This is a genomic window from Pedobacter fastidiosus, from assembly GCF_014306625.1.
GTDB lineage: Bacteria > Bacteroidota > Bacteroidia > Sphingobacteriales > Sphingobacteriaceae > Pedobacter > Pedobacter fastidiosus.
On the sequence record NZ_JACRYL010000002.1, the window covers coordinates 168,922 to 284,264 of the forward strand.

Annotated in this window: 106 protein-coding genes and 1 tRNA gene (1 of these 107 running past the window's edge); 51 read left to right on the forward strand and 56 right to left on the reverse strand. The window is 35.2% G+C overall.

Annotated elements, in window-relative coordinates; translation table 11 throughout:
- Nucleotides 1–77: 77 nt before the first annotated feature.
- The 4 genes from H7U22_RS02845 to H7U22_RS02860 form a co-directional block, all read right to left on the reverse strand.
- The gene (locus H7U22_RS02845) at nucleotides 78–2,309 is read right to left on the reverse strand and encodes an ATP-binding protein (protein WP_187069829.1); all 2,232 of its coding nucleotides are present in this window, start codon (nucleotides 2,307–2,309) and stop codon (nucleotides 78–80) included.
- A 275-nt stretch (nucleotides 2,310–2,584) separates the two neighbouring features.
- The gene (locus H7U22_RS02850; RefSeq protein ID WP_187069830.1) at nucleotides 2,585–3,238 is read right to left on the reverse strand and encodes a sensor histidine kinase; all 654 of its coding nucleotides are present in this window, start codon (nucleotides 3,236–3,238) and stop codon (nucleotides 2,585–2,587) included.
- 230 nt (nucleotides 3,239–3,468) lie between these two features.
- A complete protein-coding gene (locus H7U22_RS02855; RefSeq protein ID WP_187069831.1) occupies nucleotides 3,469–3,861 on the reverse strand; it encodes a response regulator transcription factor in 393 nt (130 codons plus the stop codon).
- A 50-nt stretch (nucleotides 3,862–3,911) separates the two neighbouring features.
- Nucleotides 3,912–4,676: a DeoR/GlpR family DNA-binding transcription regulator gene (locus H7U22_RS02860; RefSeq protein ID WP_187069832.1), complete on the reverse strand. Its 765-nt coding sequence runs from the start codon at nucleotides 4,674–4,676 to the stop codon at nucleotides 3,912–3,914.
- Between the two features lie 156 nt (nucleotides 4,677–4,832).
- On the opposite strand from H7U22_RS02860, the gene H7U22_RS02865 reads away from it, so the two are divergent.
- The 5 genes from H7U22_RS02865 (at nucleotide 4,833) to H7U22_RS02885 (ending at nucleotide 10,936) form a co-directional block, all read left to right on the forward strand.
- A complete protein-coding gene (locus H7U22_RS02865; protein ID WP_187069833.1) occupies nucleotides 4,833–6,410 on the forward strand; it encodes a glycerol-3-phosphate dehydrogenase/oxidase in 1,578 nt (525 codons plus the stop codon).
- Nucleotides 6,411–6,445: 35 nt separating this feature from the next.
- Entirely contained in the window at nucleotides 6,446–7,936 is a 1,491-nt protein-coding gene (glpK, locus tag H7U22_RS02870; RefSeq protein WP_187069834.1) for a glycerol kinase GlpK, read from the forward strand.
- A gap of 23 nt (nucleotides 7,937–7,959) precedes the next feature.
- Nucleotides 7,960–8,691, forward strand: a complete 732-nt coding sequence (locus H7U22_RS02875; RefSeq protein ID WP_187069835.1) for an MIP/aquaporin family protein — start codon at nucleotides 7,960–7,962, stop codon at nucleotides 8,689–8,691.
- A gap of 126 nt (nucleotides 8,692–8,817) precedes the next feature.
- Entirely contained in the window at nucleotides 8,818–9,495 is a 678-nt protein-coding gene (locus tag H7U22_RS02880; RefSeq protein WP_187069836.1) for a 3'-5' exonuclease, read from the forward strand.
- Complete coding sequence (locus H7U22_RS02885; protein WP_187069837.1) at nucleotides 9,485–10,936, forward strand: DUF294 nucleotidyltransferase-like domain-containing protein; 1,452 nt, start codon at nucleotides 9,485–9,487, stop codon at nucleotides 10,934–10,936. The genes H7U22_RS02880 and H7U22_RS02885 overlap by 11 nt, the downstream gene beginning before the upstream one ends.
- 81 nt (nucleotides 10,937–11,017) lie before the next feature.
- Here the strand turns inward: H7U22_RS02885 and rplT are convergent, their stop codons facing one another.
- The 8 genes from rplT to H7U22_RS02925 all read right to left on the reverse strand — a co-directional run bounded on the left by rplT (nucleotide 11,018) and on the right by H7U22_RS02925 (nucleotide 19,529).
- Nucleotides 11,018–11,362 carry a 50S ribosomal protein L20 gene (rplT, locus tag H7U22_RS02890; RefSeq protein ID WP_123206121.1) on the reverse strand — a complete coding sequence of 115 codons (345 nt, stop codon included), beginning with the start codon at nucleotides 11,360–11,362 and terminating at the stop codon, nucleotides 11,018–11,020.
- Between the two features lie 76 nt (nucleotides 11,363–11,438).
- Nucleotides 11,439–11,639: a 50S ribosomal protein L35 gene (gene rpmI / locus H7U22_RS02895; protein ID WP_109924531.1), complete on the reverse strand. Its 201-nt coding sequence runs from the start codon at nucleotides 11,637–11,639 to the stop codon at nucleotides 11,439–11,441.
- Nucleotides 11,640–11,668: 29 nt separating this feature from the next.
- Entirely contained in the window at nucleotides 11,669–12,238 is a 570-nt protein-coding gene (gene infC / locus H7U22_RS02900; RefSeq protein WP_187069838.1) for a translation initiation factor IF-3, read from the reverse strand.
- A gap of 16 nt (nucleotides 12,239–12,254) precedes the next feature.
- A complete protein-coding gene (gene thrS / locus H7U22_RS02905; protein ID WP_187069839.1) occupies nucleotides 12,255–14,180 on the reverse strand; it encodes a threonine--tRNA ligase in 1,926 nt (641 codons plus the stop codon).
- A 276-nt stretch (nucleotides 14,181–14,456) separates the two neighbouring features.
- Nucleotides 14,457–15,362 (reverse strand): hypothetical protein, encoded by a 906-nt coding sequence (locus tag H7U22_RS02910; RefSeq protein ID WP_187069840.1) that lies wholly within the window; start codon nucleotides 15,360–15,362, stop codon nucleotides 14,457–14,459.
- 121 nt (nucleotides 15,363–15,483) lie between these two features.
- Nucleotides 15,484–16,221, reverse strand: coding sequence for a (Fe-S)-binding protein (locus tag H7U22_RS02915; protein WP_187069841.1), 738 nt, complete (start codon nucleotides 16,219–16,221; stop codon nucleotides 15,484–15,486).
- A 21-nt stretch (nucleotides 16,222–16,242) separates the two neighbouring features.
- Nucleotides 16,243–17,550, reverse strand: coding sequence for an MFS transporter (locus tag H7U22_RS02920; RefSeq protein ID WP_187069842.1), 1,308 nt, complete (start codon nucleotides 17,548–17,550; stop codon nucleotides 16,243–16,245).
- 86 nt (nucleotides 17,551–17,636) lie between these two features.
- Nucleotides 17,637–19,529, reverse strand: coding sequence for a RecQ family ATP-dependent DNA helicase (locus H7U22_RS02925; RefSeq protein ID WP_187069843.1), 1,893 nt, complete (start codon nucleotides 19,527–19,529; stop codon nucleotides 17,637–17,639).
- A gap of 191 nt (nucleotides 19,530–19,720) precedes the next feature.
- Here H7U22_RS02925 and H7U22_RS02930 point away from each other — a divergent pair, with 191 nt between their 5' ends.
- The 3 genes from H7U22_RS02930 (at nucleotide 19,721) to H7U22_RS02940 (ending at nucleotide 23,622) form a co-directional block, all read left to right on the forward strand.
- Nucleotides 19,721–20,005, forward strand: a complete 285-nt coding sequence (locus H7U22_RS02930) for a type II toxin-antitoxin system RelE/ParE family toxin (RefSeq protein ID WP_187069844.1) — start codon at nucleotides 19,721–19,723, stop codon at nucleotides 20,003–20,005.
- Nucleotides 20,006–20,016: 11 nt separating this feature from the next.
- Entirely contained in the window at nucleotides 20,017–20,316 is a 300-nt protein-coding gene (locus H7U22_RS02935; RefSeq protein WP_187069845.1) for a HigA family addiction module antitoxin, read from the forward strand.
- A gap of 78 nt (nucleotides 20,317–20,394) precedes the next feature.
- A complete protein-coding gene (locus H7U22_RS02940) occupies nucleotides 20,395–23,622 on the forward strand; it encodes an amidohydrolase family protein (RefSeq protein WP_187069846.1) in 3,228 nt (1,075 codons plus the stop codon).
- 74 nt (nucleotides 23,623–23,696) lie between these two features.
- Here the strand turns inward: H7U22_RS02940 and H7U22_RS02945 are convergent, their stop codons facing one another.
- On the reverse strand, nucleotides 23,697–25,892 hold the full coding sequence (locus H7U22_RS02945) for a B12-binding domain-containing radical SAM protein (RefSeq protein ID WP_187069847.1): 2,196 nt from the start codon (nucleotides 25,890–25,892) through the stop codon (nucleotides 23,697–23,699).
- Between the two features lie 247 nt (nucleotides 25,893–26,139).
- Here H7U22_RS02945 and H7U22_RS02950 point away from each other — a divergent pair, with 247 nt between their 5' ends.
- Nucleotides 26,140–26,856, forward strand: coding sequence for a hypothetical protein (locus H7U22_RS02950; RefSeq protein WP_187069848.1), 717 nt, complete (start codon nucleotides 26,140–26,142; stop codon nucleotides 26,854–26,856).
- Nucleotides 26,857–26,941: 85 nt separating this feature from the next.
- Here H7U22_RS02950 and H7U22_RS02955 read toward each other — a convergent pair whose 3' ends face one another.
- On the reverse strand, nucleotides 26,942–28,132 hold the full coding sequence (locus H7U22_RS02955) for a BaiN/RdsA family NAD(P)/FAD-dependent oxidoreductase (RefSeq protein WP_187069849.1): 1,191 nt from the start codon (nucleotides 28,130–28,132) through the stop codon (nucleotides 26,942–26,944).
- 240 nt (nucleotides 28,133–28,372) lie between these two features.
- Here H7U22_RS02955 and H7U22_RS02960 point away from each other — a divergent pair, with 240 nt between their 5' ends.
- From H7U22_RS02960 to H7U22_RS02975, 4 genes are all read left to right on the forward strand, one after another.
- Entirely contained in the window at nucleotides 28,373–29,512 is a 1,140-nt protein-coding gene (locus tag H7U22_RS02960; protein ID WP_187069850.1) for a 5-(carboxyamino)imidazole ribonucleotide synthase, read from the forward strand.
- An 80-nt stretch (nucleotides 29,513–29,592) separates the two neighbouring features.
- The gene (gene purE, locus H7U22_RS02965) at nucleotides 29,593–30,120 is read left to right on the forward strand and encodes a 5-(carboxyamino)imidazole ribonucleotide mutase (RefSeq protein WP_187069851.1); all 528 of its coding nucleotides are present in this window, start codon (nucleotides 29,593–29,595) and stop codon (nucleotides 30,118–30,120) included.
- Between the two features lie 14 nt (nucleotides 30,121–30,134).
- Nucleotides 30,135–30,449 (forward strand): nucleotidyltransferase family protein, encoded by a 315-nt coding sequence (locus H7U22_RS02970; RefSeq protein WP_187069852.1) that lies wholly within the window; start codon nucleotides 30,135–30,137, stop codon nucleotides 30,447–30,449.
- Nucleotides 30,430–30,771, forward strand: coding sequence for a HepT-like ribonuclease domain-containing protein (locus H7U22_RS02975; RefSeq protein WP_187069853.1), 342 nt, complete (start codon nucleotides 30,430–30,432; stop codon nucleotides 30,769–30,771). Before H7U22_RS02970 ends, H7U22_RS02975 begins: the two co-directional genes overlap by 20 nt.
- Here the strand turns inward: H7U22_RS02975 and H7U22_RS02980 are convergent.
- On the reverse strand, nucleotides 30,768–31,331 hold the full coding sequence (locus H7U22_RS02980) for a YqgE/AlgH family protein (RefSeq protein WP_187069854.1): 564 nt from the start codon (nucleotides 31,329–31,331) through the stop codon (nucleotides 30,768–30,770). The two genes, H7U22_RS02975 and H7U22_RS02980, sit on opposite strands and share 4 nt — an antisense overlap.
- A 46-nt stretch (nucleotides 31,332–31,377) precedes the next feature.
- On the opposite strand from H7U22_RS02980, the gene pdxH reads away from it, so the two are divergent.
- Nucleotides 31,378–32,028 carry a pyridoxamine 5'-phosphate oxidase gene (gene pdxH / locus H7U22_RS02985; protein WP_187069855.1) on the forward strand — a complete coding sequence of 217 codons (651 nt, stop codon included), beginning with the start codon at nucleotides 31,378–31,380 and terminating at the stop codon, nucleotides 32,026–32,028.
- A 457-nt stretch (nucleotides 32,029–32,485) separates the two neighbouring features.
- On the opposite strand, the gene H7U22_RS02990 is transcribed toward pdxH, so the two are convergent.
- Entirely contained in the window at nucleotides 32,486–34,093 is a 1,608-nt protein-coding gene (locus H7U22_RS02990) for a RagB/SusD family nutrient uptake outer membrane protein (protein ID WP_187069856.1), read from the reverse strand.
- A gap of 11 nt (nucleotides 34,094–34,104) precedes the next feature.
- The gene (locus tag H7U22_RS02995) at nucleotides 34,105–37,236 is read right to left on the reverse strand and encodes a SusC/RagA family TonB-linked outer membrane protein (RefSeq protein ID WP_187069857.1); all 3,132 of its coding nucleotides are present in this window, start codon (nucleotides 37,234–37,236) and stop codon (nucleotides 34,105–34,107) included.
- 425 nt (nucleotides 37,237–37,661) lie between these two features.
- Between H7U22_RS02995 and H7U22_RS03000 the strand changes: the two genes are divergently transcribed.
- The 3 genes from H7U22_RS03000 to H7U22_RS03010 all read left to right on the forward strand — a co-directional run bounded on the left by H7U22_RS03000 (nucleotide 37,662) and on the right by H7U22_RS03010 (nucleotide 41,396).
- Complete coding sequence (locus H7U22_RS03000) at nucleotides 37,662–38,567, forward strand: 3-hydroxybutyryl-CoA dehydrogenase (RefSeq protein ID WP_222621785.1); 906 nt, start codon at nucleotides 37,662–37,664, stop codon at nucleotides 38,565–38,567.
- Between the two features lie 118 nt (nucleotides 38,568–38,685).
- The gene (ruvB, locus tag H7U22_RS03005) at nucleotides 38,686–39,708 is read left to right on the forward strand and encodes a Holliday junction branch migration DNA helicase RuvB (protein WP_187069858.1); all 1,023 of its coding nucleotides are present in this window, start codon (nucleotides 38,686–38,688) and stop codon (nucleotides 39,706–39,708) included.
- Between the two features lie 179 nt (nucleotides 39,709–39,887).
- A complete protein-coding gene (locus H7U22_RS03010; RefSeq protein WP_187069859.1) occupies nucleotides 39,888–41,396 on the forward strand; it encodes a carbon-nitrogen hydrolase family protein in 1,509 nt (502 codons plus the stop codon).
- A 63-nt stretch (nucleotides 41,397–41,459) separates the two neighbouring features.
- Here H7U22_RS03010 and H7U22_RS03015 read toward each other — a convergent pair whose 3' ends face one another.
- On the reverse strand, nucleotides 41,460–41,666 hold the full coding sequence (locus tag H7U22_RS03015) for a hypothetical protein (RefSeq protein ID WP_109928515.1): 207 nt from the start codon (nucleotides 41,664–41,666) through the stop codon (nucleotides 41,460–41,462).
- A 126-nt stretch (nucleotides 41,667–41,792) separates the two neighbouring features.
- Here H7U22_RS03015 and queG point away from each other — a divergent pair, with 126 nt between their 5' ends.
- Nucleotides 41,793–42,725 (forward strand): tRNA epoxyqueuosine(34) reductase QueG, encoded by a 933-nt coding sequence (gene queG / locus H7U22_RS03020; protein ID WP_187069987.1) that lies wholly within the window; start codon nucleotides 41,793–41,795, stop codon nucleotides 42,723–42,725.
- A 13-nt stretch (nucleotides 42,726–42,738) separates the two neighbouring features.
- Here the strand turns inward: queG and H7U22_RS03025 are convergent, their stop codons facing one another.
- A complete protein-coding gene (locus tag H7U22_RS03025) occupies nucleotides 42,739–44,598 on the reverse strand; it encodes a M1 family metallopeptidase (RefSeq protein ID WP_187069860.1) in 1,860 nt (619 codons plus the stop codon).
- A gap of 93 nt (nucleotides 44,599–44,691) precedes the next feature.
- Nucleotides 44,692–45,645, reverse strand: coding sequence for a 3'-5' exonuclease (locus H7U22_RS03030; RefSeq protein WP_187069861.1), 954 nt, complete (start codon nucleotides 45,643–45,645; stop codon nucleotides 44,692–44,694).
- Nucleotides 45,646–45,832: 187 nt separating this feature from the next.
- Between H7U22_RS03030 and H7U22_RS03035 the strand changes: the two genes are divergently transcribed.
- The 3 genes from H7U22_RS03035 (at nucleotide 45,833) to H7U22_RS23005 (ending at nucleotide 49,709) form a co-directional block, all read left to right on the forward strand.
- Entirely contained in the window at nucleotides 45,833–47,806 is a 1,974-nt protein-coding gene (locus tag H7U22_RS03035; RefSeq protein WP_187069862.1) for a DUF3857 domain-containing protein, read from the forward strand.
- A complete protein-coding gene (locus H7U22_RS03040) occupies nucleotides 47,803–49,110 on the forward strand; it encodes a DUF3857 domain-containing transglutaminase family protein (RefSeq protein WP_248284665.1) in 1,308 nt (435 codons plus the stop codon). The genes H7U22_RS03035 and H7U22_RS03040 overlap by 4 nt, the downstream gene beginning before the upstream one ends.
- A gap of 248 nt (nucleotides 49,111–49,358) precedes the next feature.
- Nucleotides 49,359–49,709: a hypothetical protein gene (locus tag H7U22_RS23005; protein ID WP_248284666.1), complete on the forward strand. Its 351-nt coding sequence runs from the start codon at nucleotides 49,359–49,361 to the stop codon at nucleotides 49,707–49,709.
- A 143-nt stretch (nucleotides 49,710–49,852) separates the two neighbouring features.
- Here the strand turns inward: H7U22_RS23005 and H7U22_RS03045 are convergent, their stop codons facing one another.
- Nucleotides 49,853–51,301, reverse strand: a complete 1,449-nt coding sequence (locus tag H7U22_RS03045) for an SDR family oxidoreductase (RefSeq protein WP_187069863.1) — start codon at nucleotides 51,299–51,301, stop codon at nucleotides 49,853–49,855.
- A gap of 215 nt (nucleotides 51,302–51,516) precedes the next feature.
- On the opposite strand from H7U22_RS03045, the gene H7U22_RS03050 reads away from it, so the two are divergent.
- Entirely contained in the window at nucleotides 51,517–52,302 is a 786-nt protein-coding gene (locus H7U22_RS03050) for a murein L,D-transpeptidase catalytic domain family protein (protein WP_187069864.1), read from the forward strand.
- Here the strand turns inward: H7U22_RS03050 and H7U22_RS03055 are convergent.
- Nucleotides 52,299–52,742 carry a hypothetical protein gene (locus H7U22_RS03055; RefSeq protein WP_187069865.1) on the reverse strand — a complete coding sequence of 148 codons (444 nt, stop codon included), beginning with the start codon at nucleotides 52,740–52,742 and terminating at the stop codon, nucleotides 52,299–52,301. The two genes, H7U22_RS03050 and H7U22_RS03055, sit on opposite strands and share 4 nt — an antisense overlap.
- A 166-nt stretch (nucleotides 52,743–52,908) precedes the next feature.
- Here H7U22_RS03055 and topB point away from each other — a divergent pair, with 166 nt between their 5' ends.
- A complete protein-coding gene (gene topB / locus H7U22_RS03060) occupies nucleotides 52,909–54,759 on the forward strand; it encodes a DNA topoisomerase III (protein ID WP_187069866.1) in 1,851 nt (616 codons plus the stop codon).
- Here topB and H7U22_RS03065 read toward each other — a convergent pair.
- The 6 genes from H7U22_RS03065 to H7U22_RS03090 all read right to left on the reverse strand — a co-directional run bounded on the left by H7U22_RS03065 (nucleotide 54,756) and on the right by H7U22_RS03090 (nucleotide 59,423).
- Nucleotides 54,756–55,136: a response regulator gene (locus H7U22_RS03065; RefSeq protein ID WP_187069867.1), complete on the reverse strand. Its 381-nt coding sequence runs from the start codon at nucleotides 55,134–55,136 to the stop codon at nucleotides 54,756–54,758. The genes topB and H7U22_RS03065 overlap by 4 nt on opposite strands.
- An 86-nt stretch (nucleotides 55,137–55,222) precedes the next feature.
- A complete protein-coding gene (locus H7U22_RS03070; RefSeq protein ID WP_187069868.1) occupies nucleotides 55,223–57,136 on the reverse strand; it encodes an AAA domain-containing protein in 1,914 nt (637 codons plus the stop codon).
- Nucleotides 57,137–57,187: 51 nt separating this feature from the next.
- A complete protein-coding gene (locus H7U22_RS03075) occupies nucleotides 57,188–57,937 on the reverse strand; it encodes a hypothetical protein (RefSeq protein WP_187069869.1) in 750 nt (249 codons plus the stop codon).
- Between the two features lie 32 nt (nucleotides 57,938–57,969).
- The gene (locus H7U22_RS03080) at nucleotides 57,970–58,353 is read right to left on the reverse strand and encodes a DUF3037 domain-containing protein (RefSeq protein WP_187069870.1); all 384 of its coding nucleotides are present in this window, start codon (nucleotides 58,351–58,353) and stop codon (nucleotides 57,970–57,972) included.
- A complete protein-coding gene (locus tag H7U22_RS03085) occupies nucleotides 58,331–59,128 on the reverse strand; it encodes a HipA family kinase (RefSeq protein ID WP_187069871.1) in 798 nt (265 codons plus the stop codon). The genes H7U22_RS03080 and H7U22_RS03085 overlap by 23 nt, the downstream gene beginning before the upstream one ends.
- A gap of 106 nt (nucleotides 59,129–59,234) precedes the next feature.
- The gene (locus tag H7U22_RS03090) at nucleotides 59,235–59,423 is read right to left on the reverse strand and encodes a hypothetical protein (RefSeq protein WP_187069872.1); all 189 of its coding nucleotides are present in this window, start codon (nucleotides 59,421–59,423) and stop codon (nucleotides 59,235–59,237) included.
- A gap of 123 nt (nucleotides 59,424–59,546) precedes the next feature.
- Between H7U22_RS03090 and H7U22_RS03095 the strand changes: the two genes are divergently transcribed.
- From H7U22_RS03095 to H7U22_RS03105, 3 genes are read left to right on the forward strand one after another with little or no spacing between them, the layout of a single operon-like run.
- On the forward strand, nucleotides 59,547–59,924 hold the full coding sequence (locus tag H7U22_RS03095; RefSeq protein WP_187069873.1) for a hypothetical protein: 378 nt from the start codon (nucleotides 59,547–59,549) through the stop codon (nucleotides 59,922–59,924).
- A gap of 29 nt (nucleotides 59,925–59,953) precedes the next feature.
- Nucleotides 59,954–60,157, forward strand: a complete 204-nt coding sequence (locus H7U22_RS03100) for a KTSC domain-containing protein (RefSeq protein WP_187069874.1) — start codon at nucleotides 59,954–59,956, stop codon at nucleotides 60,155–60,157.
- Nucleotide 60,158: 1 nt separating this feature from the next.
- Nucleotides 60,159–60,896: a DNA-formamidopyrimidine glycosylase family protein gene (locus tag H7U22_RS03105; RefSeq protein WP_187069875.1), complete on the forward strand. Its 738-nt coding sequence runs from the start codon at nucleotides 60,159–60,161 to the stop codon at nucleotides 60,894–60,896.
- 3 nt (nucleotides 60,897–60,899) lie between these two features.
- Here the strand turns inward: H7U22_RS03105 and H7U22_RS03110 are convergent, their stop codons facing one another.
- From H7U22_RS03110 to H7U22_RS03135, 6 genes are all read right to left on the reverse strand, one after another.
- Nucleotides 60,900–62,042: a M20/M25/M40 family metallo-hydrolase gene (locus H7U22_RS03110; protein ID WP_187069876.1), complete on the reverse strand. Its 1,143-nt coding sequence runs from the start codon at nucleotides 62,040–62,042 to the stop codon at nucleotides 60,900–60,902.
- A gap of 42 nt (nucleotides 62,043–62,084) precedes the next feature.
- The gene (locus H7U22_RS03115) at nucleotides 62,085–62,651 is read right to left on the reverse strand and encodes an N-acetyltransferase (protein WP_187069877.1); all 567 of its coding nucleotides are present in this window, start codon (nucleotides 62,649–62,651) and stop codon (nucleotides 62,085–62,087) included.
- A 302-nt stretch (nucleotides 62,652–62,953) separates the two neighbouring features.
- Nucleotides 62,954–63,478, reverse strand: coding sequence for an isopentenyl-diphosphate Delta-isomerase (gene idi / locus H7U22_RS03120; RefSeq protein WP_187069878.1), 525 nt, complete (start codon nucleotides 63,476–63,478; stop codon nucleotides 62,954–62,956).
- 18 nt (nucleotides 63,479–63,496) lie between these two features.
- Nucleotides 63,497–64,333 carry a phytoene/squalene synthase family protein gene (locus H7U22_RS03125; protein ID WP_187069879.1) on the reverse strand — a complete coding sequence of 279 codons (837 nt, stop codon included), beginning with the start codon at nucleotides 64,331–64,333 and terminating at the stop codon, nucleotides 63,497–63,499.
- Nucleotides 64,330–65,223, reverse strand: a complete 894-nt coding sequence (locus H7U22_RS03130) for a MerR family transcriptional regulator (protein WP_187069880.1) — start codon at nucleotides 65,221–65,223, stop codon at nucleotides 64,330–64,332. Before H7U22_RS03130 ends, H7U22_RS03125 begins: the two co-directional genes overlap by 4 nt.
- Before the next feature lie 187 nt (nucleotides 65,224–65,410).
- The gene (locus H7U22_RS03135; protein WP_187069881.1) at nucleotides 65,411–65,689 is read right to left on the reverse strand and encodes a hypothetical protein; all 279 of its coding nucleotides are present in this window, start codon (nucleotides 65,687–65,689) and stop codon (nucleotides 65,411–65,413) included.
- Between the two features lie 328 nt (nucleotides 65,690–66,017).
- Between H7U22_RS03135 and H7U22_RS03140 the strand changes: the two genes are divergently transcribed.
- Nucleotides 66,018–66,758: a LytR/AlgR family response regulator transcription factor gene (locus H7U22_RS03140; protein WP_187069882.1), complete on the forward strand. Its 741-nt coding sequence runs from the start codon at nucleotides 66,018–66,020 to the stop codon at nucleotides 66,756–66,758.
- 19 nt (nucleotides 66,759–66,777) lie between these two features.
- On the opposite strand, the gene H7U22_RS03145 is transcribed toward H7U22_RS03140, so the two are convergent.
- Nucleotides 66,778–66,921, reverse strand: a complete 144-nt coding sequence (locus H7U22_RS03145) for a hypothetical protein (protein ID WP_187069883.1) — start codon at nucleotides 66,919–66,921, stop codon at nucleotides 66,778–66,780.
- A gap of 63 nt (nucleotides 66,922–66,984) precedes the next feature.
- Here H7U22_RS03145 and H7U22_RS03150 point away from each other — a divergent pair, with 63 nt between their 5' ends.
- From H7U22_RS03150 to H7U22_RS03195, 10 genes are all read left to right on the forward strand, one after another.
- A complete protein-coding gene (locus H7U22_RS03150) occupies nucleotides 66,985–68,073 on the forward strand; it encodes a sensor histidine kinase (protein WP_187069884.1) in 1,089 nt (362 codons plus the stop codon).
- A 165-nt stretch (nucleotides 68,074–68,238) separates the two neighbouring features.
- Entirely contained in the window at nucleotides 68,239–69,003 is a 765-nt protein-coding gene (locus tag H7U22_RS03155) for a LytR/AlgR family response regulator transcription factor (RefSeq protein ID WP_187069885.1), read from the forward strand.
- A 129-nt stretch (nucleotides 69,004–69,132) separates the two neighbouring features.
- The gene (locus H7U22_RS03160) at nucleotides 69,133–69,495 is read left to right on the forward strand and encodes a response regulator (RefSeq protein WP_187069886.1); all 363 of its coding nucleotides are present in this window, start codon (nucleotides 69,133–69,135) and stop codon (nucleotides 69,493–69,495) included.
- Nucleotides 69,496–69,501: 6 nt separating this feature from the next.
- A complete protein-coding gene (locus H7U22_RS03165; RefSeq protein WP_187069887.1) occupies nucleotides 69,502–70,131 on the forward strand; it encodes a hypothetical protein in 630 nt (209 codons plus the stop codon).
- Nucleotides 70,132–70,319: 188 nt separating this feature from the next.
- Nucleotides 70,320–71,693, forward strand: coding sequence for an exonuclease domain-containing protein (locus H7U22_RS03170; protein WP_187069888.1), 1,374 nt, complete (start codon nucleotides 70,320–70,322; stop codon nucleotides 71,691–71,693).
- Between the two features lie 19 nt (nucleotides 71,694–71,712).
- Nucleotides 71,713–72,051 carry an MmcQ/YjbR family DNA-binding protein gene (locus tag H7U22_RS03175; protein WP_187069889.1) on the forward strand — a complete coding sequence of 113 codons (339 nt, stop codon included), beginning with the start codon at nucleotides 71,713–71,715 and terminating at the stop codon, nucleotides 72,049–72,051.
- A 55-nt stretch (nucleotides 72,052–72,106) separates the two neighbouring features.
- The gene (locus tag H7U22_RS03180) at nucleotides 72,107–72,790 is read left to right on the forward strand and encodes a type II restriction-modification system restriction endonuclease (RefSeq protein ID WP_187069890.1); all 684 of its coding nucleotides are present in this window, start codon (nucleotides 72,107–72,109) and stop codon (nucleotides 72,788–72,790) included.
- Complete coding sequence (locus H7U22_RS03185; protein ID WP_187069891.1) at nucleotides 72,790–74,604, forward strand: hypothetical protein; 1,815 nt, start codon at nucleotides 72,790–72,792, stop codon at nucleotides 74,602–74,604. Before H7U22_RS03180 ends, H7U22_RS03185 begins: the two co-directional genes overlap by 1 nt.
- Before the next feature lie 284 nt (nucleotides 74,605–74,888).
- Nucleotides 74,889–75,305 carry a VOC family protein gene (locus tag H7U22_RS03190; protein ID WP_187069892.1) on the forward strand — a complete coding sequence of 139 codons (417 nt, stop codon included), beginning with the start codon at nucleotides 74,889–74,891 and terminating at the stop codon, nucleotides 75,303–75,305.
- A gap of 18 nt (nucleotides 75,306–75,323) precedes the next feature.
- On the forward strand, nucleotides 75,324–75,767 hold the full coding sequence (locus H7U22_RS03195) for an SRPBCC family protein (RefSeq protein ID WP_187069893.1): 444 nt from the start codon (nucleotides 75,324–75,326) through the stop codon (nucleotides 75,765–75,767).
- Between the two features lie 146 nt (nucleotides 75,768–75,913).
- Here the strand turns inward: H7U22_RS03195 and bioA are convergent, their stop codons facing one another.
- The 3 genes from bioA to H7U22_RS03210 are packed head-to-tail and all read right to left on the reverse strand — an operon-like array spanning nucleotide 75,914 to nucleotide 78,645.
- Complete coding sequence (bioA, locus tag H7U22_RS03200) at nucleotides 75,914–77,212, reverse strand: adenosylmethionine--8-amino-7-oxononanoate transaminase (RefSeq protein ID WP_187069894.1); 1,299 nt, start codon at nucleotides 77,210–77,212, stop codon at nucleotides 75,914–75,916.
- Between the two features lie 4 nt (nucleotides 77,213–77,216).
- A complete protein-coding gene (locus H7U22_RS03205) occupies nucleotides 77,217–77,672 on the reverse strand; it encodes an NUDIX domain-containing protein (protein WP_187069895.1) in 456 nt (151 codons plus the stop codon).
- Nucleotides 77,659–78,645: a cation diffusion facilitator family transporter gene (locus tag H7U22_RS03210; protein WP_187069896.1), complete on the reverse strand. Its 987-nt coding sequence runs from the start codon at nucleotides 78,643–78,645 to the stop codon at nucleotides 77,659–77,661. Before H7U22_RS03210 ends, H7U22_RS03205 begins: the two co-directional genes overlap by 14 nt.
- Before the next feature lie 113 nt (nucleotides 78,646–78,758).
- Between H7U22_RS03210 and H7U22_RS03215 the strand changes: the two genes are divergently transcribed.
- Complete coding sequence (locus H7U22_RS03215) at nucleotides 78,759–79,955, forward strand: pyridoxal phosphate-dependent aminotransferase (protein WP_187069897.1); 1,197 nt, start codon at nucleotides 78,759–78,761, stop codon at nucleotides 79,953–79,955.
- A gap of 212 nt (nucleotides 79,956–80,167) precedes the next feature.
- Here the strand turns inward: H7U22_RS03215 and H7U22_RS03220 are convergent, their stop codons facing one another.
- On the reverse strand, nucleotides 80,168–81,409 hold the full coding sequence (locus tag H7U22_RS03220) for an ABC transporter permease (RefSeq protein WP_187069898.1): 1,242 nt from the start codon (nucleotides 81,407–81,409) through the stop codon (nucleotides 80,168–80,170).
- A gap of 199 nt (nucleotides 81,410–81,608) precedes the next feature.
- Between H7U22_RS03220 and queA the strand changes: the two genes are divergently transcribed.
- Both queA and H7U22_RS03230 read left to right on the forward strand, forming a co-directional pair.
- Nucleotides 81,609–82,658, forward strand: coding sequence for a tRNA preQ1(34) S-adenosylmethionine ribosyltransferase-isomerase QueA (queA, locus tag H7U22_RS03225; RefSeq protein ID WP_187069899.1), 1,050 nt, complete (start codon nucleotides 81,609–81,611; stop codon nucleotides 82,656–82,658).
- A gap of 76 nt (nucleotides 82,659–82,734) precedes the next feature.
- Nucleotides 82,735–83,400 (forward strand): 2-C-methyl-D-erythritol 4-phosphate cytidylyltransferase, encoded by a 666-nt coding sequence (locus H7U22_RS03230; RefSeq protein WP_187069900.1) that lies wholly within the window; start codon nucleotides 82,735–82,737, stop codon nucleotides 83,398–83,400.
- Between the two features lie 112 nt (nucleotides 83,401–83,512).
- Here the strand turns inward: H7U22_RS03230 and H7U22_RS03235 are convergent, their stop codons facing one another.
- The 6 genes from H7U22_RS03235 to H7U22_RS03260 all read right to left on the reverse strand — a co-directional run bounded on the left by H7U22_RS03235 (nucleotide 83,513) and on the right by H7U22_RS03260 (nucleotide 86,629).
- Entirely contained in the window at nucleotides 83,513–83,671 is a 159-nt protein-coding gene (locus tag H7U22_RS03235) for a lmo0937 family membrane protein (RefSeq protein WP_187069901.1), read from the reverse strand.
- A 214-nt stretch (nucleotides 83,672–83,885) separates the two neighbouring features.
- Nucleotides 83,886–84,107, reverse strand: coding sequence for a DUF2795 domain-containing protein (locus H7U22_RS03240; protein ID WP_010603503.1), 222 nt, complete (start codon nucleotides 84,105–84,107; stop codon nucleotides 83,886–83,888).
- Nucleotides 84,108–84,192: 85 nt separating this feature from the next.
- Nucleotides 84,193–84,741, reverse strand: coding sequence for a cob(I)yrinic acid a,c-diamide adenosyltransferase (locus H7U22_RS03245; RefSeq protein WP_187069902.1), 549 nt, complete (start codon nucleotides 84,739–84,741; stop codon nucleotides 84,193–84,195).
- A gap of 56 nt (nucleotides 84,742–84,797) precedes the next feature.
- Complete coding sequence (locus tag H7U22_RS03250; RefSeq protein ID WP_187069903.1) at nucleotides 84,798–85,556, reverse strand: ABC transporter ATP-binding protein; 759 nt, start codon at nucleotides 85,554–85,556, stop codon at nucleotides 84,798–84,800.
- Between the two features lie 54 nt (nucleotides 85,557–85,610).
- Nucleotides 85,611–85,901, reverse strand: coding sequence for an Asp-tRNA(Asn)/Glu-tRNA(Gln) amidotransferase subunit GatC (gatC, locus tag H7U22_RS03255; RefSeq protein WP_187069904.1), 291 nt, complete (start codon nucleotides 85,899–85,901; stop codon nucleotides 85,611–85,613).
- Nucleotides 85,898–86,629: a lysophospholipid acyltransferase family protein gene (locus H7U22_RS03260; protein WP_187069905.1), complete on the reverse strand. Its 732-nt coding sequence runs from the start codon at nucleotides 86,627–86,629 to the stop codon at nucleotides 85,898–85,900. The genes gatC and H7U22_RS03260 overlap by 4 nt, the downstream gene beginning before the upstream one ends.
- A 252-nt stretch (nucleotides 86,630–86,881) precedes the next feature.
- Between H7U22_RS03260 and trpS the strand changes: the two genes are divergently transcribed.
- The 9 genes from trpS (at nucleotide 86,882) to H7U22_RS03305 (ending at nucleotide 98,750) form a co-directional block, all read left to right on the forward strand.
- Complete coding sequence (gene trpS, locus H7U22_RS03265) at nucleotides 86,882–87,880, forward strand: tryptophan--tRNA ligase (protein WP_187069906.1); 999 nt, start codon at nucleotides 86,882–86,884, stop codon at nucleotides 87,878–87,880.
- 113 nt (nucleotides 87,881–87,993) lie between these two features.
- Nucleotides 87,994–88,608 carry a deoxynucleoside kinase gene (locus H7U22_RS03270; RefSeq protein WP_025144984.1) on the forward strand — a complete coding sequence of 205 codons (615 nt, stop codon included), beginning with the start codon at nucleotides 87,994–87,996 and terminating at the stop codon, nucleotides 88,606–88,608.
- A 104-nt stretch (nucleotides 88,609–88,712) separates the two neighbouring features.
- Nucleotides 88,713–89,501 (forward strand): 3-deoxy-manno-octulosonate cytidylyltransferase, encoded by a 789-nt coding sequence (gene kdsB, locus H7U22_RS03275; RefSeq protein WP_187069907.1) that lies wholly within the window; start codon nucleotides 88,713–88,715, stop codon nucleotides 89,499–89,501.
- A 95-nt stretch (nucleotides 89,502–89,596) separates the two neighbouring features.
- A complete protein-coding gene (locus H7U22_RS03280) occupies nucleotides 89,597–90,169 on the forward strand; it encodes a DUF3575 domain-containing protein (protein WP_187069908.1) in 573 nt (190 codons plus the stop codon).
- Between the two features lie 39 nt (nucleotides 90,170–90,208).
- Nucleotides 90,209–90,751, forward strand: coding sequence for a hypothetical protein (locus H7U22_RS03285; protein ID WP_187069909.1), 543 nt, complete (start codon nucleotides 90,209–90,211; stop codon nucleotides 90,749–90,751).
- Between the two features lie 133 nt (nucleotides 90,752–90,884).
- Nucleotides 90,885–92,501, forward strand: a complete 1,617-nt coding sequence (locus tag H7U22_RS03290) for a CTP synthase (RefSeq protein ID WP_187069910.1) — start codon at nucleotides 90,885–90,887, stop codon at nucleotides 92,499–92,501.
- Nucleotides 92,502–92,521: 20 nt separating this feature from the next.
- The gene (yidC, locus tag H7U22_RS03295) at nucleotides 92,522–94,315 is read left to right on the forward strand and encodes a membrane protein insertase YidC (protein ID WP_187069911.1); all 1,794 of its coding nucleotides are present in this window, start codon (nucleotides 92,522–92,524) and stop codon (nucleotides 94,313–94,315) included.
- Nucleotides 94,316–94,506: 191 nt separating this feature from the next.
- Nucleotides 94,507–97,362: a S9 family peptidase gene (locus H7U22_RS03300; protein WP_187069912.1), complete on the forward strand. Its 2,856-nt coding sequence runs from the start codon at nucleotides 94,507–94,509 to the stop codon at nucleotides 97,360–97,362.
- A gap of 116 nt (nucleotides 97,363–97,478) precedes the next feature.
- Complete coding sequence (locus H7U22_RS03305) at nucleotides 97,479–98,750, forward strand: nucleoside recognition domain-containing protein (protein WP_187069913.1); 1,272 nt, start codon at nucleotides 97,479–97,481, stop codon at nucleotides 98,748–98,750.
- 116 nt (nucleotides 98,751–98,866) lie between these two features.
- Here the strand turns inward: H7U22_RS03305 and H7U22_RS03310 are convergent, their stop codons facing one another.
- From H7U22_RS03310 to H7U22_RS03320, 3 genes are all read right to left on the reverse strand, one after another.
- Nucleotides 98,867–99,109: a hypothetical protein gene (locus H7U22_RS03310; RefSeq protein ID WP_187069914.1), complete on the reverse strand. Its 243-nt coding sequence runs from the start codon at nucleotides 99,107–99,109 to the stop codon at nucleotides 98,867–98,869.
- A 100-nt stretch (nucleotides 99,110–99,209) separates the two neighbouring features.
- Entirely contained in the window at nucleotides 99,210–99,650 is a 441-nt protein-coding gene (locus H7U22_RS03315) for a PaaI family thioesterase (protein WP_187069915.1), read from the reverse strand.
- 261 nt (nucleotides 99,651–99,911) lie between these two features.
- Entirely contained in the window at nucleotides 99,912–102,368 is a 2,457-nt protein-coding gene (locus tag H7U22_RS03320) for a TonB-dependent receptor (RefSeq protein ID WP_187069916.1), read from the reverse strand.
- Nucleotides 102,369–102,541: 173 nt separating this feature from the next.
- Here H7U22_RS03320 and H7U22_RS03325 point away from each other — a divergent pair, with 173 nt between their 5' ends.
- Nucleotides 102,542–102,991, forward strand: a complete 450-nt coding sequence (locus H7U22_RS03325; RefSeq protein WP_187069917.1) for a Fur family transcriptional regulator — start codon at nucleotides 102,542–102,544, stop codon at nucleotides 102,989–102,991.
- A gap of 107 nt (nucleotides 102,992–103,098) precedes the next feature.
- Nucleotides 103,099–103,172, forward strand: a tRNA-Arg gene (locus H7U22_RS03330).
- A 141-nt stretch (nucleotides 103,173–103,313) separates the two neighbouring features.
- On the opposite strand, the gene H7U22_RS03335 is transcribed toward H7U22_RS03330, so the two are convergent.
- From H7U22_RS03335 to H7U22_RS03370, 8 genes are all read right to left on the reverse strand, one after another.
- Entirely contained in the window at nucleotides 103,314–103,571 is a 258-nt protein-coding gene (locus H7U22_RS03335; RefSeq protein WP_187069918.1) for a Txe/YoeB family addiction module toxin, read from the reverse strand.
- Nucleotides 103,562–103,765 (reverse strand): DUF2683 family protein, encoded by a 204-nt coding sequence (locus H7U22_RS03340; protein ID WP_187069919.1) that lies wholly within the window; start codon nucleotides 103,763–103,765, stop codon nucleotides 103,562–103,564. Before H7U22_RS03340 ends, H7U22_RS03335 begins: the two co-directional genes overlap by 10 nt.
- A 137-nt stretch (nucleotides 103,766–103,902) precedes the next feature.
- The gene (locus H7U22_RS03345) at nucleotides 103,903–104,922 is read right to left on the reverse strand and encodes a zinc-binding alcohol dehydrogenase family protein (protein WP_187069920.1); all 1,020 of its coding nucleotides are present in this window, start codon (nucleotides 104,920–104,922) and stop codon (nucleotides 103,903–103,905) included.
- 141 nt (nucleotides 104,923–105,063) lie between these two features.
- Nucleotides 105,064–105,852 (reverse strand): SDR family oxidoreductase, encoded by a 789-nt coding sequence (locus H7U22_RS03350; RefSeq protein WP_187069921.1) that lies wholly within the window; start codon nucleotides 105,850–105,852, stop codon nucleotides 105,064–105,066.
- A 174-nt stretch (nucleotides 105,853–106,026) separates the two neighbouring features.
- Entirely contained in the window at nucleotides 106,027–108,327 is a 2,301-nt protein-coding gene (locus tag H7U22_RS03355) for a DUF5703 domain-containing protein (RefSeq protein WP_248284667.1), read from the reverse strand.
- Between the two features lie 462 nt (nucleotides 108,328–108,789).
- Nucleotides 108,790–110,211, reverse strand: a complete 1,422-nt coding sequence (locus tag H7U22_RS03360; RefSeq protein WP_187069922.1) for a sialate O-acetylesterase — start codon at nucleotides 110,209–110,211, stop codon at nucleotides 108,790–108,792.
- 114 nt (nucleotides 110,212–110,325) lie between these two features.
- Nucleotides 110,326–112,344 carry an aceric acid hydrolase gene (locus H7U22_RS03365; protein ID WP_187069923.1) on the reverse strand — a complete coding sequence of 673 codons (2,019 nt, stop codon included), beginning with the start codon at nucleotides 112,342–112,344 and terminating at the stop codon, nucleotides 110,326–110,328.
- 100 nt (nucleotides 112,345–112,444) lie between these two features.
- Nucleotides 112,445–115,343, reverse strand: the 3' portion of a protein-coding gene (locus tag H7U22_RS03370; RefSeq protein ID WP_187069924.1) for a glycosyl hydrolase. The gene runs 494 nt beyond the window's last position; only the last 2,899 of its 3,393 coding nucleotides appear in the window; the start codon falls outside the window, past its right edge; its stop codon occupies nucleotides 112,445–112,447.

Here is a 115,343-nt window from a genome sequence, read left to right on the forward strand (position 1 = left end):
CACTCTCCGCACTTAAATGCTATCTATTAAGGATAGCATTTTCTGTTTATTCTATTTCATGATTAAAAAATCAGTTCTTATTGCTGATTTATTTTGGAATGTTTAAAGCTGGCATAAAACACACTTCCCTCATTCATTACGCTCTCCGCCCAAACCTTTCCCTCATGTTTATCCATTATACGCTTTACAATCGCTAAGCCTACGCCAGAACCTTCAATTTGGCCAACGTTAGACATTCTCTTAAACAAATCAAATATCCTCGGTAAATCAACAGGTTTTATGCCTATTCCATTATCCGTAATTTGGTAGCAGATACTTTTCCCATCATTAATCGCTTCAATATGAACTTTCGGGCTATGGCTATGCTGACTGTATTTTACTGCATTGCCAATTAAGTTCGCAAATACTCGCATCAGCATCGCACTATCCCCATAAATAGCTGGTAAGTTTCCTACGGTTATATTTAAAAAACGATCATGAAAAACAATTCTCATTTCAGTAATAATCCTTTCAATCATTACCGATACATCAACCATACTGTAAGCGGTTTCGGCACGACCAATTCTGGAGTATTCCAAAACTTCATCAATCATTAAATTCATTTTTTTGGCTCCATCTTCAATGTGCCTTGAAATCTGTTTTCCTCGTTCGGAAAGAGAAGCATCTCTCATTAACAATTGTGAAAATACCTTAATTGCAGATACAGGATTTTTAAGGTCGTGAGAAATTGTATAGCTGAACGTATCCAATTCTTCATAAGCTTCTTTTAACTTTTCGTTCATTAAGCGTATTGCATTCGCCTTTAAATTAATGGAATATACTATTTCTTCCTTTAATTTTGATACAGCCTGTATTTCTTCTAAAGACCAATTAATCGATTTCCCGACAACGGTTTCAGCCCAAGATTCGAAAGATTTTCTAGGCGATATATGAGTTAAACCATTATTACCCACCTCAATTTGCTTTGTTGGATTTCCTGCCCAAGATATTGTTTCGAGCTGTTCTGGTTTAAAAAACAAAATGTATTCGTTAAGTTCCCTAGAAATAACCAAAAGTAGTAAACCACTGGCCGTTTTTCTAAAAGCTTTAGCCGGAGGATAAATTGCTTCCAAATTATTGGTATGAAAAATTGATTTTCTAGATTTGGCTTGAATCCATTTCATCAAAGATTCAATCTGTGCGGAGTTTGGTGTTATACCCAGCTTAACAAAACGTTTCTCATAAACAAAAACTGCCCCACCGCCATGAACTACATTTAAAAGATTGGTTTTATGTTTGGTTAAAGCATCAATCAAGGAGTCGTTTTTTTGAAGTTGCTTAGAAAGTTTTACGAGGTGATTGTTAAAAATTTCGTGAATTTGTTGATCAGATTCTTCCTGCCTAAATTCCAATGCAGAGGAAAGGATTTCACCAATTAATTTGGCTGATTCTCTAGATCTGTAGTCGATAAATTTTGGTGTATAATTATGGCAGGCAATTAATCCCCATAACTCGCCTCTAAAAATTAAAGAGATGCTAAAACTAGATGCAACCCCCATATTTTTAAGGTATTGAATATGAATTGGAGAAACTGATCGAAGCTGAGAATGCGTTAAATCAAGACTTTTTACATCCGGAAAACCCAATATTTTGGATGAAACGGCTTCAACATCTGCAATTAATCGCGTTAAATTAATTTTATAAAGTGATCTTGCCTGTTGTGGAATATCTGAAGCTGGAAAGTGTTGTCCAAGCCATGAATCTTGATTCTCACTTTTTGATTCGCTAACCACTTCTCCATGTCCATCTGGAGCAAATCTATAAATCATTATACGATCAAAACCTATTATCTTTCTAACTTGAATTGAAGTATTGTTCAATAAAACATTTAAATTTTTATCCTTCAGCATGTGAGAAACCGAACGCCCAATCATACTTTGCAATAAACTGGAACCATCTACAACAATCGGCTCAAATTCTAAAAACAACAGTGCTTCCGAAGCTGTAATAATCAAGTTAAATGGTTTATCTTTAATCGTGATTAAACTTGGATTAAGTTGTTCTAAATGATCTACTTGCTTTGTAAGACGAACCATTTCGCTGATTAAGGAATTCCCATCCTGAAGAGACAAACTACGCTCCAAATATTTTAATGATTTGCCAATTAAGTCAACGGCTTGTAGGCCACTTAATTCATATATATTTTCGCTACAACACGAAATAAATTCTTCTTGATTAATAGCTATAAAATAACCGTGAGATTGAATAGATCCTGGAATATGTATAGGTTCAAGGTCACAATTATTTAAATCAAACTTGAGCTCTAACATTATTTTGTATTTAGGGAGGGTTAAGTAAAGGTGGACTATTAAAGTCAGCTTTGCTTATTTTAATTATTTAGCCTAAATACTACCTACTAAGCGTTGATGACCCTTATTTAGCAAATATCTAATCTAGATAAAAAAATATTCCTAAAAGTTTTGAGGCGTATTCTGCTTTTTTTATCAGAGATCAAAGAATTGGAAGAGATCACATTTCAAAGCTATCGATAGATTAAATGTAAAATTACTACAGGTGCGTGTAATCAAAGATAGATGGAAAAAGCTTAAGCACTTATATCTTCATCCAAATAGATAACGACTTCCAATTGATTTTGCTCATATTCTCTGAAGATCATTTTACCCGATAATAGATAAACAACAGATCGAAGTTTCTCTGCAAAATCTGTTCTTGGTATGGAAGGCTTGTCAGGATTGAATGCGAAGCCATAGGTTAAACACAAAATACCATCATCTAAACGGTTTACATTCATGCTCAAACCTCTTAATAAATCAACATCTAGGCAATCCAAAGTTTGTTGCGTTAATCTAAAAATGGCCGATTCCATAGCATCTCCCAAATTATCTGACAGTTTAATAAAATTATTAAACGCCTCATGGCTGATATAGTTAAAACGTTTAGAAAAGAGTTCTTTTAAAGCAGCGAAAAGTCCTAATGTTTCAAAAATTCTTGGTTTCAACTCAAATGAAGCATTGCGAACACGTTCAAGTGCTTGCGAGATTTCTGATTGGAGTTCGGGATTAAAATTATGCTCCGATTGATTTTTTAACTGGAAAAGAAGCTGTGCAACCTCATCGTGTAGAAATTCTGCCAGCTTTGCTTTTTCTTCTTCAAAATCTAAAAAAATAGCTTTACGAAGATCATCCTCCGTTTCAACTATAGGCTCTAAAGCCCTGGGTTTTAAATGTGGAATTTCCATTTACACTCCAAATTGCAAAAAAATATTTACAAATGGAAGTTTATAGTTGTTAAAAAATAAAAAGGAGATTGACTAATTTTAGAAAAATCAAATTTTAATGATGCTAGAATGAAATACAGCTAAATAATTGATTACCAAATAGAAATAAAATTAAATGTGATTTTAAATTTATCCAATAACAAAAAAACTCCAAACAATTAGGTTTGGAGTTCTAAATAATGTTATTAAGTCTATGCCTTAGTAGTTCTATTTTCTTCGCTGCGTTTAAGCTGTGCGTTTATTCGAGCTAAAACATCATAAATATCAAAAGGCTTGCTTATGTAGTCATCAGCAAAAGCATCAATTGCCTTTTGCTCACTATTGTTTTGAGCAGACATCACAATTATCGGAATGTGTTTTGTAAAAATATCAGTTTTTAAATCTTCACAAATTTCAGCACCGTTACCATCTGGCAACATTACATCCAATAAAAAAAGATCGGGCATAGCATCCTGAATATTTTTTTTAAGCTCAGAGAATGATGATGATAATTGTAGTTCAAAGCCTTCTTCCTTTAAAAGAATTTCGATCACGTTTCTAATCTCCTGATCGTCTTCTAAAATGTGTATTCGTTTTTTTTCCATGTTCAAATTATACTTTTTGTTTTTGGTTTAGCTGTACAGAATGGAATTTCCTATACGATAGTTACAGTAACACCTAAACTCTCTAAATGTTTAACAATTTGTTCAGAAATTCCTTTATCTGTAATTATATGATCAATTTCCTCTAACCCGCATATTTTGCCAAAGCCCCTTTTTCCAAATTTTGTAGAGTCGGCCAATACAATGGTCTTTTGTGAAGCACCAATCATTTTTCGGTTTAAATGTGCCTCCATTGCATTTGTAGTGGTTAAGCCAAAATCTAAATCAATCCCATCAACACCTAAAAACAGCTTATTAAAATAAAAATCCTGTAATACCTGTTCGGCGTAACTCCCCATTACGGATGAAGAACTTTTCCTTAACAATCCACCCAATTGTATCACTTCAATGCTTGGTTCACGCATTAACTCTAGGGCAACATTCAAAGCAGAGGTAACAACAGTTAAATTTGCTCCTGCAGGAATATTCTTCGCAAAGTATAATACGGTAGTGCCCGATGCAATTACAATAGAATCGTTTTCGTTAAGTAATGAAGCGGCGGCAATTCCAATTTTATTTTTTTCTGTTGATTGAATTTTTTCCTTTTCATTAACCGGTCGATCAACAGTATATGGGTTATTTACCGTAGCACCGCCGTGGGTTCTAAAAAGTAAACTCTTATCTTCAAGTAGTTTTAAATCCTTTCTTATTGTTACAGATGATACTTTCAGTTCCTTACATAAATCAACAACGTTAATGTATTGATCCTTTTGTAAGCGACTTAATATAAACTGGTGCCTTTCGGCTAAATTCATCATAAACTTGTAATTATATACGCTGCAAATTAGCAAATAAAATAACGACTAAAATATTTTCTTAAAATTTTTAACAAATTATTAATATATAGATAATATTGTTTCGATAATTATTGTTTATACTTGCGTATTGTTTCGTTTTATTATTTTTTATTGTGAATGGAAAGATTACATAACATTACTATACCTGAAAATAATAATTGGGACCTGATTGTAATTGGTGGTGGAGCAACCGGTTTGGGTACTGCATTAGACGCTTCAAGTCGTGGTTTTAAAACATTATTGGTAGAACAATCTGATTTTGCCAAGGGAACATCAAGCAGAAGTACGAAACTGGTTCATGGAGGTGTTCGATATCTTGCGCAAGGCGATATCGGACTGGTTAAGCATGCCCTAAAAGAACGTGGTTTGTTGCAACATAATGCTAACCATTTAGTTGATAAAGAAGCTTTTATCATTCCATGTTATGATTGGTTTTCTGTTGCCAAATATTTAATAGGGTTAACGCTATACGATTGGCTTTCTGGAAAATTCAGTTTTGGAAAATCTAAATTCTTTTCTAAAAAAGAAACCTTGGAAATTATGCCAGGAATAAAATCTAAAGGCTTAAAAGGTTCGATAAGATATTTCGATGGAAAATTTGATGATGCTAGGCTAGCCATAAATATTGCTCAAACTGCTGTAGAGCAAGGCGCTACACTTTTAAATTACACCAAGGTTACCAATCTTGTTAAAGATTCTAACAGCAAAATTATTGGAATAGAAACCGAAGATACACTCACAGGCAAAAAAGCTTCATTTCGTGGCAAGGTAGTAATTAATGCAACAGGTGTTTTTGTGGATGATATTTTGCAGATGAATAACCCACAGTCTAAAAAATTAGTACGCCCAAGTCAAGGTGTACACATTGTTATCGAGAAGAGTTTTTTAAATAGCGATTCTGCATTAATGATTCCAAAAACTTCTGATGGCCGGGTTCTTTTCGCTGTGCCTTGGCATGATCATCTTTTGGTGGGAACAACTGATACTCCGCTAGATGAACACAGTTTGGAACCTAGAGCATTAAAACAGGAAGTAGATTTTATTATGAATACAGCTTCGGCATATTTTGATAGAAAACCACTTGAGCTTGATATATTAAGTGTATTTTCTGGCTTAAGACCACTTGCTGCGCCAACATCTGGAGATGGAAACAGTACAAAAGAAATCAGTAGAGATCATAAGCTTATGGTTTCTGCAAAAGGTTTAATTACAATAACTGGAGGCAAATGGACAACCTACAGAAGAATGGCCGAAGAAACTGTCGACTTAGCAATTAGTCATGCAGGATTAGAAATGAAAGCATGCATCACAGAAAATTTAAAAATACATGGTTGCACAGATAAAAAAGCTGGTGACCATTTGGATATTTATGGATCTGATCGAGTTAAAATTGAAGCATTAATGAACGCTCAACCAGAACTGAAGGCAAAACTTCATCCTAAATATCCTTATACAGAGGCCGAAGTTGTATGGTCTGCAAGGTATGAAATGGCTGAAACTGTAGAAGACATTCTGAGCAGAAGACTCCGGATTTTATTTATTGATGCGCATGTTGCCAAAGAAATGAGTACGAAGGTTGCCTCGCTCCTAGCCGAAGAATTGAAAGCCGATAAAAACTGGGAAAGCAATCAAATTGAAACTTTCAATAAGCTGGCCGATGGATATATTTATAATCTTCAAAACTATGTAAAATAATTAATTCCAAGCAAAACATCTAACCAAATATTATTATGAACAAATATATCCTATCATTTGATCAAGGGACTACAAGTTCGAGAGCAATTGTTTTTAACCATGATGGCGAAATTGTGGCCATCGCACAAAAAGAGTTTACACAAATCTATCCCAAAGCAGGCTGGGTAGAACACGATCCTTTGGAAATTTGGTCAACTCAATTATCTGTAGCCGCAGAAGTTATTGTTAAAGCTGGTTTAACGGCAAAAGACATCAATTCTATCGGCATAACAAACCAAAGAGAAACCACTGTAGTTTGGGATAAAGAAACCGGAAAACCAATATACAATGCTATTGTTTGGCAAGATAGACGCACATCTGCCTATTGTGATGAAATAAAGAAACAGGGATTATCAAAAAAAATTCAGGATAAAACTGGATTAATCATCGATTCCTATTTCTCTGCAACCAAGGCAAAATGGATTTTGGAAAACGTTGAGGGTGCCAGAGAAAAAGCTGAAGCAGGAAAATTAGCCTTTGGAACAATTGATACTTGGTTAATTTGGAAATTGACAAACGGACAAACCCATGTAACAGATGTAACGAATGCATCGAGGACCATGCTTTACAATATCCATACTTTATCTTGGGATGATGAATTACTAGCACTCTTTGGCATCCCTAAACAGATGTTGCCAGAAGTTAAATCTTCTAGTGAGGTTTATGGAGAAACAGCAGGCAATATATTAGCCGCCAAATTACCAATTGCAGGGATAGCGGGCGATCAACAATCGGCATTATTCGGACAAATGTGCACCGAAATCGGAATGGTAAAAAACACTTATGGCACAGGTTGTTTTATGCTGATGAATATTGGTAATAAGCCAAAAACATCAGCAAACAATCTTTTAACAACAATAGCCTGGAAAATAAACAATGAGGTTGTTTATGCATTAGAAGGAAGTATTTTTATTGGCGGGGCTGTTGTACAGTGGTTAAGGGATGAAATGGGCTTAATTTCTAAATCTGCTGATGTAGAAACTTTAGCCAAAAAGGTTAAAGATACTCAAGGCGTTTATGTTGTACCAGCTTTTGCAGGTTTGGGTGCTCCACATTGGGATCAGCATGCTCGTGGCACCATTACCGGACTTACACGAGGTACAAACAAATCGCACATAGCAAGAGCTGCCTTAGAAAGTATCGCTTATCAAACGATGGATGTTTTAAAGGCAATGGAAGCCGACGCTGGCGTTAGTATAGCAGAATTACGCGTTGATGGAGGTGCTACAGCAAATAATTTACTTATGCAATTTCAAGCTGATTTATTAAATTGTAAAGTTATCAGACCTGAGGTTACAGAAGTCACCGCCATTGGTGCTGCCTATTTGGCTGGTTTAGCTACTGGATTTTGGGAGAGCGTAGATCAAATTAGATCTCAGTGGAAGATAAATAAAACCTTCGTGGCCGAAGCAGGTATCGATAATACGGAAAGAATTAAGGGTTGGAATAGGGCAATTAAAGCTGCTCGCGTAAACGCTGAAGATTAAAGTATAACCCAAACGAATTTATTATGACAGAATTTGTAGCAGAATTTATTGGAACAGCATTAATAATCCTATTAGGAAATGGCGTAGTGGCAAACGTAGTTTTAAAGGGCACCAAAGGGCACGATAGCGGTTGGATGGTTATTACAACAGCATGGGCACTTGCTGTTTTTGTTGGTGTAGTAGTTGCAGCGCCTTACAGTGGCGCCCATCTAAATCCAGCAGTAACAATTGCTTTAGCTTTGGCTCAAAAATTTGCGTGGATAAAAGTTCCCTACTACATTTTGGCGCAATTGTGTGGCGCAGTAGTTGGCTCGTTTTTAGTGTGGATTATGTATAAAGATCACTTTGATGCTACCGAAGATCCAGGTTTAAAGGCCGCTCCTTTTGCAACATCTCCAGCAATCAGAAATTTAAAATCTAATCTTTTATCAGAGATTCTTGGAACATTCGTTTTAATATTCGTGATTTTCTATTTTACCAATGCAGAAATGGGCATCGATAAAACTCCCGTTGGTTTGGGCTCATTAGGCGCACTTCCTGTAGCATTTTTAGTATGGGTAATTGGTTTAGGGCTTGGCGGAACTACAGGTTATGCCATTAATCCGGCTAGAGATTTAGGCCCTAGGATTGTTCATGCATTAGTTCCCATGAAAGGTAAAGGAAGTAGCGATTGGGCTTATTCTTGGGTACCTATTGTTGGCCCGGTAATCGGTGCATCTTTAGCCGCATTATTGTACTTGGCTCTAAATATTTAATCGTTCAAATAACTGTTTAAATACTCATCAACACTCAGTTAAAGATTTAAATTAATTATCTTTGAGATAGAATGATTGGCAATCTCTTTATAATTTAAGAGCATTGCACTAACTAAATATTTCAAATTGCAAGAATTTTTCCTAGTTATTGATACTGAAACTTCTGGTTTACCAAAAAACTGGACTGCGCCTTATTTTAAAGAAAAAAATTGGCCTCATATTGTGCAAATTGCTTGGATAATATACGACAGTAGCTATCAAGAAATTAAGAGAGAAAACCATTACATTAAAAATGATGGTTTTAAAATCGATGCGGGTGCAGAAAAGATCCATAAGATTACTAATGAGTATTTACAAATTAATGGAGAACCTCTTAGTGAGGTCATGGATTTGTTCTGCGATGATATAATTAAATTTAAACCTTTGATAATTGGGCATTTCATTGAGCTAGATTATCACATGGTAAACGTTGAACTGAGCAGACTTGAGAAAGAAAATATTTTTCAAAATTCAACATTCTATTGCACGATGAAAACAAGTGCAGACTATGTAACCAATTCAGTTATCAGTCATCTAAAATTAAATAAATTCTATACTATTTTATTTAATGAAGAACCATCTCAAATACACAATGCATTGGCGGATGCCTCAAATACAGCCAAAATTTTTTTCCATCTCATTACAAACAAAAAAATAACCCTAACTTCGGTTTACAAGCAAGAACACAGCTTTAATAAAGCGGAGGGAAACATTAAAAAATCCTTCTTTAAACGAATTATAGAGCGATTATTTAATGGAAAATAAATTAGTTGATAAAATTTATACTTCAAGAATTGGCGATATCGCATTCAAAAAAATTGTGAGCTGTTTGCCTGAAACGCCTATTTTCGAGGTTGCTTTTAAAATGGCTGAAAATAAAACCAGTTGTTTATTTGTGAAGGATGAGCAAGATAACTTTCTTGGATTTGTTACTGATATTACCTTAAGAGATAAAGTAATTGCGACACAGCTAAATCCGCAGTTGGCAATTAGAGAAGTAATGGATCCAAATATCGTTACCATTTCTCCAGATGCCTTTGTTTATGAGGCCATATTAATGATGTTTAGCAGGAAGTCTCGCTATCTTTTGGTTAATGATAACGGTAACTATGTGGGTTTTTTAAGTAGAAATAGACTTTTAAGTGAACAGGCCGAATCTCCCTTAGTCTTTATACAATCTGTTAAATCTGCTGTAAACACCAGCGATTTAAAAAGCAAATGGCAAAAAGTACCTCATATTGTTGCTCAATTATTAGAAAGAGGTGTACATGCTAAAATTGTAAATGAAGTTGTTACAACCATCGCTGATACCATTTCGTTAAAAATTATTGATGAAGTAATTGCGAAATTAGGACCTCCACCAGCAAAATTCGTTTTCATGGTTTTAGGGAGCGAAGGACGAAAAGAACTTAGTTTGAAAACGGATCAGGATAATGCAATTATTTATGAAGATACTTCAGAGGAAGATCGAGCAGGTGTTCGCTCCTATTTCCTGGATTTTGCTGGGCAGGTTTCGGATAAATTAAATTATGTTGGCTTTGTTTATTGCGATGGTGATTATATGGCTTCGAATCCAAACTGGACACATTCTCTGGAGCATTGGAAATACAATTATAAAAACTGGATTGAAGAAGCTTTACCCGAGGCTGCAGTAAAGTTTGCTGCCTTTTTTGATTGCAGAGCAATTTATGGTGATTTAACTATAATGGAAAAGCTAAGATCATTTGTAGATGAGGAACTTCAAAAACCAATAGAAAAATTTTACGTTTATTTAGCGAAAAACGCATTATTATATGAACCACCACTTACCTACTTCAGAAATATTAAAACCCAAAAAATAGCAAAGAAAGAAGTTTTCGATATTAAAACTGCCATGACACCCATAGTAGATTTAGCAAGAGTTTATGCACTACAAAATAGAATCTTCCAAAAGGAAAATACTGGAGAGCGGTTGAAGGCACTTAAAGAGTTAGGTGTTTTTACAGATCAACAATTTGAGGAACTATCACAATCCTATTATTACTTGATGGGGTTAAGACTGAAACATCAGGCAAAGCTCATTACTGAAGAAAACATTGCTCCAAATAATTTTATCGAAATAGATTCGCTAACTAAAATAGAAAAGGTAACGCTTGTAGAAATTTTTAAAACGATTCAGAATTTCCAAAGCGGAATTAGAATGAAGTTTACCAATAGCTTGGGTTAATAATCCTAAAAAATATTTAACAAAAAAAGTCCCGATAAAATCGGGACTTTTTAAATATTATAATCGCACAAGCGAGAATTTCTATTTTACTGCATCAATTACAGCTTTGAAAGCTTCAGGATGATTCATTGCTAAATCAGCTAATACTTTACGGTTTAAACCGATTTCTTTTGAAGCTAGTTTACCGATTAATTGAGAGTAAGAAATACCGTGCTGACGAGCACCTGCATTAATACGTTGGATCCATAATCCGCGGAATTCTCTTTTCTTAACTTTACGGTCACGGTATGCATATTGCAAACCTTTTTCTACTGTGTTTTTAGCAACAGTATAAACCTTACTTCTTGCTCCCCAATAGCCTTTGGCCATATTAAGGATTTTCTTTCTTCTTCTTCTCGAAGCTACTGCGTTTACCGAACGTGGCATGTTGTTGTTGTTTTTTGGCAAGCGGCGTTCCGTTTAATCGGAAACTTAAAGCCTGATACCTGGTGAAATTAATAAATTACTTACCGATGCAAAGCATACGTTTAACGTTTCCTAAATCAGCGTCTGAAACTAGACTTGTCTGACCTAAAGCACGTTTACGTTTAGTACTCATCTTTGTTAAGATGTGACTTTTGTATGCGTTGTTTCTTTTGATTTTACCTGTTCCAGTAAGCGAAAAACGCTTTTTAGCACTGGAATTGGTTTTCATTTTTGGCATAACCTGTTTTTTAATTTATAAACCTATTTTTATTTTTTTGCTACTTTAGGCGCAACTGTTAGGAACATACGTTTACCTTCTAACTTAGGTAATAACTCTACTTTCCCTACATCTTCCAAAGCTTGAGCAAATTTTAATAATAAAATTTCACCCTGTTCTTTGTAAACAATTGCTCTACCTTTAAAATGCACATAAGCTCTAACTTTCTCACCGTTCTCTAAAAAGCTTACTGCGTGTTTTAATTTAAATTGGAAATCGTGATCGTTCGTGTTAGGACCGAAACGAATTTCCTTTATAACAGTTTGTTTAGCGTTTGATTTTATCTCTTTCTGCTTTTTCTTTTGCTCGTAAACAAACTTACTGTAATCAATAATTCTACAAACTGGTGGTACTGCGTTTGGAGAAATCTCTACCAAATCCAGTTCCTGTTCATCAGCAAGCGCCAGAGCTTTAGCCAAAGGATAAATCCCTGGTTCAACATTATCGCCAGCTAAACGCACTTCGGGCGATTTAATAAACTGATTAATGTTATGTTCTGCTTCTTTCTTCTTAAAAGGTGGACGTGGTCCCCTGTTAAATCCTGGTCTTCCTAATGCCAAATGTGTACTGTTTTAATTAAACTGTTATTTCTTTTATTAATAAATTGTTGAATTCCTCCAACGTCATTTCGCCTAAATCCCCCTCGCCATGTTTACGAACCGAAACTTTTCCTTCGGCCATCTCTTTATCACCGATAATGAGCATATATGGGATTTTTTTAACTTCCGCATCACGGATTTTGCGACCGATTTTCTCATCACGAAAGTCAATCAGCCCGCGAATATCGGAATTATTTAGCTCATCTAAAACTTTTTTTGCATATTCTTCATACTTTTCTGAAATAGGAAGGATTGTAAACTGCTCCGGGCTTAACCATAATGGGAAATTTCCGGCACAATGTTCAATCAAAACGGCAACAAATCTTTCCAAAGATCCAAAGGGTGCACGGTGAATCATTACTGGGCGATGTTTTAAATTATCACTTCCAGTATATTCCAATTCGAAACGTTCTGGTAAGTTATAATCTACCTGTATCGTTCCCAACTGCCATTTTCTACCTAAAGCATCCTTAACCATAAAGTCTAGCTTAGGGCCGTAAAAGGCTGCTTCGCCATATTCTACAACAGTATTTAATCCTTTCTCTGCAGCAGCCTCAACAATTGCACTTTCTGCTAATTTCCAGTTTTCATCAGAACCAATATATTTTGATTTATTTTCTGGATCGCGTAAAGATATTTGTGCTGTATAATTATCAAAACCTAAAGATTTAAATACATAAAGTACCAAATCGATAACTTTTTTAAATTCATCTTTTACTTGCTCTGGCATACAGAACAAATGTGCATCATCTTGAGTAAACCCTCTTACACGAGTTAAACCATGCAACTCGCCACTTTGTTCGTAACGATATACTGTACCAAACTCAGCAAAACGAACCGGAAGATCTTTGTAAGAACGCGGTTTGAACTTATACATTTCACAGTGGTGAGGACAGTTCATCGGTTTTAAGAAAAACTCCTCTCCTTCTTGTGGAGTTTTTATCGGTTGGAAGGAATCTTTACCGTATTTATCCCAGTGACCAGAAGTAACGTATAAATTTTTATTTCCAATGTGTGGAGTAACAACTTGTTCGTAACCTGATTTAGATTGCGCTTTAGTTAAAAAGTTAACCAAACGCTCACGTAAAGCAGTTCCTTTTGGCAACCACATCGGTAAACCAGCACCAACTTTTTCTGAGAACATGAATAATTCTAGCTCTTTTCCCAATTTACGGTGATCGCGTTTTTTCGCTTCTTCAATCATCGCAAGATATTCTGTAAGCTCGCTCGCTTTAGGAAAAGTTACACCATATATACGTGTTAACTGTTTTTTAGTTTCATCGCCACGCCAATAAGCACCAGCAACGTTCATCAGTTTTACTGCTTTTACAAAACCAGTATTCGGAATGTGTGGCCCACGGCATAAATCTGTAAAAGCACCTTGGTTATAAAAAGTGATTTTACCATCTTCTAAACCGTCAATTAGGTCTAGTTTGTATTCGTCGCCTTTTTCGGTAAAATATTTAATTGCATCAGCTTTGCTTACACTTTCGCGAGTGAAGATTTGTTTTTGCTTAGCCAGTTCAATCATTTTGGTTTCGATGGCTTTGAAATCATCAGAAGAAAATTCTTTTTCTCCAAAATCTACATCGTAATAAAAACCAGTCTCTATTGCCGGACCGATACCAAACTTTGTTCCTGGGTAAAGTGCTTCTAAAGCCTCGGCCATTAAGTGAGCCGATGAATGCCAAAAAGTTGTTTTTCCTTCAGCATCGTTCCATGTTAAAAGTTTCACTGATGAATCTTCTTCGATTGGACGGGTTGAATCCCAAACTTGGCCATTAACCTCTGCGGCTAATACATTTCGAGCTAAACCTTCAGAAATTGACAATGCAATTTGATGGGCAGAAGTGCCCTTTTCATACTGACGAACCGATCCGTCAGGTAAAGTAATATTAATCATCTACAACTATGATTTTGTTCCTAATCCTTTATTAAAACTTCGGAACGGTTTAAAAATATTGTGAATTCTAAATCACATACAAAGTGATTTTTAGTTGGTGCAAAGATAGCGAAAGTTATTTGAATGGCTAAAATTTGCAGAATTAATGCGTATTGTATTGATATAATTCTACTTGCGAAATTTAGAGAGCTGAGCGAAGCAAAACTTCGAAGCTCGATATACAAAAAAAGCCTGCTCAAATAAATGAACAGGCTCGATATAATTTTAAAATGAATATTAATTCATTCCGAATGATCTAACTTGTCCACCACCACCTGGAGGTCTGTTATTTCTAAAACGTTTCATCATGTTTTCCATTTTAGTTTTGTACTCCTCGTCTGTTATTAATTTGGCTTTTTTAGGTGCTGTAACATCTTTTGCACTTACATTTCTATATTCTATGCTCTTCGCGATAGAACTGTTTCCTCTACCCTCAATAGCTAAAACTGTTCCTTCTGTCCACATATTTGGATTTGGGGAAAAATTGAAGCCCAACTCATTTGTGTACCAGATTTTAGTTTCTTCCACTACATTTTTATCCATATCTAAAAGCTTAATTGCCCTTGTTGATCTTACGATAACTTGTTTACAGGTAAAACCCAATATTTTTTTTGTTGAATCAGTTTTAACGATTTCAATAGTTGGTGGAGCAACCGGTTTTGGTTTTGTCGTATCGCCCGGCGTTCTGTTTCCACCCATTCTCATTGATCCTATTGGACCAGTTGTAGATAGTGTTAACTTGCTCGGCATATAGTAAGTTGTATCATTTAAATCGAAAACTTCAGTAAGTTTTTGATCAGCAAAAGAATAATAATACTCACGGTTGCCGCCACCGCCACCAAAACGCATCATCATTCTACCCATACCACCGCCGTTTCCGCCACCAGCGCCATTACTGTCTTCAGTTTCTTCTACAGGCATATAACTCGCATTAGTAGCCGTAAATAATAATTCGAAATTGGATTTACTGGTTGATGGCATTCTAGCTTTCATTTGATCGGTTAACTGGATACCGCTTGCCGAAGCCATAGCAGCCGGATCAACTGTTGATTCAAATTGTATAGCTCCTGAGGTTTTCTTTTGTGCATCAGCTATGGATACAATTGAGAAAATGCTCAATAAAGCAAAAATTAGTTTTTTCATTTTATGTTATTTTGTTAGTTAGAGATTGAAGTTGCAAAAAGGTTTAACAAAGGTATTGCAGATAAAACAGAAACCTTGTTAATTTGTGTTAAATCTCTAGCAATCAGACGTAAAAAAGTTGTTAGTATTCAGTGCTTTCCAACCAGCCGTTACATAAAACATCAGCAATGTGCATGGTTTTAATTGGAAGATGGTTTTTATCGATGTAACCTTGAAGATGTAAAAGACAAGATAAATCTGTCGAAATGATGTAATCGGCCTTTTGAGCTAGGGCATGATTAACTTTTTGCTCTGCCATTGCAGATGAAATTGCATCGAACTTAACGGCAAATGTTCCACCGAAACCGCAACACATATCGGTATCTTCCATTTCCAACATTTCCAAACCATGTACTTTTGAAAGCAATTGTCGAGGTTCATCTTTAATTTTGCACTCTCTCAAAGCGCTACAAGAATCGTGATAAACAGCTTTACCTTCTAGCTCGGCGCCGAAATAATCTTTCTTTGCAACCTTGATTAAAAAATCAGAAAGCTCCCAGATATTCGATTGTAAACTTCGGCATTTATTGTGGACCATTGTATTGGTAAAGAGATCGTTATAACCATTCTTGATCATACCCACACAAGAAGCAGATGGTGCAACCACATAGGTATTTTCAGTAAAATCATTTAAGAATTTTGTCCCAACTTCTTTTGCTTCATCCCAGTAACCGGCGTTATAGGCAGGCTGACCGCAACAAGTCTGTTTTGAGTTATATTCTACCTTACAGCCAGATTTTTCTAATAATCTTAAAGTATTAAAAGCGGTTTCCGGATATAATTGATCAACAAAACAGGGTACAAATAATTCTACTTTCATAATAATCTTCAGGCTACAAACTTACGATTTTAGCAATTCTTTGCGTTCGATTTTTCGTAAAAGCACTAAAAAGATCAAGCCAACGATAAAAAATGATGCTAGAGCGATGATTGATTGGCGCATATTGTGCGTTAGTCCTTCTATCGTAGCAAAGCTAAATAACCCGATAACGATTGCTAATTTTTCTGTAGCGTCGTAAAAACTAAAAAATGAAGCCGTTTCAGTTGTGTTTTCTGGAATATGTTTTGAGTAAGTAGAGCGGGATAATGATTGGATTCCACCCATAATTAAACCAACTATTGCAGCTAGCGTATAAAATTGAAGCTCATTAACAATGGAATAGCCATAAACACAGCAGGCAATCCAAACCAATACAACAATGATCAGAACATTTACGTTACCCCATTTTTTTGCTAAAAGCGACATTAGCCATGCGCCCAAAATTGCCACCAATTGAATAATTAAAATAACAGCAATTAAACTCCCAGACTCCAATTTCAAAACCTTTGCACCAAAACCTGCTGCTGCAAGCATGATGGTTTGTACGCCCATCGAATAAAAAAAGAAAGCAATTAAGTACGTTTTTAAAAATTTCATACGTTTTAATTGATTCCAGACTTTTGCAAATTCTCCAAAACTACTTTTAACAATGCCCTCACCCACAGAAGCTTCTTGAGGTACATCTTTTGGCAGCGCTTTGAAAGGAATTTGTGCAAATACGAACCACCAGATGCCCACTAATAAGAATGATATTTGAGCTGGTAATGATTTATCTGTAATGCCAAAAAGTTCGGGTTTTAATACAAAAACAAAACATATCAACTGCAAAATAACGCTCCCTACATATCCATAAGAAAAACCTTGAGCGCTTACCTTGTCCTGGTTATCGGTTGATGCAATTATTGGCAAGTAAGCATTGTTAAACATTACACCGCCCACATAACCCATTGCAGCTAATACAAAGCAAATAATTCCTGCTTCTAAAGTTTCAAGCTTGAAGAAAAATAAACCCATACAGGCGAAAGAGCCGATATAGGTGAACAGTTTCATGAAGAACTTCTTTTTGCCTTTGGCATCTGCGTAAGATGATAATATTGGCAACAAAACAACCATAACTAAGTAAGCAAATGCGAGTGCATAATTTGATAGAACGGTGTTTATAAAAGTTTTCCCAAAAAAAGTCACTTCATCTCCATGCGCCTCTGTTGTGGTTATTGCAACATAATAAACTGGAAAAATGGTGGAAGTAATAACTAAATTATAGGCAGAATTTGCCCAATCGAAAAATGCCCAAGAGCGTATAATTTTCTTATTGTCTTTTTCTATCATCTGTATTTAAGGAGGTTAACTATTTGATATAATAAATTGGTTAACTGTTAAAATTAAATTAGCCAATACGTTTAACCAAACTGTCGCTAAATATAATACTTCTTGCCGTCAGATTTTATTTTGCCAGCATCTAATAATTCTCGGATCGCTTCTATCCTATCGTTTTCGGTTCCAATTTTAATATTGGTAACTAGATCATCTAAACTTAACGGCTGTTGCTGTAGTAATGAGATGATCTCAAAATCCAGTTGATCATTAATTTGATTTTCATTTTCTGCTCGTTTCTCTGCTAAACAAACATCGCAAACGCCACATTTTGAAGGATTATGTTCATCGAAGTAGCTTAGCAGTTGGATACTTCTGCAAATATTCGAAGAGGCGTAAGCCACCACGGCACTTATCTGTTTCAGCATGATTTCTTTCCTAAGTTCTAGGTATTTAAAATCTACATCGAAATGATCCATATCTACTCGTGGCCTCACGTATTGCAATTGCGGTTGGTCTGTTTGCTGAATGTAGGTAAGCATTTCCATTGCCTGCAATTTATTAAGCAGAGCGATGACATCTTTATAGGACATACCTATTTTCTTTGCTAAATCACCTTCGTTTATTTTTACGAAACCATCAAATGCGCCACCGTGAGAGCGAAGTATCGTTTTGATCACACTATCATAAGCTTTATTTTCAATCTGGAAACGATAAACATCTTCATGATTTACAATAAACATCATTCTAGATGGCAAGAAAACACTTTCTGATAAAGTTATGTAGCCGTCATGTTCCAAAAATTTTAAGGCAGAAATCGTTTTTAAAACACTAATATTAAATCGTTTACAAAAATCGGCTATATCAAAAGTAAAAGTTAATCCTTCTCCAGCTCCAAAAGCCAATTGAAAATAATTACCTAAATAGTGATAGGTCTTTCTTATGTCATCACTTGATGGGAAACTGTTGATGTATCGAGCTTCCAAACTCAAAACATCAGATTTATTGGCTAATAAAACGGCATAACTTCGTTTTTCATCACGCCCAGCCCTGCCAGCTTCCTGATAATATGCTTCCAAACTTTCTGGTAAATCTAAATGGACTACGGTTCTAACATCAGCTTTATCGATTCCCATTCCGAAAGCATTTGTAGCGACCATAATTCTGGTTTTATTCTGCTTCCATTCCTCCTGTTTTTTAAAGCGTAAATCGCGTTCTAAGCCTGCGTGATAAAAATCGGCTTTGATTTGATTGCGATTGAGAAAATTGGAAACCTCTGCAGTTTCCCTCCGATTACGAACATAAACTAACCCTGTTCCATTTACATTTCTGCAGATCTCAATCAACTTTTTGTATTTATCCTCCTGAGCAAAAACGACATACGATAAATTATCTCTAGCAAAACTTTTTACGAAAACCTGTGGGTCTTTCATTTCAAGTTTCTCTAAAATATCTTTTCGAACAAATTCTGTGGCTGTTGCAGTTAATGCCAAAACCGGAACATCGGGATGGATTTCTCTAAGTTTTGCAATCTGTTGGTAAGGTGGCCGAAAATCATAACCCCATTGAGAAATACAATGTGCCTCATCAACCGCAATAAGATTAACATTCATGTAAGAAATACGTGTTCGAACTAAATCAGAAAGTAATCGTTCTGGCGATAAATAAAGAAACTTGATTTTTCCATAGATACAGTTATCCAGCAAAATATCGATCTCTCGCTTGCCCATTCCTGCATAAATGGCAATAGCCTCAATACCTTTCGATTTAAGATTTTCAACCTGATCTTTCATCAAGGCAATTAGCGGAGAAACAACAATACAAATGCCCTCATTTACCAAAGCAGGCACCTGAAAACAGATTGATTTTCCTCCACCCGTTGGAAGAAGTGCCAAACTATCTTTTCCTTCTAAAACCGAGGTAATAATATCTTGTTGTAAGGGCCTAAAAGCTGGGTGTCCCCAATATTTTTGTAAAATCTCTATTGCTGTCATAAATCGGCAGTATCAAAACTATACATTTAATCTAAAATCATCATCTATTATTGCAGGATTTAGAAAAAATTATCTTTAAAAAGATTGGTATTCATATATTTTAGGACAAATGGATTATTCGCAGAAATTTACAAAAATCCCTTTTGTACTTCAAAGTGTAATGTGTAACTTTACACTTAACAAAAACATTGATGATAAAAACTATTGCCCATAAAGGACTGAAAGCATATTGGAACAAGGGTGATGAAAGTAAGATAAGACCAGATATGTTACCGAAAATCAGGTTTATTTTGGATTTATTAAATGATGTTTATTTTGTTCCAAAAGATTTTGAGCCTTTCAGAAATCTGAGAATTCATCCACTTAAAGGAGATTTAAAAGACTATTGGAGCTTAGATGTTACAGGAAATTTTAGAATCATTTTCCGATTTGAAAATGGAAATGCTTATGATTTAAGTTTGGAGGACACACATTAGAAGTAGAAATTATGGAAAGAGGAATAAAGGAAAATACACACCCTGGAGAGATTTTAAGAGAGGAAGTAATCAAGGTAAATAATTTAACAGTTTTAAAGGCATCTGAATTACTAAAGGTTACACGCCCAACTTTATCAAATATTTTAAACGGAAAAGCTTCAATAACACCAAATATGGCCATCAGAATCGAAAAGGTTTTTGGTGGTAATGCTGGTATATGGTTACGATTGCAAACCAGTTACGATTTAAGAAAAGCTGAACAAGAGTTTGCGAATAGCTCAATCGATTTACATAAATTTCAATATACCTAATTCTAATAATAAAAGCTCAACGGTGTTGAAAGAAATACAAATCATCCTTAATAATTCAAATAATACCAGCCCTATACAATGAAAAACCTCTATATACTCTCTGCTCTTTTACTAATTATTCTCACATCAAATGCCCAAGACAAGAAATGGGATGTAGAAAAATATCAGGGTACTACAAAAACCATTAACGTAAATACGAATGAAGGTACTTGGATGAATCTTGATGTAAGCCCCGATGGACAAGAAATTGTTTTTGATTTACTTGGTGATATTTACACCATACCTTTTAGTGGAGGAGTTGCAAAATTAATTAGCGGTGGCATTGCTTATGATGTTCAACCGAGATTTAGCCCTAACGGAAAATACATTTCTTACACCAGCGATAAGAGTGGTGGCGATAATATCTGGATTATGAACCGAGATGGTTCGAACAAAAAACAGGTTACCAAAGAAAGTTTTAGATTATTAAACAATGCCACATGGATGCCAAATAGCGAATATTTGGTGGCTAGAAAACATTTTACTGCAAGCCGATCTTTAGGATCTGGTGAAATGTGGATGTACAGCATAAATGGTGGGGATGGCGTACAGCTAACAAAAAGAAAAAACGATCAACAAGATGCTGGCGAGCCTAATGTTTCTCCCGATGGAAAATTTTTATACTTCAGTGAAGATGTAAGTCCTGGCCCGAATTTCGAATATAGTAAAGACCCGAACGGAACAATTTATGCTATTCGCCAGTTAGATTTAACAACTGGAAAATTAACAACCTTAATTAATGAGCAAGGCGGTGCTTGCCGTCCACAGGTTTCTCCAGATGGTAATTTAATCGCATTTGTGAAACGGGTTCGTTTAAAATCTACACTTTATGTTCAAAACATTAAGACTGGTGAAGAATGGCCGGTAAATGAAGATTTATCTCACGATCAGCAGGAAACATGGGCAATTTTTGGAGTTTATCCAAACTTTGCTTGGACACCAGATAGCAAGGCATTAATTTTTTATGCCCGTGGGAAAATTAGAAAAACCGAAATCGGAACTTTGATCAATAGCGAGATTCCGTTTCAGGCAAATACCATTCAAACCGTTCAAAAAGCTTTACATTTCGAGCAACAGGTATTTACTAATGATTTTTCTGCAAAAATGCTTAGGCAGTTAACAACATCACCGGATGGAAAAATAATTGTGTTTAACGCTGCGGGTTATCTTTATAAACAAGAAATGCCAAATGGCACGCCTGAAAGATTAACGAATGGATTGGATTTTGAGTTCGAACCAAGTTTTAGTCCGGATGGAAAATTTGTGGTTTTTACAACTTGGAGCGATGAGTTGCGGGGAGCGATTAAAAGAGCAGATTTAAAATCGGGCAAAACAATTACGCTAAGCGATGAAAAAGGATTTTATTATTCACCCCAATATTCTACCAAAGGTGATAAAATTGTTTTTAGAAAAGGAAGTGGAAATGATGTCTTAGGTTATAATTACGGCAGAGGAACGGGAATATTTATCATGCCCGCAAATGGTGGCTCCAAAACTTTGATCTTGGATAATGGAATTAAACCACAATTTAACAATACGGATACTAGAATTTATTTTCAAAGTTACGCTGATGGAAAAAAAGCTTTAAAAAGCATCGATTTAAATGGAGCAAATGAAAGAACTCATTTCACCTCTCAGTACGCAAATCAGTTTGTAATCAGCCCAGACAATAAGTGGTTGGCCTTTAATGAGCTTTTCAATGTTTACATCACCCCGATGATTAATGTTGGAACCGCACAAGATGCTTCTGCAGGAAATAAATCTATTCCTGTTGCTAAAGTAACTACAGATGGTGGAACTTACGTACAATGGAGTGCAGATAGTAGATATTTACATTGGACACTTGGTCCGAAATATTTTACTGTTGATGTAAATGGTGCATTCAATTTTGATGGAACGACACCAAAAGTAGAAGCATCATCAACAGATATAAATTTAACCTTAAAAAGTGATGTTCCAACAGGAATAATTGCATTAAAAGGCGCCAGAATTATTTCAATGAAAGGCGATGAAGTGATCGAGAATGGCACAATTTTAACTGATGGAAATAAAATTACGGCAATTGGCAAAGCTGATGCAATTACGATTCCGGCAAATGCCAAAGTAATTGATGTAAATGGAAAAACCATTATGCCAGGAATTATTGATGTTCATGCTCACTTACGCACCAGTCCGGATGGAATTACACCACAGGCAGATTGGAGTTATATGGCAAACTTGGCTTTTGGCGTTACAACTTCTCATGATCCTTCTAGCAACACAGAAATGGTTTTTAGTCAGAGTGAAATGCTAAAAGCAGGTAGAATGGTTGGTCCGAGAGTTTATTCTACGGGTTCAATTTTATATGGAGCAGATGGTGATTTTAAAGTGGTGATAAACAGTTTGGATGATGCCTTGGCCAATCTTCGCAGATTAAAAGCTGTAGGTGCATTTTCAGTTAAATCTTACAACCAGCCAAGAAGAGAGCAACGCCAGCAGATTCTAGAAGCAGCGAGACAACTAAAAATGGAAGTTGTACCCGAAGGTGGCTCCACATTCTTTACTAACATGAATATGATAGCTGACGGCCATACAGGTATTGAGCATAGCATCCCTGTTTTACCTGTTTATAAGGATGTTATAAACTTTTGGAACAGTACCGAGGTTGGATATACGCCAACTTTAATTGTGGCTTATGGCGGACAATGGGGAGAAAATTATTGGTACGACAGAACCAATGTTTGGGAAAACGAAAAATTAATGACTTACACTCCACGTTCAATAATTGATTCGAGAGCCAGACGTAGAACAACTTCAGAATATAGTGATTACAACCACATTGATATTGCCAAGGCGGCAAAGCAGATTGCTGATGGTGGCACAAAAGTAAATTTAGGTGCACACGGACAAATTCAGGGTTTAGGGGCACATTGGGAATTATGGATGTTGGTTCAAGGTGGCTTCTCTCCTCTTCAAGCCATTAGAGCAGCAACGTTAAACGGAGCATCTTATTTGGGAATGAATAAGGAAATCGGTTCTCTAGAGGTTGGTAAACTGGCAGATCTAGTTATTATGGATGCAAATCCACTAGATGATATCCGCAATTCGGAAAAGATAAAGTATGTGATGATTAATGGTCGACTTTATGACAGCGCAACCTTAAATGAAGTTGGAACCAGAGAAAAATTGCGCAACAAATTGTGGTTCGAAAATGCTAGAGGAAATGGTTATATCGTTCCTGTTGGAGAATCTGAAACTTGGACGTTTACTGTTCCACATTGTGATTAATAAGAACAATACAAGGTTAAGGTATATTTCAAATATGGTTAACGGAGAATTAATCTTGATGTTTTTAGGTGTTTCTATAATACCAACAAACCAAATTCCCTTAATGTGTTTATTGGTTTAGAATACCAAAACAATTCAAAGTTTTCTAGATCGGTTTCAAAATCCGCTTTAACTTCGGCGAAAATGTAAACCTTTTCATTTGAAATGTGAATTTTCTCTAAAATTGAGGTCAGCCACTCGCCTTCACCTTTACTGGTTTGAATGGAGAAGGTTTGTTTTTTATCATGAAAAGTTAGCGAGGCTATTTCCCATGAATTCCCCTTTTTAGATTTAGTAAAGGTTTCAACTGATGCTTTTCCCCCTAGCCAAACAATTTTTGCAGTGGGTTTGGTATTGAAGTTGTGATCATCGTTTAATGCGTTTTCAATAAAATCTGCTGGAATTGTTGTGCGTGGGATTTTAAAATCGAACCAATCTTGTAGCTGATAATCGAAACAGATTCCATGCATAAAATTAAACAGCGATTTTTTTAATCCGTAGCTAAATTTATTGTGATCGATGCCCGTTTTATCGATATAATTGATGTCATTATTGGCAAAACTTCCAATAGCTTCAGTTTCTTTAACCACTCCAAATTTTTCTGGATACATCCCTACCGGACTATGAGCAGTCATGGCAAATTGATGCCAAAAACCAGATTGTAAAATGCCCATTTCAAAAAGCTGACGAACCATTTCCAAACTATCAACAGTTTCTTGAATGGTTTGCGTGGGATAACCATACATTAAATAAGCGTGAACCATAATTCCCGCTTCGGTAAAGTTTCGGGTTACTTTGGCCACCTGTTCTACGGTTACACCTTTATCAATCAGTTTTAATAAACGATCTGATGCAACTTCCAGACCACCGGAAACCGCAATGCATCCCGATGCTTTCAACAGCAAACATAAATCTGCCGTAAAACTCTTTTCGAAACGAATATTTGTCCACCAGGTTACGGCTAATTTTCTTCTAATTATTTCTAAAGCGACTTCTCTCATCAAAGCTGGCGGCGCTGCTTCATCAACGAAATGAAAACCATTTTGCCCTGTTTTGGAGCATAAATCTTCAATCCGATCTACAATTTGCTTTGCTTGAACGGGTTCGTAAACCTTAATATAATCTAAAGAAATATCACAGAAAGTACATTTCCCCCAATAACAGCCATGTGCCATTGTTAGTTTATTCCAGCGCCCATCGCTCCACATTCGGTGCATCGGGTTTACAATTTCGATTACAGAAATATATTTATCTAATAAAAGACCAGTATAATCAGGCGTACCTACATCGGCTTGCTTGTAATCTTTTCTAAACGAATCATTCTTGTAAACAACCGCCCCATTTTCCAAAAGAAAAGTCCTTTTGTACATCTGCATTTCTGCCGGAACAGTTCCAGTAATGTTTTGAATAAGTAGGTCAATTGGTAATTCGCCGTCATCTAAAGTGATGTAATCGAAAAACTCGAAAACTCTTTGATCAGATAGGGAGCGCAATTCGGTATTTGGAAAACCGCCACCCATAGAAATCTTAATTTCGGGATGATTTGCTTTTACCCATTGTGCACAGCGAAAAGCACTATATAAATTGCCAGGGAAGGGAACTGAAATCAAAAATAATTTAGGCTGAACGGTTTCTATTTTCTCCTTTAACACTGAAATTAGAATTTTATCAATGTAAGTCTGTTCCTGTTGCAAAGCGCAATACAATTCATCAAAAGAGTTAGCACTTCTACCCAAACGCTCTGCATATCGACTGAATCCGAAATTTTCATCAACACATTCTACAATAAAATCAGAGATATCTTCGAGATAAAGTGTAGCCAAATGTTTTGCTTTATCTTGAGAACCCATTGCGCCGAATGCCCAATCTAATTCCTCTAATTGATTAAATCGAGAGGCTTGAGGAAGAAAATCATCTCCACAAATTTGCAGTGCCAACGTTGGATTTTTCCCTTGAAGAAAATCAATAACCGAATCGATTGTTTTAAGGTAATCTTCTTTTAATGCAAGAACTCGCTTTGCATTATCGCTTTTTGGCTTTTTATTATCTACATCGAATATATTTTTAAGGCCCCTTTTTGAAAACAATTCTAATATAACTTCAATACCCAAATCGGCTTGAGTTGAAGATATATTTTTCGTGTTTAGAAAACCTTTTATGTACGCAGTTGCCGGATACGGAGTATTCAGTTGGGTAAATGGTGGCGTAATGGCAAAAATGTCAGTCTTCAAAAGGAATTGTTTTATTGTGCAAAAGTAAGGGAATTTTAGAAGTTTAATGTTTTTTAATACAGTCATTACCAATTCGTCCTTTCGAGCGAAGCCGAGAAATCTTTGTAACTAATTTATTCGGTTCAAAGATTATCCCCCTAAAGTTCGGGACTAAGCTCCAGTAGAAAAGACGACTGCCAGAAAATGTGATCAAACTAAAACTTCAATCCAAACGTTTTACAATTACATCAATACCTTTTCTATCTTAATGAAAGTTTTCTATTTCTTTTTGCTGATGCAATTTGCGCAAATCAGCTTTGCTCAAAAAACGTTTTTATTTCCAAAGATAAAATCGGAAGGAGTTTCGATTGAACAACTGACACCCACTAATTGGTCGGTTATTGAAACTACAAATGGCGATTTAAATAATGATGGAGCCGATGATCTAGCGGTAATTTTCGAATCGAATAAAATAACTGATGAAACGAGAACTTACGGAGACAATAACACGGAAATTATAAAGGAAACTCAGAAACCGCGAATTTTAGCGATATTTTTCAAAGATAATTCTACAGCCAATTATCGATTATCGGTACAGAACAATGATTTTATTCTGCGCTCTCAAGAAGGTGGAAAACTTGGAGATCCATTAAATCAAATCGGGATTAAAGACCAACAACTTTATTTACGTTTTCATGGCGGAGCAGAATGGCGCTGGGAAATGGGTTATACCTTTAAGTTTGAAAATAAGGATTGGTTTTTAACGAGTGCGATAAATCTTTACTTTAATCAAAATTCTGGCGATATGACGGAAAGGGTTTACGATTTTAAAACCCGTGAGTTATTTACAACTGTTGGTAATCTACATAGGCGAGATATTGCTAATCGTAAAACTAGCGAAGTGCTTTATTTTTCTCAATTGAGAACTTTTAAAACCTTTAAAAAACCGTGGGCATGGGAAATTATGCCAAATGTTTATTTGTAAGCCATAAACCGTCATTACGAGGCACGAAGCAATCTAATATTCAACAAAGATTGTTTCGTGCCTCGCAATGACGATTATTTTGAAACTAAATATTCTGTGCGATTACAAAACCACTGGCCCAAGCCCATTGAAAGTTATACCCGCCCAACCAGCCGGTAACATCCAAACATTCTCCTCCAAAAAACAGGTTCGGGATCTTTTTGCATTCCAAAGTTTTAGAAGAAATTTCATTTGTATCAATTCCACCACGCATTACTTCAGCTTTATCGTAACCTTTATCGCCTGCTGGCTTTACTTTAAATTGGTGAATGGTTTGTTCAATCAAATCTATTTCCACTTTGGTTAAAGATGCTACTGGTTTACTTAAAGGCAAAAATTTTCCTAAAGCATCTGTAAATTTCTTGGTGTAAAAACGGTTTAATAAAGTTGATAGAAGAGTCTTCCCATTCGATTTTCGTTCATTATCCAAAAGCGAAACCATATTGTGATGTGGCAATAAATTTAGATTAATCACCTCACCTCTTCTCCAGAAAGATGAAATCTGCAAAATGGCTGGTCCGCTTAAACCCCAATGCGTAAATAAAATATTTTCTTCAAAAGAAATCTCTTCATTACTTACCTCGCAAAAAACAGAGTTGCCCGAAAGTTGAGCAAACCATTCTTCATCTTTTCCGGTAATGGTCAAAGGGACTAATGCCGGTGCAGTTTCAACGATTTTTAAATCATGTTTACGAGCAAAACGCAAAGCAAAATCTGTTGCACCCATTTTAGGAATTGGTAAACCACCAGTGGCAACAACCAATTTTTTTGATGTTAACACTGTCCTTTTGCCATTTTTTTCATAAGTAACCTTAAAACCATCTGATGTAATTTCGATCTCCTTAACATCAACGTTGGATCTAATTTCCTGACCAAAATCATCACAAATTGAAGTAAAAACTTGAACTACATCTTTTGCATTCTTTTCATCAGGAAACAACTGCCCCAAGGTTTTTTCTTTGCCTTGTATTCCGTAAGTTTCAAAAAAGCTAATGGTATCATCAACCGTCCACTGAGTGAAAGATGATTTAATGAAATGAGGATTTGAGGAGATAAACTGTTCCGCTGAAGCAAATTGATTGGTATAGTTACAGCGCCCACCACCAGAGATTAAAATTTTTGCTCCAGGTTTTTCATTTTTTTCCAGAACAATTACTTTTTTACCCAAATAACCAGCTTGCACAGCACACATCAATCCGCAAGCACCAGCACCAATAATTATTGCATCAGCATTCATTTGGCAAAGTTATAAGTTTTACGCTCTAAGTTAATAGCAGGATCGGTTTTATAATAGCCCCGACAGTAGCGAACACGAAGCCCAATTCTTCGTTGGGTAAAGTAAAGCGAATGGCGGGACTGTATTTAAATAGTTGCAGTTACCTTGCGCTTCAAAAAAATCATACTTTTTGATTTGAATAAAAACCCAATTGGCGTATATTTTTTTGTTATTTTTGCGTCTTAAAAATTAGTCTCATTGATGGCAAAACAGATAAGCGAATTAAAATTAGGTATTTTAGGTGGTGGGCAATTAGGCAGAATGCTTATTCAACAAGCCATTAATTATAACGTTACTTCTTTAGTTTTAGACCCAGATCCTGATGCGCCTTGCAAGCACATTGCTAATTACTTCGAAAATGGATCTATAACTGATTTTGATACGGTTTACAATTTCGGGAAGAAAGCAGATATCATAACCATCGAAATAGAAAAAGTTAATATCGAAGCGCTTGAGCAACTTGAAAAAGAAGGCAAGCAAGTTTTTCCACAATCCCGAGTAATTCGTTTAATTCAGGATAAAGGCATTCAGAAACAGTTTTTCAAAGAAAACGATATTCCAACCTCTCCTTTTCAAATTGTAAATACGAAAGAGGATATCGAGAATAGCCCATTCCACTTTCCTTACATTTTAAAGTTGAGAAAAGATGGTTACGACGGTAAGGGTGTAATGCGCATAAACAGTGCGGAAGATTTGAGAAAAGCCTTTGATGCACCTTGTATTATAGAGAAACTGATTGATTTTGAAAAAGAAGTTGCAGTGATAGTTGCTCGTAATTCTAATGGCGACATGAAAACTTTCCCGATGGTGGAGATGGAATTTAATCCGGAAGCAAACTTGGTTGAGTTTTTAATTTCTCCATCTACATACGCAGAAAGTTTACAACAAAAGGCAGAAAATATTGCAAAGAATATTGCATCGGCAATGAATATTACAGGCATTTTAGCTGTTGAGATGTTTGTTTGCAAAGATGGCGAACTACTTGTAAATGAAGTTGCTCCACGTCCGCATAATAGTGGCCATCAAACTATCGAAGGTAATTACGTTTCTCAATTCGAACAGCATTTACGTTCTATTTATAATTTGCCTCTGGGTGATACCAGCAGTATTACAAATGCAATTATGATTAATCTACTTGGCGAAAAAGGCTTTGAAGGTGTAGCTAAATATGAAAACCTAGAAAAAGTTTTGTCAATTGATGGGGTTTATGTTCATCTTTATGGTAAAAAATACACAAAACCTTTCCGTAAAATGGGGCATATAACCATTGTAGATATCGATAGAGAAAAAGCCATTGAGAAAGCTAGATATGTACAAAAAACATTAAAAGTAATTGCTTAAACCCCTAGCCCCTAAAGGGGAACTAAAAGCAAAGTGGAAAGACATAGTTAAACGATAAAATAAAAGATTAAAAGATATATATGAGCGCTGGAAATTTAAGTTCCCCTTTAGGGGCGGAGGGGTCTGTAGTAGTTGGAATAATTATGGGGAGCAAATCTGATTTGCCTGTTATGCAAGATGCTGCCGATATATTAAAAGAATTTGGAATCAGTTATGAAATTACTGTAGTTTCTGCCCATAGAACTCCGGAGCGGATGTTTACTTATGCTAAAGAAGCACATGGCCGAGGCTTAAAAGTAATTATCGCTGGTGCTGGTGGTGCCGCTCACTTACCTGGAATGGTTGCCTCAATTACTACGCTACCCGTAATTGGTGTCCCTGTAAAATCCTCAAATTCTATTGATGGTTGGGATAGTATTTTATCTATTTTACAAATGCCAAATGGAATTCCGGTTGCAACAGTTGCTTTAAATGCGGCCAAAAATGCTGGTTTATTAGCTGCTCAAATTTTAGCAACAGCTGATGAATCTTTAACGGTAAAAATGCAAGCCTACAAAGATGAGTTGAGAAGAAAGGTTGAGGAAAGTGCGGAAAGTATGAGTAATTAAGTTATTTTTAAACTATGGAAAAGTTAATTACCAAAAAAGAAATACTAACTCAGCTCCAGAATAAGAAACAAGACCTTTTAGATTTTGGAGTAAAGGAGATTGGGCTTTTTGGTTCATTTCTAACTAACAATGCCAATTCTGATAGTGATATTGATTTGCTGGTTGACATAAAAAAAGAAAATAAAACTTTTAAAAATTTTATGTCTCTTAACTACTTTTTAGAAAATTTGTTTAATAGAAAGGTAGATTTGGTAACGAAACAATCTCTTAGTCCTTTTATTGGACCACATATCTTAAAATCAGTAGAATATGTTGCTTTCTCAAGTTGAGTTTTTAAAACATATCTTATTAGAGTGCAATTATTTAATTAACGAAGTTAATGATAATACGATTGAAGATTTAATTTCAAACGAAAGATTAAATAGAGCAGTTTGTCGAAGCTTGGAAATTATTGGAGAAGCAAGTAGCAAAATCCATCCAGATCTGAAACAAAAATATCCATCTATTCCCTGGCGTGAACTTACTGACATAAGAAATAAAATTATTCATCATTATTTCGGAGTTGATTATGATATCATTTGGGATACCATTACTAACGATATCCCTTCTCTTAAAATTGCAATCGCAGCTATTTTAAAGGACAACTCTTAATTCAAATTCGGGTCTGTAGGAAAATTGCTAATGTGTGCATACTTCGGGCCTAAGTTTACAATTACATCTCGCCAAAGCTTTTCATCATCTACATTAAAAATAATATCAGGGTTAGAAACATCGCTTACCATCCAAGAATTCTGATTTAATTCTCGGGCTAATTGTCCATCATCCCATCCAGAATAGCCCATAAAAAACTTAATCTCTTCTTCACTTATTGCATTAGTGTTAATTAGGATCTTTAATGTTTCAAAATTCCCTCCCCAGTACAATCCATTTCCAATGGGTTCTCCACTTTGGAGTTTATCATAACATCTATGTATAAAATGAAGTGTATCGGTTGCTACTGGTCCGCCGAAGTAAATATGGTTGTTTCCTTCCCACAAATCCTGAATAATATCACTTAGAATAAGATTGCCGATTTGATTTAAAATGTAACCAACAGAACCATCCTCATCATGTTGGGTTAATAAAACAACAGATCGTTTAAAATTCGGATCGGCCATAAAGGGTTCTGAGATGAGTAATCGGCCTGTTTTTGGTTTTATATTGTTCAGCATGATAATTATCATTTGTTGCACCATAAAAGATGCCTATTTTTGTTAAATGCAAGTTACAAATGAAATTCTACAAAACCTGCGCCAAGATTACAAAAGCGCAACGTTAGATGAAGCTGACGTAGATAACAATCCTATTACCCAATTTAAAAAATGGTTCGATCATGCCGTTGAGGCCAAAATTTACGAGCCCAATGTAATGACATTAGCCACGGCAGATAAATCTGGAAGACCAGATGCTCGAATTGTTTTGCTTAAAGGTGTTGATGAAGATGGTTTCCGCTTTTTTACAAACTACTTAAGTGCTAAGGGAAAAGAATTAAAAAGGAATCCTTATGCCTGCCTTGTTTTCTTTTGGCCAGAATTGGAAAGGCAAGTTAGAATTGAAGGATCGGTAGAAAAATTAGACAAAGAAACTTCTGAAGCTTACTTTCTAACCCGCCCAAAAGCGAGCCAGATTGGCGCCATCGTTTCTCCTCAAAGCCAAATTGTACCTGATAGAGCTTTTTTAGAAGAACGCTTTGAAGATTTTAGTAAGAAAAACGAAGAGAAGATTGTCGCTAAGCCAGCACATTGGGGCGGTTATATTGTTAAGCCGACACGAATAGAGTTTTGGCAAGGTAGACGAAGCCGTTTGCACGATAGAATAAATTACGAGTGGGTTAAAAAAGAATGGGTTAAAACAAGATTGGCGCCATAGTTAGAAATGCTTGAAAATAAATAAAGGTCAGCTATCCAGCAAGACCTTTATTTTAACTAATCATTAACTAACCTAAATTTTACTAGGAAGTACTTTTATAAAAACGCTTTGACTGTTTAAAATCATAGCGATATATTTCTCCTTTAATTACCAATTAAAACTTATTTTGTTTTTCTTGATAAATCAAAAGTCCTTTAAAAAGATTGCATTTTAACGGTTGTATCGATGAATAATTGGTTTGTATCGACAAAAAATGAACTAAGAAATTTTAACATCTGTATTAACATTTTTTAACTTTATTAATTTGAAAATCAGATATTTATATACTAATGATTAAACTAAGAATCAAATGGTTTTTTAGTTATAAATGATTTAATATAAAAAAGTCGGGACTAAAATTATACTCATTCTTAGAATATAATTTTAATCCCGACTAATATTAATTGACCTATCTTATTTAGTAGCTTGGATTTTGAGAAATATTTGGATTAGCGTTAAGCTCATCCGTTGGAATCGGCCAAATATATCTATAATCGCTATAAGGAATTGCAGCCTTTGCTGTTGCAGTAGTTGGTCTTAAAACAGCATCCCAATTAGATCCTGTTCCACTTAAAGCGGTAACCAATATCTTGGCTGGAATTCCTCCACCTGCAACTTGGAAATTAGCATCTTGAGAAAGTCGCGTAATATCAGGCCATCTTCTTCCCTCACCAGCAAATTCAATTCTTCGCTCATTTAATATCGCTTGGGTTAAAGCCGTTTGAGATGCAAAACTTGCGATAGTATATTGGCTTGCTGTTGGTACCGCACGATTTCTAACTGCGTTTAAAAGCACAAGTGCTCGGGTACTCAAAGCCGTAGTTCTCGAATACGCTTCGGCTACGTTTAATAAAACTTCAGCATATCTAATGATTGGTGCATAATCGGTTTTATTGGTATAATCTCTAAACTTATAATTAAAGAAATATTTAGCACCAGTTGTAGTCTGTTGAATTTGCAATAAAGTTCTCCTTGTATCGCCAGTAACCCAGAATGAAGCATTGTACAAATTTGGGCTTGTAGCCACTAAACCACGGCCACCTAAACTAGCCGGACCAAACATATTTGGAAGGGCGCCGTTTACGCCTCCGTTTGCTGCTGCGCTGTTTTCGATAGAAAATATGGATTCAGTATTGTTGCTAAAACTTATAAAGGGTCCATCTGGCGAAGCCGTTAAAGCATAATTACCAATTGAACTTGTAAACGGAGCTGCAGTTGCAGAAGTGCCTAATTTTGTGCCTTCTGTAATTACGCCGGCAAAATCATTCATATGAAGTTTTACCCTCGTTTTTAAAGCGATTGCGGCAGCTCTTGTTGCTCTAGTAATTGCATAAGTAGACCTTGTAACTGGCAAGTTGGCTTCCGCATAATCTAAATCTGCCAAAATTTTCGAATAATCTTCTGCAACGGTTCCCCTTGGAACTAGAATCTGTGTGGAAACCGCATCTGTAGAGTTTACAGCGACAGTGCGATATGGCACACCGATATTACTTCCATTTCCATCTACATAAGGGCGAGAAAAGTTTATAACCAATTCGTGATGCGCTAGAGCTCTTAAAAATCTAGCTTCGGCAGCATATTGTGTAGAAACCGCCGTTGTAATTGTTCCCTTTGTTGCTGCAGCTTCTACACCAGCAATTAGAATATTACATTGATTAATTAAAGCATATAAATTGCTCCACAGGTTGATGTTATTTGCTGTTGTTGAAGTGTAAGTAGATTCGTAAGTGATTTGGTAAAAAGTTGCCAAGTTTACCATGTCTTCACCTCTCATTTCGCCTTGCTCAATTGCAGCTGCACCGAAAGGATAACCTCTACCCGAACCTCCGTTGTAAGAACCGACAGCGGCTGTATTGTAAACACCTGCAGCAACCAACTCTATGTTTGCAGGAGTATCAAAAGCAGTTGCTTCTGACAGCGAGTTAATAGGATTTAACTCGGTATATTTTTGGCAAGAAGAAACTGTTAACAGGGTTAAAAGCAATCCACCAAAGGCCAATTTATTTTTTATATTAAAAATTTTCATATCGTGTATTCTTAAAATCCAACATTTAAACCAACCAAAAACGTTCTAGCTTTTGGATTTGTATTGTAATCCAAACCAGCCTGACTATTGGTTGAAGTGCTATAATTCAATTCAGGATCTAAACCAGAGTAAGGTGTAATTACGAAAGCATTTTGTACTTGTGCATAAATGCGTAATCGGCTTAGTTTTATTTTATTGATAAGCAAAGCTGGAAAAGTATAGCCTAAAACGATATCCTGAGCTCTAATAAACTTTCCATCTTCTACAAAACGCGAAACTGCACTAGACGTTAAGTTGATAAAAGCATCTCTACCATAATATAATTTTGGCACATCAGTCACCTGTCCAACGGTTGTCCATCTATCTAAAATTTCCGTTCCGTTGTTTAAGAATTTTTGGTTTAGCAAGCTCTCTTGGCGAGTAATGTTCATCACCTTGTTGCCTCCAGAATAAACCATGTTGATACTTAAATCGAAACCTTTGTAGCTAAAGTTATTTACAAAACCACCATAATATGTAGGGTTAGATTGACCTAAAATCTTTTTATCCGCTGCCGATAAAGTCGTTGCAGTAGTTAAAGCAGTCGGGTTTGCCGGATCATAATTATAATAGGTTTGATTTGCAATATTACCTTGAATTACCTGTCCGTTTGCTTTAACATACAATGGATTACCATTTGCCGAATTTACACCCGCGTACTCGTAACCATAAAGTGAGCCAATAGATTCGCCAACTCGATTGATGTTATAGGTATAAGTAATATCAGAGTTGTTATTTGATAACTGGGTAATTTGATTCTTAACCAAAGTTAAATTGAAGGAAGCATTCCATTTAAAAGCTGTACTTCGTAAAATATCAGCGCTAATTGCAAACTCATAACCTTTGTTGTACATTTTACCAACGTTTTGGTTAATCGAATTTCCTGGAACACCTAATGATGGCGCTGTTGGTGCTGCCAAAATTAAATTATCGATGTTGTTTTTAAAATAATCAGCAGTAATGGTTATGCGATTGTTAAAAAGGGTTGCATCTATACCAACATCATATTTACCGCTGGTTTCGAATTTTAGAGAGCTGTTACCAACTTGAGTGTAAGCCAGTCCGCTTTGTACTCCATAAGTTGCTGCACCAAATGTTCCTGCAAATGGGTAATTGCCGATATCAGTATTACCAGTTTTAGCATATCCACCACGAATTTTCAAATCGTTAATAAATTTCAAAGACTCGCTATCTTTAATAAAACTTTCTTGCGATACTCTCCATCCTATCGAAACGCCCGGTAATTTTGCACTTTGATTACCTAATGGAAGTGAAGAAATTGCATCAATCCGATAAGTTCCAGAAACCAAGTAACGGTCTTTATAACCATAATTAGCTCTAGCGAAGTAAGATTTGTAAGCATTTTCTGAAACTCCACCCCCAATACCGTAAGTAGATTGAGTTAATGAATTGCTGATAATATTTTCTCCGCTAAAGAAAGTACTTGATAGCTGTGATCCGCTGGCATAAAATGATCTATCTTTCGATTTTTGATATTCAATTCCTACGATTGCTCCAAATGAATGATCACCAATCGTTTTTGTATAATTTAAAGTATTGGTCCAGCTGTATCTAAATCTTGGGATATATTGTTGCAACTCGTAACCTTTGGTTGCACTTCCACCATCGCCATGTAAGGGATCTAAATATTGGTAATCTTCCCCAAAAATATTCATTGTAGAAATTTGTGAACGAAGATTTAAGCCATCGATGATTTTTAAATCAGCAAATCCATTTCCCAAAAGCGTAAAGGTTTGGTTTCTGAAAATGTTATGATCCAATACATATTTGATGTTCGTATAGTTATCATCAATTTCTTTTAAGTTAGCGCCTTTGCCCAAACGAGCATTATCCGAACTTAAATTGTAAGATCCATCTGCGTTGAATGCGCCGACATTAGGTAAAGCTCTAATGGCATTCCCAACGTTTCCAGATAAAGAACTGGTTCCAGAATTTAATCCAAAGTTGGTTACATAAGAACCTGTAGCACTCATACCAAAAGTTAAGCGATTGTTCAGGGCTTTTTGCTCAAATTTACCAGAAAACTGATATTTAGTTTGGCTGTTTGCCGTAATAATACCTTTCAAATCAGCATAGCCCATAGAGAAATAATAATTTGATTGATCTGTAGCTCCACTGAAAGAGATATTGTGGTTTTGCTGAAAGGCATCTTTATTAAAAACAACATCTTGCCAATCAGTATCGATTGTATTTCCGCTCGCATCGGTTGCTAAAACAGCTTGTGGAGTTGTTGTGCCAGAATTTGCCAGTTTTTCATTTGCTATCGTTACAAATTGATTCGCATTTAATAAATCGAAACGCTTAGCCACATTTGCCCATGCAAACCACGAATTATAACTTACTTTGATTTGGCCTTTAGTACCTCTTTTTGTGGTGATTATAATTACACCGTTAGCACCTCTAGAACCATAAATTGCAGTAGCAGCACCATCCTTTAGTACATCAACACTTTGGATATCGTTCGGATTAATATCGCCTAGCGGATTTATGGAAGCCACACTGCTTGATCCACTAGAAATGATTACCATTCCATCTACCACATATAATGGATCTGTTCCTGATGAAATACTATTTGTGCCACGAATCCTTATCCTCGGACCAGCACCCAATATACCGCTTGAATTAGTTACCTGAACACCGGTAACTTTTCCAGCCAAGGCTTGATCGAAACTAGCAACTGGTTTTCCAGCTAAATCTTCACCTTTTATACTGGCTACAGATCCCGTTAGGTCTTTTCTCTTAGCAGTTCCATAACCAATTACCACAACATCAGTTAACGCTTTAGCTTCGGATGTTAACGAAACATTCACTTTTGTGGCCTTACCAACTGTTATATTTTGAATAACATAGCCAATTGATGAAAACTGGATTACTGCATTTCCATTTACTTTAATTGCATAAGTTCCGTCAGAACCTGTAGACACTCCATTTTTTGTGTTAACAATTTTAACACTCACACCCGGCAATGGCAAACCATCTTCTTTTGCGGTTACCACACCGGTAACAGTTCTTTCTTGCGCCGAAACTTTAGTTACCAGCAAAACAATAAAGAGCAATACACACTTTAGTAGTTTTCTTTTCATTTACATTTAATTTTAGTTTAAATAGTTAATAATATATTTGAAGAATTAACCACAACAAGGCCCCGCCGAACTGAATGTGTTCTGCCAACAAGTGCATGTAAAATGATTAGTAGAAAATTCATCGTACGGAAAACTTGAGAGGATTTCCAGTTCCTTAAAAACCTATGCGATGATTAATAATTCAAGGACTAATAACCGCTATTGAAAAAAATTAAAATGTTAAGTAACGATGAATGAGAAAAATGTATCGATAAATAGCTTTAACATTGTTAAAAAGCATTTTTTAACAAAATTTACCAATTAATATTATATATAGGAACAAAATAATTTAGATAAATACTACGATTTCAGGCAATTAACTGCAAAACATTAAAATTCAAATTTTTTTTTCTCTAAAATTGATTAAAAAGCAAAAACTAACCAAAATGATAAAAAATATTTCAGTAATTGGATCTGGAACAATGGGAAATGGCATTGCTCATACCTTTGCTCAATTCGGTTTTAAGGTAAATCTTATAGATATAAATCAAACCGCATTAGACAAGGCATTGCAAACGATTACTAAAAATCTGGAAAGACAAGTTTCTAAAGGAACCTTAACAGATATTCAAAAATCAGAAGCATTAAACAACATTAGTACATTTACATCAATTCCAGAAGGTGTAAAATTAGCAGATTTAGTGGTCGAAGCCGCAACAGAGAATGTTGATTTAAAACTTAAAATTTTTAAAGAAATAGATGAATCTGCACCTTCTGAAGCCATTTTAGCGTCCAATACATCCTCAATTTCCATCACTCAAATTGCTGCAGTAACCAATCGTGGCGATAAAGTAATTGGAATGCATTTTATGAATCCTGTCCCAGTAATGAAATTGGTTGAGGTGATTCGGGGTTATCAAACGAGCGATGAGACAACGAAAACTATTATGTCGCTTTCAGAAAGCCTTGAAAAAGTTCCGGTTGAAGTAAATGATTACCCAGGTTTTGTAGCCAACAGGATTTTAATGCCGATGATTAATGAGGCGATTTTTACCTTATATGAAGGCGTTGCTGGCGTTTACGAAATTGATACCGTTATGAAGTTGGGAATGGCTCATCCTATGGGACCATTGCAACTGGCCGATTTTATTGGATTAGATGTTTGTTTAGCCATTTTAAAAGTTTTACACAATGGTTTCGGAAATCCTAAATATGCACCTTGCCCACTTTTAGTCAATATGGTTTCAGCCGGAAAAAAAGGAGCAAAAACTGGAGAAGGGTTTTATAAATATACTGCTGGATCTAAAGATTTGGTAGTTTCTGAAAAGTTTAAAAAATCACTTATTAGTTAAGACAGAAATAACGATAAATAAAATGCTAAAAATTTGAGTATTTTGTTTTAATTTAGCAACGTTGATTTAAGTATCAAGTCTTGATACTTGGTGCTAACTAATTGATACTACATAAAAAATGAACGAAAATCTGGATCCCGAAGCGAGCAACTTAACCCCTACCGATCGTGATATTGAAAGGGTTTTAAGACCGCAGGCTTTTGAAGATTTTACTGGGCAGGAAAAAGTGATGGAGAATCTTCGGATTTTTGTTCAGGCAGCAAAATTGCGTGGCGAAGCTCTGGATCATGTGCTCTTACACGGCCCTCCCGGATTAGGAAAAACTACGCTATCCTATATTATTGCTAACGAGATGGGTGCCGGAATTAAAGTTACTTCTGGTCCGGTGCTAGATAAACCCGGTGATTTGGCTGGCTTATTAACTGGCTTAGATACTGGTGATATTCTATTTATTGATGAAATTCATCGTTTATCTCCACTGGTAGAGGAATATTTATATTCTGCGATGGAAGATTTCAAAATAGATATCATGCTAGAAACTGGTCCTAATGCTCGTTCAGTACAAATTTCTTTAAATCCATTTACACTTGTTGGCGCAACAACTCGTTCGGGTTTATTAACGGCTCCATTACGTGCCCGTTTTGGAATCAATGCCCGCTTAGCCTATTACGACGCCAAATTATTAACAACCATTGTACTACGTTCATCCGATATTTTAAAAACGCCAATTAATGATGAAGGCGCTTATGAAATTGCCCGTAGAAGTCGCGGTACGCCTCGTATTGCAAATGCACTTTTAAGAAGAACTAGAGATTTTGCGCAAATTAAGGGAAATGGAAACATTGATACCGAAATTGCCCGTTATGCACTAAATGCTTTAAATGTAGATGAGCACGGATTAGATGAAATGGACAACAAAATTTTGGTAACTATAATTGATAAATTTAAAGGCGGACCAGTTGGATTAAAAACCATTGCAACGGCCGTTGGAGAAGATGAAGGTACTATTGAAGAGGTTTACGAACCATTTTTAATTCAAGAAGGCTATATTATGCGTACCTCTCGTGGCAGAGAAGTTACCGAAGCAGCTTATAAACATTTGAAGAAAAATTATCCAGTGCAAACTGGGAAGTTGTTTTAGGGTTAACATTTCCCACAGATTAAAAGGATAAGAACCGCAGATCAACATAGATTTGGGTTCAAAACATTGATTATCGGAATAGTTTTTATATCCAAGATTTAATTGTTTAATTATCCAAAATCAATCCATAACAAACATTAAAGCATCTTCACTGTTCATAATTATAAACCAAACATTTTATGAATATCGAATTACGTAAATTAACCCTCGAAGATTATACTGATTTAAAAGAATCCATGCTTCAAGCTTATGATAGTATGGGTGGCTCGATTTGGCCGAAATCAAGCATTGCTAAACTTTTAAATATTTTCCCCGAAGGGCAACTTTGTATCGCCGTAGATGATAAAGTAGTGGCCTGTTCATTAGCAATAATTGTAGAGTATGATGAATATGGAGATCGCCATACTTATAAATTAATTACTGGAGATTATTCCTTTTCTACTCATGATCCAAACGGAGATACGTTATACGGAATCGAGATTTTCGTTCATCCAGACTTTCGTGGCCTGCGTTTAGGCAGAAGATTATATGAAGCTAGAAAAGAACTTTGCGAAAGCTTAAACTTAAAAAGTATCATCGCTGGAGGTCGGATTCCAGGTTATCATGCTCATGCAAATGAGTTAAGTCCGAGGCAATATATAGACAAGGTAAAATCCAAAGAAATTTACGATCCTACCCTAACGTTTCAAATTTCCAATGATTTCCACGTTAGAAAAGTTTTAAAAAATTACTTACCAGGCGATCACGAATCTAAAGAATATGCAACCCTAATTGAGTGGAATAACATCTATTATCAAGGCTTAGATGCCTCAGCACGTTCGGCTATGACCATCCGTTTAGGTTTGGTGCAATGGGAAATGCGTTTATTTCCAGATATGGCCGTTTTTTATGAGCAGGTAGAATTCTTTGTTGATGCTTTGAGTGGATACAAATCTGATTTTATCCTATTTCCCGAGCTCTTCAATACGCCGTTATTGCAACCTTATAATCATTTACCGGAGATTGAAGCGATGCGTAAACTGGCAGAAAAAACACAAGAGATTGTAGATAAAATGCATGAATATGCGTTGAGTTATAATGTAAATATCATTACCGGAAGTATGCCATTGCTAGAAGATGGTAAATTATATAATGCAACTTACTTATGTCACAGAACGGGAAAAATTGATGAGTATAGAAAAATTCACATCACCCCTAACGAACAAAAATATTATGGAATGGTTGGTGGGGATAAAGTTCAGGTTTTTGACACAGATTGTGGCAAAGTCGGGATTTTAATTTGCTATGACGTAGAATTCCCGGAATTGAGCAGGATTTATGCCGATCAAGGAATGCAAATTTTATTTGTTCCGTTTTTAACGGATACCCAAAATGGCTACACCCGAGTACGCCATTGCGCACAAGCAAGAGCAATTGAGAACGAATGTTATGTGGCTATTGCAGGTTGTGTAGGGAATCTTCCGAAGGTAAATAATATGGATATTCAATTTGCGCAATCTGCTGTTTTTACACCCTCAGATTTTGCTTTCCCAACCAATGCAGTTAAAGCTGAGGCCACTCCAAACACAGAAATGGTTCTTGTTGTGGATGTAGATCTTCATTTATTGGATGAATTGCACCATTACGGAACGGTTAAAGTTTTAAAAGATAGAAGGACTGATTTATATCAAACTAGACTATTAAAATAATTCTCTAAAACAAAAAATGCCGGTAACATCACTTACCGGCATTTCAATATAATCTAAAGCTAATTATTTTCTCATTGCAAACCACACAATTAGGCCAATAATAATGGCTATTGGTAAAATCCATTTTAATACAGAACCCGCACCATTTTCATCTTTTTCTGTTACCGCAGGTTTTGCTGGTCCCGGATCTTCTTTATGACTTTCGTAATCTTTCTCTATCGGTTTTGGAGCTTCCCCTGACTCGACATGTTGTGGATCTATATTTTCCATGTTCTTATTTTGAGTAAAGGCCTCTAATCAATCAAGAAGCCAGTAATTAATTAATTTAGTTTTCTTAATTTACAACAAGTGATTAGTCAAAAGGTTTTAAATCATAAGCCTTATCTTTGCAAAACCGTGTACAACAATTCTGCAAAATACAGTCAATTAATAAAAGATGAAGCCATTCGTTTGGGCTTTATCTCCTGTGGTATTTCTAAAGCTGAGTTTTTGGAAGAAGATGCGCCAAGGTTGGAAAAATGGCTAAAAAATAATCACCATGGCGAAATGAAGTATATGGAAAACTACTTCGATAAACGTTTAGATCCTCGTTTATTGGTTGATGATGCTAAATCTGTAATCTCCTTATCTTTAAACTATTATACTGAGGAAAAACAAGCGGATGCAAACGCACCAAAAATATCCAAATATGCTTATGGGCAAGATTATCACACTGTTATCAAGGAAAAACTTAAAGAACTTTTATTTTTTATAGAGGAGAATATTGGCGAAGTTTCTGGGAGAGCTTTTGTAGATTCTGCACCTGTTCTGGATCGAGCTTGGGCAAAGAAATCAGGGATTGGCTGGATTGGAAAAAACTCTAATTTAATCAGTAAAACAGATGGTTCTTTCTTCTTTTTGGCAGAATTAATTATAGATTTAGAATTAGACTATGATCATCCTTTTCAAACCGACCATTGTGGAACCTGCACACGTTGTTTAGATGCCTGCCCTACTGATGCCATAATTGCGCCACAAGTTGTAGATGGAACAAAATGTATTTCGTATCTCACCATAGAATTAAAGGAAGAAATCCCTACAGAATTTAAAGATAAAATGGCCAACTGGATGTTTGGCTGTGATATTTGCCAAGATGTTTGCCCTTGGAATCGTTTTTCTAAAGCACACAACGAACCGGCTTTTAAGCCAGAAAATGGTTTGTTAGATTTAAATGAAAAAGACCTCACCGAGATTACCGATGAAGTCTTTAAAAAGGTTTTTAAGGGCTCTGCAGTTAAGCGTACCAAGTTTAATGGCTTAAAGAGAAATATCGATTTTTTGAAATCTTAGAAAATAAAATTATCTAATTCACCGAGAAGCTGTTATCACTTTTAACCTTATCTGGAATGTGGGCACTTCCCATAACCACTTTTGATAATTTTTTAGTCGTTTTGATTTCAATTACAACTTGCTTATCTCCCTTTTCCCAAACTCCAATAGTACTGTGATTCTTTTCAATACTACCATCACTATAGGTCAAGGTTAAATCGATTGGTAAAGGTTTAATGCTTTTATTTTCGATGTTTATTGAATATCCCGAAGCTGTTTTGTCTACTGCTTTTATGGCCATGTCGGTAACACCACCTTCAAAAAACCACGCTTTCCAAAACCAGTTTAAATTTTTGCCACTGCCTTCATTAATACTATTGAAGAAATCGTAAGGCATAGGATGTTTCCCATTCCAGTTTTTGATGTAAGTGTGCAAAGCTTTTGTAAATAACTCCTCTCCCAAATAATCTTTCACGTATAAATAGGCCAAACCCGGCTTCGGATATGAATTTGTAAAAGAACCTGAACCTTTAAGATCTGGAGTCAAGGTCATAATAGGGGTATCGTCTTTACTCCCTGATGAAGACGCAGTTGGTTGAATTCCATATTCATCAACAATTGTAGAATCAATGATCGGGGAAATTAACCACTCGCCTATTGTTGCCCAGCCTTCATCCATCCAGCCATATTTGGTTTCGTTTATACCCATATAAAATGGAAACATGGTATGAAAAATCTCGTGATCGGTTAAAGTAATGGCATCAACACGGTTATCTACCGGATTATCATTTACCATCATTGGGTATTCCATCTGATCTAAACCATCAAAAATAGTTTCGTGATTGTATGGAAATGGCCATTTTGGAAAAGTATAGCTCATAGATTCTACTGTTTTGCGAGCAAAATCTATTACCTCATAATAATCTTTATGTTTTGGATTAAAAACGGCATCAACTCGAGTTCTTCTTTTGGTACTTGGATCTACCACAAGGCTTGAAGATTTCCACAAATAATGATCGCTTAACGCAAATACAAAATCCGTTACATTTTTAGCTTCAAATTTGAATGTATTAAAATCGTTTGGTTGGGTTACTTTTTTATCTGCCAAATCCTTATCGGTGATTACATCAACAACGGCGTCGTTTTTCTCAGCCATTAACATTCTTGATACGATATCTTTCTGAAACACCGAGGAAGCATTTTTCAAATCACCTGTTGCCCAAACACTATAACCGCCTGGAACAGTTACTTCTGCATTGAAGTTATCAAAATCGTTATAAAACTCTTCCGCTCCTGTGTAGGGAAATTTGTTCCAACCATCTACATCATCATAAACAGCAATTCGCGGAAAAAAGTAAGCAACAAAGTGCGAGCCTTCATCTACTTGGCCTGTACGCATATGCGAACCCTTATTTAGCGTATAATTATAATCGATAGAAAACGTAATGGTTTTACCAGGTAACACAGCCGGAACATTCACAGTCATGTTGGTTCCATCAATCTTAAAATCACTTATTGATTTCCCATTAGATAACATTTTATTAATAGAAACGCCTTCACCTAAGTCTGATTCTGCAAACTTTGCTTTTCTAGGTGTTCCTTTTTTGTACAAATTTGGATAAAGTTTAAACCAAATTTCTTTCAAAGTATCTGGACTGTGATTAGTATATACAACTTCTACCTTTCCTTTTAGCAAACGGCTTGCCGGGTTAAAATCGACTTTTAAGGTATAGTTAGCACTATTTTGCCAATATTTTTTACCTGGTTTGCCGTCTACATTTCTAGTGCCTTTTGTGTAAGTATTTTGAAAAACAGGTTCAATTGGAAGTTGTACCTGAGCGTTAGCATATATTGCCGAAATCAGGAAAACGCTAAGTATTTTTAAAAATTTCATATAATAATTAAATCAAAGAAGTAGAATTCATTTCTTGCTTCTTTTGTGCTTGAAATATTAACCAAGTTCATCTCTGGTCTTTAAGCTTTCACCTTACTTCCCGAACTTCATTTTCAGCTGCTCCAACATATCTGTATTAATTGGTTCTGCTGGTTTTTCCTTTTTAGGCTGAGGTTTAGGCGTGTATTGTGGTTTGTTAGCAGGTGTTTGATTTTGAGGTCGTGGCGCTCTATTCTCGTTTTTCTTAGCATTAAACTTCGCCCACTCTTCATCTAACTTCTTTTTAGTGTACAAAGGAAAATCACCTTGTTTCATCCATGCATAATAGCTTGGCTCAACTGAAAACACTTGTTCTGTTGTTTTTCCTTTATGTTTACCGAAGTTGAAACAAACTTCATTATCATCATTAAAAACCATTCTACCGGCAAAATCTACTGGCTTATTAATATTTGTGAATATGTGTAAAGCATCTACATCGTTAACAACAGGAATGCTTTTTACACCTTGTTTACTTTCAAACTCAGTTTCTTTATACATTTCCAGCTGACCCAGTAAAACTTTATAAGTTGCTATAACATCAGCTTCTGCTGCATGCGCATTAATTAAATCTTCCTGACAGTAAAACTTGTATGCAGCTTTTAATGTACGTTGTTCCATTTGATGGAAAACATTTTGCACATCAACAAACTTGCGGTTGCTCATGTCAAAATCTACGTCTGCTCTTAAAAATTCTTCCAAAAGCATTGGAATATCAAATTTATTTGAATTGTATCCAGCTAAATCACTTTCTCCAATAAACTCAGCAATTTCTTGAGCCAAAACTTTAAACGTAGGTTCATTGGCAATATCTTCATCATAAATTCCATGAATCAAAGATGTTTGCAACGGTATTGGCATTTCTGGATTAACACGCCAAGTTTTAACAATTTCAGAACCATCTGGCATTGCTTTCAAAACTGCAATTTCTACAATTCTATCAGCTCCAACATTTATACCTGTAGCCTCTAAATCGAAAAATGCTAACGGACGTTTTAAATTTAATTTCATTCTTTTTTGATGTGAGATTGAGACATTGATTTGCCACCAACGTTCTATAATATTTTTTATTCAAAAGTGCTAAAAAGGTTTCATTACTTCTTTAAAACAACCTAACTAATTTAAAAATATAATTGTCAAATTATTTCCTAATATTAGTTCCTACCTTTAAATTGCCTTAAATTATTATCCGCTCCAGATGAAAAACATTCTAACCATTGTAATACTATTCTTTTTAAGCTTAACGGCTTACGCTCAAAACTTTAACTACGGCGCAACGACCTATGATGAATATGAATTCAATAAAAAAACCATTGATAGTAATGCTAATGCAGTTGTTTTAAAGGAGTTTGGAACCGCCTCTCTTCAGTTAAATGATAATACGGGGCGATTGGAATTGGTATTTGATCACCATGTGAAAATTAAAATCTACAACAAAGAGGGTTTTAAAGAAGCAAACATTGTGATTCCGATGTATAAGGATGATAGCCGTGAAGAAAGCATCTCTGAACTGAAAGCTTCTACTTTTAACTACGAGAATGGAAGTTTCGTGGAAACCATAATGGATAAAAAAGGTGTATTTACAGAAAATAAATCAAAATATTTAAGGCTTACTAAATTTACTTTACCAAACCTTAAAGAAGGATCGATTATCGAATATAGCTATCGCCTGATATCGCCAAATATCTTCAATTTCAAATCTTGGGAGTTTCAAAGCGACATTCCAAAGGTGATTAGTGAATATATGGTTTACATCCCCGGAAATTATAACTACAATGTTTCACTCAGAGGATTCCAAAAGTTATCCAATCAGAAAGTTGAACTGGCTAAAGAATGTTTAAGGGCTGGCGGCGTATCTATGGATTGCTCAAAAATTACTTATCAAATGAAGAATGTGCCTGCATTTATTGAAGAAGATAATATGACGGCTCCGAGTAATTTTAAATCTGCCGTTTACTTCGAACTATCTGATGTTCAAAATATTAACGGTGGAAAAACTTCTTACACCAAAACTTGGAAAGATATTGATTACGACTTGGCATCAGAAAAAAGAATTGGTGCCCAGATGAAAAGGAAAGATGTTTATAAGGATCTTATTCCGATTATAACTAAAGATGCAACCGATGATTTAAGTAAAGCTAAAGCCATTTACGATTACATTAAAAAACAGATTAAGTGGAATAATTATGTTGGAATGTACTCTGAAGATAATATTAAAAAAGCTTTGGAAATTAGATCTGGAAACACGGCAGATCTAAATTTAAATTTAATTTCCGCACTTTCTACTGCAAATTTAGATGCAGAAGCGGTAATTCTTTCCACTCGAGAAAATGGTACGGTAAATAAGCTTTATCCAGTTGTAAGCGATTTTAACTATCTTATTGCAAAAGTAAATATTGGTGATAAAAGCTATCTATTAGATGCTTCAGAGCCATTACTGCCTTTCGGATTACTGCCACTTCGTTGCATAAATGATCAGGGCCGAGTAATCAATTTAAAAAAGCCATCTCATTGGATCGACTTAAAAGCATCTCAAAAAACAATTACCAGTTACATATTAACCGGAACCTTAAATAGTGATGGTAAAATTACTGGAACGATTACGACACACAGTTCTGGTTATGCAGCATTTAACAAAAGGAGAGAAATTAAACGTTATAGTTCACCAGAAGAATATGTAGAAAAACTGGATGAGCGAATGCCAAAAATTAAGATTTTAAAACAGCAAATCACTAATTTGGATAGTGTAGAAAACACGCTTACTGAGCGTTACGAAGTAGAATTTACGGTTTATGATGGCATGAAAACTCAATTTTATTTTAGTCCTTTTTTTATAAATACCATTTCTAAAAACCCTTATAATTTAAACGACAGAACTTACCCTATCGATCTTGGAACCGCTTCTGATGAACGGATTATTATTAACATTACCATGCCAGATAAATATGAATTATTGGAAAAACCTAAGGATATGGCAATAGCGCTCCCCAATAATGGTGGAAAATACTTGCTAAAAACCTCTTTTGAAGATAATTCAATTTCATGCAGTCAAATTTTACAGCTCAACAATGCCATTTATCCGGCAGAAGAATATCTTGTTTTAAAGGAGTTTTACAGTAAAATTATTCAAAATCAAAAAACAGAACTTCTATTTAAAAAAGACTCAAAATGAGATTAATCATAACATTTATCCTTCTATTTTTTGTTGCAACAAATGGTTTTTGTCAGGATAATTATGATGTAGATTTAATTCCAGCCAACCTTCGAAGCAGGGCCAATTCTTGTATCCGGAATGAAGAGCGAATTGTTGATATGCAATCTCCAGATAATGTTATGCTCAATGTTAAAAAGGCAATTACGGTTTTTAACGAAAATGGCGAAGATAAGGCTCGATTGGTTTTATATTACGATAAAAATGTATCAATTAAAAATATTAAAGGCGAGATATACAACGCCTCTGGTATATTAATGAGCAAGTTTACGCAAAGTAATTTCTCTGATGTAAGCGCGGCTGATGGCTTCTCCTTATTTGTAGATAGCCGTGTTAAACATTATTTACCAGCGATTAACCAATTTCCTTACACCATTGTTTATAATTATGAAATTAGAAATAAGCAAAATTTAATTATCCCCGACTGGGTGCCCAAACCGGGAAATGATGTTTCTGTGGAGAAAAGTAAATATACTTTTATCTGTAAACCAACCGATGTTATAAGAATTAAAGCTCAAAATTTCTCTGGAAAACCAGAAGAAACATCAACAGAAAAACAGAAAACTTTGGTTTGGAAAATAACCAATATTTTGGCCGTAAAAACCGAACCTTATAGTCCTGATGCAGAAACTTACGAAACCAGTGTAAAAATTGCGCCACAACAGTTTACCTATTACGGGCGCAAAGGCTATTATTCAAATTGGCAGGAATTGGGCAAATGGATTTATGATGACTTATTAAAAGATAAAACTGTTTTATCTCCTACCACCATTCAATATGTTAAAGACTTGGTTAAGGATGAAAAAACCGAGAAAGATAAAGCTCGAAAAATCTATCAATATCTCCAAGATAAAACCCGTTATATAAGTGTGCAAATTGGAATTGGCGGTTTTCAACCAGTTCCTGCTTCTGAGGTAGATCGATTAGGTTATGGAGATTGCAAGGCACTGGTTAATTATATGCAAAGCTTGTTAAAAGCCGTAGATATAGAATCTTATTATTGCGTGGTAGAATCTGGAAGTACTAAAAAAAGTGTTGACCCGACTTATGCCAGCATGGTGCAGGGAAATCACATCATTTTATGCATGCCTTTAAAGGGTGATACAACTTGGTTGGAATGTACCAGTCAGAAAATTCCATTCGGTTTTTTAAGCGATTTTACCGACGATAGATTAGTATTAGCATGTACGGCTGAAGGTGGAAAGTTATACACACACCTAAATTATCAACAGAAAGCAATCTCCAGATTCGTAAGGCTGACCTAATTTTAAAAGCAGATGGCAATATTACCGGCAAGGTAAATACTGTTTTTTCGGGTGCTCAATATGATAATCAAGAAAGCATTATTGGTAAGCCAACTAACGAACAATTTAAGTTACTTAAGGAATATTACGACATAGATAATATTGATTTTCAATCGGTTAGTTACAACCAAAAAAAGAGCATCAATCCAGAAGTTTCAGAAAATATTGCGATAAATATCAGAAATTACGCACCTGTTAATGAAAATAAAATGTTCTTGCAACTCAATGCATTCAATATTAAAAGGTCTGTGCCAGAGGTTCGAAACAGAACTTTACCGGTTTATTTAAATCGAGGTTATACCGATGAAGATGTGATTACCTATACGCTGCCAGATAATGTGCAAACAGAATTTATAATGCCTCAGAGCAAAAATTTAAAAAGCCCCTTTGGCGAATATATTTCGAAAACGAGTGTTGATGGGAAAAAATTGACTTATTATAGAAAATTAGTGCTAAACGAAGGTACTTTCCCTGCAGAAAGTTATGAAGCTTTTGCAAAATTTGTTGGCGATGTAAATTCTGCCGATTACTTAAAGTTAGCACTTAGCTTAAAAAAATAATCCCTAGGGTAATTCCAATAATCATAATTAAATACATTAAAATTTCCGTTGAAGCAAAATGCTTGTATTTGGTCCAAAAAGAATAGTCTTTGTCTTGCTCAGGCATTTAAATTATATTTAGCCGTAAAAATAGACAATAGATTTTAACTTTCGGGTTTATATGTTGTAATCTGTTTGGCCATGCCTTTAAATAAGATAACATGAAACGGCCACATGGCGTACCAATACATTCTTCCCCACAATCCTTTTGGTCTGAATGTAGCAATTTGAGATAGAAAAGCCTTGCCATGAAACTCTATGAGCTTAAGCTCTAACCAAGCTTCTCCAGGTACTTTCATTTCAGCGAACAGGAGCAGTCTTTTGCTCTTTTTATCGGCCAATAAAACCCGCCAAAAATCCAACACGTCTCCTGCTTGAATATCTGTATTACTGGTTCGGCCTCTTCTGGTGCCCACGCCTCCAAAAATTTTATCTAAGAAACCCCTAAAGTGCCAAAGCCAATCCATATAATACCAGCCTCTGTTTCCTCCAATACTCCAAATGTTGTCAAAAACCTCTTCAGCTTTGCGTTCGAAGGGCATTTTAACTTTGTATTGTAAAGTTCCATTTTGTGGAACCTTAATTTGATCCATAAAATTAGTAGTTAGGTAGCCACGATTTAAGGCATCTTTCCAGCTGGAAACTATTGAGTTTTGATCAATCTTTTCGAAAGCTAAATGAAGTGCTTCTGCATAGGTTAAGCACTTTCTTGGTACAACTTCGTGGATTTTATCATCCTTGCAAACCACTTCATTTTTCATACTATCAACCAAACTTCGGGCGAGTGAATATGGTACTGGAGTAATTAGATTTAGCCAGAGCGAAGATAATCGAGGGGTTAAAACAGGTAAGGTAATTATCCATCGCTTCAAACCCCGTTCATCCGCATAGCCCTGCAACATTGCTCGATAGGTTAAAACGTCGGGTCCACCAATATCAAAAGTTTGGTTGTAAGATTTTTCATTATGAAGAACACCAGTTAAATAGGCCAAAACATCTCTTATCCCGATAGGCTGGCAAAGGGTTTTTACCCATTTTGGCGTAATCATCAGCGGAATTTTTTCTGTTAAATCTCGAATAATTTCAAATGAAGCACTGCCAGAACCAATAATTATGGCTGCTCTCAAAATTGTACAGGCAATCCCTGATGCTTTAAGCTCTTCTTCAACGGCTAATCTAGAACCTAAATGCTTGGATAAATGATCATCGTTTGCGATACCAGTTAGATAAATAATCTGTTTACAATTTGTATTTCTGATTGCGGTAGAAAAATTTTCGGAAGATTTTTTCTCCATTTCCTCAAATTTGGCATCGCTAGATGACATAGAATGGACTAAATAGTAGGCCGCATCGATATCATTTGGAATTTGCTTTAGACTTTCCGCATTTAGTAAATCTCCATCAACAATGGTTACCTCTTCACTTAAATCTGATTGAAGCGCAAATCTCCGTTTATCGCGAACCATACAAACTACTTCATGCTTTTCTTCCAAAAGTAGCGGTAAGAGTCGAGTACCAATATATCCGTTTGCTCCTGTAAGTAAAATTTTCATTTGAAATGATTTCTGTTATAACATCTAAGTTCGTGCTTTGTTGATGATCCTCAAACATTTAAATCAAAATCACATTCCAAAAAGCTATAATAGTTAATGGTAAGTCATACCAATGTAAAGGAAACCAGTTAAACAACCTGACAATCTAAACAGACACAACAAATTTATTTAATTGGCGTATAATTAGTTCAATATTATAAACCAAACATCCCTGAATGAAGAGAAACATCCTGGGCATTGCTGCGATTATTTTGGTGAGTATCAGCATTGTCGGAACGAGTTGGAAAGCGGTGGAGGCTCCACACACACAAGAACAATCTCTTAAAAATATAGCACAAGATAGTCTTTACAATCGCTACATTTTAAACCTTTACCATACAGCGCATTTAGATTCTGCTGGTTTAAGTGAAATGGTATTCGAGAAAGCCTTAACTGGATATTACAACATGAAATATTCGGGTTTGTTACACTCTAAACCTATTTTAACAATAGCGGATTTCGATCAAGAAAGCTCGAAAAAACGGCTGTATATTATTGATTTAGATAAAAAAGAATTGCTTTTAAACACTTGGGTAGCCCACGGACAAAATAGTGGTGGAGACAAGGCAACTAGCTTTTCCAATGCAGAAAATTCCAATCAAAGCAGTATCGGCTTTTATTTAACTGGAGAAATTTACTTTGGCAAGCATGGCCGTTCTTTAAAATTAGATGGCATGGATAATGGCTTTAATAATAATGCTAGAGAAAGGGCGATAGTGGTTCACGGTGCAGATTATGTTTGCCAGGAAAGCATAAACCAATTGGGTAGATTAGGAAGAAGCCAGGGTTGCCCAGCGGTTGCGAGCAAGTTGGCAAATCAGGTAATCAATACAATTTCTGATCGAACGGTTCTGTTTATCAATAATTCTGATCAGCGATATTATTCACAGTTTCTTAATGAGCAATTGGCGGCGGGCCTTGCGCTAAATCAAGAACAGGTTTTCGCATCCAATATGGATTAGTGCTTTTTTAAACTTGTTTTATTGAGGTTTTTGGGCAATAGCTTTAAAATTTGAGCTTTATATTTGGATAAGAAATCCCAAAGCCAACGATTGCTGTCTACGCCTTTTTCGCCACAATCTACAATCTCAGCTCGTTTTAAAAGTTTTCCAACTAACTTCTGAATCCAACGGATTTTTATAAAACGATTAAATCCCAAACCAATATAATCGCAATAAACATGCACAACGATTTCGACAATTAAAGAATCGTTTGTGATGTTTAAATCCACACCGAAATGATTTCTATAGTTAGTTTTTATGGTTTCGGTTAAAAGATTAAATCTTGAATTCAGTTTGCCATCAAAAAAACGCCACAACTCTGCGTTGCTGTAAACACGAATTAGCTTGGGTTCTAGATGAACCTTAATTTTGCAATTTTCTAATTCGTAAACTTTATTCATATCGATTTTTAGATTTGACAAATCACATTTTGTTACGTAAATCTTATCCTGCAAACACAAAACCGACCAAAAGGTTTCTCTTCCAGCGGGTTATATTGTGAGTAAAAATTTAAGTCGCACACAAAAAATTTTAATCATCTTTGAGGTTTAGAAAACATTCTAATTCATGAAGATTGTAATTGCAGAAAAGCCTTCTGTTGGTCGCGAACTTGCCAAAGTTTTTGGAGCGACCACCAGAAAAGATGGATACATTGAGGGTAAGGGATATTCTTTTACCTGGGCTTTTGGGCATCTTTTACAATTGGCTCCACCTCAAGATTATGGCTTTATTGGTTGGAGAAAGCAACATTTACCCATGCTGCCACTCAAATTTAAATTGGCCATCAGAAAAATTAAAACCAAAGATGGTTTTGTTGAAGATCCTGCTGTAAGAAAACAACTTGATACGATAAAAAAGCTCTTTGATGAAGCTACAGAAATTATTGTTGCTACGGATGCTGGGCGTGAAGGTGAACTCATTTTCAGATATATTTATTACTTTTTAAAGTGCAAAAAACCTTTTAAACGATTATGGATTTCTTCTCAAACTGACGAAGCGATTAAAGATGGGTTTAGAAATTTAAAACCGGGTACAGATTACGATACTTTGTTTAATTCTGCACATTGCCGCTCAGAATCAGATTGGTTGGTTGGTATGAACGCCACGCAAGCTTTAAGTATTTCTGCAGGAAACCGAACAGTTTTATCTTTAGGCAGAGTTCAAACGCCTACCCTAGCAATGATTTGTGCTCGATTCCTTGAAATCAAAAATTTCGTTCCCCAAACTTATTATCAAATTAGTATTCAGCTGGTAAAGGATGAACAAACTTTTAAAGCTGTTTCTATTTCTAATTATAAAGACAAAGAAGAGGCTGAGAAACTTTTTAGCTTAATTGAGGATGTACCTTCTGGCTTTCCGAATGGAGGAAATATTACTGCAGTTGAGGCTAAACCAAGAAAAGAACCACCACCTTTGTTGCATGATCTAAGTAGTTTACAGCAAGAAGCCAATAAGAAAAAGGGATTTACTGCAGATCAAACCTTGAATATTTTACAGAATTTGTATGAAAGCAAATTGGTTTCTTATCCCCGTACTGGAAGCCGTTATATTGGTGATGATGTTTTTGCTGGTGTTCCAAGTTTGATTACGAAATTTACCGATCATCCCGACTTTGGTAAACAAGCCCAATTTTTACAAACTATAGCATTAAATAAGCGCAGTGTAAACTCAAAAAAAGTTACCGATCACCATGCCGTTTTACCTACTGGAGAAAATGCTTATGGCTTAAGTAGCGATAAACAAGCCATTTATGATATGGTTGTTGGACGGATGATTGAGGCTTTTCATCAAGAATGTTTAAAAGAGATTACCAAAATAACCATCCAATCTGGCTTAACTTTTATCGCGAATGGAACCGTAATTCGTTCTGCAGGATGGCGTTCTGTTTTTAATGAAACAGAAGATGATAAAAAAGATGAAGACAACGCAGCTTTACCAAAAGTTGCCGTAGGTGAGCAACTTCCAATTACGGAGAAGTCTTTGATGGAAAAGCAAACTAAGCCAAAATCTATGTTTAACGAAGCATCACTTCTAAAAGCACTCGAAACTTCGGGTAAGGAAATTGAAGATGAAGAATTGCGTTACGCAATGAAAGATAGTGGTTTAGGAACGCCGGCCACTCGGGCATCGATTATAGAAACACTTATAACGCGGGAATATATTACCAGGGAAAAACGAAATCTTGTACCAACAACAAAGGGCTTAGCCGTTTATGATGTAGTTAAGGATAAGCAAATTGCCCAAGCTGAGCTTACGGGACAGTGGGAAAAAAGATTAGAAGAAATTCGTTCTGGAGCTTCAGTTAAAGATTTTAAAGCTGAGATTACCGAATATACTAAAACCATTACTCAAGAATTGTTGATTGCAGGAGCATCTATTTCTGGTAAATTAGAAGATAAAAAACTAGAAAAAGTTTAGTTAGGATATAATAGCTTTAAAAGTTCTTCTGCTGATGAGCCCATTTTTTCGTTTTTTTGAATGAAACCAATTGCACCTGCATCATAATAACTTTGCTCCAATAAAGATTTATCATTACCAGAGAACATGCAGACTTTTAAATTTGGCTGGATGGCATGGATCTCTATTACAGTTTTTGGATTACTATCGCCGTTGGGCATATTGATATCTAAGATCAACAAATCGAACGATTCTCTCCTTATTAAGTCAAACGTCTCGTTTAAATTTGAGGCCTGTGTAATTATTGGGGATGGAAGTAGTTTATTAAAAAAACCTTTCATAACAATCCGCATCAACTCACTATCATCAGCAATTAAAATTTTGAGATTATTATTCATTTGAGAGATTTATAATTGGGATGATTGATCAAAAATAACAAATTAATTGACTTAAGCCTAAACTCAAAAAATGATTGGTCTCACATTTATAAATCCATAAACTCCCAAGCACTATGATATCCGCCTAAATCTTCTGCATATTGAATAAAATTGGCATAAAATGAAGATTTGGATAAGGTAGAACTGTCGCCAATTACCACAAGTTTTTTCTTTGCTCTTGTCATTGCAACATTCATCCGTCTAATATCCGAAAGAAAACCGATTGAACTTTCGGCATTACTTCTGGTTAAACTGATGTAAACCACATCTCGCTCCTGCCCTTGAAAACTGTCGATTGTATTTACTGAAATTTTTTCATGGTATGGAATCAGTTTTTCATTCTCCTTTACCAAACCTTTTAAAATTTGAACCTGTTGTTTATAAGGCGAAATAATAGCAATTGTTGGAAAGTTATTAGCTAGATTTTTTGCCTCTAAATCTTCAACCAGCTTCGTAAAATGCTTGATCAAGAAACTGGCCTCGTCAGGATTTGTGGTACTGGTTCCATCCAATTTCTCCTCAAAACTACATCCTGCTGTATCAATAAAAGTTAGTGGTTCATCCTCAGAAAAGAGCAAATGATTTGCTACAGATTGATGTGCACTTAACTGATTATCATAAAATACCTTTGAAGAATATTTCATAATTTTTTCATTCATTCTATATTGCTCATTTAGCAACACAACAGCTTCTGGATGAAGCAGTACAGATTTTTCTAATAAAGTTTTACTTAAGCCATTTCTTGCTGCTTCATTAGATTTTATCGTTGGCGACAACTGAAAATGATCACCAGCTAAAATTACTTTTTGAGCTTTCAAAATAGGGATCCAGCATGCAGGTTCGAGCGCTTGTCCGGCCTCGTCGATTACGATTGTATTATAGGTAAGATTTCTAACGGTATAATGATTTGCGCCAACCAAAGTTGCAGTAATAATTTGTGCATTGTTAAACAGATTATCCATAATGTACTGCTCAATCTGCTCTACCTCCTTGCCTATTTTATGCGCTTCATTAAAAAGTGCCTTACGTTGATCTCGCTCTGCTTTACCAAAACTTCGCTTATATTTATGAGCCATGTTTTTGTACTCATTTGCTTGTTTTTTTAAAGCTTTAATATTTTTCATTTCAGCATGATCTGCCATTTTATGATCAAGTGTAGAAGCTATTAAATGCTCAGAAACACGAGCAGGATTGCCCACACGAATCACATTTAACCCTTCTTTAGAGAGTTTTTCTGTTAATAAATCCACAGCTGTATTACTCGGCGCCACAACCAAAATCTTTTGGTTATTATGTTTCACCAGCGACTTGATTGCCTGAACCAGCGTTGTCGTTTTACCTGTACCTGGCGGTCCATGAACAATTGCTAGATGATTGGCAGAGATGATTTTGTTTACTGCGAGTTGTTGAGATACATTTAAATTATTGGGCAGAAGAAACTTTTCTTCATTTTGAAAAGATGGTTTATCGCCTTTTGTTAAAATTCTAATAAGTTTATTTTCAGCTACATTATCCGCTAGATTTGTGGCCTGTTTAAGTGCACCTTGCATTTCATCGTAACTGTTGTTATCAAAAAGCAAGTCTACCCCAAGCTTACCATCTCTAGCCCAATCTGGCATTTCATCAATGCGAAGACTAATCTTCATCTTATTTCCGCTCAGATGATTAATCACACCTTCTATCCGGTCTATTTTAGCATCATGGTTTGAAAACAGTACAACAGATGAACCAAATCTAAATTGATGGGAAAATTCTTGATGTGTGGTTCGTTCCAGTTCAACGGTTAAATAATCGCCACGGCCAATTTCTGTGTTTCTAATGGCAATTGGATACCAAGTTAAGCCTAGTGCTCTCCTATCTGCAGCAGAAGTGTTTTCGGTGAGTTTTAAATACGATTGTAAATCTTCTTCACGCTCTATGTTGAGTAAATCTTGGAGATTTTTAAAATATTCTTTCGGCAATGGGTAGTAATATAAAACGGTGTGAAATGAACAAAAAAATAAGAATTGTAATTACAATTGAGGTGGAGGAGTTGTAAATACTCCAACAGAATCTGGATTGGAAAGATCTATGCTCCAATCTTCATAACCAAAAAATTTACTTCCTCTAACTGGGCCATCATAAGAATCTAAAAATTGGTCAAACAGCGCATTATAAATACTAGAATCACCATTATAATCTATATAACGAACCTGCAAACCTTTTAAAGTCATATTGCCTATTGCATAGGGAACAAATTTGTATCCTTTAAATTTAGCCTCAACTGCAATTTTTAAATCAATAAAAATGGACTCAAACTCTTTATATGGAGATACGGTTATTACGTTAATAGAATGATAATTTAAATCTAAACTACCTTGATTTTTCTCGATTACAAAAGTTTCATCCACGCCGTAGATTGTAAAAAAACCTCCAACTAAGCTCACAGCCACACTTATTTTTTTTATTCTGCGAAATTCTGGAGACTCAACCTTTTCCAAAATTACATCGAAACTTAAACTTGGTGCTTGGCCATAAGTTGTGCCCACCACTTCCAAATTATGGTTGTGGCTAATTTGCTTTTCAAAAGCTTTCCATAAACTAAAATTCGCTTCGTTATGAATTGAATCAACAACTTTATTTCCAAGTGTTTTTAAATTCGGGTATTCGAAAAATAACGATGGATAATTTCCTGTTATTCCTATTGGATAAAAATGTTTTATAGCTTCGTAAATTGGCCAAAAGTTATGGGTATCAGCATTAAAACTGAAGTTGTTCTTCATGATAATCTATTAATTAATTATAGGTAATCTTTCTATAAAACCAATTCATCGTGCAACTTCAGCATGGTTTCATTAGGATCGATACAAAAACCAGGATGAACTTTAGAACACTGTAAAACCGTACTTCGCGTTGCTGTTAACCATCTAAAACGCGATGGCTGATCATATTTGCCAATCGGCCCTGAACCATCTAGTCCATTGCTAATTCTTTCGAAAGCAGTAAGATTAGCGGTTAATTCATCAATATCGATTTCTTTTGAAAAAGCATTTATCTTGTTTTTATCCAAATAAAAAATGCTTTGAAGAAATTTCTTTTTAGCACAGAACAAAATAATGCCCACATTAAAAAATTCTTCGCGTTCTACCCTTGGCATTACCCGGATTACAGCATACTCAAATAAGAATTTCTCTTGCATGCTGTGCTTCTTTTAAAAATATATCAGAATGTGCCAATCGCTTTTCTAAAAAATACGCGTAAGCATTACGGTGTTCTTCTTTGGTTTCAAAATTTGTTTCCCCTTCTAGCCATTCATCAAGAATTAAATTGATTACGGCTCGAATTTTTTCGGCATTCAAAATTGCGCTGAATTCTTGATCAACCAATTCTAACTCTGAAGCCCAGGGTAATAAAACATGGTCTTTAACCAAAACGAATGGTCTTTCGGCTTGCTCTTTCCAATTTTGCCAAGAATGATGAAAGTACAATGCAGCACCATGATCGATTAACCAAAGTTCTTTATGCCACAACAACATATTGGTATTGCGACAAGTGCGATCCATATTGGTTAAAAAACAATCTAGCCACACAATTTGTGATGCCAATTTGGAATCAACCTCAGTAACGGTTGGATCGAAAGTAATTGCTCCAGAAAGATAATGTAAAGCTAAGTTTAAACCCACGCTTGCTTTTAATAAATCCTGAATTTCTTCGTCGGGTTCGGTGCGACCGAAAGCTTCATCTAAGTTTGCAAAAACAAGTTCGGGAATGCGTAAACCAAGAATCCTGGCAATTTCGCCACCAATTAATTCGGCAATTAAGGCTCTTGTACCCTGGCCTGCGCCTCGAAATTTTAAAACATATAAAAAACCATCGTCGGCTTCGGCAATGGCAGGCATAGATCCACCTTCTCGCAAAGGCGTAACATATCTGGTAACGTTAACAGTTCTTAATTCTAATGGAAAATTATTCATAATGGCGATAGATGGGTTTTAAAAAAATTACCCATTCTAAACTTTCCACAAATTTAACAGAAATCCATTAATAATCCGATCAAAGAATTTAAGACGAGAATTAAAGCTAATCGTGACCTAAATAAGCATTTCCGGCAGGAGTCATTGCTGAAGACCATTGTACAGCATCACGATTAATGGTTATTAAACCCATGCTTTCTAGTTCTTCGTATTTCTCTTCCATTCCACCCAAAACTGAAGAACTTACCTGTTGGTTGATTACCTCAAGTAGAGATAAAATTTCTGCTCTTTCCATAATGATATAATCGATTAAATTTCTAAATAAACATAAATGTAATCAAAATGTTTATGGCTTAAGTAAAACATTCTTAACGATTTGAGGTTCTCTAAATAATTCAATTTTCAATTGTTCATCCCTATGGAAACCCACATTTGCTATATTTTTATTTTAGCGCTCCCCGTTGCCTGCATTGCATGGACGGTTACAAAAGAGGAAATTTTTAAAGAAGCGAGAGAATTTTGTGTAGATAAATCGAAAAGTTGCAATAAACTAGTTAAACGAAAATTCTTCTACGTTTTTACCTGCGAATATTGCTTCAGCCATTACGTTACGATACTGATCTTATTCATCACAAAATTTACGCTACTTTACAACGATTGGCGAGGTTATATTTTAGCAGGATTCTCAATCATTTGGATTGCGAATGTTTATATGAGTTTGTATAACATTATACGGATTGATTTAAAGAAAGAAAAAATAAGAGTTGCCAAAGAAGAATCTGAATTGAAGCAATAATTAAATTTCTTATTTCTAAGTTTTCTTTCATGTCTTCTTCTGTTATTGATCATTTCAGTTACGATGTTGCCACAAAAACATTAAAAATAACCTTTTTAACCGGAATGGTTTACCTCTATAAAAACGTTCCGAACAAAACTTTCGAAGCGATGAAAACATCAATATCAAAAGGGAAATATTTTAATTCTATGATTAAAGGAAATTTCAAGTTCAAAAAATTAAAGTTCGAATAATATGCCTGAAGGTCCATCAATCGTTATTTTAAAAGAATTAATAGCAGAGTTGCATCTGCACAAGCCTGAGATAATTGAAGTTGCCGGCAACGTGAAAACCATTGATAAGGATAGATTGCTCCATCAAAAAATTCAGGAATTTAGAAGTTGGGGGAAACATTTCTTAATCTGCTTCAATGATTTTACCATCCGGATTCATTTTATGCTATTTGGAACTTACCTAATAAACGACACCAAAAAAACCGCTTTGAAATTGGGCTTAACTTTTAAAAAGGATGAACTGAATTTTTACACCTGTAAAGTTGATTTATTAGAAGGCAAAGCCGATGTTTTATATGATTGGACTACCGATATTATGGCTGATGAATGGGATAGTAAAAAGGCAATTAAGAAGTTAAAAGAAGATCCAGAATCCTACGTTTGTGATATATTATTGGATCAACATATATTTGCAGGTGTTGGTAATATTATAAAAAATGAAATACTGTATCGATCAAGAATCCATCCTTTGAGTAAGATTAAAGATTTGCCACCAGCCAAAATAAAAGAACTAATTAAAGAAGCTAGGCATTATAGTTTTGATTTTTTAAAATGGAAAAAGGAAAATACGCTAAGCAAACACTGGGAAGTTTACAGTCAGAAACTTTGCCCGAATGGTCATCCAATAGAAAAAAAAGAATTAGGAAAAACACACAGGCAAAGTTACTATTGTAGTATCTGTCAAAAAAAGTACGACTAAATTTTATTTAAAAAACAATTTCCTATTGGGCAAAATTGGTTGATTATCGAGCATTAAATTTTCGAGTAATTGAATGTAAATGTTAATGCCTTCTTCTATTTCTTCAATTAAAATAAACTCATCGGCAGTATGCGATCTTGCTGAATCTCCAGGTCCCATTTTTACAGATGGCAGATCCAGCCAGCCTTGATCTGAACTGGTAGGCGATACATAAGTTTTTCTTCCTATTGCTAAGCCTGCAACAACCAATGGATGCAGAACATCGATATTGGATGGATTTAAAACATTTGGCCTAACATTAAAATCGCAACTGGTGTGATTGATTATGGTGTTAAGGATTTCTTTTTCAGAGTAGCTATGGTCGAAACGAATATCGACCGTAAAACTGCATTCTCCGGGAACAATATTATGCTGCAGGCCAGCATTTATTTGAGTAACCGAAAGTTTAACAGGGTTTGGAAGATTATCCTCTATGGGAAAATTGTAGTGAGCAAACCAATCAATATCCTTTATTGCTTTATAAATCGCATTATCGCCTTCTTCTCTTGCTGCATGGCCAGACCTTCCTCTAGAAATGCAATCTATAACCATTGATCCTTTTTCGGCAATGGCCATATCCATCTTTGTGGGTTCGCCAACTATTGCGCAACTTATGGGTTTTAAATCGTTCAGAATACTTCTAATCCCATTCAAACCAGAATTTTCTTCTTCTCCGGTTGCAGCAAGGCAAATGTTAAAAGGCAAATCTTCTCGTTCGTATAAATAAACAAATGCTGTAATTAACGAAACTAATGATGCACCAGCATCGTTACTGCCTAAGCCATAAATCTTATCATTTTCTACAATTGGCAGAAATGGGTTTAATGTATATTGTTCATTCGGTTTAACCGTATCGTGATGGGAGTTTAATAAAATTGTCGGTTTACTTTCTTTAAAATATTTATTGTAGCACCATATATTGTTATATTTCCTTAATGTAGAAATTGATTTTTCATTTAAGAAAGTCTCAATAATATCTGCTGTTGTTCCTTCTTCACCACTAAATGATGGCGTAGAAATTAAATCTTTTAAAAGATGTATGGCTTGATTGTAGGCTAAATTTAAATCTGGTTGAGTTATAGCTTTACGGCTTACTGTTAAGTTCATTTTTATCTGATTATTTTACTTGATAAATTTTTTAAAACTGAATTACTGGCATGAATCTGACGAATGCTTTAGCGTTGGATCGAACAACATTGCCGTACATAGGCAATTGCATTTCTTTTTTTGATTAAGAATATCATAGTTAACACAGCTTTTGCAACCTTCCCAAAAGTCAAAATCATGTGTAATTTCTGCATAGGTTACGGGCTCAAAACCCAAATCACTATTCATTTTCATTATTGCTGCACCAGAAGTTATGCTGAATATTTTGGCATTCGGATGAATGCGCCTAGACATTTTAAAAATTCTGTTTTTGATACATTTTGCTACGCCGGAGTTTCTAAATTTCGGTGCAACAATTAATCCAGAATTGGAAACAAAATTCCCATTTTCCCAAGTTTCAAAATACGAAAACCCTACCCATTCGTTGGTGGTGGTTACCGCAATTACTGCTTTACCCTCTAAAATTTTTTGAGATATAGATTCTGGGGTTCTCTTTGATATACCAGATCCTCTTGCAATTGCAGAGCTTTCAGTTTCTTTTATTATTTCATTAACATATTGTACATCCTCTGGAGTTGCAATACGCACAAAAATTATTCGACTTTCCATTTTTATTTAAATTTCATGGAAAGCGGTATTCAAAGCTGATGCCTTATATTAAAAACAACTAAGAAACCTGTGCTATGAAGTTTAAAACAAATAAAAATATTTTTTGGATAGAGAACTGATTAATCAAACCCTTTCATTTTGAAAGGGTTAGTTTCAAAATGAAAATCATCAACATTAATCAATTATAATTTTAACGTAAAAGAATTGTTAATCTTTTAGGATTTATGGAAAGTAACTCTATATTTGTCCTCGAGAGCGTTAATTTAGATACGGGTATATGGCTTAGGCTGTATGCCCGTTTTTTATTTTGAAGCAATTTCTAAGTAGCTTATAACTTTATCCAAGCATATTTTAAGCCAAGGCGTATACAGTTCTGGATGAATATTGATATCAGCTTTTAAAAAAGCCAAATCCACATATTTATAGCTTTCTACTTCTTCTGTATTAATTATTGGAAGCTGATTAGAGATTCCGAAAAAAACATGGTCAAGCTCATGTTCTGTCAATCCCTCCTCAAATTCGGCTCGGTAAGTAAAATTGAAAATATAATCTAAATCACAGACCATCCCCATTTCTTCCAAAAGTCTTCTGTTTGCAGCATCAAGATTGTTTTCGCCAACACGAGGATGACTGCAACAGGTATTCGTCCATAAACCGCCAGAATGATATTTACTTACTGCCCTTTGTTGCAACAACAATTCGTTATTAGTGTTAAAAATAAATATAGAAAATGCTCTATGAAGCGCACCTTTTTCGTGAGCCTCCATTTTTTCCATCTGCCCTATCGGCAAATCATTTTTATCAACTAATATAACCTGTTCGTTCATTTAATAATTGTAGGTTTTTTAAATAACATTTAGCTTATGGCGAATTACAGAATCAAACATCAAACCTATTTTATGATGGTTCGGAATACGGATTCTTTCAGTCATAATTCGTTCTGCCGTTAACCCCTTAATTTTGTTAAAAAGCTTTTTGTAGTAAATATAAGCTAAGTAAACCCCATTTCTAGAGCACAAAGGTAACATTTTGATTCCAATCAGCGCTTCCTTAAACTCGGCTTCTATTTCTTCTTCAATCTGTTTTTTCTGATTATCACAAAACAAAGCCAAATCTACATTAGGAAAATAACTTCTGTTTAAAGCTTGATGATCTGCTTTGACATCCCTCAAAAAATTCACTTTTTGAAACGCCGAGCCCAACTTCATTGCATACGGTTTTAATCGTTCGTATTCTTTCTGATCACCTTTGGTAAAAACTTTAAGGCACATTAAACCAACTACCTCTGCCGATCCTAAAACATAAGTATCATAAAGCTCTGGAGTATAGGTTTGCTCGCATAAATCCATCTCCATACTATTTAAAAAAAGATGAATAAGCTCATGATCGATTTGATATTCATTAATCACTTTTTGAAATGAATTTAAAACCGGATTTAAGCTAATGCCAAGTTCAATAGCCTCGAAAGAATCTTGCTTAAATTTATTTAAAAGGTATTTTTTATCAAATTGATGGAAACTATCTACTATTTCATCCGCAAGGCGAACAAAACCATAGATTGAGTATATTGGTTGTCTAATCTCTTTACTTAAAAAATAGATGCCAAGCGAAAAACTAGTACTATACCTTCTTGTGGTTAGTTTACTGCATTCTGCGGATAATTGATCAAACATTTCTTTCATTTAGTCGTTTGTGTTGGGATTGAATTTTCAAAATCGTTTAGGCTTTTTATCCAGTTAATGTGATCTGATTTTGTTAACTTCTCGATCACATTTCCGTTTCCAGCCAAATGAATTTGTGTGGAGTGGCATATTGCTGATAGTTGATTTATATATTGCTGTGCAGTATCAATTTGGCGAGACTTGACCATAAAAAGCAAAACATGATCAATATTATTTAAGGCTAAAACTCTTTCTACTGAATTTAAAGGTACTTTGCTTCCTAAAAATATTACTTTTTGCTTGGCAGAACGAAGAAAAAAATTGGCGTAAAGTAAACCAATATCATGATCTTCGTCCTCAGGTAGAAACAGTAACCAAGTTTTACTTTTAGCTGTTTCAATCTGAATATCATTAATAGACGAAAAAATTTTCTGTCGAATAATATTGGTTAAAAAATGCTCATGTGCCGGACAAATATCATCCTTTAACCACATTAACCCCAGTCGAACCAATAAAGGATACATTATTTTTTTATAGGTTTCAGATAATCCAAAAGCACTCAAAGCTTCGTTTAATAAGTCGCAGAAAGATTTTTCATCAAAAGCAATTCCAAATTTTATTAACTGGGTAATGTAGTATTCTGTTTGTTGATCATCAGAAGTTTGATGGTATTCTTTAACTAAAAGTGTTTTTACCTCATCATCAGAGAGCTTGCAGATTTTTGAAATCTTTAAGCCAGATTGATTTAAACTAACAATGTTTAATAGTTTAACCAGCTGTTTATCATCATAAAAACGCGTATTACCTTCAGATCTCATAGGCGTTAACGCATTATACCTCTGCTCCCATATCCTAATGGTATGAGATTGAATGCCCGAAAGCTGTTCAAGATCTGAGATGGTGTAAGTCATTTGTTTTGTTTAAATATCGACAACAATTACTTAAACAAAACTAGTGAATTATAGTTTTACAACATAATTTTTAAATGGTAATTATTATGTTGCAATAGTTCTATTTAATTTGAAATGCACGTAAAGAAGGAAAAAAATATTAGTTCAATTAAAGAAATGGATTGAAGCTTAGCATTCGATTAGTTATTCATCGCAAAGAATTTTCTGTTAGTAGCACTCCTCTTTCTCCATTTCCAGTTTCTATTGTATGAACGTGCTTGTAAGAATGACTTAGCAAATCATAACCATGTTCTCTTTGTTTTACAGAAACTGTATTTAATGGGTAAGTGTGGTTATTTTGCATACAGAGAACAATTCCATTAGCCAGTAAAAGAAAATCACAATCATAACCAATATCCTGCAGTTCGATTACCTTTTTTGTAATAGAGCTATTTAATTTTCTAGGTAATCTGGTTGTGTTTTTCATCGTTTTTATTTTAGATGCAGGTTTCTAATCAACTTCAGAATCGACTTATTAATATTACGAAAGAATTATTAATTTATTGTTATACAATAGTTTAAACCAAATTGTTTTAGAATAATTTGGAAATTAACAACTAAAAAAACCGTTCAAAAAGGTTTTTAAGTTGTTTAAAAAGAATTACTTAAGAAATCTGCCTCTAAGATTTAGGATTAACTATGCGAAAGGGAGAAAATACTTTATGAACAAAATAAAAACCGTTACAAATGCATTTTATTTCTTAATTTGAGAATCAAGCTTTAATTTGGCATTAAATTACCCTACTCAAACTAAAATGAAATTAAAATGTATTGTGATTGATGATGATATTCATGCTATTAATGGCATAAAATCTTACATCAACACATTATCAAATATTCAACTCGTACACGCTTACACCGATCCATTGCAGGCACTAACCGAAATTAGTGGTGGCATTAATGTCGATATTATTTTCATGGATATAGATATGCCAATGATTTCTGGTATAGAACTTTCAAAAGCAGTTCGCCATAAAACAAATAAACTAATTTTTACAACATCACATTCAAAATACGCTTACGAAGCCTTTGAAATGCATGCAAGCGCTTATTTGCTTAAACCTTATACCTTTGCACGCTTTGCCGAAACCATAAACAGATTGTTTCCTTTAAGTCCGAATGTGCCAAGCATTAACATTCAGCAGGAGGATGATTACTTTTTTGTACGCAATAAAAACGAGCGAAATAACCTTATCAAAGTACGATATGCTGATATTGTTGCGGTAGAAAGCCTTCAAAACTATGTCAGAATTTACACCGTTGATGAAACTATTGTAACCTACATTGCCCTATCGGAGATTAAAGTAATTTTAAAAGAATATTCGAATTTTGCCCAAGCTCATCGATCTTTTATTATCGCAAAAAATTATATCGAGAAAGTGGAAGGCAATATGCTGAAGATGATAAACAGTCTAAGCGTAAATATTGGCAATAATTACAGGGATGAAATTCAAACATATATTAGAGAGAAAACAATCAGGACAGGTAGATCCTGAATTACCTGTCCAGTTCGCATTATCCTCTTTTAACAAAAATCAGATTTCCGCCAGATATTGATGTTGATATTGGATCTGTTGGATCAGTAGAATAATTGGCTGTAAATCCGTTCCCTTTGAATACGAATAATGTTTTCTTGTTGATTTTCTGTTGCTTTTTCATAGTTCTTTTTTCTATGAAACTAGCCTGATAATCAATCGAGTAAAAAACCCTTACACATACTATATGATATCCTACACGGACAATAAGATTCAACCCATAAACAGAATTTGGAACTTTATCAAGGAAAAAAAAATCCACATTATTACTTGGATTTTTTTCATTTTCTATGAAGCGATAATTGCTGGGTTATTAAGCGGAAAGTTCGGTACGTTTCGCAATTATGTAATTCATTACGCTTTGAACATCACATTATTTTATGTTCATGCCCATTTTGTTTTAACTTATAGCCTAAAGGATATTAAACAGGTATATTGGAAATTGCCGATTTTTTTAATAGCGGAAATCTCCATCTATTTTTTTTCCATTTATGGGATTGAATTTTTGTCTATAAAGTATGCGGGCTATGTAAGTACTAAGAAATTTGAATTTAGTGTTGCTTACTTTATTGGTCCGTTGTACAGATGGACATTTTTTACTGGTTTTGCTACTGGCTATTATTTCCTGATCAACTTTTTGAAGGAGCGAAAAAAAACCGAAAATCTTGAGCAACAACGATTAAATAACATCATTCAAATTGCAAAGTCTGAGAATGCATTTTTAAAGGCACAGATACAACCTCACTTTTTATTTAACACCCTTGATTTTATTTACCACAACGCTCGGGAATCATCGCCTGTGGCGGCAGAAACCATTCTTTCGCTTTCAGAAATGATGAGGTATGCCGTTGATAGCGATCAGGAAGGAGATTTTATAATTTTAGGTGATGAAATTGATCAAGTAGAAAATCTCATTAACTTACATCAGCTCAGGCAAAATCATGCTCTTCAAATTAGGCTCGACTATGATGACGATGTGAAAAATTTAAAGATTATTCCATTAGTTTTAATCACTTTGGTCGAAAATATTTTTAAGCATGGTAATTTAAGTGATATTGCTCATCCTGCTGAAATAAGTATTAATCAAGATGACCATAATTTGATTATAGAAACTTCCAACTTAGCTAATTTGGTGCCTAATAAGAATGGTTTAAATTCTGGCATGGAAAACATTAGAAAACGTTTAGCTTATACTTATAATAATTTAGCTACTTTTGAATTCTATATCAATGACAATCAGTATTTTAAATCGAAATTAACCATTAAAATGAATTAGTATTAATCTACGACTGAAAAAGGCAGTCAAATAGATTATTTTATTCACCATAAACATACAGAACCTACTTTTTCCTTTACCAATTAACTACAATACGTTACGAAATACCAAGTTTTCGGTATTCGATAATGAAATTGTAATTTTGATTAACTAAAACTAAATTAAATGTCTATAAGTTGCATCGCAATTGATGATGACCCACACGCTCTTGAAAACCTAAAAGCATACATGACCAAGTTACCTGATTTAAAACTTGTTCAAAGCTTTACTGAACCTTTAAAAGCCCTTGCAGAAATTTCTGTTTCCAACCCTGTTGATATTATTTTTATGGATGTTGAAATGCCTGCTCTTTCAGGCATTGAACTCGCTGGTTTACTAAGAAAAAAAACCAAACACCTTATTTTTACAACCGCCCATGCACGCTATGCTATAGATGCTTTTAAAGTTGATGCAGATGCATATCTACTTAAACCCTATTCTATACTTCATTTCGCCAAAACAATAAATAATCTTTATCCTACCGGAAAAAAAACTCATTTGCCCTTCTCAATTTTTGAAGACCATTTCTTTTACATTCCATTACAAAACAAAGAGGGTGATTTAGTGAGGATAGATTTAAATGAATTGATTGCTGTTGAAGAACTTACGGATGACATTCACTTTAGAACAATAAAAAATTCATACCTGAGCTCTAAGCTTAATTTTATTAAAATGATCAAAATGCTAAAAAAACATCCAGCATTTATTCAAATAAGTCAATCTGCAATCGTATCCAAACAACACATCAAAAGTGTACTCGGTGGCCATCAGGTTGTTTTATCTGGAGGCATTTCTTACAGTGTTACCAATCCGTATAAAGATATTTTCTCAAGTTTTATAAAACACAACCTATTAAAGGGAAAATCTAAAACAGCTAAAAGCGAAGATTAATTCATCATTTAAAGGTAAATAAACTTCTATTTAGCAATAGATAATTAATTTAAGTTAACCAGTTAAAACATTATCCAAATCAATTTGTATTAGGAGTGTTTATTTGATTAACCAATTGATTATTTTACTTTGAAAAGAATACTAGTTGTTGATGATGACCCCGATATATTAGAAGTTTTTCAGCTTGCCTTGGAGTCTGAACATTACCGAGTTTATCCCTTATTATCGCCAAGATATATTTTTAAAACCGTAAAAGAATTCAATCCAGATTTAATCATTTTAGATATAATGCTTAATGGAATGGACGGAAGAGCTGTATTTAAAGAATTGAGATCGAACCCAGAAACGGAAGCAATTCCAGTTATTATGGCTTCTGCACGATATGATGAAAGTTATGTTTCTTCACAACAATACCATCCCGATGATTATTTAGAAAAACCCTTCGACATAGCAGATATGTTGCAGAAAGTGAACTTGTTAACCGAAAATTAAAAATATATGAAATCAAAATTACTAACTGGTGCAGTGCTGTTAATGATGGCAGTTACCACAAACGTTAAAGCGCAAACCACCCGACCGGATAAGTTATATTCGATGAGCGGAGTTGGATTTGCTTTCCCAGTGGGAGAAACTTCAGATTACTTAAAACCAAAATTCTCTACCAGTTTAGGGCTTAACTTAGGCTTAGGCAATGGCGGATTATTTTTATACCCCAAAGTAAGTTTGCATGCCTTTACCTTTAACCAAATTACACCAGATGCAGGCTATACCTATACCTTACAAAACGGAAGAGCAACTACATACTTATTAAATGTGGCTTTAGGATATAGAAAAATTGTTGAAAAATGGGCTTTCTATGGTTTTGCTGGTGGAGGTGGTGGTTTCATTTTAACGCCACAGGCAGGGGTTAATTCATCATCATTACAGGTTACAATGGATAACAAAACAAATTCTATGGGCATTGTAGAAGCTGGAGGAGGTATTGAATACAATATTGGTGGTGCGAATTTATTTGTAGAGGCCAGTTATATGTACGGTACAGGTAAAATTCAGAACAGAGTTTTTAATACCGTTCCAATCCAAATCGGTATTAAACCAAATTTGAGTAAGCTTTTAAGTAAACTTTAAGAAATAAATACAAAATTGTAAGCGACAGCGTTAATGCGTTGTCGCTTTTTTTATTTGTAGTTTTTTTTAGATTGGAGCAGTAATTTTGATTGTTATTCTTAGAAAAATTAAATTATAAAATCTTTATAAAACGCTTTTATTACTAAATATTTTAGCATAGATTTGTTTTATAATTGATACTTATATAAATGTTATACGCAATTGTAGATATTGAAACCACCGGTGGCCATGCCTCTGCAAACGGCATAACCGAAGTTGCAATTAACATTCATGATGGTAATCAGATTGTTGAGACCTATACTACACTCATTAACCCGAAAACACAAATTCCCGTTTACATAACAGCCCTAACAGGAATTGACGATGCAATGCTGGCAGATGCACCAACTTTCGAGGAGGTTGCGCTTCAAATTTATCAGTTATTAAATGATAAAGTTTTTGTTGCACATAACGTAAATTTCGATTATTCATTTCTTAAACACCACCTTTCTCACGCTGGTTACGATTTACAGTGCAGTAAACTGTGCACGGTTAGATTAAGCAGAAAATTAATGCCAGGAAAAATTTCTTATAGCTTAGGTAAGCTCTGTAGTGCCTTAAAAATTCCAATTCAAAACCGACATAGGGCTGGTGGCGATGCCGATGCGACAAGTATCTTATTCAATATGCTTTTAGAAGCTGATCAAGAAGGTGTAATTGCTGAAATGCTCAAGAAAACATCTAAAGAACAAGTATTACCACCTCATTTGGATAAAAAAGTAATTTTAAAGCTTCCCAACCAACCCGGAGTATATTACTTTAAAGATAATAAAGGAAAAATCGTCTATGTTGGAAAGGCAAAGGATTTAAAAAAACGTGTAACGAGTCATTTTACGGGAAATAAACCTAATAGACAAAGGCAAGATTTTCTACGTACCATTTACAATGTTGATTATGTGGTTTGTGGAACAGAATTAATGGCTCTAATCTTAGAAGCGAATGAGATTAAACGCTTGTGGCCCGAAAATAACCGAGCCATGAAAAGGTATGAACATAAATACGATTTATACATTTTTGAAGATCAAAATGGCTATCTCCGATTGGCAATAGATAAACATAAAAAGAACAACAAATCACTTCAAAGCTTCAATAGTTTATTAGAAGGCTACAATTTTTTAAATCAGCTTGTAGATAAATATCAACTTTGCGCTAAATTGTGTTACCTGCAAAAAACAGCAACAAAATGCACCGCACATGAAAATGGCCAATGTTTTGGTGCCTGCAGTGGAATTGAAACCGTTGCGATTTACAATAAAAGATTAAACAATGCATTATTGGAAATTCAGAATATGCAACCCAGTTTCGCTCTGGTTGACGAAGGCAGAAAAGAAGAAGAATTTAGTTGTCTCGTTGTAGAGCAAGGTAAGTTTTATGGTATGGGATATTTTACGGATAAAAATTATTTATCTGATGGATTGGCGCCAATTAAGGAAAACCTTTCTACTTACCAATCAAACAGCTATATCCTTAATTTAATATTAAACCACGCTGAGCAACATCCTCAAAAATTGTATAAATTGTAATTTTTTCAATATTGAAATAATGGATTCAAAAGCCTTCATACAACTTGCGCTATCTTTTGATGAAGCAAACGAACAGCCACATTTCGAAAAAACATCGTTTAGGGTAAACAAAAAGATTTTCGCTACGTTAGATTTAACTAAACTTAGTGCATCATTAAAGCTTAAGGAAGTCGATCAATCTGTTTTCTGTAATTTTAATGCTGAAAATATTTATCCAGCAAATGGCGCATGGGGCAAGCAGGGCTGGACAGTTTTTGAAATTAAAAATTTGAATCTTGAAATGATTAAAGATGCACTGACCTTATCCTACTGCAATGTTGCTCCAATGCTACGAACGGCCGTGGTAACACACATCTGACAAAAAACTGGCGACAACTCAAAACCGACAAGAATAAAAATTGTAAATTTACCGAATGGAACAAAAAGAGAAACTGACGATAGAAAAATTAATAGAAGAAGCCCAATTATTTTGTGTTGGACAATCTGAATTTAAGCATAAAGAACTTTTTGGAGTTACTGACGGTAAAGCTGTTGGAACTCTAATCGAACAAAAATTCCAAAAACACTTACACGACAAATATATTGTAACTATTGGCTCATCGGCAAGAAGAATTGACCTTCCATCAGATGATATTTTAACAGACATTAAAGTTACTTCCATTAAACAGCCTCAATCTTCTTGCCCATTCAGAGATGCAAAGCAGAAAATATTTGGACTTGGATATAATTTACTTGTGTTTGTGTACGACAAGTCAGATGACCCAGCAACACAAACTGCTATATTAAATTTTGTAAGTTGTTCCTTCGTTTCAAAAGAAAGAACAGCTGATTATACAACCACAAGTATTTTAAATCAAATGAAAAATGTTAATGCTTCCGAAGAAGATATAATATCTTTTTTGGAAGGAATAAAATTACCCGTTGATGAAATTACTTTGCCCCAAGTTGCACAGCTTGTATTACAAACTGAAATTCAAATCGGATATTTAACAATCTCTAATGCTTTACAATGGAGACTTAATTATAGAAAAATAGTCAATTTATCAGACGATGTTCCTGGTGTGGAAAAAATTGTAAGTTATAACAAACCCAAATAATGAGAGTATTTGAAGCCAATATTTCTTTTGAAGTTTCAGACTACTTAAATAGTAATCTGAAAAACATTACATCTTATGATTTGGCAAATCAAAAAGTGTATGATGCCTTCGGCATCATACACTTTTTTGATAATAATGAAGAATTAGAGACTTTAAAAGAAATAATTTCTGTAAATCAAAATATTGTTGAAGAACCTGATAGAGCGACAGAATATGGCGATTTTCAAACAAATTTAGATTTAGCGAACAAAGTAACGCTTTATCTAACAGCAAAAGACATTTCGCCTGAAATTGTAATTGAACCAACCTGCGGCAAAGGAAATTTTATTATTGCTTCCTTAAAGAATTTCAAAAATATTCAAAGTGTTTTTGGTGTAGAAATTTATAAACCTTACGTATGGGAAACTAAATTTAATATCATAAATTTATATTTAGAAAATCCAAATAACATAAAGCCAAACATTTCAATAACTCATTGCAATGTCTTTGACTTTAATTTCAAAAGTATTGCAAAAGAACATTCTAATAATAATATTTTAGTAATTGGCAATCCACCTTGGGTAACAAACTCAAAATTAGGAAGTCTTAATTCTGATAATCTTCCAAAGAAAAGGAATTTTAAAAATCATAGCGGTTTAGATGCAATGACGGGTAAGGGTAATTTCGATATTGCAGAATTCATTACCTTAATGATGATTGAAACCTTTCAAAAAATTAATGGAAATGTTGCTTTATTGGTAAAAAACAGTGTTGTAAAAAATATCTTATTTGACCAAGTCAATAAAAAATATCCGATTTCCAAATTGGAGAAACTTTGTATTGACAGTAAAAAAGAATTTAATGTTTCAGTAGAAGCGTGCTTATTTTCTTGTAATTTAAATTCAAAAAGCGAATTTGAATGTAGTGAATTTGATTTCTATTCTCAAAATGAATTAAGAACAATACAAAGAACAGAAAGAAGACAAGACCAAAGAAAAGCAAAGCGTTTTGGCTGGTTTGATGGCAAATTTGTTTCTAACATTGACACTTATATTGACACAAAAGACATAGATGGAGAAAGTCCGTTCGTTTGGCGACAAGGTCTAAAACACGATTGTTCTTCAATTATGGAACTTGACAAAGTTAATGGACATTATGTAAACGGCTTGAATGAAGAAATAAAACTGGAAGATGGATTAGTTTATGGACTTCTTAAAAGTTCAGACCTTAAAAATACAGTAATTAATCAGTCAAGAAAATTCACAATTGTTACTCAAAAAAAGGTTGGACAAGAAACTAATTATATTAAAGCAGATTATCCAAAAACTTACCAATACTTGACAGAACATCAAGAAAATTTTAGTGCAAGAAAATCAAGTATTTACAATAACAAACCGCCATTTTCAATTTTTGGTATAGGCGACTATTCATTCAAACCGTATAAAGTTGCTATTTCAGGACTTTATAAAACATTTCATTTTACACTTATCCTTCCACAGAACGACAAGCCTGTAATGTTGGACGACACTTGTTATTTAATCGGTTTTGACAAAATTGAGTTTGCTGTTTATTCATTGATACTTTTAAACTCTGATACAACAGTTCAACTTTTACAATCAGTTACGTTTTCTGACGCTAAGAGAACTTTCACAAAAGATGTTCTAATGAGAATTGATTTAGTCGAATTAGCGAAACGTGTTGATAAAGCAGTTTTGCAATCAGAGCTTGAAATGCTAAATGAGAAGTACAATCTTAATTTGACATTAAATTTCTGGGACAATTTTATAGACGAAATGACACCTGTAAATAATAGACAAATGACAATGTTTGTATAGACAGAAAATCACTGGGCATAACAGCAGTTTGGCAAAATGTCGGTTTCAGTGCTAATTCAAGTTCAGTTTTCAATTGAACTTTTTTTTTGCAAAGTTGAAGTTTTGTGCTTCGATTTCCGCCACTTCGCCAAGCTGTAAAGTGCAATGTTGCTCCAAAAAAGCTTTCAGAAAAATACAAAGCATAAATTTTATCTTGTCTCATATCCCCCTATAAAATTTCGCTTTCGGCAAGCACAATTTATAAGACTGTTATATATCTTTACCTACAACAAAATATAAACGTTATGACAAAATCACTTTGGATAAATCTTCCTGTTAAGGATGTTAGCAAAGCAAAAGAGTTTTTTACCAAGCTCGGTTTTAAACTCAATCTTAAATTCGGAAGTCGCGAGGATTCTGCCTGTTTTATGATTGGAGATGATAATTTCATTGTTATGCTCTTTGAAGAACCGCTCTTTGAAGGTTTTATCGCTACTAAAATCGCAGATCCAAAATTAGGTACAGAAGTTTTATTTTCTATCGATGCAGAAAGTGTTGAAGAAGTAAATGAAATGGCCAAAAAAGCAGTAGATGCTGGAGGAACATTATATGCAGAACCTGGCTTTAAAGATGGCTGGATGTATGGTTGTGGTTTTGTTGATTTGGATGGACACCGCTGGAATATTTTATATATGGATACTTCGAAAATGCCTTTGGGATAGTTGAAATAACCTAAAATTATGAACATGAAAAATGATCCAGTTGTAGTCGAACGCATTTACGATACTCCAATCGAAACCATTTGGAATGCGCTGACAGATAACAACGAAATTAAAAAATGGTATTTTAAGTTAGAGGACTTTAAACCTAAAGTCGGTTTTAAATTTGATTTCACTGGAGGCTCTGGCGAAGGGCCACAATACCTTCATGTATGTGAAATAACTGAGATTATCGAAAATCGAAAACTCGCTTACTCTTGGCGTTATGATGGTTATCCAGGTAATTCTGTTGTAAACTGGGAATTATTTGATCAAGGCGATAAAACCTTGGTGAGAATAACCCATACCGGTTTAAAAAGTTTTGCTGAAAACGGAAGAGATTTCAGTAAGGAAAGTTTTAAAGGTGGCTGGACTTATTTTTTAGATGATGCCTTAAAAGGTTATTTGAAACAAAAAGATAGATAATTTATCTAGCTACTGCCAGGCACAAAGCAATCTTAGCACTATGGGGTAAATCACAAACGCATTAGGATTGCTTCGTGCCTCGCAATGACGAATTTAGTAGATTTACTGGTTATAGCGCCTCGCTAAAACTAGTAAACAATTCATAATCAAATTTCTTCAAGAGCCGATTTTATAGCCCCATAAACATAATCCAAATCTTCATCGCTGATGATGTAAGGTGGCAAAATGTAAATGATATTCCCTAATGGCCTGAGGATAATTCCTTTATCTAAAAAGTAGGCATAAAGTAAGTTGCGCAGATTGCTTAGGTATGAAGTTTCATTTCCAGTTTCCCATTCTATGGCAATAATAGTTCCTGTTTGGCGAACGGCTTTAACTTTAGAATGCGTTTTGATCTCTTCCATAAAGACCAAATGTTTAGCTTCTACTCTCTTAATATTTTGCAGGGTTTTACTTTCTAGAAGAATATCCAAACTTGCTAAAGAGGCTACGCAAGCAATTGGATTTGCGGTGAACGAATGGCCATGATAAAGTGTTTTTAGCTTATCGTCGCTTAAAAAAGCATTGTATATTTCATTGGTGCAAGTAGTTACACCCAATGGCATTGTCCCGCCAGTTAAGCCTTTACTTAAGCAAAAAATATCTGGTTTGTTCGTCAATTTTTCGCAGGCAAAATATGTTCCTGTGCGACCAAATCCTGTCATTACTTCATCTGCAATGGTCAAAATATTATTTTGTTTGCAGGTGACGACTAATTCATCGAGGTATTTAGCTTCATACATCAACATTCCACCCGAGCCTAAAATTAAAGGCTCAAAAATAAAACAGGCAACTTCAGATGCAAGATTGGAGATTTGAGTTTTGAGCTCTGTGATATTATCCTCATTTGGTAAATCTATAAATTCAACATCGAACAATAAACTATTAAAAGCATCAGTAAAAATACTTCTTCCACTAACAGACATGGCACCAAATGTATCGCCATGGTAAGCATTTTTAAAAGCAAGAATCTTGGTTTTCGGTTGCTGTTTATTATCCCAATACTGCAAGCACATTTTTAACGCAACTTCAACCGCTGTTGAGCCATTATCGGTATAAAAAACCTTGTCTTGTTTTCCTGGAAGGATTGGCAACAATCTTTCGGCCAATAAAACTGCCGGTTCGTGAGTAAAGCCAGCAAAAATTACATGCTCCAAAACTGTTAACTGCTCAGCTACTTTTTTTGCAATATAAGGATGAGCATGACCGTGGATATTTACCCACCAAGAAGAAACCGCATCAATATATCTTTTGCCGTTCTCATCAAAAACATATACACCTTCTCCCCTAACAATTGGAATATGCGGTAGCGCATTCTTCATCTGCGTATAGGGATGCCAGATTACGTTTTTATCTCTTTCTGTTAAATTGAGTTTATCGTTTTGGGGAGTTAAAGAATCTGACATCGAATTATATTGAAGGATCTGAAAATTGTTTTTTTAAAAGTTCGGCAACGGTTTTATCCGTTGTAAAAGTAATTTCATCTACAGATAAATCTTTGATATTAACCCATCGAAAAGCCTGAAGCAATTCTCCATCTCCATCAAAATCGTATATTTTGGTTTTAAAAGCCAGCTCTAATGGTGCCTTCTCTTTTACCAAATAATAAATACTTATTACTTGACTATCATTAAATGAAGATTTCTCGAAAAAATCAGTGGTATAAAAATGAGCTGTAATTTCAATTTCGGCGTTGCATTCTTCAACAAATTCGCGTTTCAAACCATCTATAAGTCCTTCGCCAAATTCTAATCCACCACCTGGAAATTTACTAAACCTGATGCCGTATTCTTCTTCATCGCTAACCAAAATTTCATTGTTTTGGTTAATGAGCAAGCCATAAACCCGAACGTTAAAGTAGCTCATTATCGAAATGTTTTTTATTTTTAATTACAATATCCGGCGTCCAAACAATCTCCTTTCTAAATGCTTCTGCTCTAACAGGGCATTCGGTCATGTGGCAATAATGGCAACATTCTGGCAAGCACGGATCGGCATGAATAAAAAGTTCTGCCTTTCGAAAACCGTTTTTATTAATCAGTTCATCAATTTGAGAAATCTCCTTGTGAACTTTATTTAAATCGAAATAATAAGGTAAGGTAACATGGCAATCGATATGAAATTCGGGCCCATATTGCTGCGTACGGAGGTTGTGCACATCAATCCAAGGTTTGTGTCTATTCTTCTGTAAAACATCAACTACTTCCTCAACCAAGGTAAAATCACTTTCATCCATTAGCCCACCAACTGAACCACGAGTAAGTTTGTAGCCTGAGTAAACGATGTAAAAGCCGACCAGAACAGACAATAAACTATCCATCCAAATTATCCCAGTTAACTGAATTAAAATTAAGCCTACAACTATCGCCGCACTCGTATAAGTATCCGTTAATAAATGTTTACCATCGGCTTGTAAGGTAACCGAATGCTGATCTTTACCCACGTTTATTAAATACAGGCCAACAATCATATTAATTAGGCCTGTAATACCAATAATCAATGTACCTTCCAATAAATTACCAACTTGATGTGGGTAGGCAAGATTGTAAGATGATTTAAAAATAATGATCACTCCAGCAATCAAAATCAAAATCCCCTCTACAAAAGCAGAGAAAAATTCTACTTTCCCATGTCCGTAGGGATGGTTTTCATCACGCGGTTGTGTACTTAAATAAATGCTGTAAAATGCAAAACTGCCTGCAATTACATTTACAATACTTTCTGCTGCATCGGTTAAAATAGCGTTAGATTCAGTAATAAAATACGCCACAAATTTAGCCAGCATTAACACAACACTTACCACCAACGAAATTACAATAGCTTTCTTTTTAACCGTCACAAGGATTTTTTTTCCAAAAATACGGTTATCAGATAAATTAAATGAGAAAAACTCTGTCTTTTTTAGTGCAGAATAATATTTGGTTTATATATTTGCGCTCAAAGTAATTAACCATGAGCACCTTATCCAAAAGAATCAACAGTCTATCAGAATCTGCAACACTTAAAATGACCAAACTTGGCCGTGAATTATCTGCCAAAGGGGTTAATGTAATAAGTTTAAGTGTTGGCGAACCCGATTTTAATACGCCTGATCACGTTAAAAATGCTGCTAAAAAAGCATTAGATGAAAATTATACTCGCTATTCGCCAGTTCCAGGATATCCAGAACTTCGCCAAGCAATTGCGAACAAGCTTAAAACAGAAAACAACTTAGATTACGATGCTTCACAAATCGTGGTTTCTACGGGTGCCAAACAATCTCTTTCGAATGTTATTTTAACGTTGATTGATCCTGATGATGAAGTGATAATCCCTACTCCATATTGGGTTTCTTATTCGGAAATGGTTACGCTGGCAGAAGGAAAATCTGTTTTCATTAATACAGACTTAGAAAGTAATTTCAAAATTACGGCTACGCAATTAGAAGCTGCAATTACGCCGAAAACAAAATTGTTCATGTTTTCTTCTCCTTGCAACCCAACAGGTTCAGTTTATAACAGAGAAGAATTAGCTTCGTTGGCTAAGGTTTTTGAAAAACATCCAAATATTTTCATCCTATCTGATGAGATTTATGAACACATCAACTTTGTGGATAAACATGAATCTATCGCTCAATTCGAAAGCATTAAAGACCGCGTAATTATCGTAAACGGATTTTCTAAAGCTTTCGCTATGACTGGGTGGCGCTTAGGTTACATTGCTGCGAATAAAGAAATTGCCGCTGCCAATGATAAACTTCAAGGCCAAACAACTTCAGGAACTTGTTCAATTGCACAAAGAGCTGGTATTGTTGCATACGAACAAGGTTTGGAAAGTGTATTGGAAATGAAAAAAGCCTTTTTACGCCGTAGAGAACTTGTTTATAATTTATTAAACGAAATTCCGGGAGTTAAAACAAACCTGCCTGATGGTGCTTTTTATTTCTTCCCAGAAATTAGCTCCTTCTTTGGCAAAAAAGATGCTGATGGAAATGTAATTAAAGATTCATCAGATTTATCTCTTTATCTATTAAATGTTGGACACGTAGCAACTGTTGGTGGCGATTCATTTGGCAACAACAATTACATTCGTTTGTCTTACGCTGCATCAGATGAGAGCTTGGTAGAAGCACTTAAAAGAATAAAAGAAGCATTGGCGAAATTAAACTAACCAGCCAAAAGCTTTACAAAAAAATCCCTCGTTAACTTATATTAGCGAGGGATTTTTTTTGTTGAAAACGAAAGCAAGAATTCCATCTGAAACTTTGCCCTTCTTTCCGTTGCAAGTCCTCAGCAATCGTTCCTCCTGCTTCCGGGCTTTCCACTACAATAAGGTTTATTTAACATGGCATTTGTGCATTGAGAAACCAAGAAAAGCTATTTCTAGCTTCTTATTGCTTCTACAGGATCTAGTCTCGAGGCAGCATAAGCCGGCCAAAAGCCAGAGATTGTTCCGATAACTACTGAAATTCCAATGCCAAGGATAATATTATTTAAACCCAAAATTACTTCAAAGCCAGAAACAGCCGTAATAACTTTGGCAAAGAGAAAAACAAAAAACAGCCCGAGTAATCCGCCTAAAATACAAAGGGAGATTGATTCGAATATAAATTGAAGTAAAATAAAGTAATTTTTCGCACCCAATGATTTTTGGATACCTATAATATTTGTCCGTTCTTTTACAGATACGAACATGATGTTTGCGATACTAAATCCACCCACTAAAATAGAGAAACCACCAATTACCCAACCTGCAATGTTTACCATATTAAACATGGTATCGAGTTGGTTAGAAATCATTGTTGTTTTATTAAGTGCAAAATCGTCTTCCTGTCCCGGTCTAATTCTATGAATGGAGCGCATTAAACCTGTTAACTCACTTTCAACTTCTTCTAATGATACTTTCGTAGAGCCCCTAACCGTAATTTGAGGATTGTATCTTTCGTTCTGAATATCTAAAATTCCTTTAGCAAAGTTAATTGGAATGTTAACGCTTTTATCTAGTGAAGTGCCGAGCATATCTTCACCCTCTTTTTTGAATACCCCAACTACGGTAACTCTCCTACCCAAAATTTGTGCTTGTTTCCCTATTGGATCCTCGCTCCCGAATAAACCTTCAGCAATATCAGCTCCCATTAAACAAACAGGAGATCCGTTTTTGCTCTCATTATCGGTAAAATATCTTCCAGCTTGAAGTTCAAAACTCCAAGTTTTATTAAAATCTTGAGATGCTCCTGTAACGGAAATCCCTTCTACTGAACTACTTCTATATTTAATTGTTCTGTTCCCAGTAGAAATTTCAAAGGTAATGCCATCGGCATTTTCCATTCTATCGCGAAGCGAAGCAAAATCTCTTAAGGAAGGCTGAGGGCGGTTCATGTATTTCCACCAGGGATAATCGCCAAAAATCCATGGCCATTTTTGGACATAAATTGTATTAGAACCTAATTTATCAACGCTTGACTGCAATTTCGCACGAAAACTATCCACAGCAGAAAACACTGCGATAATGGTAAAAATACCTATCGTAATCGCCAAAAGCGATAACATTGTGCGCAATTTATTTTGACGCAAAGCATCAAATGCAAAACGGAAACTCTCGCCTATTAGCCTAAAGATTATCATAATTAAGGTTTAGACACAAAGGATATAAAAAGGTTACAGCTCATGATCAAAACTAATTATTTTTATAAGATCGGCGTACAATTCCGTTCAATTTTTTGTAGAAATAACAATCAAAACATAATATAATTAATTGCGTTTGATAAAATACGGAAAAGAAAAATTAAATTCGTATTTTTGCACCTCAAAAAATTCATCAGGAATGAAATTATCACAATTCAAATTCAACTTACCAGAATCTCTTATTGCCAATAATCCGGCCGAACAACGCGACGAAGCACGTTTGATGGTTTTGCATAAAGACAGCGGTAAAATTGAGCATAAAATATTTAAAGATGTTTTAGGTTATTTCGATGACCAAGACGTAATGATATTAAATAACACTAAGGTTTTCCCAGCTCGTTTATACGGAAACAAAGAAAAAACTGGTGCTACCATCGAGGTTTTCTTGTTACGTGAATTAAATAAAGAGTTACGTTTATGGGATGTTTTGGTAGATCCAGCTCGTAAAATTCGTGTTGGTAATAAATTATATTTTGGTGATGAAGATTTATTGGTTGCCGAGGTTGTAGATAACACAACTTCACGTGGCCGTACCATCCGTTTCTTATTTGAAGGAACTGACGAAGAATTTAGAAGAAACGTTGAAATTTTAGGTGAGACACCTCTTCCTAAATACATTAAACGTAAAGCTACTGCGGAAGATAAAGAGCGTTACCAAACTATTTTTGCTAAACATGAAGGTGCTGTAGCAGCTCCAACTGCAGGCTTACACTTCAGTCGTGAGTTAATGAAACGCTTAGAACTTAAAGGAATTAACTTTGCTGAAGTTACTTTGCATGTTGGTTTAGGAACATTCAGAACCGTTGAAGTGGAAGATTTGACTAAACACAAAATGGATTCTGAACAGTTTATCATCGAGCCAAAAGACGCAGGTATTGTAAACAAAGCTCTAGAAGAAAAAAGAAAAATCTGTGCGGTTGGTACCACTTCAATGCGTGCGATAGAATCTGCAGTTTCTGCAAACAGAACTTTAAAATCGGCTAACGATTGGACAAGTAAGTTTATCTTCCCGCCGTATGATTTCAGTATTGCAAACTCAATGATTACCAATTTCCACACACCAGAATCTACTTTATTGATGATGGTAAGTGCATTTGGTGGTTACGAAAACGTAATGAACGCTTATGAAGTTGCGGTAAAAGAAAAATATAAATTTTATAGCTATGGTGATGCCATGCTAATTATCTAGAATAGATTCAAGTAATAAGAATCAAGTATCAAGACTATAATCTCGATACTTGATTCTCAAATCTTGATACTTAATTATGAAATACTACGCTATAATTGTAGCAGGCGGTTCCGGTAATCGGATGCAGACTGAAACCCCAAAACAATTTCTTTTGCTTAACAACCTTCCGGTTTTAATGCATACTGTAAAAGCTTTTGCACAAAGTGATTCTCAACCCAAAATTTTAATCGTATTAAATCAAGAACAGCATAATTACTGGGCAAGATTGTGCGAAGAATTTAACTTTCGTGTTCCACATGAGGTTATTGCTGGAGGAGCTGAACGGTTCGATTCGGTAAAAAATGCAATTAATTCTATAGAGGAAGATTGTTTTGTCGCTATACATGATGCCGTTCGTCCATTAGTTTCAAAAACACTCATAGATAACTGTTTTAAGCAGGCCGAAGAGTTGGGAAATGTAATTGCTGCTGTTCAATCTAGCGATAGTGTTAGAATGCTTAGAGCAGACAAAACCTCGGCTTTAAAACGCGATGAAATTTATCTTGTGCAGACTCCACAAACATTCAGTTTATCTATCCTTAAAGAAGCTTATACGCAAGAATTCAATAGTAATTTCACGGATGATGCCAGCGTGGTAGAATCTATTGGTTATGAAATCAACATTATCGAAGGAGAAAGAAACAATATTAAAATAACTTATCCAATAGATTTAGAATTGGCAGAGCTGTTATTGAAGAATTAAAACAGATATTCCGTTCATTAAAAAAGGGAATCTCATTAATGAGGTTCCCTTTTAAGTTTTATTGATTTTTTAAGCAAAGCTTGAAAATCAATAATGCTCGCTTCTATATTTCTTAAGTTGCTCTGCCTATAACTTTAAGCAAGATTGCAATTACTGCGATCACCAATAAAACGTGGATTATTCCGCCAACTTCGCCGAAGCCGTGAAACACAAATCCTATGACCCAAAGTATTACCAATACTACTGCGACCAAATACAATAAATTTCCCATAGTGTTAATTTTTTAGTTTAAAGTAAAATATGCTGTATTAACACACAGTGTTTGAGTTTTGTTTAAAATATGTAAATTATTTTTCAGTGAGCTTAAATTCTATATTGATAGAGTTAATCTTAAAATCTCTTTTATATTAAATTTCCAATTAAAAAAGGGCATAAAAAAACCTTCCAATTTTTAGATTGGAAGGTTTTTATCTTTTTTTAGATTTTTAGTATTCATCCTCATTAAAGAAGAAATCTTCTTTAGTTGGGTAATCTGGCCAAATTTCCTCAATAGTTTCATAAGGCTCGCCATCATCTTCTAATGCCTGTAAGTTCTCAATAACTTCTACTGGGGCACCAGAACGGATACCGTAATCAATCAATTCATCTTTAGTTGCAGGCCATGGTGCGTCTTCCAAGTGCGATGCTAATTCTAATGTCCAATACATATCTTCAATTCAATTAAATTCTTGTTCTTAATAATGCGCAAAGTATATTAAAATTTTTGAGCAAAACAAACTTATTTTTCCACTATTAAATACGCGGGATCCAAATGTTTTCTTCCGCTTTGCAATCCATGTTCAGTTTTCGTGCCAAAACAAATAAATAATCACTTAAACGATTCAAATAAACGGTTACGCGTTCATCTACAAAGCTATTTTCTGCAAGTTCGACAGTTAATCTTTCTGCCCTTCTACAAACGCAGCGGGCAATATGACAGTAAGAAACTACAGTATTACCTCCGGGTAGCACAAAATGCTTCAGTGCTGGCAGAATTTCGTTCATCGCATCCATCTCATTTTCCAATAATGTTATGTCAGAATCATGAAGATCTGGAATTTTCATTTTGGATTTTTCCGGATCGGCAGCCAAAGAAGCACCTACCGTAAATAATCTATCCTGAATTTCTTTGAGCAATTGTTGATGGTGAGGATCTATTTCCTGACACATAATTAGACCGATATACGAATTCAATTCGTCTACAGTTCCATAAGCCTCAATGCGTAAATGATATTTGGGTACTCGGGTTCCGCCAATTAATGATGTTTGCCCCTTGTCTCCAGTTTTTGTATAGATTTTCATTGCCCCTCGCCCCCTGAAGGAGAATTTATTTGTTATCCCAAGTTCCCTTTTAGGGGTTAATTAATTTTTTCCCAGTCCTTACCGCTTTCATTTAGTGCTTCCAAGCGTGGTGAAACCGATTTGATTTCCGTATTTGCATAATCATTTTCGATCAAACCATCACGCATCCTTACAATACGATGGGCATGCTGAGCAATATCTTCTTCGTGGGTTACTAAGATAATGGTATTGCCTTTGCCATGAATTTCTTCTAGCAAAGCCATAATTTCTATAGAAGTTTTAGTATCTAAATTTCCTGTAGGCTCATCGGCAAGGATGATGGAAGGATTGTTAATTAATGCCCTTGCAACAGCAACACGCTGACGTTGACCACCTGATAATTCATTTGGCTTGTGATCCATACGATTGCCCAAACCAACATTTTCTAATGCTTTTGCTGCTCTCGCATCTCTATCCTTTTTACTTGCACCTGCATAAATTAATGGAAGCGCAACGTTATCCAAAGAGGTTGATCGTGGAAGTAAATTGAATGTTTGAAAAACAAAACCGATTTCCTTATTGCGAACTTCTGCAAGCGCATCATCAGACATTTGACTCACATTGGTTCCGTTTAATATGTAGGTACCGCTAGATGGTGTATCTAAGCAACCTAAAATATTCATCAAAGTTGATTTACCAGAGCCAGAAGGCCCCATTAATGCCACAAATTCTCCTTTGTTAATATCTAAAGAAACTGATTTTAAAGCATGGATAACTTCTGATCCGATTACATATTTACGGCCAATCTCTTTTATGGTAATAAGTGGTTTCTCCATGTTTTTTCTTTTTTAGACAAGCGCAAAGGGTGAGATGTTACAATCGTTTGAAAATTACTTTTCAATAATCTTCGGTACCATAAAAAATTGATCAGAATGTTTAGCCGAATTTTTTAAGCCGTCTTCCATAGAGATTTCCTGTTTTACAACATCTTCTCTAAAAACATTTACAGCTTCATTCATGTAAACCAAAGGTTTTACGTTTGAGGTATCCAGCTCATTTAACTTTTCCATAAATGATAAAATTTTATTCATTTCTGGAATCAGTGTATCAACTTCCTTTTCATCGATATGAATTCTAGCCAAATCGGCTATCTTATAAATGGTCTTTGCGTCTAAATTCATATCTCTACTAACTTACTATCAATCAATTGGAAAACCTTTTCTTTTAAAACATCAGAATCAACATCGGCCAATTCTGAAGTATTTATGGGTTTGTGGACGTAAATATCGCAAATTCCCGGCTTACTTCCATATTTAGCACCGTCATCCCAATTAATTTTCCAAACATTAGTAATGCTCACCGGTACGAGCGGAATGTTTTTATCAATAGCCAAGCGAAATGGCCCATTTTTAAACTCCCCTAATTTTGGTGGGTAATGATCATCTATTTTCCCTTCTGGAAAGATAACCAAGCTCATCCCCTTTTCTAAATTTTCGCCTGCTTTTTTAAAAGCTCTAAATGCAGAGATTTTGCTATCTCGATTTACAGAGATATCAATGGTTTTAAAGAAGATCCCCAGAACTGGATTATTTAACAATTCATCCTTCCCCATAAAATGAAATTTTCCATGGCACATGATGCAAAAAACCATGATATCTAAATTTGAAGTATGGTTTGCACAGTAGATATAAGTTTGGTTGTAATCTAATTTTTGCTCGTATTGATAATTAAAAACAACCCCCGAAAAAAGACTACACAGAAAACTATTGGCCTTTCTGCAAAAATTAAGAATGGCATAATATTTCGGATCCCGCGAGGTAAGGTAGTACATCGGATAAAAAAGCATGAAGAAAAAGAGTATCCAAAATAAAAACCATATTCGGTGTACTTGCCTTAAAAAGTGGATCATAGATAAATCAAAAATATAAATTAGTTTGATATTTCATAACTCGGAATAAATAAGGTGTTTTATTTGTACCACCTAAAAAACCTGAGATCATCTAAGGTGGATGGGTGATTTAAACCAGTTGAAAAAGGTCAACTAATTTGAATTAAGACGTTCCATTAATACATCCAGCTAAACTTGGTAAGTTAATAGAATCTGATAAAATTAAATCTATAATATACTTTGCTAGTAATTTATTTTTAATTTCGTGCCATTATGAAAGAAACAGTGGTGAGCGGTATTCGCTCAACAGGAAAATTACATTTGGGTAATTATTACGGGGCAGTAAAAAACTTTGTGCAAATGCAAAATGATTACAATTGCTATTTTTTTATTGCCGATTTACACTCTTTAACAACACATCCTACTCCGGCAGATTTACACGGAAATATTAAACACGTTTTAGTAGAATATTTAGCAAGTGGCATCGATCCAGAAAATAGCACCATTTATATTCAAAGTGATGTTCCAGAAATCGCCGAGCTTTATTTATACTTGAATATGAATGCTTACATGGGCGAATTGGAGCGCAGTACATCTTTTAAGGATAAGGTTCGTTCCAATCCTGATAATGTAAATGCTGGTTTATTAACTTACCCAGTTTTAATGGCTGCTGATATTTTAATTCATAAAGCAACAAAAGTACCTGTTGGAAAAGATCAAGAACAACATTTGGAAATGGCCCGTACTTTCGGGAATCGTTTTAATAGATTATACAATACCGAATATTTCCCTGAGCCTTATGCTTTTAGCTATTCTGAAAAGTTAGTTAAAGTTCCAGGTTTAGATGGAAAAGGTAAAATGGGCAAATCTGAAGGGGAAGCTAATGCGGTTTACCTATCTGATGATCCGGAAACAATCCGTAAGAAAGTAATGAAAGCAGTGAGTGATGGCGGTCCGACGGAAGAAAACCAACCAAAGCCAGAACCGATTCAAAATTTATTTGATTTAATGAAGGTGGTTTCTAGTGCTGATACCCATCAACATTTTGAAGATTTATATAGCAAAATGCAGATTCGCTATGGCGATTTTAAGAAACAACTGGCGGAAGATATGATTATCGCGACCGCACCAATGCGTGAACGGATTCAAGATATTGCCAAAGATGACTCTTATTTACGTCAAGTTGCGAAGCACGGTGCATTAAAAGCTCGTGAAAGTGCACAAAAAACCATTAGAGAAGTTCGTAGTTTAATCGGATTTAAAAGTTTTTAATAATATTTAATAGATTTGAGAAGATGGATGCGGGATCTGAGATTTAAGGCAAATTGCTTTATCTTAAGTCAAAATTCTCAAATCTCATTTCTCAAATCTCATATCTAAGCAATATGCACATAGCAATCGTAGGGAATATAGGTGCCGGTAAAACAACTTTAACAGGTTTATTGGCGAAAAATTATGGATGGGAGGCTTTATACGAAGCTGTGGACAACAATCCTTATTTAGAAGATTTTTATAGTGATATGAAGCGCTGGAGCTTTAATCTTCAGATTTATTTCTTAAACAGTCGTTTCCAACAAATAACTGATATTGAGGTAAATAAACGCAACGTTATTCAAGATAGAACGATTTATGAGGATGCGCACATTTTTGCAGAAAACCTGCATGATATGGCATTAATGACTACTCGTGATCATGATAACTACCGTGCAATTTTCGATAACATTACTTCTTTTATTAAACCACCAGATTTATTGGTTTACTTACGTGCCTCAGTTCCTACTTTGGTAAATAACATTCAACGCCGTGGACGTGAGTACGAAGCTGGAATTCGAATAGATTACCTTTCTAAACTGAATGAGAAATACGAAGCTTGGATTAAAGGATATAACTTGGGTAAATTGTTGATTTTGGATAAAGATAAATTGGATTTCACCAATAATCCAGAAGATTTGGGAACGGTAATTCAATCTATCGAAGCTGAGATAAACGGATTGTTTTAACCCCCCAGCCCCCTGAAGGGGGAGTTTAAAGGCAAAGTGGAAAAGCAAAGTCAAAATAATCTGATCATTACATTTTTAATATTTCAATTTATTGAAAACCAAATATGAACGTTAGAAATTCAAAGTCCCCTTTAGGGGATTTAGGGGTAATCGGAATTATTCCTGCTCGCTACGCCTCTACCCGCTTTCCTGGCAAACCTTTAGTTGATATTGCCGGAAAGACAATGATTCAGCGTGTTTATGAGCAAGCAATGAAAGCAGAAAGTTTATCAAAAGTGGTTATCGCTACCGATGATGAGCGAATTGCTGATGAAGTTAAAAGGTTTGGCGGGGAGTACGTTTTCACAGCATCAACCCACCAAAGCGGAACGGATAGATGTGCCGAAGTTGCAGAGAAATTACCAGAATATAATATTATAATAAACATTCAAGGTGATGAACCTTTTATTGAACCTGCTCAAATTGATTTATTGGCAAGCTGTTTCACCGAAGAAAAAGTTCAGTTGGCTACGTTAATAAAATCTATAGAAAGCCAGGAAAGTGTTTATAATCCAAATAGTCCGAAGGTTGTTATTGATGTAAACGGCAGAGCAATTTACTTTAGTAGAAGCCCGATTCCTTTTATTAGAAACGGTGAACCGGGGGTGTGGGCTGAAAAGCACCAGTTTTATAAGCATGTTGGGATTTACGGTTACAGAAGCGAATCGTTAAAAGCGATAACTAAACTTCCTCCATCCTCTTTAGAAATAGCAGAAAGTTTGGAACAACTTCGCTGGATCGAAAATGGATTTTACATCCAAACAAAAGTTACCGATTTAGAAACTGTTGCTATCGATACTCCTGAAGATCTTAAGAAACTAAATAAGTTGCTAAAAGCTTTGAAGTTGGAATAATAGATTTTCTGTTACATTGAGCATGTCGAAATGCTTTAAATGAATTTTTAATTAGTCCTTGCAATTTTATACTTTAGAGGTGATTATCCCTCTTTATGAAAAAAATATTTTTAATTTTTATCTGCGTTTATATTACAAATCTGGCTTTTGCGCAAGAGCAAGGTGGCTTAATCATAAAAACAAATCTGCTGAACTTGGTTGCAAAAAGACCATCCTTATCCATAGAAAAGACATTTTCTAATATATATGGACTAGAATTATCCTATGCGTCGGGCGAAATGCGCCACATGCTTTCTCGAGACTATTACCAATATGAGGGCTTTTTACTTAGAGCGAAGAAGTACCTGGATCCAATAGAAAAAAGAGAGGCAAACGCTTTTTATGGACTTTATGTGGGCTCACTAGAAAAAACGATTCAAAATCAGGGACGAAGTGGAGAAGGTTTTTTTGATACATCAACGGCTACTAGAGATTTTAAAGCCAATTCAGTTCGATTTGGTGGAAATTTTGGCGTAATGTTTATCCCCGCAAAACATTTAACATTAGAAGCATTAACAGGTTTTGGATATGGAAAATATTTTAATATGAAAAGTAATCCAATCTATAGTGCACCACCAAAAGGATATTTCGATTTCCAATTATGGTTATCAGTTGGTTATTATTTTTGATGAAAATCATTATTAAAACTAAAATTAGTAGTTTTGGGTATGAGAAATTTTTCGCTCCTGATGATCATTTGCCTTTTTGCAATAACGGCCTGCAACTCTAACAATAAAAAGGATGCAGGCTCTATTGAGTTTAAAAACGTAAATCAGCGCATAACTAAATCTTTTTCGAGTTTAAAGACTCTTGATACCTTCAAAATAGAACTTACTGGTCGTACTCCTGAAAATATGGTTTTGACTTTCACCATAAAAACTGCCGATGGAAAAGAGATTTACAATACCAAAATAAAAGGCACCAAACTATTGGGGAGTACCGATCCTAATGTAGATTTAACCAAAGAAAAAGATCAAATCATTTTTGTAAAAACGATTGCGGATGATTTTTTCAGTGACGATAATTTCCTTGAGCCAGCTGTAATGCCCGAAGATAAAGCTGATAATTATGTTCCTGATAAAGCCCTTTATGAAGAGCTAAAAAAATCGGGGCTAAATGGTTTCAAATATCGATTAGGTAAGGAAAATAACATCTATATTGCTTGGAGTGAAAAAGAACAGAAAGTAAAAATCTATTACAATTGTTGTTAATTTTCTGAACAACACTACTTTATCATTTTTAAAATAACTTATTTTTAAATCAGTAGAAACGAGGAATTTTCTTACCTTTGTATCCCGTACAAAAAGCAGCAATTTATTACATCAGCTGTAAAAAATCACAATCATGACAAAGTATATTTTTGTTACGGGCGGTGTTACTTCCTCTCTTGGAAAGGGCATCATTTCCGCTTCTTTAGCTAAACTTTTACAGGCACGTGGCTACCGTGTAACCATTCAAAAATTCGATCCTTACATTAATATCGATCCAGGAACGCTAAATCCTTACGAACATGGCGAATGCTTTGTTACCGAAGATGGTGCAGAAACCGATTTGGATCTTGGTCATTACGAGCGTTTCTTAAACGTTCCAACTTCTCAGGCAAATAACATTACTACTGGGCGGATTTACCAAAATGTAATCAACAAAGAACGTAAAGGCGAATATTTAGGAAAAACCGTTCAAGTGGTTCCGCATATTACCGATGAAATTAAACGCAACATGCGGATTCTTGGTGATACCGGAGATTACGATATCGTAATTACTGAGCTTGGTGGAACTGTTGGAGATATTGAATCTTTGCCGTTTATTGAGGCTGTTCGTCAGTTTAAATGGGAAGAAGGAAGTACAAATGCAATTGTGATCCACTTAACTTTGGTTCCATATTTAGCTGCTGCAGGCGAATTAAAAACTAAGCCAACACAACATTCGGTTAAAGCTTTATTAGAATACGGAATTCAGCCAGATATATTGGTTTGCCGTACGGAGCATCCGATTAATATGGATATCAGAAAAAAAATTGCATTATTTTGTAACGTTAACATCAATGCGGTAATCGAATCAATGGATGCATCTACAATTTACGATGTTCCGTTGCTTATGTTAAAAGAACAGCTGGATAAAACGGTTTTATCAAAATTAAAGCTTCCAACTAAGAATGATCCGGATATGGAAAGCTGGAAAGATTTCCTTGGTCGTTTAAAAAACCCAACGGCCGATGTTAAAATTGGTTTGATTGGTAAATATGTGGAATTGCCTGATGCTTATAAATCGATTATTGAATCTTTTGTACACGCGGGTTCTAAAAATGAATGTAAGGTTCGTGTGGAGTACATCCACTCAGAAGGACTTTTTCCAGATAACGTTAAGGAGAAATTAAGTCATTTACATGGTGTTTTAGTTGCTCCAGGATTTGGTAGCCGTGGTATTGAAGGAAAAATTGATGCAATTAAATACGTTCGAGAAAATAATATTCCATTCTTTGGAATTTGTTTAGGGATGCAATGTGCTGTGATTGAGTTCGGTAGGAATGTTTTAGGATTGAAAGATGCACACACCACAGAAATTGAAGAAAATGCTGCAAATCCGGTAATCAACATGATGGAAGAGCAGAAAAAAATAACCAATAAGGGCGGTACAATGCGTTTGGGTTCTTACCCTTGCGACATTAAAAAAGGTACTAAAGCTTTTGCTATTTACGGCAAACCCCATATTAATGAGCGTCACCGTCACCGTTACGAATTTAACAACGATTATTTAGCGCAATATGAAGAAGCTGGAATGATTGCTTCAGGCATGAATCCACAAACCAATTTGGTTGAAATTGTGGAGCTTAAAAACCATCCGTTTTTCGTAGGTGGACAATTTCACCCAGAATTAAAATCAACAGTTGCAAATCCTCACCCACTTTTTGTTAAATTTGTGGCCGCTGCGATGGAGTTTGCGAAGAAGAAAACTAATTAAAAGCAGTATAAATATAAATAATGGATAGAAATACCTTTACAGGATTGTTCCTGATCATGATCATTTTGGCAGGATCATTCTACTTTTTTAAGCCAAGTGAGGCTGAAATTAAAAAGGCCAAGGAAATAGAGAAAGTTGACTCTTTAAAAAAGGCTGGTGTTGTTGCAACTAAATTAGATACTACAAAAACGGCTGTAGTTACCCAACCAGCTGTAGATTCATTAGCATTAAAAGGTCCTTTTGGTACTGCATTAACTGGCACAGAACAAAATGTAACTTTAGAAAATGAAAACTTATTGATCACTTTGAGTAATAAAGGTGGTAAGATAACTTCAGTAGAAATTAAAGGACAAAAAACATTTAATGGTAAGCCATTAATTTTGTTTGATGGAAACCAGAACAAATTTGGGTTAAACCTTAACGCTGCTGGTAAAGTAATTAACACAAACGATTTATTTTTTAAACCAACCAAAGCAGGGAATACTTTAACCATGCGTGCCGATTACGGTGCAAATGCTTATGTAGAATATGTTTATGATTTAAAAGCATTAAGCAATAAAGTTGGTTTCAATATTAATTTAGTTGGCTTACAACAAGTTATTTCTGGCAATAGCGTTGGCTTAAACTGGGAAACTGTTTTATTGCAACAAGAAAAATCTATTGAAAGTGAACACCGTTACTCTGCACCCTATTATAAATATTTGGATGGAGATGTAAATCACTTAAGTGTATCGAAAGATGAGAAAGAAGATTTAGCTAAAGGCAAAATCCAATGGTTTTCATTTAAACAACACTTTTTCTCTGCTTCTTTAATTTCTAAACAAGCTTTTGAAAAAGGGAATTTAGAAGTTAAAATACCAACAACACCTGGACAAGTTAAATTTTATGGTGCTAACATGCAGTTACCATATACCCATTTGGCTAATCAGGCTTACGAAATGGAGTTTTACTTCGGTACAAATAAATTTTCTGCCTTAAAAGCTCAAGGTTACGATTTAGAGCAACAGGTTGATATGGGTTATTGGCCATTAAAATACATTAACCGGTTCATCGTATTACCTGTATTTAATTTCTTAAACAGCTTTGGTTGGAATTATGGCTTAATCATTTTGGTACTTACCATTTTGCTTAAAGTTGCTTTATCTCCACTTACCTACAAGTCATATTTATCGATGGCTAAAATGAGGGTTTTAAAGCCAGAGATGGATGAGATTAAAGCTAAAGTTGGTGAAGATAACCCTACATTAGTTCAACAAGAATATTTAAAGCTTTATAAGAAAGCTGGAGTAAATCCACTTGGCGGATGTTTGCCGATGGTTTTACAATTGCCACTGGTAATGGCATTCTTCTTCTTCTTCCCAAATTTATTTGAGTTAAGAGGCGAAAGTTTCCTTTGGATGAAAGATTTATCAACTTATGATGAGTTTATCCGTTTCGGCGTAAAAGTACCATTTATAGGCGATCACTTAAGTTTAATGTGTGTATTGATGACCATCTCTACATTGATTATGACATATTTTAACAATCAGGTTTCTGGTGCTACAGGCCAAATGAAATACATTGGTTATGTTATGCCAGTTATTTTCTTAGGTGTTTTAAATAGCTATCCGGCAGGATTAAACTATTATTACTTCTTAGCCAACTTAATGACTTTCGGTCAGCAGTTCCTAATTCGTAAAATGGTTGATGATGATAAAATCCATGCTTTAATTCAGCAGAATAAAGCTAGACCAGTTGATGAGAAAAAGAAAAAATCTAAATTTCAAACTCGTTTAGATGATTACATGCGTCAACAACAAAAAGATAAAAAATAATTTCATTCTTTAACGGAGTAGATTATTTATAATAAAGTCCCGATTGTTTCATTAACAATCGGGACTTTTACTTTATAGGCCAGCCAAATTCCAAAAAATTGTAATATTTGGCATACATGTTTCTTAATAAGCTAAAATTTTCCAATTTTAGGAGATTGAAATCTCAATCAACAAATTAATTTATCCCTAAAATGCAAAAAAGACTTACAATAATTCTGTTATTCGTTGTCAGCTTTGCTTACGCACAAAAAAAACCATTAGATCATTCTGTTTATGATACTTGGGAAGCTGTAGGCATTAAACAATTATCAAACAATGGCCAATGGGCATTATATGGTGTTGTACAACAAGAGGGCGATGCAAAACTTTACATCTCCAATTTAAAAACCAACACAAAAATTACCATCCCAAGAGGTATGAATGCAGAATTTAGCAACGATTCTAAATTTGCTGCTTTCAATATTCGTCCTTTTAATAAAGATTTACGCCAAGCAAAAATCAAGAAGAAAAAGTTGGATGAAATGCCGAAAGATACTTTAGGGATTGCCAATTTAATTACAAATGCAATTACGAAAATTCCTCGAGTAAAGTCCTTCAAGTTTCCAGAAGATGGATTTGGCGTTATGGCTTATCAATTAGATAAGTTGGATACGGCGAAGAAAGTTGCTGGTCCTCAAAAAAAGGACAACGAAATTGATTTTGCAGATGATGAACCTGGTGCTGGCTTAAAGAAAGATGAAGGAACCGATTTAGTGGTTAAAAACCTTACAACTGGAACTGATAAGACTTATAAGTTTGTTACCGATTATACCTTTAGCAAAAATGGAAAGCAATTGGTTTTTGCTTGTAGCGGATCAAAAAAGGACAAAACAGCTCCTCAGGGTGTGTTTTTACTTGATACTGAAAAGGGAACACTTAAATCATTAGTAAAAGGAAAAGGCTCATTTAAAAGTTTTGTTTTTGATGAAGAAAGTGAACACGTAGCTTTTGTTGGAGAGCAAAGTCCTGAAAAACAAGAAATTAAAAACTACAATATTTATTACAGCTCCTTAACTTTAGATACTGCACAAACTATTGTTGATTATGACATGCCAGGCTTACCCGCAAAATGGTCGGTAAGTGGAGATGGACGTGTAAACTTTAGCAAAGATGGTAAGAAATTGTTTTTTGGCATTGCTCCTATTAAAAAAGCAAAAGACACCACAATTGTAGATTTCGAAGTTGCGAAAGTAGATGTATGGAATTATAAAGATGATTACTTACAGCCAATGCAACTTAAAAATGCAGATAGAGACAGTAAAAAAAGTTTTTTAGCCGTTATTGATGTTTACAGTAGCGACCCAAAGGTAGTTCCACTAACGGATTTGAGTTTGCCTGACGCCAATATGGTTGGAGAAGGCGATGCAAATTTTGTTCTGGCTTCAACTGATTTTGGTCACCGTGTAGAATCGCAATGGAGTGGCTCTACCAGCAAAGATTACTATTTGGTGGATACAAAAACTGGACAGCGCAAAAAAATAATCGAAAGCTTAAATGGTTATGCAATGGCATCGCCGGGCGGAAATTATGTTTTATACTTCGATCGCAAAACAGCTAATTGGTACACTTATAATGTGGCTAATGCAAAAGTAACCACTTTGAATACAGGCTTAAATGTGAAGTTTGTAAATGAAGAGAATGATGTTCCAGATTTGCCAACACCATACGGTGTAGCAACTTGGACAGAAGACGATAAAGCAGTTTTATTAAATGACAGATATGATATTTGGTCGTTTTCGCCAGATGGAAAATCTCAACCCAAAAACATTACAGCAGGTTTTGGCAGAGCGAACAAAATCACTTTCCGTTATGAAAGAACCGAAGAAACCAATCGTTTTGAAAGAAACGTGGATAACAAATTTGTAAAATCCAATGAGCTGGTTTGGTTAGATGGTTTCAACAACGTAACCAAAGAAAATGGTTTTTACCGTACAAATGTTGGTTCGGCAAAAGCACCAGAATTGGTTGTAATGGCGAAAACAAAATATTCGAACTTACTTAAAGCCAAAGAAGCTGATGTTTATATTTATGATAAGGGAAATTACGTGGAATCGCCAAATGTGTATGTAACTACAGATTTTAAAACGGAGACGAAACTTACAAGTACCAATCCTCAACAGCAAAACTACAATTGGGGAACAGCAGAATTGGTAAAATGGACTACTCCAAAAGGTTATCAATCTGATGGTATTTTGTACAAACCAGAAAACTTCGATCCAAGTAAAAAATACCCAATGATTGTTTACTTCTACGAAAAACTATCTGAAGGTTTATATTCTTATCAGCCACCTGCACCTACCCCATCCCGTTTAAATATCTCATTTTTTGTGAGTAATGGATATTTGGTTTTCGCACCGGATATTAGTTATGAAACAGGTCACCCAGGTCAATCTGCAGTAGAATTTATTAATTCTGGCGTAGAAAACCTTAAGAAAAACAGCTGGGTTGATGGAACAAAAATTGGAATTCAAGGACAAAGTTGGGGCGGTTATCAAGTTGCTTATTTAATTACTCAAAATAATATGTATGCGGCTGCATGGGCAGGAGCTCCAGTTGCAAACATGACTTCTGCTTATGGCGGTATTCGTTGGGAAACAGGCGCAAATCGCCAATTTCAATATGAAAAAACACAAAGCAGAATTGGCGCTACACTTTGGGAAAAACCGGAACTGTATATCGAGAACTCTCCATTATTTATGTTTCCTAAAGTAAATACGCCAGTAGTAGTTATGGCGAATGATGCAGATGGAGCTGTGCCGTGGTATCAAGGAATAGAAATGTTTACCGGACTTCGCCGTTTAGGCAAGCCTGTATGGTTATTAAACTATAATGGGGAGGCGCATAATTTGGTTCAGCGCCAAAACCGTAAGGATATTCAAATTCGGGAACAACAGTTTTTTGATTACTATTTAAAAGGTGCAAAAGCCCCCACTTGGATGACAAGCGGTGTGCCTGCTACTGAAAAAGGAAAAACCTGGGGTTTCGAATTAACAGACGATAAACCATAAACAGTAAAAAATTTCTTTTAAAAAGTCCATAGTTTATAGTGTACAAACTATTTACTATGGACTTTTGAAGTAAAAAAGGTATTTTAACATCCTCAAACAAAAACTAAATAACCCTAATGGCATTAAGCAGAATTTGGTCGGCATTTATTATTATTGCTATTGTTGTAGCCAGTATTAAGTGTTTCTTTTTCGGACAGAACGATATTTTTAACTGGATGGTGATTGGAAAATCTTCTGACCCATTGAATCCATTAAAATTAGATGGAATTATAGAAACCTGTTGGATTGCTGTAGATCTTTGTATTAAATTGATCGGTACATTGGCTTTGTTTATGGGTTTAATGAGCATTGCTGAAAAAGCTGGAGGGATTCGCTTACTATCAAGAATTATAGGTCCGTTCTTTTCTAAATTGTTTCCAGATATCCCAAAAGGACATCCATCAATGGGACATATGATTCTGAATTTTTCTGCTAATTTATTAGGTTTAGATAATGCAGCTACTCCTTTTGGTATTAAAGCAATGGAAAGCTTGCAAGAGTTAAATCCAAATAAAGATACAGCTAGCAATTCTCAAATTATGTTTTTGTGTCTACATGCAGCAGGCCTATGTTTAATTCCTGTTAGTGTAATTGCGATTAGATCGACACAAAATGCTCATGATCCGACAGATATTTTCATTCCATGTTTAATTGTAACCTTCGTTGGTACCATGGCTGCTATGCTCATTGTATCGCTTAGGCAGAAAATAAACTTACTTCAACCTGTAATTATAACCTGGGTATTAAGTATCTCGGCAATTATTGGCCTTCTTGTTTGGTATGTAAGTAAGTTAAATGCAGAAGGTATCAAATCATTTTCTGGCTTGTTAAGTGGCGGAATAATTTTGTTGATCTTTTTATTGATCGTACTTGGGGCACTTTATAAAAAGATAGATGTATTCGATTCGTTTATAGATGGGGCCAAAGGCGGATTTGAAACCGCACTGAAAATAATACCCTATTTAGTAGGGATTTTAGTTGCCGTAAGTATGCTGAGAACGAGTGGAACATTTGATGTTGTAATGAGTGGTATTAAAAATGTTTTCGTCTTTTTTGGTGCAGATACCAGATTTGTAGATGCTTTACCTACAGCTTTGATTAGGCCTTTAAGTGGTGGCGCAGCTCGCGGAATGATGGTGAGTACCATGATTTCTAGTGGGCCAGACTCTTTCGCCAGTAAGCTATCTGGGGTTTTCCAAGGTGCATCTGATACTACTTTTTATGTGGTAGCGGTTTACTTTGGTTCTGTCGGCATAAAGAATACACGCTATGCAATTGGCTCGATGCTGTTGGCCGATTTGGTTGGTGTTTGCACAGCAATTGCACTGAGTTATATGTTTTTTGGATAGATTTTAAAAATAAATTTCAATAAAAAATCCCTGCTAGCAATTATTAACTAGCAGGGATTCTTTATTAATGGGGCTTAAGAGTGCTTAATTTGTTAGATGTAGTTAGAGCTCCGATTCTAAGAAACCTGTGCAGGCAAAGAAATTCTGTTAATAATTTCGTCTATTGCATCAGGATCAATGGCAACATTTTTCGATGAACACCACTTTTCATTTTTGTTATCCAACCAGATACAAAAAGAATGATAGCCATCTAAAACAACGGCATAGGTTTCATGAAAATCGTCTTGAATGCGCATGCAAAATCCTTTAAAAATTTTGCCTCTAACAATAAATTGCAAAGTTGAATAATTTTCTAACATGGCTCATTATATTTTTGGTTAAGTTACAACAACCTATTAACGAGAATGTTTTGTTAATTTTAAGAAATTAATAAATAATTCTACTGCTTTAAACTTCGGCTTAACCTATGTTTAACATATTGGAGTAACCTTTGGCTATTAAACGCTTTTTTGAAGGTAAAAATATCTCGCATTGCAAATTTAATATTGTCTTCCCATGTTTTACAATTGAGGTTTCGGCAATCACCTCATCCCCTTCAGTGGCCGGCGCAAAATAATCTATATAATTATTTACCGTTGTATAACGATGACTTAAACCCATTGTAAATACTGTGGCGCCAATCAAATCATCTATAATCCCGGCGGTTACGCCACCATGCAAAATCTGGTAGGGATTCGTCATCTCTTTACGGATGGTGTATTGACAAATTAAAATTCCATTTTCTGCTTTGATAAGCACTGGCGCAAGCCAATTCATAAAATTTGATGGGGAATTGGTGATGACTTTCCCTATAGATTGCCTTAAAAAATCCAATCTTTGTTCGCTTAATGAAGATTCCATAAGTAAATGTAAGCGGTTAAGTTGTAAAATGGAAGAGAGTAAGAGCAAGTATCAAAGTGCATTGTTCATATTATTTTGGTTGTAGGTGAGGACACGTGCCACGGCTGGGGCAGTTAAGTTGTAAAATGGAAGAGAGTAAGAGCAAGTATCAAAGTGCATTGTTCATATTATTTTGGTTGTACGTGAGGATAGGTACCACGGCTGGGTAGAGAATTTGTTTGATTTAGTATTTCATAATCATACATTTTCCATCTTACATCCTTAAAATGGTGCAATTATTTTAAAGCTCATGTTTCTACCCATATTATAAATTCCCGATTTTCCGTTAGGTGAAGCATTGTAATACTCAAAATATTTAAGCCTGTTTAAGTTGGATTGGTAGCTTTTATTAAAAATATTATCTATCTGAATAAATACATCGAAAAGCGTTTTTCCAGTTTTTGATTTTAATGTGGAACCTACTCCTGCATTGAATAAACTGTAGCCAGCAGTAAACGTTTCGGTATTATCCAAAGCATAAAATCTGTTTTGATCTGCGAAAAAGGCACCATCTATTTTTAAATAGGGTTTATCAAAGATTCCGATAGGCTTTTGTGCCGTAGCCTTAACTTCCAAGCGAATTTGCAATGGCGGTATAAATGGTAAATATTTTGCCTCACCACCTTGTTTCGCCAATAATTTCTCATTTTTATTTAGGCCAACTACATAAGCTAAACTATTATTAAGATTGAGCCACTTTAATTGAGATGGATGCAGATTAATGCTTATTTCTGCGCCATACAATCTCGCTTTTGATTGCTGATATTGATAAGTTAAATTACCGGGAACGATTACCACAGGGTTTCCATTGGCATCTGTTAATCGAGATTGATAAATATAATTCTGAATATCGTTGTTAAACAATTCTAGGCTAATGTCTGCATCTTTTAAATAAGCAATAATTCCCAAATCTTCCTGAAGATTAAATTCAGGCTTAAAAGTCCTATTACCTAAATAAACAATGTGTGCGCCGGGATCTAAACCATTAGAACCGATTTCTGTAATGTTTGGAGCTCGATAGCCACGGGCGATATTGGCTTTAATCAACAATTTTTCTGAAATGTTATATGTTAAACCTAAACTTCCCGAGAGGCCATAATAATTCTTTTTAAAGACAGGAAATTGAAAATTTGCTCCAGGATAACTTGAATTTACCTGTTCGCCAAAGCCTGTTTGCTGGTTTGTACCGACATAAAAATCGTTCCACTGAATATTACGCCTATCTAACCGAATTCCTCCAGAGATATCTATTTTGCCCATAGATTTCTTAGCAAAATAAAAGGCACCAATATCAAACAAATCGTAATCAGGAATAGGAAAATCAGTTGCATCCTTGCTCCTGTTACCTTGCAACATTCCATTAATGCCCAAAGTACTTTCAATGCCAGCAAAGTCTGGCAAATTATACTTCAGATCATAATTTAGGGTGTTTAAAACTACATAGAGTCCCGCTTGATTTGGAACTGTGGGATGATTGTATTCTCGTCTTACGCTCTGTTGCGCTCCAATAAGTACATTTAAGTCGCTATTTCCAAATTTAAACTGACTGATATTATAAAATCTATAATGTTGAATGTGCTGGTGAAGTGGATTTATCGAATAGCTATTTAATTCATTATCAAGCACAATCGGACGATTTTTAAGGTCATCGCCAAAATCTAAAACCTGTCTGGTAAATTTCCTTGATAATGAATCCCTGCTTCCATCAGGGATTTCCATCAAGTTATCATAGTAAGTGATTGCAGTTTTAGAGTATCCCCATTTTTTATCAACCCTCGCCGAAGCAGATAAATTATATTCGCGGAAAGCCGTTCCATAAACTAAACCATCAATTTTATTGGAATAATTGTGAGCTGTTTTGACTGTGGCTCTAATGGTGTATTTCCAATCATTTTTGATGTAGGCCAATCCGAGTGATGATCCAATCATTCCATTATTGGTTTGATAATTTGTCGTGAAATCACCTTTTAGTTTACCATTTTCAAAATTAGGGCTGTAAGGAATCATATTGATTACTCCAGCTAAAGCATCGGAGCCATAGGTTAAACTCGCCGGACCTTTAACCACCTCAGCTCTCGTAATGCCATACTCATCTACCTCAATTCCATGTTCATCACCCCATTGTTGCCCTTCTTGGCGCAGGCCATCATATAAAGTTAATACCCGATTGTACCCCAAACCTCGGATAAAGGGTTTTGAAACATTTGGGCCAGTAGTTACTGCGGTAACTCCGGGAACCCCTTTCACAATGGCTTCTATTAAATTTGTATTTACATTTTGATCCATTGTTTTTTTGGAAAGAACTGCAATCGGTACCGGGCTTTTCCGCAATTGTGTTGCCCGATTTACTCCTGTTATTACAACATCATTTAAATTGGATTCTGAAGCAAGGAGATCTGCATTTAAATCCATTGGTTCCTTTGTTAAAACAATGTTTGTTTTTTTTGTTTGGTAACCAATTCCCGAAAAAATCAAAGTGTATTCCCCTGCAGGAAGATGATCAATTTGATATTGTCCACTTTGGTTTGTTTTAACTGATTTATTGAAACCGGTAATTTTTACAGTAATATTTTCGACTGCAAGCGAATTTGATTTTACCTGTCCTTTTATGGAACTGTTTTGGGCAAGGAGCTGATTGACAGAGAAAACAAACAGCAAAGATAAGAGTATGTATTTCATAGAGTATTATCTAAATATATTTTTAGACAAATCTAAATTTAATTTTATACTTATCAAATAAATTAATTAGATAAAGTTAAAATCACCAATTAGGAATTTCAAAGTACATAAAGTTGCAATAGGAAAAACTTATATTTGTACTTAAGAATTTTGCATTAAAACAATATCGATTAATGTCTACTAACATTGAAAACCTTGCGGCAAAGGAATATGAAGACCTTTTAGTGAGAAATGGTTTAAAAAGAACTGGAGCACGAATTCAGGTTCTTAATATTTTATCCAATAGAAATTCTGCAACCTCACAGCCTTATTTAGAAAACTTGGTTGGTAAGGATATCGACCGAGTTACTTTGTATCGAATTTTAAAAGCTTTTGAAGAAAAAGGTATTATCCACAAAGTTTTGGATAATCAAGGTACTGCAAACTACGCAATTTGCTCTGGCGCTTGCTCGGAACATCACCATGAAGATGGGCATGTTCATTTTAATTGCAGTAAGTGTTTAAGGGTTTATTGCTTGGATGAAGTGAAGGTTCCAACCCTTAAAATGCCAAAAGGTTTCGAAATTGAGCAGATAAACCTAATTGTTGAGGGAATTTGCATTGATTGCAAGTCCTCTAATTAACTTATCCTTAATCACTTAAAATTATAATAAAAATAGCCTGCAAATAGTTTTAAATATATTTTTGCTTATTCAATAGAACTTCTATATTTGCAGACATTAAAAAATGAGCCTCGGTAGCTCAGCTGGATAGAGCGTCGGTTTTCTAAACCGAGGGTCAGGGGTTCGAGTCCCTTCCGGGGTACATTTAAAGAGCTGTCTAAAATTAGATAGCTCTTTTTTTTGTTAAATATTTTGAGTTCGGAGTATAGCTGGATCGAGCTAAAGAAAACCAAGGAATAAAACTGAATTCGTAAACATAAAAAAAACCGCTATGAATTAGCAGTTAATAATGTCCTTTAAGAGATTGTATATAGATAATTGCATCAACAACAACATAAATAATTCTATGTTCATCATTAATTCGCCTACTCCATTTGCCCGATAGTTCATACTTTAATGCTTCGGGCTTACCAATTCCAGCAAATGGGCTTTCGATAATCGCTTGTAGCAGCTGAAATATTTTTTTTTGAATAACTTTATTACCCGACTTTTTCCAAAACTTTAAATCATTTTGTGCCTGAACGGTATATTCTATTTCCATAAATCGGCAATTGGAATTTTTTTGGTACGCCCTTTCACAATATCCTTATCTGCCTTTTTAATTTTAGCAACAAATTTAGGATCGTAAGGGCTTTTTTCCTCTTTTTCAATTTTTACAGTAACACCTAATTCCTTGAGTAATTGTTTAACTAGTGTTGTTTTTTTATCCGGTATTTCTATGGTTGCAATTGTCATAACAGTAATTTTAAAAATGCATAATTGTAGATAGCTACAGTTAAATATTTATATACAAAAATACATTTATATAAATATATAAAAATATAATTCTATCTAACTGAAAACTTTGAATTCGGAGTAAAACTTAATGAGCTTTATTCTTCCAACTTTACCATCGCTTTAATTACACCGCTTTTTGGGTCTAGCAAAGTGGCGAATTCTGCTTTAACATCTTCAAAATTAACTTGATGGGTTATGTAGTTTGTAGGTTTAACCAAGCCTTTTTTCATGGATGAAATTACATGCTCGAAATCCTCAATTGTTGCATTTCTACTGCTCAATAAAGTAGATTCACGTTTATGAAATTCTGGATGATTAAAAATTAAATCGCCTTTTTGCAAACCGATCAATACGAATCGAGCGCCGTGAGCCATATAATTTATGGCATTATTAATTGCTTTCTGATTTCCGGTAGCATCGATAACAACCGTTGGCATATCACCGTTGGTAATTTCACTCAGTTGTTCGGTTACATTAGCCGATGAAGCATTTATGGTATGTGAAACACCAATCTTCTCTTTACAGAAAGCCAATCTACCATCATTTATATCAAGCACTATTACCTTCGCTCCTGCTATTCTGGCAAATTCCATGGTACCCAAACCTATTGGGCCAGCACCAATTACCAAAACAAATTCGCCTGGTTGTATATTTGCCCTGCGAACGCCATGTGCACCAATTGCCAAAGGCTCTACAAGTGCCAGTTCATCGTAACTCAAGCCTTCGCCGTGTAAAAGCGTTTTCGATGGAACTTGCAAATACTCACACATACCACCATCTACGTGAACTCCACAAACTTGCATCTTTACGCAACAATTAGGTTTATTCATTCTGCAGGCAATACATTCGCCACAATTAAAGTAAGGGATAAAAGTAACGGCTTCGCCAATTTTAAATGCTTCATTTCCATTAACTTCTATCAATTCGCCAGAGAGCTCATGTCCTAAAACTCTGGGGTAATTAAAAAATGGTTGTGTACCTTCAAATGCATGAAGATCAGTTCCGCAAATTCCGATTCGCTTAATTTTAATAATTGCGTGATCAGTTTTTAATTCAGGTTTTTGCGTTTCTGAATACTCAAAAGTTCCAGGTGTGGTACAGGTTAGGGTTTTCATTTTAAATTGGTTATTGTCAATTTGAGGAGTAATTATAAAAATCAAAATGGTTAAGGGCGGTCGTCATTGCGAGGAACGAAGTAATCTTATTCGTCAAATAAAAGGAGATTGCTTCGTGCCTCGCAATGACGACAACACATATTAAGCGTTAGCTAATGCCCTATCCAAGTGCACATAACCGCCATCTACATGAATAATCTGCCCGGTTGTATGACTTGATTTATTCGACATTAAAAAAGCTGCCATGTTGGCGATTTCTTCTGCTGTTGTCATTCTGTTTTCCAACGGAATTTTTGAGGTAATTTCCTTTAATTTCTCTTGAGCATCTGGTAGAGTTTCAATCCATGTTTCGTAAGCTGGAGTCCAACATTCTGCCACCATGATGGCATTTACACGAATTCCATATTTCAAAAGTTCAACTGCCCATTCTCTCGTTAAAGCATTTCTACCACCATTTGCAGCCGCATAAGCTGAAGTATTTCCCTGCCCCGTTTCGCCAGTTTTAGAGGTAATGTTTACAATAGCGCCTTTACTTTTAATTAATTCTGGCAAGGCATAATGTGCCATTAAATAATAATGCACAACATTTTTATGCAATGAAGCCATGAAATCTGTGTAATTTCCATTTTCAAGTCCTACACCGTCATTAACACCTGCATTATTAACAAGGCCATCAATCCTACCAAACTTCGCTATAATTGCTTTTACAACGCTTTCGCAATCTTCTGGTTTCGACAGTTCTGCAACGAATTGAAATGCTTGACCGCCACTGTTGGTAATTGCATCGACAACCTGCTGATTATCTGTTGCTTTTCTACCCACAATAGCTGCGATTGCATTTTCATTTGCAAAAACCTGTGCCATTGCTTTCCCAATTCCCTTTGCACCACCGGTGATGATAATTACTTTGTCTTTAAGCTGTAAATCCATAATTCTAATATTTTAATTTCAAACTTTCTTAATCTCTATATCTTAATTTAATCTCCTAACCAACAGAAATTTATTAGTCTCTGATTGTCGAAGCTGGCTAAATGATAACACATTTTTGGTTCGCCAGGCTCAGGATAACATTTCTTATTGTTTCAATACACCTACTCAAAGCCATTATTTCAACACATAAATAACATCAGCTTCCCTCGATTCGGGTGTTACTTTTAAATTTTCTATTTTTCCATTTTTCAATGTTCCTTCTACCGTTGTTTGGTAAGGGGCATGAAGTTTAAAGTGAACATCCCAATTTTTTGGCCATGCTGGAAATAAATAAATATCCTTCCCATCGCATTGCATCAGCATTTCTTGGAGTCCGATCATTCCAGATCCACCCCAATTATGGTCTGGTGTCCAATCAAAACCTGGTCCCCAAAACGCAGGAAATCTTCTCCCAGAATCCTTCAATTTTGCTTTGGTTAAGTTAGCTGCATCATTTGTTAAACCTAATCGAGCTGCAAAAATATTATCCTGTTTCCAACCTACATGACTTCTAAATTTTAGTACATCTAGATCATATTTAAATGTATTAATCGCTGTATCCAAACCCGGTTTACCAATTCCATAAATCCCCCATGGGTAAACAGGATACAATTGTGGGCTTTCGGTATTGTTTATTCGCTCCCATGTTTTGGCTGGCGAAATGGTTGTTTTACCCGCAAATTCCCTGAAGCTAATTGGTGGAAGGGTCTTTAGCATCGCTTGCCATTTCTTCTTTTGTTCCTCGGTTGCTGATTTTAATTCCAACAATCTATGTAAAACACTTTTTAAGCCAGCAATCGTTGAGGTAGAATTGTAAGCCATTTTATACGTTTCTGCTCCCGAGCCTGGGTACAAAACCAAATGGCCATTTACATCAAGCGCTTTACTCCCTCTTTGGTTAGCTAAATAAGTGTAGTGTTCCTTAAAAAAAGTTAAGCTACTTTCAATCAATGGCAGATACTCTTGAATGTTATTGGCATTGTAACGCTCCGTTTCCAAAATCATCATGCAGAACTCTAAAACGGTATCCCATTCGTATTCTAACCAAGCATTATATTCCATGCCTTTATCAAAATCTGCCGGTCGTTTCCAATTGTATTCTGCAGGATTGGGCAATCCAAAATTTTCGATCTGCTCTGTAAAGCTTGCTCCGTTATGCCCCCAAGCATTTTTCGTTCTGAGTTCTGCGTTTTTCAGAATCCTGAGGTAGAAATCGAACTGAGGTTTCATCACTTCAAAATCTCCACTCTTAAGCATTGGCCAATATACCAATCGTTGGTTTTGAGCAGTATGTGTTCCCCCACCCCAATTTCTAAAATCTGGCGTGTATTTTAAAGTAGTATCCGTAAGTTCTGGATCGAAGGTAAATAAACCCCCATTAAACTTTGTTGGCGATGAACCAAAAGCATTACAGCCCAACATATAACGGAATAATTGATAGTTTTTACCGGCTTGATTTGCGAGTGAGTCGTTAGAACTGATGTAAATAAAACTTCTATCCCAATACTCGTTCCACCGTGTTTGACTTGCTTTTAGTGAAACATCATAATCCACTTTTCCTTTTTCCTCCAGAGCAGATAAGCCTCTTTTCCATTCCTCTAATGTAGTATTTGAGGTGTAAAGTGAGATTGTAATTCTATTTGTAATGGAAGATTTTTTACTTTTTAAGCTCCAGCCCTGAAATGGTGTGCTTAAATATTGGCCAACATATTTCTTGCCAATAATCATATTTTCACCTTGCATTGAGCCACCAAAAATTAGATTTTTTAATGGGTTAAAAAGTACTGATTTATAGCTTTCTAATGCTTGTTGTTTAACGGCTACATCGAAAACCGATTCGTCTTTATTTTGATGAAAAAATTCAACCTTATTTCCTTGAAAACTCACTTCATCTTTAAAAGTTTTCACAATTCCCTGTGGTGCCCATTTGTAAGAATTTTGATTATTTTCTTTTCCTTTTGTTATTCTATCTTCAAATCTCCAACTTTCGTAATCAGCTTCTAAACTAATATTTTTATTTGATTTAACTTCAAGATTAACAATGGGTTTAAAAACATCTACCCAAACATTTACTTCAGCTTTTAAATTTCCATTAGTACCCGTAATTTGAACATAACCATCCTTTAAAATTAATTCTTGTTTAAAGGTTTTTCCCGCAAAAGGATTTGGACTTAGCCTGAGTTTTACTCTGCCTAATTTTAGTAAAGTATTGTTCTCATCAAATGTTCCACTTCGTGATAAATAGAGATATATTTCTCCCTTTTCTACCCAGATATTTAAGCCAATATCTCCACCACCAACGGGCATAGATTCACTGGAGTTTTTACTTTGGGTTGTCCAGGTTACGTTATTGTTTAACAGTTCTTTTTCTTGCGAAAAAGCGTTTGTAGGTATGAACCACAAAGACACGAAGAACACTAAGAAAATTTTCGACAACCTAAGAACACCTAAAAACGGACACGGAAATTTTGACCATATAAGAAATGTAAGAACACTTAAGTTATTATTCTCAGCCAAGTTGCTTGGTGTTTTTTGTGTCTTTGTGGTTAAAATCATTTTTATATTTACCAATTTTGAGTTCTAAAATTCGACCACCTAAGATATCTGAGAACACCTAAGAATAAAGACGGAAATTTTGACCATATAAGAAATGTAAGAACATTTAAGTTATTATTCTCAGCCAAGATACTTGGTGTTTTTTGTGTCTTTGTGGTTAAAATCATTTTTATATCTACCAATTATCAATTCTAAAATTTGACCACATAAGACACCTGAGAACACCTAAGAATGAAGGCGGAAATTTTGACCATACAAGAAATATAAGAACATTTAAGTTATTATTTTCAGCCAAGTTGCTTGGTGTTTTTTGTGTCTTTGCGGTTAAAATCATTTTTATATCTACCAATTATCAGTTCTAAATGATGAAACTGGCAAACCATCATTTCCAAATAAATCTCCAATTACAAAATCTTTAAATGCGTAACGAACGGCAACAGGGGCTTTAACTTCTGTAGAGGTTATGGTTATACTACTTCCTGTTATAGTGGCTTTTGCTGGATAAAACTTTTGATCTGCGCCTGCGACTTCAAATAAAGATAATTCTTTTCCAAATGAAGTTAATCCGTTCGGTACATTTTGAAATTTGATTATCGCTTTATCTTTATCAATCGTTATTGAATCATAATTCGGACTTGCATAGCCGAACCCCTTTATGCCGTAGGTTTGCGCTAAGGCCAAATAAGCCAACCTAGTTCCACTTGGTTTTTTATTCGCCGGGTGAATAGATTTTTCTTCACCAAGATCCATTAAAACGGCCATTCCGCTATTTGGAATTTTAGCTAAAGATTTTCTTTGTGCATCTCTTATAAAGGCTGAATTATATTTGCCGCCCACTTTATACGGCGGTAATTGAGCATAATTATATGGTGCAATTTGTGCGTAATAGAATGGAAATTCACCATTATCCCATGCTTTTCTCCAATTGGAAACCAAAGCAGGAAAAAGTTCTTCATAACGATCTGAGCGATCATAATTAGATTCTCCTTGATACCAAATAACCCCTTTAATTGTAAAACCAATAACCGGGTATAACATCCCATTATACAAAGTGGTAGGCGTTCTACTTACTTCCTTTATGGTATCCGTTTTAATAGGAATTTTTATTTCTGGAAAGGGCTTTAAATCCTCTGGCGACATCCAAGCTTCGATTGTTGAACCTCCATAGCTATCATTGATTAATCCAACTGGAACATTTAACATTTCACTCAACAGCGAACCGAAATAATAAGCTGTAGCGCTGAAATTGGCCACACTTTCTGGATTGGCGAGCTTCCAAGTTGATGGTTTACTATTGTCCTGCCTTTCGGTAATGGACGAGCGTGGAACAATGTAAAGCCTTAAATTCTCATTGGTCGACTTTAAAATGGCTTCGTTTGAACCGATAATCGGTTGACTTTTAAAACCCTTCATCGGCATTTCCATATTCGATTGACCGCCACAAAACCAAACCTCACCAATTAGAATATCCGTTAAGGTAAGTTGTTCTCCATCGTTAAAAGAAATATCATAAGGCCCACCAGCTATAGGCGTGGCAACTTTAATTTTGAATTTTCCGCTTGCGTCTGTTTTTGCAGTGTAGTTGATTTTATTCCAAGAAGTAACAATTTTAACATTTGATGAAGGTTTTGCCCAGCCCCAAATAGCAACATTACTTTGTTGTTGCAACACCATATGATCGGTAAAAATAGATGCAGGTTTAACCGTTGCAAATGCAGTGAAGCAATATGCTAGGTTTAAAAATAGGATCAGTTTTAGTTTCATTTTTGTGTTTATCTTATTCTTATTTTTTACATCCGTCATCCGATAGCGATCGGATGCGAGGCACGAAGCAATCTCACTTACGGATTAGATTGCTTCGTGCCTCGCAATGACGATTTACCTACTCACCGGCAACCAAACCGACATTTCCGAATGTCCTCTATTGCCCCAAGCGAAATATGGTATTAGTTTTATCTGTGTATTTTCGTTGCTGTTATTTACTTGTCGGTAAAGTGAATTTCCCCAAACCGTTGGATCAGTCATTTTAGCACGACCAACCAAACTCATCATTTTGGCGCCATCAATTGTAATATTTTCGGCGGTAAATTTTGTAGAGGTTGGTATAAAAGCATTAAAAATATTTTTCCCGGGTAAATCAGCAGATTCTAAACAATAAACAATCGGTCCTCTTTTTACAGCAACCTGATTTCTATTTTCCTCAACCAAAGGATTTGACTCGATAAGCTGAGCTTCCATTGGTAAATTTAGCTCTACAACATCGCCTGCTCTCCAAACTCTGTTCACTTCTGCATAAGTTCCTGAAGCAGTTTTGGCGTCCACAATTTTTCCGTTTATCTTAATCTGAGCATCATGCGTCCACCCCGGAATGCGGAAAAACATTGAATAAGCTTGAGCACCACTTTCTTTTATATTGATTTTAATATTTCCATCCCATGGATAATTCGTTACTTCTTCGAGGCTAATTTTAGATCCATCGGCCAGTTGAGTACTTACTTTATTGCCACCATACAAATTGAACCACAAGCCTTTATCGGATATGCTATATAAATAATCGCTCACTTCGGCAATAGTGCGCACTACGTTTGGAGGGCAACAATTGGATAAGGAAATATATGGAACACGATCTTTAGACCACCGTTGTTTAAAGGGCAAATTATCACTCTGTGCTAATGGATTGGTATATAAAAAATTTTTACCATCAAGGCTGATACCTGATAAAACGCTGTTGTGCAAGGCCAGCTCCATCACATCGGCATATTTTGCATCGCCAGTAACTTGAAGCATTCTCCAGTTCCAGAGTACATTACCAATGTTTGCGCAAGTTTCGTTATGCGCTGTAAAGTTTGGCAGTTGATAATCTCTACCGAAGGCCTGATGAATTTTTTGAACATCATTCGGGTTATAAGAAGTGCCATCTGGCGAAGTACCATCGTACAACGACCCTAAACCGCCGGTAATGTACATTTTATGCTCATTCACATCATTCCACATCAGGTTTAGGGATTTCATTAAACTATCATTTCCAGTTTCTGAATATAAATCGGCTACGCCAGCATATAAATAACTGGCTCTAACAGCGTGCCCCGTGGCTTTGGTTTGTTGTAAGAAAGGAATTCGATCTTGATTATCATCCGTTCCATCCTCTATTTTACCCTTAATGGCGATTAAATGTTTCGCCAGTTCCAAATATCTAGGCTCTTTTGTAGTTCGGTACATTTCAATAACACCCATGTAATGTGAGGGACAAATCGCATTTCTTGCCAGTGTTGGCGATGCATTTTTATAAAAATTGTACAAATATTCAGTTGCTTTCTTGGCTACGTTTAACAAAGTTGTTTTGCCGGTAGCTCGATAATGAACGCAAGCAGCCGTCATTAAATGCCCGATATTATAAGCCTCAAAGCTTAATCGATCTTGGAATTGATTGTTCGAACCCGTTTTGCGTTGTTCGATTATCGCTTTGGTATAAATGTAACCATCGGCCCTCTGCGATTTAGCAATCACCGAAATAGCTTTATCCATCATCTCATTTAGCTTTGGGTTTTTCGTCGAAGCGTAAAGACTGGCCATCGCTTCTAAAGTTTTGTAATAATCGCCATCATGAAAGGATGGTCCGGAATGAGAACCTGTATCTAAGCCTGCCGCGATCTCGAAATTTTTAAATGCATGACTGATTTTTGGATCATTATAAATTGCCCACATATTTGGCACTATCGTTTCTGTTGCGACTTTAAAGCGTTCTGCCCAAAAACCATTTGTCCAAGTTACATCCGTCATATTTAAACTTTTCAGTTTAGCGTAAGGACTATTGGCATTATTTGTTAAGGCATTTTGTTGTGCATTAACGCAAAGCGAAAAGGCCGAAAGAATTATGAATGCAAATTTGTTAATCATTCTGATTGCTATTTATTTTTTTTCTTGCCATCATTGCGAGGAACGAAGCAAACTCACTTATCGAAATAGATTTCTTCGTTCCTCGCAGTGACGATGAATTTTATTTTTCTTCAATTTTTATCAATACTGGCCCTAATAATCCGGCGGGATTTAAAGGTTTACCCTCTAATCGAAAAGGTGCCGCTGTATTTGTAATTCTTTTATCTTCAGGTAATTTACTATCTCCAATTAAACGGTTAGCCCAAGTATTTACAACTTGAATTTCAATTTTATTTTCTCCCATTTTTATTGCTTTGGAAATCTCTGTTTTAAATGGAGCAGTCCATAAGATTCCACAATCTATTCCATTTACTTTTACTTCAGCCATGTTGGAGAATACACCTAAATCTATCCATACTTTATTCTGAAGATTACCTTGAAAACTAAATGTTTTGGTATAAGAAGCTGTGCCAGAATAATATTTAATTGCACTATCGGTATTTAAAGTCCAATCGGTTAAAGTTTTGAATTCGACGGGTTTTGCTGGACCACCATATTCGGGATTAAATTGAACTTTCCAATCAGTTGAAAGGTTTCGAATCGGTTTTAAGGTCTGTCTTTTTTGTATTTTTTCGTTTTGCTCTGTGTTTTCAAATATTACAAATACAGAAGCATTAGCATCTAATTTTAATGAAATGTGAGTTCTATCATCTTTAGTGTACCAATTTTTTACTTCAATCGTCTCATCGGTAACGGAATTATAGAGCTTGGGTACTTTTCCTAAGCATCTAAATGAGAAATCAAGTTGCCTTTCTTTATCTTCTTGATTTGAAATGAAATAAATATCCTTTTCATTTGCCCTTCTGTGGGTATAAGCGACATTTTTTGCAGTCAAAAAAGTAGAGCTTACTAAGGATGGCAAGTATTTAACATCCAAATCTTTTTCTAATCCTATATTATTAAAATCATTTCCAGAATAAGGAGCTTTCATTACTCGCCCAAAGCCAACATTTTTTATATAATCAGTTGCTGTTTTTTCATCCCAAATTTGATTAACTAAATTATTAAACTCAGCATCACTAACTTTTTGTAATCCAATTTGATATAATGGTTTGTTTGCCACAATAATTGTTGCCCCCGCTTTAACCAACTCTACCAATTTCTTAACCGTTTGGCAGCTCATAAATTGATAATTTGGATTCATTTTCATGTTGCCAGGGATGACCAAAATTTTATAAGTAGCACCACTTGCAAAAACAACTTCCTTGTTTTTAACTGTTGCCGTACTTAAAACATCGGGATTAAAACTATCGTAAGCATAACCGTTTAAGGGATTTACCCAATTTTCTGGATCGGCCATATTCGCCGAATGCGAAACTCCAGATGGAATTGAAGTCATTGGCTCTCCAATATTCGCCAATCGCTTACGCTCCGCTTCAACTACATTGGCGCCGAAAAGTCCAGGCAATGTGGAAACCAAACGATCTGGTAATACAGAACGGCGTGGCAATTCTTCGCCAGTAAAAACGGCAAGATCTACAACAGGTTTGCCTTGCTGTAAAAGGTTTTGGCATCTTTCTGCATAGTCAACCCAAGCTTTACCCAATTTCCACCAAGTTTGGTCACGTTGAAAATACAAGCCTACGCCATCCAAAGTCATTCCTGGTTTACGATCCATCCAAGGGTTATGGGTAAAAACGTGATAAACCAATTTATTGATCCCTAAAGCATAATTGCGGTCTTGAAGGGTTTTCATATTACCCGGACTCTCGTTCCAATCCATACGAACTGTGGTAAATGCTTCAGCTTGAATGATATTTTTCCCATAAATATGAGCCCCGGAAATGGCATCCAACATATCATTTGGCTTATCGTGGGTTGGACTATTTAACCAAAATTCGCCCATTGGCACATCGACCGTTTTGTAATGCATTAAACCATCGCTTAACATGGTTGGCGCTATACTTTCTGCTGTAAATATTACGCCTTTCTCTTTAGCTAAAGAAGCCAATGTTTTATAGAATTTATCTACGACCAACTCTGAAATGGTTTTTCTTACATCGTATAAAAAGCCCTCAGAAACTGAAGCACTTTGAACCGGTAAACCGGTCATGATCGGTAAATAAGGTGTTAAATCGTAACCACGTCGCTTTAAGAATTCTGCTTTAAAATTCTCTGACCAATTTTGACTTCCACATTCCCAACTATCAACATGAAAAGTATTTAAAACTTTGGATGCAATTTCAGGTCCGCCAAGTTTTAATGCTTCACCATACCAACTATTAAATTGAAGCTTTACAGCTTCTGAGTTAAATTTATCGCACTCCAATCCCATTCCCCCACCACCAGTGGCATTGGTATGCCCGGTAGAGGTATGACCGATTCGCAAAATTGTCCAATTCCCGGCAGGTGCTTTCCAATTCAAACTGCCATCCGCTTTTAATTTTCCAGTTAGGTTAATCATTTTATTTAATGGCACACATAAATTTTGAGGCAACTGATCTTGCGTTGTTCGCTTACTAATTCGCCAAACAGAACCATTTTTTCCTTCAAACTGATTGATTTGAGCTTCTGAAGAAAGCTCCAGATTAACCAGCTTTAATGATGGTTTCCATTTAGCGGCGTCCAAATCTTCTGATCCAGGTTCTGAGCCCGATTTATCATAAACAAAACGAAAAAACTTGGCTGTTGTTGACACAATAGAATGCGTTACATCTTCGTCAGTATCTTGCCAGCCATGTCTTGGTGGCTCAAGTCTTCCAATCGGCCGAAAGTTTTTACCATCGTTACTAACCTCAATTTTTAAACGTTGAGCCTGATAATTGTTTCCACTAACTTTAATGTAAATAGTGCGACAAGTAAATGGTTTCTCAAACTCATACTGAAGATAACAAGGTTCATTTGAACCAAAGTTTTGTTTGTTATTCTGTTTAATTAATCCTGACGCATCTGCACCATTACTTGCTGTAATTTTCGGGATAATTGTTCGTGTAGAAACATTTGTACCTATTGGAGATGGA

Bases quoted from the DNA above. Each gene is read 5' to 3' on its own strand.
- H7U22_RS02845 (WP_187069829.1), bottom strand. From the start codon at position 2,309: ATGTTAGAGCTCAAGTTTGATTTAAATAATTGTGACCTTGAACCTATA.
- H7U22_RS02850 (WP_187069830.1), bottom strand. From the start codon at position 3,238: ATGGAAATTCCACATTTAAAACCCAGGGCTTTAGAGCCTATAGTTGAA.
- H7U22_RS02855 (WP_187069831.1), bottom strand. From the start codon at position 3,861: ATGGAAAAAAAACGAATACACATTTTAGAAGACGATCAGGAGATTAGA.
- H7U22_RS02860 (WP_187069832.1), bottom strand. From the start codon at position 4,676: ATGATGAATTTAGCCGAAAGGCACCAGTTTATATTAAGTCGCTTACAA.
- H7U22_RS02865 (WP_187069833.1), top strand. From the start codon at position 4,833: ATGGAAAGATTACATAACATTACTATACCTGAAAATAATAATTGGGAC.
- glpK (WP_187069834.1), top strand. From the start codon at position 6,446: ATGAACAAATATATCCTATCATTTGATCAAGGGACTACAAGTTCGAGA.
- H7U22_RS02875 (WP_187069835.1), top strand. From the start codon at position 7,960: ATGACAGAATTTGTAGCAGAATTTATTGGAACAGCATTAATAATCCTA.
- H7U22_RS02885 (WP_187069837.1), top strand. From the start codon at position 9,485: ATGGAAAATAAATTAGTTGATAAAATTTATACTTCAAGAATTGGCGAT.
- rplT (WP_123206121.1), bottom strand. From the start codon at position 11,362: ATGCCACGTTCGGTAAACGCAGTAGCTTCGAGAAGAAGAAGAAAGAAA.
- rpmI (WP_109924531.1), bottom strand. From the start codon at position 11,639: ATGCCAAAAATGAAAACCAATTCCAGTGCTAAAAAGCGTTTTTCGCTT.
- thrS (WP_187069839.1), bottom strand. From the start codon at position 14,180: ATGATTAATATTACTTTACCTGACGGATCGGTTCGTCAGTATGAAAAG.
- H7U22_RS02910 (WP_187069840.1), bottom strand. From the start codon at position 15,362: ATGAAAAAACTAATTTTTGCTTTATTGAGCATTTTCTCAATTGTATCC.
- H7U22_RS02915 (WP_187069841.1), bottom strand. From the start codon at position 16,221: ATGAAAGTAGAATTATTTGTACCCTGTTTTGTTGATCAATTATATCCG.
- H7U22_RS02920 (WP_187069842.1), bottom strand. From the start codon at position 17,550: ATGATAGAAAAAGACAATAAGAAAATTATACGCTCTTGGGCATTTTTC.
- H7U22_RS02925 (WP_187069843.1), bottom strand. From the start codon at position 19,529: ATGACAGCAATAGAGATTTTACAAAAATATTGGGGACACCCAGCTTTT.
- H7U22_RS02930 (WP_187069844.1), top strand. From the start codon at position 19,721: ATGATAAAAACTATTGCCCATAAAGGACTGAAAGCATATTGGAACAAG.
- H7U22_RS02935 (WP_187069845.1), top strand. From the start codon at position 20,017: ATGGAAAGAGGAATAAAGGAAAATACACACCCTGGAGAGATTTTAAGA.
- H7U22_RS02940 (WP_187069846.1), top strand. From the start codon at position 20,395: ATGAAAAACCTCTATATACTCTCTGCTCTTTTACTAATTATTCTCACA.
- H7U22_RS02950 (WP_187069848.1), top strand. From the start codon at position 26,140: ATGAAAGTTTTCTATTTCTTTTTGCTGATGCAATTTGCGCAAATCAGC.
- H7U22_RS02955 (WP_187069849.1), bottom strand. From the start codon at position 28,132: ATGAATGCTGATGCAATAATTATTGGTGCTGGTGCTTGCGGATTGATG.
- H7U22_RS02960 (WP_187069850.1), top strand. From the start codon at position 28,373: ATGGCAAAACAGATAAGCGAATTAAAATTAGGTATTTTAGGTGGTGGG.
- purE (WP_187069851.1), top strand. From the start codon at position 29,593: ATGAGCGCTGGAAATTTAAGTTCCCCTTTAGGGGCGGAGGGGTCTGTA.
- H7U22_RS02970 (WP_187069852.1), top strand. From the start codon at position 30,135: ATGGAAAAGTTAATTACCAAAAAAGAAATACTAACTCAGCTCCAGAAT.
- H7U22_RS02975 (WP_187069853.1), top strand. From the start codon at position 30,430: ATGTTGCTTTCTCAAGTTGAGTTTTTAAAACATATCTTATTAGAGTGC.
- H7U22_RS02980 (WP_187069854.1), bottom strand. From the start codon at position 31,331: ATGCTGAACAATATAAAACCAAAAACAGGCCGATTACTCATCTCAGAA.
- pdxH (WP_187069855.1), top strand. From the start codon at position 31,378: ATGCAAGTTACAAATGAAATTCTACAAAACCTGCGCCAAGATTACAAA.
- H7U22_RS02990 (WP_187069856.1), bottom strand. From the start codon at position 34,093: ATGAAAATTTTTAATATAAAAAATAAATTGGCCTTTGGTGGATTGCTT.
- H7U22_RS02995 (WP_187069857.1), bottom strand. From the start codon at position 37,236: ATGAAAAGAAAACTACTAAAGTGTGTATTGCTCTTTATTGTTTTGCTG.
- H7U22_RS03000 (WP_222621785.1), top strand. From the start codon at position 37,662: ATGATAAAAAATATTTCAGTAATTGGATCTGGAACAATGGGAAATGGC.
- ruvB (WP_187069858.1), top strand. From the start codon at position 38,686: ATGAACGAAAATCTGGATCCCGAAGCGAGCAACTTAACCCCTACCGAT.
- H7U22_RS03010 (WP_187069859.1), top strand. From the start codon at position 39,888: ATGAATATCGAATTACGTAAATTAACCCTCGAAGATTATACTGATTTA.
- H7U22_RS03015 (WP_109928515.1), bottom strand. From the start codon at position 41,666: ATGGAAAATATAGATCCACAACATGTCGAGTCAGGGGAAGCTCCAAAA.
- H7U22_RS03025 (WP_187069860.1), bottom strand. From the start codon at position 44,598: ATGAAATTTTTAAAAATACTTAGCGTTTTCCTGATTTCGGCAATATAT.
- H7U22_RS03030 (WP_187069861.1), bottom strand. From the start codon at position 45,645: ATGAAATTAAATTTAAAACGTCCGTTAGCATTTTTCGATTTAGAGGCT.
- H7U22_RS03035 (WP_187069862.1), top strand. From the start codon at position 45,833: ATGAAAAACATTCTAACCATTGTAATACTATTCTTTTTAAGCTTAACG.
- H7U22_RS03040 (WP_248284665.1), top strand. From the start codon at position 47,803: ATGAGATTAATCATAACATTTATCCTTCTATTTTTTGTTGCAACAAAT.
- H7U22_RS23005 (WP_248284666.1), top strand. From the start codon at position 49,359: ATGTTCTTGCAACTCAATGCATTCAATATTAAAAGGTCTGTGCCAGAG.
- H7U22_RS03045 (WP_187069863.1), bottom strand. From the start codon at position 51,301: ATGAAAATTTTACTTACAGGAGCAAACGGATATATTGGTACTCGACTC.
- H7U22_RS03050 (WP_187069864.1), top strand. From the start codon at position 51,517: ATGAAGAGAAACATCCTGGGCATTGCTGCGATTATTTTGGTGAGTATC.
- H7U22_RS03055 (WP_187069865.1), bottom strand. From the start codon at position 52,742: ATGAATAAAGTTTACGAATTAGAAAATTGCAAAATTAAGGTTCATCTA.
- topB (WP_187069866.1), top strand. From the start codon at position 52,909: ATGAAGATTGTAATTGCAGAAAAGCCTTCTGTTGGTCGCGAACTTGCC.
- H7U22_RS03065 (WP_187069867.1), bottom strand. From the start codon at position 55,136: ATGAATAATAATCTCAAAATTTTAATTGCTGATGATAGTGAGTTGATG.
- H7U22_RS03075 (WP_187069869.1), bottom strand. From the start codon at position 57,937: ATGAAGAACAACTTCAGTTTTAATGCTGATACCCATAACTTTTGGCCA.
- H7U22_RS03080 (WP_187069870.1), bottom strand. From the start codon at position 58,353: ATGCAAGAGAAATTCTTATTTGAGTATGCTGTAATCCGGGTAATGCCA.
- H7U22_RS03085 (WP_187069871.1), bottom strand. From the start codon at position 59,128: ATGAATAATTTTCCATTAGAATTAAGAACTGTTAACGTTACCAGATAT.
- H7U22_RS03090 (WP_187069872.1), bottom strand. From the start codon at position 59,423: ATGGAAAGAGCAGAAATTTTATCTCTACTTGAGGTAATCAACCAACAG.
- H7U22_RS03095 (WP_187069873.1), top strand. From the start codon at position 59,547: ATGGAAACCCACATTTGCTATATTTTTATTTTAGCGCTCCCCGTTGCC.
- H7U22_RS03100 (WP_187069874.1), top strand. From the start codon at position 59,954: ATGTCTTCTTCTGTTATTGATCATTTCAGTTACGATGTTGCCACAAAA.
- H7U22_RS03105 (WP_187069875.1), top strand. From the start codon at position 60,159: ATGCCTGAAGGTCCATCAATCGTTATTTTAAAAGAATTAATAGCAGAG.
- H7U22_RS03110 (WP_187069876.1), bottom strand. From the start codon at position 62,042: ATGAACTTAACAGTAAGCCGTAAAGCTATAACTCAACCAGATTTAAAT.
- H7U22_RS03115 (WP_187069877.1), bottom strand. From the start codon at position 62,651: ATGGAAAGTCGAATAATTTTTGTGCGTATTGCAACTCCAGAGGATGTA.
- idi (WP_187069878.1), bottom strand. From the start codon at position 63,478: ATGAACGAACAGGTTATATTAGTTGATAAAAATGATTTGCCGATAGGG.
- H7U22_RS03125 (WP_187069879.1), bottom strand. From the start codon at position 64,333: ATGAAAGAAATGTTTGATCAATTATCCGCAGAATGCAGTAAACTAACC.
- H7U22_RS03130 (WP_187069880.1), bottom strand. From the start codon at position 65,223: ATGACTTACACCATCTCAGATCTTGAACAGCTTTCGGGCATTCAATCT.
- H7U22_RS03135 (WP_187069881.1), bottom strand. From the start codon at position 65,689: ATGAAAAACACAACCAGATTACCTAGAAAATTAAATAGCTCTATTACA.
- H7U22_RS03140 (WP_187069882.1), top strand. From the start codon at position 66,018: ATGAAATTAAAATGTATTGTGATTGATGATGATATTCATGCTATTAAT.
- H7U22_RS03145 (WP_187069883.1), bottom strand. From the start codon at position 66,921: ATGAAAAAGCAACAGAAAATCAACAAGAAAACATTATTCGTATTCAAA.
- H7U22_RS03150 (WP_187069884.1), top strand. From the start codon at position 66,985: ATGATATCCTACACGGACAATAAGATTCAACCCATAAACAGAATTTGG.
- H7U22_RS03155 (WP_187069885.1), top strand. From the start codon at position 68,239: ATGTCTATAAGTTGCATCGCAATTGATGATGACCCACACGCTCTTGAA.
- H7U22_RS03165 (WP_187069887.1), top strand. From the start codon at position 69,502: ATGAAATCAAAATTACTAACTGGTGCAGTGCTGTTAATGATGGCAGTT.
- H7U22_RS03170 (WP_187069888.1), top strand. From the start codon at position 70,320: ATGTTATACGCAATTGTAGATATTGAAACCACCGGTGGCCATGCCTCT.
- H7U22_RS03175 (WP_187069889.1), top strand. From the start codon at position 71,713: ATGGATTCAAAAGCCTTCATACAACTTGCGCTATCTTTTGATGAAGCA.
- H7U22_RS03180 (WP_187069890.1), top strand. From the start codon at position 72,107: ATGGAACAAAAAGAGAAACTGACGATAGAAAAATTAATAGAAGAAGCC.
- H7U22_RS03185 (WP_187069891.1), top strand. From the start codon at position 72,790: ATGAGAGTATTTGAAGCCAATATTTCTTTTGAAGTTTCAGACTACTTA.
- H7U22_RS03190 (WP_187069892.1), top strand. From the start codon at position 74,889: ATGACAAAATCACTTTGGATAAATCTTCCTGTTAAGGATGTTAGCAAA.
- H7U22_RS03195 (WP_187069893.1), top strand. From the start codon at position 75,324: ATGAACATGAAAAATGATCCAGTTGTAGTCGAACGCATTTACGATACT.
- bioA (WP_187069894.1), bottom strand. From the start codon at position 77,212: ATGTCAGATTCTTTAACTCCCCAAAACGATAAACTCAATTTAACAGAA.
- H7U22_RS03205 (WP_187069895.1), bottom strand. From the start codon at position 77,672: ATGAGCTACTTTAACGTTCGGGTTTATGGCTTGCTCATTAACCAAAAC.
- H7U22_RS03215 (WP_187069897.1), top strand. From the start codon at position 78,759: ATGAGCACCTTATCCAAAAGAATCAACAGTCTATCAGAATCTGCAACA.
- H7U22_RS03220 (WP_187069898.1), bottom strand. From the start codon at position 81,409: ATGATAATCTTTAGGCTAATAGGCGAGAGTTTCCGTTTTGCATTTGAT.
- queA (WP_187069899.1), top strand. From the start codon at position 81,609: ATGAAATTATCACAATTCAAATTCAACTTACCAGAATCTCTTATTGCC.
- H7U22_RS03230 (WP_187069900.1), top strand. From the start codon at position 82,735: ATGAAATACTACGCTATAATTGTAGCAGGCGGTTCCGGTAATCGGATG.
- H7U22_RS03235 (WP_187069901.1), bottom strand. From the start codon at position 83,671: ATGGGAAATTTATTGTATTTGGTCGCAGTAGTATTGGTAATACTTTGG.
- H7U22_RS03240 (WP_010603503.1), bottom strand. From the start codon at position 84,107: ATGTATTGGACATTAGAATTAGCATCGCACTTGGAAGACGCACCATGG.
- H7U22_RS03245 (WP_187069902.1), bottom strand. From the start codon at position 84,741: ATGAAAATCTATACAAAAACTGGAGACAAGGGGCAAACATCATTAATT.
- H7U22_RS03250 (WP_187069903.1), bottom strand. From the start codon at position 85,556: ATGGAGAAACCACTTATTACCATAAAAGAGATTGGCCGTAAATATGTA.
- gatC (WP_187069904.1), bottom strand. From the start codon at position 85,901: ATGAATTTAGACGCAAAGACCATTTATAAGATAGCCGATTTGGCTAGA.
- H7U22_RS03260 (WP_187069905.1), bottom strand. From the start codon at position 86,629: ATGATCCACTTTTTAAGGCAAGTACACCGAATATGGTTTTTATTTTGG.
- trpS (WP_187069906.1), top strand. From the start codon at position 86,882: ATGAAAGAAACAGTGGTGAGCGGTATTCGCTCAACAGGAAAATTACAT.
- H7U22_RS03270 (WP_025144984.1), top strand. From the start codon at position 87,994: ATGCACATAGCAATCGTAGGGAATATAGGTGCCGGTAAAACAACTTTA.
- kdsB (WP_187069907.1), top strand. From the start codon at position 88,713: ATGAACGTTAGAAATTCAAAGTCCCCTTTAGGGGATTTAGGGGTAATC.
- H7U22_RS03280 (WP_187069908.1), top strand. From the start codon at position 89,597: ATGAAAAAAATATTTTTAATTTTTATCTGCGTTTATATTACAAATCTG.
- H7U22_RS03285 (WP_187069909.1), top strand. From the start codon at position 90,209: ATGAGAAATTTTTCGCTCCTGATGATCATTTGCCTTTTTGCAATAACG.
- H7U22_RS03290 (WP_187069910.1), top strand. From the start codon at position 90,885: ATGACAAAGTATATTTTTGTTACGGGCGGTGTTACTTCCTCTCTTGGA.
- yidC (WP_187069911.1), top strand. From the start codon at position 92,522: ATGGATAGAAATACCTTTACAGGATTGTTCCTGATCATGATCATTTTG.
- H7U22_RS03300 (WP_187069912.1), top strand. From the start codon at position 94,507: ATGCAAAAAAGACTTACAATAATTCTGTTATTCGTTGTCAGCTTTGCT.
- H7U22_RS03305 (WP_187069913.1), top strand. From the start codon at position 97,479: ATGGCATTAAGCAGAATTTGGTCGGCATTTATTATTATTGCTATTGTT.
- H7U22_RS03310 (WP_187069914.1), bottom strand. From the start codon at position 99,109: ATGTTAGAAAATTATTCAACTTTGCAATTTATTGTTAGAGGCAAAATT.
- H7U22_RS03315 (WP_187069915.1), bottom strand. From the start codon at position 99,650: ATGGAATCTTCATTAAGCGAACAAAGATTGGATTTTTTAAGGCAATCT.
- H7U22_RS03320 (WP_187069916.1), bottom strand. From the start codon at position 102,368: ATGAAATACATACTCTTATCTTTGCTGTTTGTTTTCTCTGTCAATCAG.
- H7U22_RS03325 (WP_187069917.1), top strand. From the start codon at position 102,542: ATGTCTACTAACATTGAAAACCTTGCGGCAAAGGAATATGAAGACCTT.
- H7U22_RS03335 (WP_187069918.1), bottom strand. From the start codon at position 103,571: ATGGAAATAGAATATACCGTTCAGGCACAAAATGATTTAAAGTTTTGG.
- H7U22_RS03340 (WP_187069919.1), bottom strand. From the start codon at position 103,765: ATGACAATTGCAACCATAGAAATACCGGATAAAAAAACAACACTAGTT.
- H7U22_RS03345 (WP_187069920.1), bottom strand. From the start codon at position 104,922: ATGAAAACCCTAACCTGTACCACACCTGGAACTTTTGAGTATTCAGAA.
- H7U22_RS03350 (WP_187069921.1), bottom strand. From the start codon at position 105,852: ATGGATTTACAGCTTAAAGACAAAGTAATTATCATCACCGGTGGTGCA.
- H7U22_RS03360 (WP_187069922.1), bottom strand. From the start codon at position 110,211: ATGAAACTAAAACTGATCCTATTTTTAAACCTAGCATATTGCTTCACT.
- H7U22_RS03365 (WP_187069923.1), bottom strand. From the start codon at position 112,344: ATGATTAACAAATTTGCATTCATAATTCTTTCGGCCTTTTCGCTTTGC.